This window comes from Pseudomonas izuensis (assembly GCF_009861505.1).
Lineage (GTDB): Bacteria > Pseudomonadota > Gammaproteobacteria > Pseudomonadales > Pseudomonadaceae > Aquipseudomonas > Aquipseudomonas izuensis.
Map to the genome: position 1 here is coordinate 245,229 of NZ_WTFT01000011.1, position 108,424 is coordinate 353,652.

Below are 108,424 nucleotides of genomic sequence, written 5' to 3' on the forward strand. Positions count from 1 at the left end.
GGTCAACAAAAGCCCCGACTGGTTCGGGGTTTTTTGTTGCGCGGAAGAAAGTTCCCGCAGACCTGCGAAGCCACCTCGGGTTTGTAGTCTTGGGTTGTAAGTCTTGGCTTACTCTTTCGTAAGTGTTCGTTATTTTTACAGCGTGGCAGACCACCATACTTTCACTGACGTTGATTTATCTAGTTGATTTAGATGCTTATTTTCGCAAGTTAACAGCATATGACAGGCGATTTCAGCGTTCGAGGCCGATTGCTCCCGGCTCCGAACACTCTAGTATTCGGGTTGTGTCGAGGGACAGACACGCCCTTCAAGGATGAGGGGAATGGACATCGCAGGAAGCGATTCATCAGGACGATGAAATGGAACACAGGGAATAGGGAAAAAAGTGGGCGGGTCAAACCGCCCCTTTTTTTTCGTCTGCAGAAAAGCAAAAAGGCCCTTGTGGGGCCTTTTTCGGGAACGCGGGGATAATCAGCGTTCGAGCTGTTCGATCTTGCCTGGCTTGCCATCCCACTCTGCGGAGTCGGGCAAAGGGTCTTTGCGCTCGGTGATGTTCGGCCAGACCTCGGCCAATTCCAGGTTCAATGCGATGAAGTTTTCCATGCCCGCAGGGACTTCATCTTCGGAGAAGATGGCCACGGCAGGGCATTCTGGTTCGCACAGTGCGCAGTCGATGCACTCATCCGGGTGAATCACCAGGAAGTTCGGGCCTTCGTAAAAGCAGTCCACCGGACAGACTTCTACGCAGTCGGTGTACTTGCACTTGATGCAGTTGTCGGTGACGACGAAGGTCATTTCTAATTTTCTCCTCAGGCGCGGCTTGCTGCGCCCCTTCACATAGGGGTCGCAAGGTTCGGGAGCGATAGTCTGCAGGCCAGGCTAAAAGCCAGCAGCATCCCAAACCGCGCGAGATTCTAACAGCTTGCAAGCCTATGCGTTAGATCCGTGTCTTTAGTGTATAGAGCATTTCGAGCGCACGACGTGGCGTCATATCGTCCAGGTCGAGCTTGGCCAGTTCATCCAGCACCGGATGCGGCAGGCTGGCGAACATATCGCTTTGCTGTGGCGCGGCCGGCTTGCCTTTGGCAGGCTTGGGCGCTTCATGGGGCAGGGCGGTGTCTTCCAGGCGGCTCAAATGCTCACGGGCGCGCGCGATCACTTCACTGGGCACGCCGGCCAGCTGCGCCACCGCCAGGCCGTAGCTCTGGCTGGCGGGCCCCGGCAGCACGTGGTGCAGGAACACGATACGTTCGTTGTGCTCAGTGGCGTTGAGATGCACGTTGGCCACCAGCGGTTGGGCTTCCGGCAGAACCGTCAGCTCGAAGTAGTGGGTGGCGAACAGCGTGTAGGCACGCAAGTGCGCCAGTCGCTCCGCCGCCGCCCAGGCCAGGGATAAACCGTCGAACGTACTGGTGCCGCGCCCGACTTCATCCATCAATACCAGGCTGCGCTCGGTGGCGTTGTGCAGGATGTTGGCGGTTTCGCTCATTTCGACCATGAAGGTCGAGCGCCCGCCTGCCAGGTCATCGCTGGAACCGATCCGGGTGAAAATGCGATCCACCAGCGACAATTCACAACTGGCCGCCGGTACGAAACTGCCTATATGGGCCAGCAGCACGATCAGCGCGGTCTGGCGCATGTAGGTGGATTTACCGCCCATGTTCGGACCGGTGATCACCAGCATGCGCGTATTGTCATCGAGGCTCAGGTCATTGGCCACGAACGGCGTGGTCAGCACTTGCTCGACCACCGGGTGACGACCCTGGGTGATCCGCATGCACGGTTCACTGACGAACCGCGGGCAGTTCAAGTCAAGGTTCAATGCACGCTCGGCCAGGTTGCTGAGCACGTCCAGTTCAGCCAGCGCCGAAGCGGTGTCCTGCAGCGGTGGCAATTGCGCGATCAGGTCCTCGAGCAGCGCTTCGTAAAGCATCTTCTCCCGGGCCAGGGCGCGGCTCTTGGCCGACAGCGCCTTGTCTTCGAAAGCCTTGAGTTCCGGTGTGATAAAACGCTCGGCGCCCTTGAGGGTCTGACGGCGGATGTAATCGGCGGGCGCCGACTCGGCTTGCTTGCTCGGCAATTCGATGAAGTAGCCGTGGATGCGGTTGTACCCGACCTTCAGGTGAGACAGGCCGGTGCGGGCCTTTTCCCGGGCTTCGAGATCGATCAGGAATTGTCCCGCGTTCTCGCTGAGCGATTGCAGTTCGTCGAGTTCGCTGTCGTAACCGGTCTTCAATACGCCGCCGTCGCGGATGACCGCCGGCGGGTTGTCGATGATGGCTTTTTCCAGCAGCGCGGCCAGTTCCGGGTAGGTGCTGGTAGTGGTCGCGAGCTGTTGCAGATGCGGGGCCTCAAGCTCGGTCATCGCCACTTGCAGTTCAGGCAGGGCGCCGAGGGCATCGCGCAGGCGTGCCAGATCCCGAGGGCGGGCGTTTCGCAGGCCAATTCGCGCGAGAATCCGCTCGATGTCGCCGATTTCCTTGAGTTGCGGTTGCAGCTTTTCGAAACGGTAGGCGTCGAGCAGGCAGGTGATCGACGTCTGGCGGGCCAGCAAAATCTTCAGGTCACGCAGAGGGCGGTTCAGCCAACGGGTCAGCAAGCGGCTGCCCATGGCGGTCTGGCAGCGGTCGACCACCGATTGCAGTGTGTTGTCGCGACCGCCGGCCAGGTTGGTGTCCAGTTCCAGGTTGCGACGGCTGGCGCCGTCCAGCACCACGGTATCGTCGAGGCGCTCATGACGCAGGCTGCGCAAGTGTGGCAGGGCGGTGCGCTGGGTTTCTTTCGCATAGGCCAGCAGGCAACCGGCAGCGCCGATGGCCAGGGTCAGGTTCTCGCACCCGAAACCTTTCAGGTCCTGGGTGGAAAATTGCTGGCAAAGACTTTTCAGCGCCGAGTCACGCTCGAAATCCCACGGCGCACGGCGACGAACCCCACGGCGTTTCTCCGCCGGCAGATCCTTCGGCCAGTCATCCGGGATCAGCAATTCCACCGGATTGACCCGCTCCAGTTCCGCCAGCAGGTTTTCCCAGCCCTTGATTTCCAGCACGCTGAAGTTGCCGCTGGTGATGTCCAGCACCGCCAGGCCGAACAGACGCTCATCACCCAGCACAGCCGCGATCAGGTTGTCCCGACGCTCATCCAGCAGCGCTTCGTCACTCACCGTCCCCGGCGTGATGATCCGCACCACCTGGCGCTCCACTGGCCCCTTGCTGGTGGCCGGATCGCCGACCTGCTCACAGATCACCACGGACTCGCCGAGCTTCACCAGCTTCGCCAGGTAACCTTCGGCGGCGTGGTAAGGAATCCCGCACATCGGAATTGCCTGGCCGGCCGACTGCCCGCGGGCGGTCAAGGTGATGTCGAGCAACTTGGCGGCCTTCTTCGCGTCCTCATAGAAGATCTCGTAGAAGTCGCCCATGCGGTAGAACATCAACTGGTCTGGGTGCTGATTCTTCAGGCGCCAGTACTGCTGCATCATCGGCGTGTGGGAGGACAGGTCGGAGAGGGCTTTATTCATTGGGAATCGGAAAACTCGTTCAAAGGTGTGGGGCAAAAGTGGGGCGTCGGCCCGGCTTTTCCGCAATGGGCGCAAGATTAACATGGGCGGTCTGCCGGACGCAGGCAGGAACGCCGCGTGGTCCGTTTCTGATGCGTTATGCATCGCTTATGCACTGATTATGCAATTTGGCATTTGTCTTCCGTGAAAAGAACAAGCACTATGCGCGTTATGCACAAACGCAATGTTTCTACCGTCCTGAGAGCGCTGCTCGATCAACACGGGATCTCCCCCACGGAGCTTCACCGTCGCACCGGCGTGCCTCAATCCACACTCTCGCGGATCCTCAGCGGGAAGATCGTCGATCCTTCGGATAAACACATATCGAAGATCGCCGAGTACTTCGCCGTGAGTACCGACCAGTTGCGCGGCCGTGCAGAAGTCGCGCCGGCGACCGCTGGCGGGCGCGATCAATTGCATGCTGAGCTCAAGGACATAAGTCTGTGGGACGACGATACACCCGTCGACGACGACGAAGTATCGGTCCCCTTTCTTCGCGAGGTTGAATTGGCTGCGGGATCAGGAAGATTTGTCATCGAAGAGAGCGAGCGCTCTAGCCTGCGCTTCGGTAAGCGCAGTTTGCGCCATAACGGGGTGCAGTTCGACCAGGCCAAATGCGTGACCGTGCGTGGCAACAGCATGTTGCCGGTACTGCGCGACGGTGCCACGGTCGGGGTCAATGCCGGCAAGTGCGGGATTGGCGACATTATTGATGGCGACCTTTATGCAATCAATCACAACGGCCAGTTACGGGTGAAACAGCTTTATCGTCTGCCCACCGGCATTCGGCTGCGCAGCTTCAACCGCGATGAGCACCCGGACGAGGACTATAGCTTCCAGGAAATGCAGGAAGAGCAAATCGTCATCCTTGGTCACGTCTTCTGGTGGGGCATGTACGCTCGCTAACCTCAACGCTGTCAGATAAAGCCCGCCATCAGGCGGGTTTTTTTTCGCCTGGCAAAAACCGCCAACACCTTTGTTTATAGGCGTTTCATGCGTTAGTGCATTTGCAGTGCATAAATAAATGCATTTGTGCATTGACTGTATATGCATCCATGCATATTCTTTATCTCAAGCCGCTCAACAAAGCGGTTCGCAAAGAAGCTCTTTAGTTCCACCAAAAAAGGCAGCGATGAACCGGCCTCAACGGTTCAGAGGGTTGGCAACTGACCCGGGTGTGCAGCGTAAAGCACCAGAAGCAGTTATCCGGCGGGCAGGGACCGCGGTCGGAAGAACAATTTGAATGGACCCGTACCGCGCCAGCAGCGCCGAAAGGTCAATGCGAAGGACCGCACAGAAAAGCCCGATGCAAGTCGGGCTTTTCGGAATAACTACCTCGTCCGGGGCCTATCAACCTCATCTACAGAAAGGATTCGGCAGAAGCCAGGAGGCATCGTGATGTTGAAAGATTACAGATGTGGGCAGTGCAAAAGACTTCTCGCCCGAGTGGGTGAGTACACCGAGCTCCAAGTCAAATGCTCCCGATGCGGAACATTGAATCACGTGAAGGCCGCGAGCCTTGAGCGATCGCCATTGAGCGACATGAAAGCGCAATCCCGCGCACAAAACCATTCGACTCAATAGGTGATAAACATGGCAGGACGTACACGTATTCCGTTTCAAGGCAGCGGCACTTCGATTCTCCCCGCTTATCAAACCATGACCCCGGGGCAGTTCCTTCTTTCACCAAACGGCCGATTCAAGCTACTGCTTCAGGCCGACGGCAATCTGGTGCTGCTGGACAATGGCGCGGTGGCATGGGTCGCTAATGAGGCTCAGCCCTACAGTTCAACCATTCCATTGCGTAACAATGAACCGACACAGTTCTTCATTCAGTACGGCGCATTCCTATATGACCCGGCGCGGGCGCGTACCTGGCTGTCGAACAACAGTACGTTTACCAGTGAGGATCAATGGAACCGAACCCACCTGGTTCTGCAGGACGACGGGAACATCGTACTGGTTGACTCCCAGGCGATCTGGAGCGGTACGCCGTCAATTGCGCCGATTGCCGGCTCTACCGCTTCCGTGGTTATCAGTGGCCCTGCCGAGCTTGCCATGGGCATGCCCTATTTTTCCGGTGATAGCGCCCTGATTTTCCAGGGGGACGGAAACGTTGTGGTCTACGGTCCGAACTGGAGTGTTCGTTGGGCGAGCTACACGCAGAACAAAGGGGCGGTCAAGGCTGTCATGCAGGCTGATGGCAACTTTGTTGTTTATGCCGCTAACGATGTGCCTTTGTGGAACTCCGGCACCGCAGGTCATTCAGGCGTCGTGCTGCGGCTGCAACCGAACGGCGGCTTTTCTGTCGTGAAAGAAACGCCTGTCTGGGCACGATTCGGGTACAAACCGACCTACCGTCCAATCCGGCTGATCGACGGGACTTCTTTCAAGACCTTTGATATCTGGACATGGGCAGTTTGAGCCGCATGGCTCTGCAAGTCGCTCTATCGTCCGATTAAAAGTGACTGATACATCCAGCTCTGCCGTCGGTGGGGCTGGATGCGCTTGCTGTTGGAAAATGTATCGACAACGCGTGTGCTGCGCGTTGTTTAAGGTCACTGATCAATCACCCCCACCAGGAGGCGTGACATGACAAACGAGCTACAGGCGTTGCTGGACTTGCCGATCTGGCTGGTCATCGTGCTCGCCTTGATGGGTGGGGTCTGCGGCGAAATGTGGCGCGCCGACAAGGAGGGCGCCCGCGGCTGGTCTTTGTTGCGACGCCTGGCACTGCGTTCCGGAGCCTGCATGATCTGCGGGATCTCGGCCATCATGCTGCTGTATGCCGCCGGCATGTCCATCTGGGCGGCGGGCGCGTTCGGTTGCCTCACGGCGATGGCGGGCGCTGATGTCGCCATTGGCCTTTATGAACGCTGGGCGGCCAGGCGAATTGGCGTATGCGAAGTACCGCCGCATGATTCTCGTCCGGATCAATAGTTGCCACACGGCAACTTGCCTGGGCCCGAAGACCTAACACGACGCAACAATTGAAGCGGTCACCCTCGCCGGTCGAGCCTGTAATCTTGAGTTCAACAGGATCGGCGAGCCGTTGGAGACAGTGCAGGTGTTTTTACGGAGAAGCCTGTGAAACTCACCTCTTAACCAGTGGAGCAAACGATGCTTCTGACCGAGCAGCAGTTACTGAAGATCTTCCCCAACGCCCGCTCCCAAGCGGGCGTTTTCATATCAGTCCTCGACAGCGCCATGGCTCACCGCAACATCAATACGCCCATGCGCATTGCAGCGTTCCTGGCACAAGTCGGTCACGAGTCGGGGCAGTTGCAATACGTGCGTGAATTGGGTAGCGATCAATATCTGAACAAGTACGACACCGGTGCGTTGGCTGCGCGCCTGGGCAACACCCCGGAACCCGACGGCGATGGCCAACGCTATCGCGGTCGAGGCCTTATCCAGATCACGGGTCGACACAACTATCGCGAATGCAGCCGCGGGCTGTTTGGCGACGAGCGTCTGCTTGACGTGCCTGAACTACTGGAGCAGCCCCAATGGGCAGCCGAATCCGCAGCGTGGTTCTGGGAGCAAAACGGTCTTAATGAATTGGCCGACCGCGACCAGTTCAACAGCATTACCCGTCGAATCAATGGTGGCTTGAACGGACTGCAGGATCGCTTGCAGCTCTGGGCACGGGCGAGGGCGGTGTTATGCCAGCCTTCGCCAGCCCGCTAACATTTTGATCGATGCTGTAACTTGCAAGCGCGATCTGCTCGTGTACGGTAGTCCTCATTCCGCTCGATCAGGAGATGACCGTGAAAGAAATCACCCAGTTGGCCGCTGAACTTGGCAGACGCCTGCAGGTTCTCAATGCCCACGTCACCACCGCGGAGTCTTGCACCGGTGGCGGGATCGCCGAGGCAATTACCCGTATTCCGGGAAGTTCGGCGTGGTTCGAAGCCGGTTATGTCACCTACTCCAATCGACAGAAAACGCTGCAACTGGATGTTCCTGTGGGATTGTTCACCACGGTGGGGGCGGTCAGTCGCGAAGTGGTCGAGGCGATGGCAAGGGGCGCCCAGGAAAGAAGCCGTGCGTATTTTTCGGTGGCGGTCAGTGGCGTAGCAGGACCGGACGGTGGCTCCCCGAGCAAGCCGGTAGGCACTGTCTGGCTGGCCTGGGGTGTGGGTGAGCAGGTGTTCAGCGAGGTACAGCACTTCCCCGGCAACCGCGACGAGGTCCGCCGACAAACGGTGAAGGCCGCGCTAGAGGGGCTGCTGCGGTATGCCGCGGCAGAAATCTCAAATCAGGGGTAGGCGATCCTTAAACCCTGTGGAATAATACTGGCTACTTATACAGGTGTTGGCCGTCAGGCCTTATTGATTACGTGAGGACTTTAATGGACGACAACAAGAAGAAAGCCTTGGCTGCGGCCCTGGGTCAGATCGAACGTCAATTCGGCAAGGGTGCCGTAATGCGTATGGGCGATCAGGACCGTCAGGCGATCCCGGCTATATCCACTGGCTCTCTGGGTCTGGACATCGCACTGGGCATTGGCGGTCTGCCAAAAGGCCGTATTGTTGAAATCTATGGTCCTGAATCTTCCGGTAAAACCACACTGACATTGTCCGTGATCGCCCAGGCTCAAAAAGCCGGCGCGACCTGCGCATTCGTCGATGCCGAACACGCCCTCGACCCTGAGTACGCCGGCAAGCTTGGCGTCAACGTCGACGACCTGCTGGTTTCCCAGCCGGACACCGGTGAACAGGCCCTGGAAATCACCGACATGCTGGTGCGTTCCAACGCGGTTGACGTGATCATCGTCGACTCCGTGGCGGCACTGGTACCAAAGGCTGAAATCGAAGGCGAAATGGGTGACATGCACGTGGGCCTGCAAGCCCGTCTGATGTCTCAGGCGCTGCGTAAAATTACCGGTAACATCAAGAACGCCAACTGCCTGGTGATCTTCATCAACCAGATCCGTATGAAGATCGGTGTGATGTTCGGCAGCCCGGAAACCACCACCGGTGGTAACGCGCTGAAGTTCTATGCATCGGTTCGTCTGGACATCCGCCGTACTGGCGCGGTGAAAGAGGGTGATGAAGTTGTCGGTAGCGAAACCCGCGTCAAGGTTGTGAAGAACAAGGTGGCTTCGCCGTTCCGTCAGGCCGAGTTCCAGATTCTTTACGGCAAGGGCATCTACCTCAATGGTGAGATGATCGATCTGGGTGTTCTGCACGGCTTCGTCGAAAAATCCGGTGCCTGGTATGCCTACGAAGGCACCAAGATCGGTCAGGGCAAGGCTAACTCGGCCAAGTTCCTGGCGGACAACCCGGAAGTCGCAGCAAAACTCGAGAAGCAACTGCGTGACAAATTGCTGTCTCCGGCCGTGATCGCGGACTCCAAGGCCTCAGCGGTCAAAGAGACCGAAGACGATCTGGCTGACGCTGATATCTGATTGATCCGATGATCGCCGTACTCGATACACTCGTCGCGGTGCGGCGAACCGCCATGGACCTGCTCGCGCGACGCGAGCATGGTCGAGTCGAGCTGACGCGTAAACTGCGTCAGCGCGGCGCTCTCCCCGAAATGATCGAAACAGCACTCGACCGATTGACGGAAGAGGGCTTGCTCTCCGAATCCCGTTACCTCGAAAGTTTCGTTTCCTACCGTGCCCGTTCCGGCTATGGCCCTTTGCGCATTCGTGAAGAGTTAAGCCAGCGCGGCCTGCAACGTAGCGATGTCGAACTGGCCTTGCGCGAGTGTGGTATCGATTGGCAGGTTCAACTGGAAGATACCTGGCGGCGCAAGTTCTCCGGGCACTTACCGATAGACGCCCGGGAACGTGCCAAGCAGGGCAGGTTCCTGGCCTATCGGGGATATTCCATGGAAATGATCGGCCGCTTGTTCAGTGGCCGGAGCATGGACGATTGACTGAAACGGCTCGCTATTTCGATAGCGGGCCGTTTTTTTGCCTCACGTAACCTTTGAAGATTCCCGCGCGCGCTGTTGTGCCTGTGGCTGGGGTTGTGCCCAGTTTTCCGGCAGGTTGATGTAGTCCACCAACTCTCGTAACCGGCCATGATCGCGGGCGTTGAAGGAGAAGGCCAGTCGAGCCAGATGGCTGAACTGCGCTTCATCGTGTTCTTCGCCGCTGTAGGTATGCTGGTGGAAATGATCGCTCAGGCACAGGTCAGCGAACGCTTCCTGCATGTGTTCGAGTGCTCGGTCACTGAGCTTGTGGTTCATGCGAATCACGAACTGATGCTTGAGCCAGCGGCTGGAGTGGAAGTTGCTGTAGAACTGGTTGATGTGTTCGACAGCTTCCTCGGCGCTGTAGACCAGTCTGACCAGTTTCATGTCGGTGGGCAGGATGTAGCGATTTTCCTCCAGTTGCTGGTGGATGAAGTCCAGCGCCCCTTGCCAGAATTTGCCACCCGGCGCGTCCAGCAGCACCACCGGCACCAGTGGGCTCTTGCCGGTCTGGATCAGTGTTAGCACTTCGAGCGCTTCATCCAGGGTACCGAAACCGCCAGGGCACAGCACCAGTGCATCGGCCTCCTTGACGAAGAACAGCTTGCGGGTGAAGAAAAAGTGGAAGGGCAGCAGGTTGGTTGTGCCGTTGACGGTGGGGTTGGCATGCTGTTCGAAGGGCAGGGTGATGTTGAAGCCCAGGCTGTGTGCCAGCCCGGATCCTTCGTGGGCCGCGGCCATGATGCCACCACCGGCACCGGTGATGACCATCATGTCCGAGCGTGCCAGCGCGGCACCGAGTTCCCGGGCCAGTGCGTACAACGGGTGTTCCATGGGGGTGCGGGCCGAACCGAACACCGTGACCTTGCGTCGGCCCTTGAACTGTTCAAGCACACGGAATGCGTGCTCCAGTTCGCGCAGGGCCTGCAAGGTGATCTTGGCATTCCAGCGATTGTGGTCTTCCTGGGCCATGCGCAGCACGGTCAGGATCATGTCGCGGTAGATGGGGGTGTTCGGGCTGTTGGGTGAAACAAGGTTGAGTTGTTCTTCGACCTTGCTGATGAGGTCGTGGCCGCTTTCTTCAAAATGACGGCTCAAGAGGTCATTCGGTTGGTAAGGCATTCAACTTCTCCTTCTGCACAGAACCCTCGGCCCCGACAAAACAAGTATCGACGCCACGACACTCCTGTGTCGTTGTCTGCCCAAGCCCATGCCTGGGCGATCCACTTGACCCGAATGGTCATCGGGTCATCCAAACAGGCTCTGTTTTTCCCTTGGATGAAAGAAATATTCGCATAACGCAATACGTATCGGGCGGCCCCTTTTCCTGCCCTGAACAAGTGAACGTGGATACCTTGAATCTAGACCCTTGGAGTGATTTGCGCTGCCTTGATCATTGCCCCGCAAAGTCTTTCCTGGCAACCGCTTGCTGACGATTCGCAAGGAGGTTTCGCCGCTCGTCCGAACGTGCGCCGCCTGTTCTGTACTCTGATTTACTAAGTTACAGGTATCACACGACAACTTCGCGTCAACGGCAGGACGCACGTAGCAAGAGGTTTAAGGATATATCGCTCAACAGGAGCGAAGAGCAAGGAGGCGGGAGCCAGTCATGGCCAGAGTCGTTCTGGAAATAGAGATCGATACGCAACTGTATCGATTGCTGAAGTCATCAGCCGAGACCAATCATTTGAGTCTTGAAGAGGAGTGCTGCCGACGACTGGAGGGAGCAGAGCGGCGCTCGCGTTACCTGCAGGCATTGTTGGCAGATCTGCGCGCCGAAGATGAACAGCGGCGCGCCAAATCCAGATAGTTACTTCTTCTTCGTCGGTGTGGCTTTCGGGCAATCGGATTCCTGGAAACTGGCGGAGCCAATCGCGCGATTGGTCTTCACCTCGGTGAAGTCGTAACGCATGATCGCGCCCTTCTTCATCAGCTTGCGGTAGCCGTCGTTTCTGCATACGGAGGCGCCAAGCTGGAAGTACACCGCTTTCGGGTCAGCTCGCATCTTGTCGGCGTGGCTGCTTTGCACGCTCAAATGGTTGATCAGTGTATTGCCTTCGACGGTGTAGCCCTGATCGAGAATGTCTTCGTTGATCGCCCGTGGCGTGCCGACGCTGCTTTGTTCGGCGACGTTTCGCAGCTCTCTGTTCAGATTCTGCTCACTCAGGGATGCAGCCTGAGCGTTGATGGACGACGCTAACAGAATGGCAGCGGTGGGAACGATAAGGCGCAGCATGAAACTCTCCTGGTTCAGTGACTGGTGGTTCGACCCGCCACGTGACTGTGCGTTCAATGGCGGCGAATTATAGGGGAGCCCGTCTGGACGGTACAGGCTTGTGCCGACCGCTCTGGTAAACTGCCCGTCTTTATTGCCCCGAGAGTTATTCGTGTCGAGTTCCCCAGTATGCCGGCGTTGCCCACGATGAAACATGCCCCCAACGCCGTAGCCCGCCTGCGCGATCAACGCGAAGATGAAGGCATCAAGCCGATTCAGGCCCGTGGCTGGCGCGCAACCCGTTGCCGCGCCTGCCGTGTGATCGAGAGTCATTGCCTGTGCGCCTGGCGCCCGCAGGTCGAGACCCGCTCCGGGGTGTGCCTGATCATGACCAGCAAGGAAGTGTTCAAGCCGAGCAATACCGGTTGGCTGATCGCGGATGTGGTGCGCGATAACCACGCGTTCATCTGGTCGCGAACCGAAGTCGATCAGCAATTGCTTGCGCTGTTATCCGACCCGCAATGGCAACCTTATCTGGTGTTTCCGGGCGAGTATGTCGAGCCCGAGCGTGTGACCCACAGTGTGACGGTGGATAGCGCCAGGCGACCGTTGTTCATTCTGTTGGACGCGACCTGGACCGAAGCCCGGAAGATTTTCCGCAAAAGCCCTTATTTTGATGGGTTGCCAATCCTTAGCCTGCTGCCTGAAAAACTCTCCCGCTATCAATTGCGTCGGTCTACCCGCAGCGAGCACCTGTGCACCGCGGAAGTCGCGGCGCTGTGCCTTGATCTGGCGGGTGATGTGCAGGCGGCATCAGCTCTGGACGCCTATTTCGATGTCTTCAGTCAGCATTACCTCGATGCAAAACGGCAGCTTGAGATGAATGTTGAAACACCGGCGCATGCCGAGTTGCTGCCGTTTGTGCGGAGCGACGTCTCTGTCATGGGCTGATTGTCGCCCATACTGCAAAAGACTGTACTGGCCATGTGGCTTGACCACCCTGGCTTCGCTGGGCATGCTTGGCGCCGATTGGGGCGCGGCCTGAGTTAGATACACCGTAGGCATTGGTGTTGAACGTGCCCTATTGGTACAGCTTCGTGGCTGCACCTCGAGTTGTTTGAAAAACAGGATCATTTGAAAAATGGCCACATACGAAATCCTGATTGCCGATGACCACCCGCTTTTTCGTTCTGCCTTGCATCAAGCGTTGACCCTGGGGCTTGGCCCCGATGTCCGTCTGGTGGAAGTGGCGAGCATTGCCGAACTGGAAATCCGACTGACCGAAAAGGCCGACTGGGATCTGGTGCTGCTGGATCTGAATATGCCGGGGGCGTATGGTTTTTCCGGGTTGGTGCTGTTGCGCGGCCAGTACCCTCAGATTCCCGTGGTGATGGTCTCCGCCCAGGAAGAAGCCTCGGTGATGGTCAAGTCCCGTGAATTTGGCGCCAGCGGTTTTATTCCCAAGTCCAGTGACTTGAGCGTGATCCAGAAAGCCGTGCGTGCAGTACTTGATGGCGACGTTTACTGGCCACCCCAGGCATTTGAAGCGGTCAGCGTCTCCGATGAGGCCAAAGCGGCCAGTGAGGGCCTTGCCAGCCTGACCCCACAGCAGTTCCGGGTGTTGACCATGGTCTGCGAAGGCCTGCTGAACAAGCAGATCGCATACGAGCTGGGCGTTTCCGAAGCGACTATCAAGGCCCACGTCACCGCGATTTTCCGTAAACTGAATGTGCGAACCCGAACCCAGGCGGCATTGCTCCTGCAACAACTTGAGTCAATTTCGAGCCACTAAGGGTTGGCAACTTCACGCTTTTTTGACTTTGGTTAATCTAGTTTTCCCACTCCATTTTTGGTCAGCTACCACATGTCCCCTTTTAAAGGCCAGACCGGCCTGAAACGCATCCTCAATGCTTCTGGATATTCCTTTGACGGCCTGCGCGCAGCCTTCACCGGCGAAGCGGCCTTCCGGCAGCTGGTTTTGCTCAACGTCATCCTGATCCCCTTGTCGTTCTTCTTGAACGTCAGTCGCGTTGAGCAGGCGTTGCTGATTGCGGTCTGTCTGCTGGCCTTGATTGTCGAGTTGCTCAACTCGGCAGTGGAAGCGGCCATCGACCGCATCTCCCTTGAGCGGCACCCGCTGTCGAAAAACGCCAAGGACATGGGCAGCGCCGCGCAACTGGTGGCGTTGACCATGATCGCCCTGGTGTGGGCGGTGATTCTGCTTTAAGCGATCGTCGGCAGCACGATCTCGTCGCTGCGCTGGACCCCCGCGGTGAAAGCGCGGCACAGATCGAGGAACTCGCGCATGGCCGACGTCTGGTATTTCTGCTTGTGCCAGATGAAGTAGAACTGCCGCGCCAGGTCCAGGTCCGGTGTTTCCACCGGGACCAGGCTGCCTCGGCGGAACGCATCGCGCAGTGCCAGCCGTGAAATACAGCCAATCCCCAATCCGGACTCCACCGCGCGCTTGATCGCTTCGGTATGTTCCAGTTCCAGGCGAATGTTCAGCGCGCTGTGGTGATGACGCATGGCCTGATCGAACGTCAGCCGCGTGCCGGAGCCTTGTTCGCGCAGAATCCAGGCTTCATGGCTCAATTCATCCATGGTCGCGATGCCGCGTTGCGCCAGCGGATGTTGAGGGGCGCAAAACACCACCAACTCGTCTTCGACCCAACTCTGCACTTCGATGTCCGGGTGGCTGCAGTCGCCTTCGATCAGACCCAGATCAATTTCGTAGTGGGCGACCTGTTGCACAATATTGGCGGTGTTCTGCACATGAAGCTTCACCTGGCTTTCAGGGTGGCGCTGCATGAAGCTGCCGATCAGCAGCGTGGCCAGGTAATTGCCGATGGTCAGGGTCGCGCCCACCGCCAACGAGCCAAAACCGGACTTGCCGTTGAGCAGGTCTTCGATCTCCTTGGCCTGGTCGAGCATCGCCACCGCTTGCGGCAGCAGCTGTTTGCCGAGGGCGTTGAGGCTCAGCCGTTTGCCGGCACGGTCGAACAGCTGGCAGCTGGACTGGCGCTCCAGTTCGGTGATCGAGGTGCTCGCCGCCGATTGCGATAGATTAAGCAGGCCCGCAGCACGGGACACGCTTTCCTGCTGTGCGACGGCGACAAATACTTGAAGTTGACGGAGAGTAAATCGCATATCGATATAACCGATAACCCTTATCTTAATAATCCATTTAACAGATATTGTCACTGCTATTAGAATGCGATGCAATTGCGCGCCGCTCAAAGAATGCGGAGCATGCGCCGACAATCTCCAGGAGTCCCCGTACATGAGCAACATGAACCACGAGCGTGTCCTCAGTGTTCATCACTGGAACGACACTCTGTTCAGCTTCAAGTGCACCCGTGATCCGGGCCTGCGCTTCGAGAACGGTCAGTTCGTGATGATCGGCCTGCAACAACCCAATGGCCGCCCGCTTATGCGCGCTTACTCGATTGCCAGCCCGAACTGGGAAGAGCATCTCGAGTTCTTCAGTATCAAGGTGCCTGATGGTCCGTTGACTTCCCAATTGCAGCATCTGAAGGAAGGCGACGAGATCATCATCAGCAAGAAGCCTACGGGCACGCTGGTGCTGGATGACTTGAAGCCTGGCAAGCATTTGTACCTGCTCAGCACCGGCACTGGTCTGGCGCCGTTCATGAGCGTCATCCAGGATCCGGAAACCTATGAGCGTTTCGAAAAAGTGATCCTGTGCCACGGCGTACGTTACGTCAACGAAGTCGCCTACCGCGAATTCATCACCGAGCACCTGCCGCAGAACGAATTCTTCGGTGAAGCACTGCGTGACAAGTTGATCTACTACCCGACCGTGACCCGCGAGCCGTTCGAGAACGAAGGGCGCCTGACCGACCTGATGCGCAGCGGCAAGCTGTTCAGCGACATCGGTCTGCCGCCGATCAACCCGCAGGACGACCGCGCCATGCTGTGCGGCAGCCCGAGCATGCTCGACGAGACCAGCGAAGTGCTGAATAGCTTTGGCCTGAAAGTTTCGCCGCGGATGCGCGAGCCGGGTGATTACCTGATCGAGCGTGCGTTCGTCGAGAAGTAAGAACACCGCTCAACTGCTTGCTTTACCTGTGGGAGCGAGCCTGCTCGCGAAGAGGATGTCATGGTCAACATTGATGTTGACTGATACGCCCCCTTCGCGAGCAGGCTCGCTCCCACAGTTGTTTCTGGCGTTTACACCTTTACGGGGATGACTTCGAGCACACGGATCAGCTCCGGCGTCGGGTAATGCCAACGCACATCCACATCCCAGAACTGTGCGCCATATTCCCGTTCCGGCGCGGGTGTCTGGTACGCCGGGCGCGGATCCTGCGCCAGACATTGCTCGATCAACGCCACCAAGGGCTCTGCAAGGCGCTGAGCGTGTTCGTGGGCCTGTTCCAGGGCGCTGTCTGTCCACTGCACGGGAACAAGGTGCGGCGCGGCGCTGGCGATGCTGTTGGAGGCGGTAGCGATGATATCGGCGTAGGGCACGTAAGGCTTGATGTCCAGAATTGGCGTGCCATCCAGCAGATCGATGCCGGAGATCCACAGACGATTGGCTTCGACCTTGTCCAGTTTGACCACTGACTGACCAATGCCGTTGGGGCGGTGCGTAGCACGGGTAGCGAACACGCCCATGGATTTGTTGCCACCCAGGCGAGGAGGGCGGACTTTCAGGCGTGGCTTTTCTTCGAGCGCTTGATGAAACAGGAACAGCAACCAGACATGGCTGACCTGTTCCAGGCCCTGTACTGCATCGCCCTGATCGAAGGGTGCCACCAGTTCCAAAATTCCTCGCGCAGCCGGGGCCAGTTGTGGTTGGCGCGGGATGGCGAACTTCTCCTTGAAGCAGGAGCGCACGAAGCCTATGGGGGAAACGCTGTAGGTCATGGTTTGGGGTCGAGGCGGGGAAGAGGCGGGCATGATAACCCGATCGATCTGGATTCAGTTGTGCCTGTCAGTCCGCTATCGCGAGCAGGCTCGCTCCCACAGTAGATCTCGGTCGATCACAAAATGTGTGAACACAGAAAACCCCTGTGGGAGCGAGCCTGCTCGCGATGGCCGCACAGCCGATCTCAGAGACTGAACCCACCATCCAGCGGAATGATATTCCCGGTCATGTAGGCCCCGGCGGTGCTCGCCAGGCTGATCGCCAACGCCGCCATCTCTTCCTCCCGACCCCAACGCTTCATCGGAATCAACGCCGTATCTTCCGCCAGCGCCTGTTCATCATTGCCAATGTGTTGCGTCATCTTGCTGGGAAAGCGTCCCGGTGCGATCACGTTGACATTGATGTGCTGGCTCACCAACTCCCGCGCCAGAATCCGCGACAGTTGATGCAGCGCCGCTTTGCTGGGTCCGTAGGCATAGGCCTGTTCGCCGAAGGATGAAATCCCGGCGACCGAGCCGATGTTGATGACCCGGGCGGGATTGGCCGCTGAGCCGGCCTTGCGCAGCAGCGGCAGGAATTGCTGGATACAGTTGAATACCGACGTCACATTGAGCTGCATGACCTTTTCCCAGCCCTTGATCGGGTAACTCTCCAACGGAGCGCCCCAAGTGGTGCCGGCGTTATTGACCAGGATGTCGAGGTGAGTGATCTGCTCGCCCAGGCGCGTGGCCAATTGCTGTACACCGTCTTCCGTGGCCAGGTTGGCTGCAACGCCGTGGCAGCGTCCGAATGCACCGAGTTCGTCAGCCGTTTGCCGGCAGGCTTCGGCATCGCGGGCGCAGACGTACACGGTGGCGCCGGCCTCGACATAAGCCTTGGCGATCATCTTGCCGATACCGCGGGTGCCGCCGGTCACCAGGGCGGTGCGGCCTTGCAGGGAGAAGTAGGGGTGCATGGCAAATCCTGAGGGCTGAGGGTCTTTACACCCTAGTCGTCAGCCGCCGGAAGCGGAGCCACTATTTTTGTGCGGAATGGGGAGCTATGCAGCTTTGTGGGAGCACAGCTTGCTGGCGATGGCGATTTCAAGGACGCCATCGCGAGCAAGCTGTGCTCCCACTGAACGGTGGCGATTACTGCGGACGTACGCGCAGGGTCAGACCCTTGAGGAAGTTGCGCAGCAACTGGTCGCCGCACGGGCGATAGTTGGTGTGGCCGAACTTGCGGAACAGGGCGCTCAGCTCAGGCTTGGACACCGGGAACTCGGCGGCCTTGAGGATCGCGTGCATGTCGTCTTCCTTGAGTTCGAAGGCCACGCGCAGTTTTTTCAGGATGATGTTGTTGGTCACCGGCACTTCAATCGGCATTGGCGGACGGCTTTCGTCCTTGCCGCGCTTGAAGATCACCAGGCCGTCGAGGAAGTGCGCCATGACTTCGTCCGGGCAGCGAACGAAGCCTTCCTCGTCTTCTTCTTTCTTGTCCAGGTATGTCAGAAGATCTGCCAGGCTCACGTCCATGCCGCCGAGCTTGATGATCTCGATGACTTTCTTGTCGCTGATGTCGAGCATGTAGCGCACGCTGCGCAGTACGTCGTTATGAATCATGTGTGCAGTCCTGATATTCAGCTGTGGGCGTCGCGGCCAGGCGCGACGCCGAAATGTGTGGCGACGTGAAAAGTCTTAGAACTTTTCTTTGCCGGACAGGTAGCGCCATTGCCCCAGGGGCACTTTGCCGATGGATACGCCGCCGATGCGAATGCGGCGGATGGCCACGACCTTGAGGCCGACAGCCTGGCAGAACAGGGCGATTACACCCGGTTGCGGGTTCTTCATGGCGAAGCGCAGGCGGTTTTCGTTCTGCCAGCTGGCCTTGACCGGCGGCAGTTCCTTGCCCTTCCAGGTCAGGCCGTGCTGCAGACGGTTGAGGCCATGCTCGACCATGTCGCCTTCGACCTCGACCACGTATTCCTGCTCGATCTTGCTCGCATCGGCAGTGAGTTTGCGCAGGATCTTCCAGTCCTGGGTGAACACCAGCAAACCGCTGGCATTGGCCTGCAGGTCGGTGCTGGCGGTCAGGCGCTGGAAGTGACCCTTGAGTGGGCGTTTGCCGTAGCGGTGTTCTTCGCTCAGGGTTTCGGCGCTGAGGGTCGCCATGGCGGTGTCCGCGTCCATGCCGGCGGGCACGTTGAGCAGGATAGTCACCGGCTCCGGCGCAGTGGCCTTGGCGTCCTTGTCGAGTTCGACTTTCTGGGTGCCGACCTTGAACTGCGGCTCGTCGATGACTTCGCCGTCGACAGTGACCCAGCCGCCCTCGATGAACAGCTCAGCCTCCCGGCGGGAGCAACCGACGAGTTCGATGAGGCGTTTGGAAAGTCGAATCGGGTCAGTCATGACAAGGCCGTAACAAAAAAGGGGGTAGGCATTGTACCTGCCTGGCGCCGGTTAATCCCGGAACCATTTTGCCGCAGGGGCTTTTTGTAGGCGCTGGCTTGCCAGCGAAGTGGCCCGAGAGCCTTGCGACGATCAATCGGCCGCCTTCGCTGGCAAGCCAGCTCCTACAATTGTTCCGGGGTGTGTCAGCCATTGCGCGTCAGTTGATGCGCCTGGCGAAAGCGCATGTGCAACAACGGATACGGCTGCCCCATGCCGTCGACTTCCGAGCGGCCGATCACCTCGAAGCCCTGCTTGAAATAAAACCCCAGGGCTTGCGGGTTCTGTTCGTTGACGTCCAGTTCGTCGGCGTTCAGGTGTTCCATGGCATAGCGCAACAACTGTTTGCCCAGGCCCTGGCCGCGGTGTGCGGGGTCGATGAAGAGCATTTCGATCTTGCCCGCCGCGACTCCGGCGAACCCGGTGATGCGCTGGCGCGAGTCTTTTGTGCAGATCAGCATCACCGCATCGAGGTAGCGGGTCAGTACCAGGTTCCTCAGCAGTTCGATGTAGCTGTCCGGCAGAAAATCATGAGTGGCGCGCACTGACGCTTCCCATAGCCGTGTCAGTTCTTCGTAGTCGCTCAGTTTCGGTGTATGGATGACCGAATGTTGGCGCATGGCCGGCTTCTCCCTGGTTTCAATCGCAATCGCTTTCAAGTAGGCGAGTTCCTTCTCCCACAAAACGATAGCCGTAAAAAAGCCCCGCATCTCGTCAAGAGAGCAGGGCTTTTCATATTTTTTGCGTTTAGATCTGCTCAGCCCAGAGGTCGTACTCGTCGGCGTCAGTCACTTTGCACCAGACCTTGTCGCCCGGCTTGAGGTTGCTGCCGTTGTCGATGAACACGTTACCGTCGATTTCCGGGGCATCGAAGAAGCAGCGGCCGACCGCGCCTTGCTCGTCGACTTCATCGACCAGCACTTCGATTTCACGGCCAATGCGCATTTGCAGGCGCGCCGAGCTGATGGCCTGCTGGTGCGCCATGAAACGCTCCCAGCGGTCCTGCTTGACGTCATCGGGTACAACTTCCAGATCGAGGTCGTTGGCCGGGGCGCCTTCGACAGGTGAGTACTGGAAGCAGCCGACGCGGTCGAGCTGGGCTTCGGTCAGCCAGTTCAGCAGGTATTGGAAGTCTTCTTCGGTTTCGCCGGGGAAACCGACGATGAAGGTCGAACGGATGATCAGGTCCGGGCAGATCTCGCGCCAGTTCTTGATGCGCGCCAGGGTCTTGTCTTCGAACGCCGGGCGTTTCATCGACTTCAGCACTTTCGGGCTGGCGTGCTGGAACGGGATGTCCAGGTACGGCAGGATCTTGCCGGCGGCCATCAGCGGGATCAGCTCGTCGACGTGCGGGTACGGGTAAACGTAGTGCAGGCGGACCCAGACACCGAGGGTGCTCAGGGCTTCACAGAGTTCGGTCATGCGGGTTTTCACCGGCGCGCCGTTCCAGAAGCCGGTGCGGTATTTCACGTCGACACCGTAGGCGCTGGTGTCCTGGGAGATCACCAGCAGCTCCTTGACGCCGGATTTGACCAGGCGCTGGGCCTCGTCGAGCACATCACCCACCGGGCGGCTGACCAGTTTGCCGCGCATCGAAGGGATGATGCAGAAGCTGCAGCTGTGGTTGCAGCCTTCGGAAATCTTCAGGTAGGCGTAGTGACGCGGGGTCAGCTTGATCCCTTGTGGCGGCACCAGGTCGATCAGCGGGTTGTGATCCTGACGCGGCGGCACGACTTCGTGCACGGCGTTGACCACTTGCTCGTACTGCTGCGGACCGGTAACGGCCAGCACGCTTGGGTGTACGTTGCGGATGTTGCCTTCTTCGACGCCCATACAGCCGGTCACGATTACCTTGCCGTTTTCCTTGATCGCTTCGCCGATCACTTCCAGGGATTCTGCCTTGGCCGAATCGATGAAGCCGCAGGTGTTCACCACCACGACATCGGCGTCCTGATAGGTGGACACGACGTCATAGCCTTCCATGCGCAGCTGGGTGAGGATGCGCTCGGAGTCGACCAGTGCTTTCGGGCAACCCAGGGATACGAAGCCAACCTTTGGATTGGCCGGCGCAGAAGTGGTGGACATGTCTAACCTCGGTATTTGTGACGCCTCCAGCCGCAAATGGGCAAGGCGACAATCGGGCGCTTTTTTGCGCCTCTGATCAAAAAGTGCGCAATTCTAGCGATGGCAGGCGCTCTTGACCAGCTTTATGCAGGGAAATACGACGAGTGCTGCGCTATGCTTCGCGCCGTTGGGCTTTACGAATTCCTTACAGTCAACAAAACGTCTGTATCAACAGGTAAAACAGCGCATGCTGCATCACAAAGCATAGTGCTTCGTATAAAGAAGCCGGTCTGGGAATCAGGAGTGTTGGATGGGTCAGGCAAGTAGTCACGCGGCGGGCGCCGGGCATTCGGCGGCCAAGCCGATCGGCATGCTGGTCGCGGCTGTCGGGGTGGTTTATGGCGATATCGGCACGAGCCCGTTGTACACCCTCAAAGAAGTGTTCTCGGGTGGCTATGGCGTGCCGGTCAACCATGACGGCGTGTTGGGGATTCTGGCGCTGATCTTCTGGTCGCTGATCTGGGTCGTGTCGATCAAGTACATGATGTTCGTGCTGCGCGCCGACAACCAGGGCGAGGGCGGGATCATGGCCCTGACTGCGCTGGCGCGGCGAGCGGCGGCGGGGCACGCCAAATTGCGCACGTTGCTGGTGGTCTGCGGGCTGATCGGCGCGGCGCTGTTCTATGGCGACAGCATGATCACCCCGGCGATCTCCGTGCTATCGGCCATTGAGGGCCTGGGGTTGGCATTCGAGGGCATCGACCACTGGGTGGTGCCGCTGTCCCTTGTGGTGCTGGTCGGGCTGTTTCTGATTCAAAGTCACGGCACGGCGCGCATCGGCATTTTGTTCGGTCCGATCATGGTCACCTGGTTTGTGGTGCTTGGGGCGCTGGGCGTCTACGGCATCCTGCAGCACCCCGAAGTGTTGCAAGCAGTGAATCCTGTGTGGGGTGTGCGCTTCTTTATCGTGCACCCGGGCATGGGTGTGGCGATCCTCGGCGCGGTGGTGCTGGCATTGACCGGTGCCGAAGCGCTGTACGCCGACATGGGCCACTTCGGCCGCAAGCCGATCGCCCGTGCGTGGTTCATCCTGGTGCTGCCGGCGCTGGTGCTGAACTACTTTGGCCAGGGCGCGCTGCTGCTCGGTGATCCGGAAGCTGCGCGCAACCCGTTTTACCTGCTGGCGCCAAGCTGGGCATTGATTCCGCTGGTCGGCTTGTCGACCCTTGCCACCGTGATCGCCTCCCAGGCGGTGATTTCGGGAGCCTTCTCCCTGACCCGTCAGGCGATCCAGCTCGGTTACATTCCACGCATGCACATCCGGCACACGTCCAGCGCCGAACAGGGCCAGATCTACATCGGTGCGGTGAACTGGGCGTTGATGGTCGGCGTGATCCTGTTGGTGATCGGTTTCGAATCCTCCAATGCCCTGGCTTCGGCCTACGGTGTGGCGGTAACCGGCACCATGTTGATGACCACTATTCTGGTGTCGGCAGTGATGTTGCTGTTGTGGAAGTGGCCACCGATCTTCGCGGTGCCGGTGTTGCTCGGCTTCCTGTTGGTCGATGGTCTGTACTTCGCCGCCAACGTGCCGAAAATCGTGCAGGGCGGGGCATTTCCGGTGATCGCCGGTCTCGCCTTGTTTGTGCTGATGACCACCTGGAAACGCGGCAAGCAGTTGCTGGTGGATCGTATTGACGAGGGTGGTTTGCCGCTGCCGATTTTCATCAGCAGTATCGCCGTACAGCCGCCGCATCGTGTGCAGGGCACCGCGGTGTTCCTCACCGCGCGTCCGGACGCCGTGCCTCACGCGCTACTGCATAACCTGCTGCATAATCAGGTGTTGCACGAACAGGTGGTGCTGCTGACGGTGGTGTACGAGGACATCCCGCGGGTGCCGCCGAATCGGCGCTTCGAGGTCGATTCCTACGGTGAAGGTTTCTTCCGGGTAATCCTGCATTTCGGCTTCACCGACGAACCGGACGTGCCGCAGGCATTGAAACTGTGTCATCTCGACGAACTGAATTTCAGCCCGATGCGCACCACGTACTTCCTTAGCCGCGAGACGGTCATCGCCTCCAAGCTCGAAGGCATGTCCCGCTGGCGCGAGGCGCTGTTCGCCTTCATGTTGCAGAACGCCAACGGCAATCTGCGCTTCTTCAATCTACCGCTGAACCGGGTGATTGAGTTGGGGACGCAGGTGGAGATGTAAGGCCTGCATCACCAAAAAGCCCTCGACGGCCTTGCGGCTGCGGGGGCTTTTTTGTGGCCGCTATTTATGCACCACCGCCAATCTCTTGTGGGAGCGAGCCTACTCGCGAAAGCGGACTTTCAGACAACTCAGATGCTGAATGTCAGTCCGTCTTCGCGAGCAGGCTCGCTCCCACAATGGATCTGCGGTGCCTGCAAGACAATAAAAAGCCCCCGTAACCCAAAGGTAGCGGGGGCTTTTTTGAGGGGCTCAGATCACTCCTGAGCCTGCTCCTCTTTGGCTTGGCGCTTCTCGATGATGGTCACAAGGCGCTTGGCCAGTGCCGGGTAGTTCTCGTCGAAGTGGTGGCCACCTGGCAATTTGATGGCTTCGCCCACGGCTGTCTTGTCGGTGCAGCCGCTTTCGTCGACTTCTTCTTCACCATAGATGCACACCACTTTAGCGGCCGGCAGCTTGGCCATTTCCGGTCCGGTGGCGGCTTCCTTGCCGGCGTTGCCGAGCCAGCCTTCGACTTCGATTTCGAAGCTGCCGGTGCGGGCGAAAGCCAGCAGGATGATTGCGTCGATGCGTTGCTGTTCCGACTCGGGCAGACGGTTGTAGATCGCCGGCAGGACATCGGCGCCGAACGAGTAACCGGTGAGGATGAAGCGTTTGGTGCCCCATTTCTGCCGGTAGTGCTGCATCAGTTCGGTGAGGTCCAGGGCGCTTTGCTCGGGGCTCTTGTGCTGCCAGTAGTAACGCAGGGTGTCGATGCCGACCACCGGATAGCCGATCTTGGCCATTTCGCCCGCGACATCGCGGTCCAGGTCGCGCCAGCCGCCATCGCCGGACAGGAACAGGGTCACCGTGTCCTTGGCTTGACCCGCGGGCACTTCGACCACCGGAATCTGCAGGCCGCCCGCCGCTTTGTCGCCACCGACGAGGATCTTGCGCAGTTCGTTGTTCAGCACTTGTGGCAGGTTGATGTCGTAGTCGCTGATGCTGGTTTCAGCGTTCGGTTGGTCACGCACGAAGCCGGCACTGGTGTCGTCCGGGTTGTCGTTCCACGCCACGAGCCAGCGGCCGTGGGCGGCGCTTTTCGGCAGCAGGTGTGTGCAGCCGGGTTTTTCCAGGGCCAGATCCACCGAAACGGCCTGGGACTTGTCGTCTTTCTGCTCGGACAACCAGCGCCAGGCCAGCACCGCACCTGGGCCGATGCCGCTGACCAGGGTCGCCGGGCCTTTGAGTTCTCTCAGCCCCGATTGCAGTGCACGACTTTGCAGCAGGCAGTCCTTGGGCAGGATCACCTGAACGATCTGCGCCGAGCCACTGCGGCTCAGGGTCAGCAATTGTTTGTCGCTGAGTTTCTGTTCTTCGTTGACCGCCACCAGCACTTGGGCGCGTGGTGTGTTGCCGGGGATGACGCGGGTCATCGCGGCGCCGTCGACCGGGTTCAGCTGTTCGAGGGTCGGTTCCGGAGCTGGCCGTTTGAGGTACCAGTAGCCACCACCGAGAATCAGGGCCAGCACAACCAGCGTGCCCAGTACGTAGCGCAAGGAGCGTTGAATCATCAGCGTTTCACCAATCCAGTCAAGCCACCCGCGATCAGGGCAGCAGTGTCGGCCAGGGCAACCAGCGGATCGAGTCCGGCGGGTACGGCCATATAACGGGGTTCCCAGTCAGGCTGGAATTTATCTTTGAAGCGGCGCAAGCCTTGGAAGTTGTAAAGCTGCTCACCACGGCGGAATACCATCGAGCCCAGGCGCTGGGTCAATGGCGCACCGCGACGGGGTTGCAACCCCGACAACGGCACCATGCCCAGGCTGAAGCGTGCGTATCCGTGATTCTTATAGTGTTGGATCAGTCCGACCATCATGAACTCCATGGTCAGCTTGGGGGCGTCCGGGTGCGCGCGCATCAGGTCGAGGCTGGCCAGGTCATGGCTGTAGGTCTCGAGCAGATTGGCGAACGCCACCGGGCGCCCTTCGAAACGGATCACCGCAATGCGGAAGTACTTGAGGTAGTCATCACTGAAGCGGCCGAGGGAGAAACCTTTCTCGCGCACGTTCTTGCCGGTCAGCCAGGCATCGGAAATCACCTTGAGCTCATCCATGGGCGCCTGTCCCGGCTCGAAGACCTCCAGCGACAGGCCGTCGCGGGTGCCTCGGTTCCAGGTGTAGCGCAGGTCCTTCATCTCCTTGCCCTTGGCTTCGAGATCAAAGCGCTTGAGATCGACCCGGGCTTCTTCGCCAAGCTTGATCGCGGTCAGGCCAATGTCCATGTAATACGGCAGGTTCTCCGCGCGCACCTGATAGAACACGGGCCGGGCATGGTGGATGTCGCACAGGTCGCGGAACTGCCAGATCATTTCCGCCCGCTGCTGGCCAGGGCCGATCGGGTCGTACAGCGCCACGAGGCTGCGGCCACGGCGGGCATACATCAGGTACGCTTCGTCGTTGGTGTGGAACAGCAGCGCCTTGTCGCCCGTCAGGGCCAGGCCGCCATCCGGCTGTGCTGACGCCATGAGGATTTTGCTTGCGCGCTCCAGTTCATCGGGTGTCGGCAGGTGGATAATCGGGCGCGCAGTACGCAGTAGCCAGGTCAGGGATACCACCACCAGCAGGACCGCCGCACCCAGCAGCGAACGCAGGCCGCGGGGCGCATCGGCGTCGAGGGTGAACTGCCACCAGAGCTGATGACTGTAGGGGACGTCCTGGTAGGCAAACAACAGCAGCCACATCGAGGCCCCGAGCACACACAGGCTCGCCACCAGGTACAGCGGCGAGAACGGCACTTCAGTCAAGCGGCTCGGACGATAGAACGAGCGACGGAAAACCCCCAGCAGGCTTGCGGTCAGGGTCATCAGGCAGGCTTCTTCCCAGTCGAAGCCCTTGAGCAGGGAGAGCAGGGCGCCGACGAGCAACAGAATGGTGGTCAGCATCCACGCCGCCGACAGTCGGCGACGCAGGCCCTGGGCCAGCAGCAGGCACAGCACGCCGATCAGGCTGGCACCAAAGTGCGAGGCGTCAACCAGGCGGTGCGGAATCAGGAAGCCGATGTGTTCCAGTCGGGTGTCGATCTCCGGGGTGGCTCCGGAGAACAGCAGCACCACGCCGGACAGGAACACCAGCACCGCCAGTATGGGTGCGGCCAGGCCCGATGCGGCCCGCAAGGACTGGCGTGTCTGGAACAGGCGCTGACCTTCGTTGATCAACAACAGCAGGCACGCCACCAGCAACGGCAGGACCACGTAGATCAGGCGATAGAGCAGAAGCGCAGCAGCCAGTGGCGCGGCGCCGAGGGTGTCGGAGAAGGCGGCGAGCAGTATGGCTTCGAACACGCCGACACCGCCCGGCACATGGCTGAGTACCCCGGCGGCCAATGCCAGCAGATAAACCAGGAGAAAGGCACCAAAGGGCGGCGCCTCCGGCAGCAGCAGGTAAAGCACCGTTGCCGCGGCGGCTACGTCCAGTGCGGTAATCACCAGTTGCAGAAAGGTCAGGCGGCGCCCTGGCAGACGCAAGGTGCGACGACCGACCTTTACCATCAGGTTATCGGCGTAGGGTTGTTCCGGCAGGCGGCGGCGGTAGATGCCGATAGCCAGCACGGCAAACAGCAACAGCACGGCCGCTGCGATGACACCCAGCAAGGTTTCCGAGAGCCCCAATGCCGCAGAGGCGCCAGGCAGGTTGCTCAGGGTCGCCAGCGCGGCGAGTGGCGGCAGCGCGCAGCCGAGCGACAGGCTGGCGAACAGCGTCATGTGGGCGACTTCAGTGGCCCCGAGACCGTGACGTGCATATAGACGGTAGCGAACAGAGCCGCCCGACAGCATCGAAAGACCGATGGCATTACCGATGGCGAAAGCGGTGAAGCCGCCCAGTGCCAGGGTTCGCGGGGTCAGGTGCACGCCGGCGTAGCGACTGGCCGACCATTCGTAACCGAGCAAAATGATGAAACCTGCCACGGTGGCGCCCAGCGCGCCGAGCAAGGACGGTTTGGGGACTTCGAGAATCGAGTCGTGCAGCGCGTCCAGGTCGAGTTCGCTCAACAGGTGGCGACAGGCAATCAGCGCGATGGCAAACAACAGCAAAGTGACCGCCAGACCAATGGGCTGACGGTATTTGCTGACGCGCTCAAGCAAACGCAACCGCTCGGCCTTGATCGGTTGTGTTGCTGTAACGGTGTCTTGTGAGTCAGACGAATCGGCGCGCATCAATCACCTCGTGGATTGTGCGCGACAGGATGGGGGTATCCAGCCAAGTTACCAATCCCTGTAGAAAAAAATAATCACAAATAATAACGCCTGACACTGAGTGTCGGCGATGGAGAATCATCAGTCGTAGAGCGCTCAGGTCGAAATTCAGCATAGTCTGAACTCCGTGCTTTGGTGTCGCGAATGACTTACGACAGCGTGACAGATCATTGTTGCGAAAGGACTTTTTCAACAGATACAAAAAAGGCCACTCTTTCGAGTAGCCTTTTTTGATGTTTGGTTGCGGGAGCCGGATTTGAACCGACGACCTTCGGGTTATGAGCCCGACGAGCTACCAGACTGCTCCATCCCGCGTCTGTGTGGCGGCATTCTATAGAGATACGCCAGCGTGTCAACCGTTAATCCCGATCCGGGTCAAATAAACGTAAAAGCGCGGCAAGCGGTCGCAGGACGGGCTTAAGTTTCGGAATCTGAACGAATTCTCATTCCGGCAGCGTGCCGATGAATGGTCGGATAGGTGAAAACACGCGCGCACAAAAAAGGCCACTCTTTCGAGTAGCCTTTTTTGATGTTTGGTTGCGGGAGCCGGATTTGAACCGACGACCTTCGGGTTATGAGCCCGACGAGCTACCAGACTGCTCCATCCCGCGTCTGTGTGTCGGCATTCTACAGAGGATCGACAGGCTGTCAACCGCCAATCTCGGTAAAACCTCTTCAGGTTCAATCGCTTAGCTTGCTTCTGAAGGCTTTGATCGGCCTGAGAGTCAAGCCTGGCAAGGGTTTCGGCTCTATTAGCCAGTGCTGTGCGATTGATAAAATAAATTTATAAAGTACTTTTCCTACGGTCGGCGAAGAACATTCAGACTACTGGTGCTATATACAGGTGTCGGTGAGATACTGCCTATCCGACACGGCAATCCGCCATTTCTTCACTTTGAACATCGCGTTGATATGACCCAGCGAAAAATCATCCACGTCGATTGTGACTGCTTCTACGCCGCCATCGAGATGCGTGATGACCCGCGCCTGGCAGGAAAACCGCTGGCGGTAGGTGGGGCGGCGGATCGGCGTGGAGTGATTGCTACCTGCAATTATGAGGCTCGGGCCTACGGCGTGCGTTCGGCCATGTCGTCCGGGCATGCGTTGAAGCTGTGCCCGGACCTGACCATCGTCAAGCCACGTATGGACGCCTATAGAGAAGCGTCGAAGGAAATTCATACGATCTTCCGCGACTACACCGACATCATCGAGCCGCTTTCCCTTGATGAGGCCTACCTTGATGTGTCGGACAGCGCGCATTTCGGCGGCAGTGCCACGCGTATCGCCCAGGACATCCGTCGGCGGGTGTCGAATCAGCTGCACATCACGGTCTCGGCAGGGGTGGCGCCAAACAAGTTTCTAGCCAAGATCGCCAGCGACTGGAAAAAGCCCAACGGCTTGTTCGTCATCACGCCGGATCAGGTCGAGGATTTTGTCAGCGGCTTGCCGGTGAGCAAGCTGCACGGAGTCGGCAAGGTAACCGCCGACAAGTTGGGCAAGCTTGGCATCCTCGATTGCGCGCAATTGCGCGAGTGGGACAAATTAGCGCTGGTGCGCGAATTCGGCAGCTTTGGCGAGCGCCTCTGGAGCCTGGCCCGCGGGATCGATGATCGCCAGGTGCACAACGACAGTCGCCGGCAGTCGATCAGTGTCGAAAACACCTACGACGTCGACCTGCCGGACCTGGTGAGTTGCCTGGATAAGCTACCCGAGCTGCTGGAAACCCTGGCCGGTCGCATCGCGCGTATAGACAGTAGCTACAGGCCGGGCAAGCCATTCGTCAAAGTGAAGTTCCATGATTTCACCCAGACCACGCTGGAGCAGGCCGGGGCAGGGCGGGATTTGGGCAGTTATCAGTTGTTGCTGACCCAGGCCTTCAATCGAGGCGGCAAACCGGTGCGGTTGTTGGGGGTGGGGGTGAGGCTGGAGGATTTGCGCGGCGGGTTCGAGCAGATGGAGCTGTTTGAGCGGTAGTTTTGCAGTGGATGTAATGGCCTCATTGCGGGCAAGCCTTGCTCCCACAGGTAACGAGTGAAACACAATACCTGTGGGAGCAAGGCTTGCCCGCGATGCTTTTAAGCTTTAGTTCGGCCCCGGATCCGCCACCAAGCGCCCGGCATCCTTGGTCAGGGACTTGAGGAATTCGGTCTGCAGTTCCGGATCGTTGCGGGTCAGTTCGATCAGGCTTTGTTCCAACTCGCTGGCTTCTTCTTCCAGACCCAGTTCCGACAGGCGTTTGACCCGGTGTACCCACTGGCTCACTTCGTCGTCTTCGAGGTCTTCGTAAATCAGCTCGTGGGCTTCGAGCAGTTTGCCGCGCAGGGTGCTGCTCAGCGCCAGGGACGAGTCGGTGCGCACGTCGCCCTTGGCGTCCTCGACACTGATCTGCAACTTGCCCAGATGATTCAGGTCCTGCTCGGCAAACGGGCTGTCCAGCAGGTTCAGGCGCAAGACACCGTTTTTGTCGGTGCTCAGCTCGAAGGTCTCCTTGCCGGCCCTGACTTCGACCGGACGCTCGCTCCACGGCAGGCTCGAATATTCGGTTCGCTTGTCGCGCTGGACTTCATCGATACCGGCCAGGTTCTGCTGCGCGCGACCGTGAGATTGCACGTTCATGAACGGATTGAGGCCGGCGAAACCGTAGCTGATCCAGTCTTTGGTCATGCTGTCCGGCAGGGTGCCGAAGGCGAACACGTTGACCACGTTGGCGCCGATACCGGCGACAACGGCTACCGCGCCCAGCGGGATCTCGTAGATCTCCCGCCAGGGTTGGTACGGTGTGTAGCGGTCGTAGTGGCGCGTGACTTCGAACTCGGTGACTTCGAAAGTCTTCTGCTCGTGGATTTTCACCCGGCGTTGCGGCAGCTCAAGCACCTTGGGCTCACCGACATCGATCTGCAGGCTGTGATCGAGCAGTTTGCGCTCGACACGCTCCTCGTGCTCGCTGCGTTGTGACATGTGATTGGCACAGCCGCTGACCAGCAGGGTGCCGCACAAGGCGGCACCACCGAGGCCTAAGGTGTTTCGCTTGAACATGACGTCTCTATCTGGTTTCAGCGGCGGATGCGGGCCTGAAGGAACGGCAGTACGTCAGCGACCGGCAGCGCTTGCGGCTCGGCCTCGGTACGGCTCTTGTATTCCAGGTTGCCTTCGGCGAGGCCGCGGTCACTGACCACGATCCGGTGAGGAATGCCGATCAGCTCCATGTCCGCGAACTTGATGCCCGGGCTGGTTTTCTTGTCTCGGTCGTCCAGCAGCACTTCGAAGCCGGCTGCGGTCAGTTCCGCATACAGCTTGTCGGTGGCTTCGCGCACCAGCTCGGTTTCGTAGCGCAATGGCACCAGGGCGATCTGGAATGGCGCCAGGGTGTCGCTCCAGATAATCCCTTTCTCGTCGTTGTTCTGTTCGATGGCGGCCGCGACCACGCGGGAAACGCCGATGCCGTAGCAGCCCATTTCCAGGGTGACCGGCTTGCCGTTCTCGCCCAGCACTTCGCACTTCATCGCCTTGCTGTACTTGTTGCCCAGCTGGAAGATGTGCCCGACTTCGATGCCACGCTTGATTTCCAGGGTGCCCTTGCCATCCGGGCTTGGGTCGCCACTAACCACGTTACGCAGGTCGGCAACGGTCGGAACCGGTAGATCGCGTTCCCAGTTCACGCCGAAGTAGTGCTTGTCGTCGATGTTGGCACCGATGCCGAAGTCGCTCATCAGCTCGACGGAGCGGTCGATGATGATTGGCAGTGGCAGGTTCAGCGGGCCGAGGGAGCCGGCGCCGGCGCCGATGGCGTCGCGCAGTTCGGCTTCGGAAGCCATCACCAGCGGGCTGGCAACGCCTGGCTGGTTGGCGGCCTTGATTTCGTTCAGCTCGTGATCGCCGCGGATGATCAGGGCAATCAGCTTGCCTTTCTCTTCAGCGTGCACCACCAGGGTCTTGATGGTCTTTTCGATCGGCAGATTGAATTTTTCCACCAGCGCGGCGATGGTCTTGGTCTCTGGCGTGTCGACCAGGCGCAGATCTTCAGCCGGTGCAGGGCGTGAGGTTTCGCGCGGCACGGCTTCGGCTTTCTCGATGTTCGCGGCGTAGTCGGAACCGTTGCTGAAGACGATATCGTCCTCGCCGGATTCGGCCAGTACGTGGAACTCGTGGGAGCCGGCGCCGCCGATGGAGCCGTTGTCGGCTTCAACCGGGCGGAATTTCAGGCCCAGGCGGGTGAATACGTTGCAGTACGCCTGGTGCATGCGGTCGTAGGTGACTTGCAGCGATGGCTGGTCAGCGTGGAAGGAATAGGCGTCCTTCATGATGAATTCGCGGCCGCGCATCAAACCGAAGCGTGGGCGGATTTCATCGCGGAATTTGGTCTGGATCTGGTACAGGTTGATCGGCAGCTGTTTGTAGCTGCTCAACTCATTGCGCATCAGGTCGGTGATGACTTCTTCGTGGGTCGGGCCGGCGCAGAAATCGCGACCGTGGCGATCCTTGAAGCGCAGCAATTCAGGGCCGTACTCTTCCCAGCGACCGGATTCCTGCCACAGTTCGGCCGGTTGAGTGCTCGGCATCAACACTTCGAGCGAGCCGGCGGCGTTCATTTCTTCGCGAACGACGGCTTCGACCTTGCGCATGACTCGCAAGCCCATCGGCAGCCAGGTGTACAGGCCCGAAGCGAGTTTGCGGATCATGCCGGCGCGCAGCATCAGCTGATGGCTGATCACGACCGCGTCGGAAGGCGTTTCTTTCTGTGTGGCGAGCAAAAATTGACTGGTGCGCATGGTTGGCCGTTATCGATTGCTGATGACGAGAAATGACGGAGCATTGTACGGGCGAGATCCGCTGTCGTACAGGCGTGCGGTCGGTGGTGTGGCAGCGGGGCGGCAATCTCACCGCCCTTTGCCAAGTGTCTTGCAGATATTTCCTACGATTCTTCTGCGACCTGGGTCGGTACCGGTTCCGGTGTCGGTGTCGGACCTTCGCGGCGGCTCTCCTGGAACCAGTGCAAGGCGATCAGCAGCAACGTCGGAATGCCCAGCAGGGCGGTGATCAGGAAGAACGTGTGGTAACCGAATTTCTCGACCATCACCCCGGAGTAACCGCCGATCAGGCGCGGCAACAACAGCATGATCGAGCTGAGCAGGGCGTATTGGGTGGCAGAGAACTTGAGGTTCGTCAGGCTCGACAGGTAAGCGACGAAAGCCGAGGTCGCCAGGCCTGAACTGAAATTGTCCAGGGAGATGGTGACAATCAGCATCTGCAGGTTTGGCCCCATGTCCGCCAGCATCAGGAACAGTATGTTGGTGGCTGCCGAGGCGGCGCCGCCGATAAACAGGATCGGCAAGATGCCGAAGCGCACGATCAGCAGGCCACCCATGCCGGCGCCGACCAGGGTCATGATCAGGCCGAAGATTTTGCTGACGCTGGCGATTTGGTCCTTGGTGAAGCCCTGGTCGATGTAGAACACGTTGGCCATGACGCCCATGACCGTATCGGACATCCGGTAGGTGGCGATCAGGCCGAGTAACAGCAACGCTTGCCAGCGGTAGCGCAGTATGAAGTCGTTGACCGGTGTCAGCACGGGCGCCAAACCGCGTCGGCCTATGGCTGAAAGGCACAGTGCGGTCAGGGTGGTGTAGAGGATCGCCCGCAGGAAGGCGCGGTCTTCCAGAAGCAGATCGAGCAGGCTCACGCCGTTGAACAGCACACTGGCGAAATCGGTGTTGTAGAGCTGGGTAAACATGGCCGGCACGGATACCAGCAATACGATCAACACGAACACCGAGGCCAGTTGGTGCATGAAACTGTAGCGCCCGGCCTGTAACTGCGTGCGAAGTGGGACCGGTGGTTCACGCATGAAAATGCTGGTCAACAGTGCCGGGACCATCAGGGCTCCGAACAATATGTAGGTGCCGGCCCATGCAGAATGCTTGTAGTTGAAACCGGTAGAACCAAACCCTTCGGCAAAATATAGAGCACCAGCGGTCGCCAGCAATGCGGCGACCCGATAGCCGGACATGTAACTGGCGGCCAGGGCTGCCTGACGACTGTCTTCGGCGATTTCCAGGCGGTAGGCGTCCACCGCGATATCCTGCGTCGCCGAGGCGAAAGCGACAATCACCGCGATGGCGATCAGCCAGGACAAATGTTTTTGCGGGTCGCAGAACCCCATGCCGATCAGGCCGAGGATCACCAGTGACTGGGACAACACGAGCCAGGAACGTCGTCGACCCAGCTTGCCGAGAAAAGGCAGGCGCCATTGGTCGAGCAGCGGTGACCAGACCCATTTAAAGGCGTAGGCCAGGCCTATCAGGCTTGCATAGCCGATGGTTTCGCGAGCCACACCGGCTTCGCGCAGCCAGACCGAAAGTGTCGAGAAGACCAGCATGTAGGGCAGGCCGGCGGCGAAACCCAGCAGCAACAGTACAAGCGTCGAGGGGCTGGCATAGGCAGCGAGCGCGGCGCGCCAGGTTTTACGGGGCATGGGCTGGAGTCTGCCTCAAGAAATACGGAAACAAAGCGCGCACTCTAACCGCTGTGCTCTACCGGACGCCAGCCATGGCGCCGAATATCAACACGATTGTTCAGGATACTGATGCCCTCCATACGCAATCGCGCCCGTTGCTCGTCCCCGGATGGACTGCCTGCGGGCAGGCTGATACGTCCGCCTGCACCGAGTACGCGGTGCCAGGGCAATTTACTGTCGCCGGGCAGTTGACTCAATGTCCGTCCAACCCAGCGGGCGGCGCGGCCGAGGCCGGCGAGTTCCGCTAATTGACCATAGCTCACCACTTTGCCCTCGGGCACTTGCGCGAGGGTCAGATAGAGCGCCGTGCGTCGGATTTGTGCCGCACTCTCGGATTCAGCGGTGGGTTCGTTCACGTCCCATGTTCCTGAAAAAGTTTGCCTGGAAAGTGTTCCTGAAAACTCACAGTACCGTTTGTAGAGTAAATCGTGGATCGCGTATTGAGAAATGAACTCAATAGAAATAGTCGTGTCAGTCCTTGTCAGGGCCTTATTCCCAAGGATAATGCCGACTTTTTTTCGCAATCTTGAGTCTGTGTTTGCTTATGTTGTCCAGAACACTGCTATGCCTCGCTGTTGTCAGCGTCTCCACTCCCTTGCTTGCCGATACCGTCTGGTTGAAGAACGGCGACAAGTTGAGCGGCAAAATCATCCTGTTCGATGGTGGCAAGCTGTTGGTCCAGACGGAGTACGCCGGTGCGGTTCCGATTGACTGGAAACAGGTCAAAACCCTGGAAAGCGATCAGGAGTTGCTGGTCAAACAGGATGCCTATACCGGCGAGAAGGCCAAATCCCTGCGCCCCGCAGAGGATGGCAAGGTCATCCTGGCCAATGGTGAGGCGCCCAAGACGGTTGAATTGGCGAGTGTCCAGCAGATCCTCAAGCCCAGGCCGGTGGTCGAGGACCTGGTATGGAAGGGCAATATCGACGCGGCTCTGGACTACGAACGGGCCGAGAAGGATACCGATGATTACAACATCGACTTCAAGACCACTGCACGCCATGGTCGCTGGCGGCACATCGCGGAAGGCGAATACAACCGCCAATTCCAGGATGACGTGGTCACCACGGACAATTGGCGGGCAGAGTACTCCCTTGACCGTTTCCTGACTGATAAATGGTTTTGGCAAGGTCGTCTGGTCTACAAGCGCGACAAGGTCGAGGAGCTGTCTCGTCAGCGTACCGTCGGTACGGGTCCCGGTTATCAGTTCTGGGATGACGAGTTGGGTGCTTTCTCCCTCGGATCGCTGGTTAACCGCACGGATTATGAGTTCGCCGATGGCAGCAAGGAAAACTTCTACTCGGTGGCGATGAAGTGGGATTACAACCGCTACCTGATCGGCAAGAAAGTGGAGTTCTTCACCAATGGCGAGGTGGGCAAGCCGCTGTCGGGCGTGGCCGATTATGCGCTGGATTCAGAGATGGGCTTGCGCTACAAGGTGACGGATTGGGCATCGCTCAACCTCAAGGCCGAACGCGACATCATCAGTGGCACCGACGATGCGGATCTGGACAAGACCCGGTATACCGCTGGATTTGGCGTGACCTGGTAATTCTCCGTCTTCGATACGATCGTCTTCGCGGGCAAGCCTCGCTCCTACAGGTATTTCGATATTCTGTAGGAGCGAGGCTTGCCCGCGAAGGCGTCAGCACAATCGAAAGCGATCGAACGGCAAAACCACACAGGCACAAAAAAGCCCCGCTGTTGAGGGCGGGGCTTTTTACTAAAGCAAGTACAAGTTAGATAACTTGAACTTCTTCAGCTTGCATGCCTTTCTGACCGCGGGTAGCGATGAAAGAAACCTGTTGGCCTTCTTTCAGGCTTTTGAAGCCGTCGGATTGGATAGCTTTGAAGTGAACGAACAGGTCGTCACCGGATTGTGGAGTGATGAAGCCGAAGCCTTTTTCATCGTTGAACCACTTAACGGTACCGGTTTGGCGATTAGACATGGTGTAACTCCTTGAACAAAGATAACTGCGACTCAGGAAGAACCCTGGCCGAGACTGAGTGCAAAGAGCAGGAAAAATTCTTGTAGATGGTTGGATCGAAATTCAACATATCGTGTAGAGATTCTCAGTGACACAAGCAGCACAGTGGCGCCACCTTAACCCTTTTTCCGGGACGTGCCAATGCTTCTTGCGAAGGTTTCTCGGTTTTCATGATCGACGGTGCTCCGTATTGTTTCGAAGGTCCGTCAATATCGCCGGATCGTCGAGAATTGTGCCCAGCGCTTTGAACCCGGCGGCGCGCCCCGGTAAGATGCCGGACAGTTTTTTCCACCTCGCTATTCAGGACACCGCCATGAGCATCAAATCGGACAAGTGGATTCGCCGCATGGCGCAGGAACACGGCATGATCGAGCCGTTCGTCGAGCGCCAGATGCGCGGCAGCGACGATAGCCGTGTGATCTCCTACGGCGTGTCGAGTTACGGCTACGACGTTCGTTGCACCAATCATTTCAAGGTGTTCACCAACATCAATTCGGCCATCGTCGACCCGAAAAACTTCGATGCCGGCAGCTTCGTCGATATCCACAGCGACGTCTGCATCATCCCGCCGAACTCCTTCGCCCTGGCCAGCACCGTCGAATACTTCCGTATTCCGCGCAACGTATTGACCATCTGCCTGGGCAAGAGCACCTATGCCCGCTGCGGCATCATCGTCAACGTCACCCCGCTTGAGCCGGAGTGGGAAGGCCACGTGACCCTGGAATTCTCGAACACCACCAACCTGCCGGCGAAAATCTACGCCAACGAAGGTGTGGCGCAGATGCTGTTCCTTGAATCCGACGAAGAGTGCGAAGTCTCTTACAAAGACCGTGGTGGCAAGTACCAGGGCCAGCGTGGCGTGACCCTGCCGCGGACCTGAGTCAATCCGTCTGACAAACCGTGGGAATTCCTGAGCGAGCGTACACTCTATGGAGTGTACTGCTCCGGTCCGCGCAAGGCGGACCGGGTCTTCGTTCAGGAGTGCTTTATGAAGATCGACCCGAAAATAAGTGCCGAACTGGCAAGGCTTGAGCCCAATCAGGTTGGCGTTTTGGCCTGGTCGTTGCTGGCACACCCGCCCATCAGCATGGCAGGGGGCATCCCCGGTCAGCCTGATCCCGATACCCCCAACGAACAACCCACCGAGCCAGGTGAGCCCACCTTGCCGGATGAGCCGCCTCCCGCACCCGTTGCCTGATTATTACGTGATGCCTGATCTGTAGGAGCGAGCCTGCTCGCGATGGTGGGTCAGGCAACGCTGTGTCGACTGACATACCATCGCGAGCAGGCTCGCTCCTACAGAGGGTTGGCGTTTACTTCAGGTTGCCACTGAGGAACTGCTTCAGGCGTTCGCTCTTCGGATTGCCCAGCACGTCTTCCGGCGCGCCTTCTTCTTCCACCAGGCCCTGGTGCAGAAACAACACCTGGCTCGACACTTTGCGTGCGAAGCTCATTTCGTGGGTGACCATGATCATGGTCCGGCCTTCTTCGGCCAGGCCCTGGATCACCTTGAGCACTTCGCCCACCAGCTCCGGGTCCAGCGCCGAGGTCGGTTCGTCGAACAGCATGACTTCCGGTTCCATGGCCAGGGCCCGGGCAATCGCCACGCGCTGCTGCTGACCGCCGGAGAGGAACGCCGGGTATTGGTCCGCCACACGGGAGGCCAACCCCACCTTGTCGAGGTAGCGCCGGGCGCGGTCCTCGGCTTCTTTTCGGTCGCACCCCAGCACCCGGCGCGGGGCCATGGTGATGTTTTCCAGCACGGTCATGTGGCTCCACAGGTTGAAGTGCTGGAACACCATGGCCAGACGGGTGCGGATCCGTTGCAGTTCATCGGCATCGGCGACATGCATGCCGTGACGGTCCTTGACCATGCGGATCGACTGGCCGTCGAGGCTCATGGCGCCGTCGTTGGGTTGTTCGAGGAAGTTGATGCAGCGCAGGAAGGTACTTTTGCCCGAGCCGCTGGCGCCGATCAGGCTGATGACGTCGCCAGTGTTGGCCTTGAGCGAAACGCCTTTGAGCACCTCATGATCGCCATAGCTTTTATGCAGGCCTTCAATGGTCAATTTGTACATGGAACAAGCATCCTCAAGGCGAAAGTAGGTAGCCGCTGCGATAGGCTTCGGCGCCCGCGACGTGGGCGATCACCATGCCCGCGGTGGCCATGCGGCGCAGCGAGCGGGCGTACATCAACCCGGCGGCGGTGCAATGGACCGGGGTCACGCGGTCAGAAATGGGGTCGATGATTTCGGCGATCAGTTGTCCGGCTTCCAGGTATTCCCCTGGCAGCGCGCAGAACACCAGCAGCCCGCCGACCGGCGTGGCGACAGGTTCCACCCCGGCAAGCGGTGTAGCCGGGTAGGGCAGGTCGGGCAGCGGTGCCGGTTCGCCGGCAATCGCACCGAAGTGAATCAGATAGTCGATCAATGCCTGGCAGTCGAGGCTGGCCAGCGGGTGATTGACGTCGCCCTGGCCACGCAGTTCGACGGTGACGGAAAAACTCCCTGGTGGAATATCGAAGTGCTCGCCGAAGCGCTCCTTCAACTGCCACCAGAGCAGGGTGAAGCATTCATCGAACGACTGACCGCCGGAGTCGGTGGCCAGCAGGCTGGCTTCGGAGCCGATGTAACGGGCCAGCGGCTCGACCTGCGGCCAGGCCTCGGGCGTGGTGTACAGGTGCGCGACGGCTTCGAAATCGCAATGCAGGTCCAGCACCATGTCGGCGTCACAGGCCAGCCGTTGCAGGGTCAGGCGCTGGGATTGCAACTGGGTGCTGGCGGTCTGCCGCGCCAGCGCATTGCGCAGGCTGTTGCGAATCAGTTGCAGGTTACGTTGCGGGTCGTCGCCGAGTTGGCCTTCGATGTCGTTGCCGACCTCTTCGCTCAAATCGACGAACCAGCGATTGAAGTTTTGCCCGCTCTCCAGCTCATAGCGGCCCAGCGGCACATCCATCAGCACTTGTTCCAGGCCGACCGGGTTGGCGACCGGGACCAGGACGATTTCGCTGCGCAGGCGGCCGGCGGCCTCCAGTTCGGCCAGGCGTTGTTTGAGGTGCCAGGCCACCAGCATGCCGGGCATTTCATCGGCATGCAGGGACGACTGGATGTAGATCTTGCCTCGGGCGCTTGTAACGGCAGGCGCCGAGGTCGGACCGAAGTGGAAGCTGTGGATCTGGCGTGCGGTCCCCGGCAGCGGGGCCAGCAGGTCATGTATCTGGTGGCGCATCTCTTGTTCCCTGAAGCAGGATAAGTCCTAGTGGGTCGGCCCGAGGAAGGCCAGCCATCGGCGTTCGGCGAGACGGAACAGGCCGACCAGTGCAAAGGTAACAGTCAGGTAGATCAGCGCAGCGATGCCGAACGACTGGAAGGTCAGGAAGGTCGCCGAGTTGGCGTCCCGCGCGACTTTCAGGATGTCCGGGATGGTCGCGGTGAACGCCACGGTGGTCGAGTGCAGCATCAGAATCACTTCGTTGCTGTAATACGGCAACGAGCGACGCAAGGCCGAAGGCATGATCACGTAGGCATACAGCTTCCAGCCTGTCAGGCCGTAGGCCTTGGCCGCTTCGACTTCACCGTGGGCCATGCTGCGAATCGCCCCCGCGAAAATCTCTGTAGTGTAGGCGCAGGTGTTCAGGGCGAACGCCAGGATGGTGCAGTTCATCGCATCGCGAAAGAAACTGTCGAGCAGCGGTTGCGCACGTACGGCGGCCAGGCTGTAGATCCCGGTGTAGCAAATCAGCAGCTGGATATACAGCGGTGTGCCACGGAACAGGTAGGTGTAGAACTGCACCGGCCAGCGAATGTAGAAGTGCGGCGAGACCCGGGCGATGGACAGCGGAATCGATACGAGGAAGCCGAAGAAAATCGAAGCGCTGAGCAGCCACATGGTCATGGCCAGGCCGGTGATGTTCTGACCGTCGGTGTAAAGGAAGGCTTTCCAGTATTCCTGCAGGAGTTCAATCATCGTACGGCCTCCCGTGTGCCGGCGGCGTAGCGGCGTTCAAGCCAGCGCAGAATGAAGTTGGAGGCACTGGTGATCATCAGGTAGATCAAGGCGGCGACTACCAGGAAGTAAAACAATTGATAACTGCTTTTGCCGGCATCCTGGGCAGCCTTGACCAGGTCGGCGAGGCCGATGATCGACACCAGCGCGGTCGCCTTGAGCATCACCATCCAGTTATTACCAATACCCGGCAGGGCAAAACGCATCATCTGCGGGAACACCACGATCCGGAACCGCTGTCCGCGTTTGAGACCGTAGGCGGTGGCCGCTTCAACCTGGCCGCGAGGCACGGCGAGGATGGCGCCGCGGAAGGTTTCAGTGAAGTACGCGCCGTAAATGAAGCCCAGGGTAATGACGCCGGCGCTGAACGGGTTAATCTCGATGTATTCCCATTCCATGTAGTCGGTGAGCGACGTCAGCCAGGTTTGCAGGCTGTAGAAAATCAGCAGCATCAGCACCAGGTCCGGCACCCCGCGAATCAGCGTGGTGTAGCACTGGGCTGGCAGGCGCAGCAATTTGAGTTTTGACAGTTTGGCACTGGCGCCGAGCAAGCCGAGCAACACGGCCACCAGCAGCGACATCGCCGACAATTTGATGGTCATCCAGGTGCCTTCCATCAGCAAAGGACCGAAGCCCTTGAGGCTGAAGGCTGAGAGCCCCAGATTTTGTAAGAGGTTTTCGAACATAAATCAGCAACCTGATCGGAAGAAAAAAGCGCCCATCGCGAGATGGGCGCCGGGCATTATTTGCCGCTGTACAGGTTCAGGTCGCCAAAGTGTTTCTTCTGAATGGTGGCGTAGGTGCCATCATCGTGTAACGCTTTGATACCTTTATCCAAAAGGGCTTTCAGCTCGGTGTTACCTTTCTTAATGCCGACTGCGGTTTTGGCTGGCAACAGAGGGTCATCAACCGGCTTGCTGACTTCGAAATCGGCACCCTGTGGCGACTTCAGGAAACCCAGTTCGGCTTGCAGCATGTCCTGGATGCCCGCGTCGAGACGACCGGAAGTCAGGTCGGCGTAAACCTGGTCCTGGTTGGCGTAGGCCTGGGTTTTCACGCCGGCCTTGTCCAGGATGGCCTTGGCGTAGGCTTCCTGAATGGTGCCTTGCTCGTAACCGACGGTCTTGCCTTTGAGGGAAGCGGGGTCGGTCGTGATGCCGGAGCCTTTCTTGTACACCAGAGCGGTCGGGCCGGAGAACAGTTCGCTGGAGAAGTCGATGACCTTCTGGCGAGCTTCGGTGACGGTCATCGAAGAGATCACACCGTCGAATTTATTGGCCTTCAGGCCAGGAATCATGCCGTCGAAATCGCTTTCGACCCATTTGCACTTGACCTTCAGCTCGGCGCAAATCGCGTTGCCCAGATCGATGTCGAAGCCCACCAGGCTGCCGTCGGCCGCTTTCGACTCGAACGGTGCGTAGGAAGGGTCAACGCCGAAACGCAATTCCTTGTATTCCTTTGCCAGCGCAGAGCCAGCAGCTACGCACAATGCCAGTGCAGACAGGGTCAGCAATGCTTTTTTCATTATTCAATCCCTAAGAACCAATATGAGCGCTTGTGGCGCAGAATTATTGTTACTGGTAAGCGTAAGACCTAATGAAAGTAGCAATTTCCGAACCAGAGTGCCGAACAAGCGTTTAAAAGGTGTTCGGGAAATTGCCGGATGGGATTAGTGCACGAAAATGGGCGCCGTGGAAAGCCTGCACTGTTTTGGGTGGTGATGCTGGAAGGCAAGAGGGGGTTGCCCCTGACCTGTAGGAGCCGGCTTGCTGGCGAAAGCGGTGTGTCAGACGTCATCAATGTTGATTGATGCGCCGCCTTCGCCAGCAAGCCGGCTCCTACCTGTTGGCCGGCGTTATTTGCCCGGTGTCAGGGTCAACCGCTTGGTGCCGTACACCTTGTCAAAGTTCTGCGTCTGCATCGGCAAGCTCATGTATTGCCCCTTGAGCCATGGGTCGATGCTGTTCAGGTAGTTCGGGCTGGCCGGGTTGCCGGACTGGCCGGTGGCGAGCTGCGCCATCAGCGGTTCGGCCTGGCCGAAGTCGACGATAAAGCGCATGGCCGGCACCAGCGTCGTGTTGAAATCCTGCCCCCAGGCGAACGCCGCCGTGTTGAGCGTGGTGTGATCGCCGCCGGCCGGCAGCGGACCGCGCACGGTCTGGCCGCTGCTGTTCTTCCATTCATAGCGGTGCAATTTGCCCCACTGCCACGCTTTGTGATCGCCGCCCAACTGGCTGTCGCCGGCGCTGATCGCGGCGGCCAGGCTGCGGGCGAGGATCGCCGGTTTGTCTTCTTTCTGCGCGGTACGCACGTCATCCCAGAACGGACTGTCTTCGCGGCCTAGCAGGTGATCGGCCTGCGCGGCGTAGGACAACTGGCCGTTGGCGATAAAGGCTTTCCATGCCGGGCTGCTTTCCGGCCCCAGTTCGTCGAGGAAGATCTGTTTGGTGCTCTCTTGCAGGAACAGTTCGTAGATCGCGGCGTCGGCAGAGGTCGGGCTGAGTTTGCCGTCGAATGCGATCAAGCGTGCGAGCGCCTCGCGTGCCTTGCCGCGTTCGGCAATCGGCAGCGCCTCAATAGCCTGCTTGAGCGGTTGTGCCATGCCCGGTGCTTCAAACATTTTCTTCAATTTGGCGGCGAAGGTGGTCGTCTGGTCGTACTGCATGGCGATCAGGCTGCGGGTGTCATGTTTTCCCGCCCCGGCCAGTTCGGCCAGGCGCTCGCCGCGCTCCGGCGCCGCCCAGGAGTTGGACAGTTGCATGCCATAGCCATGGGGAATGACCCGCTGGTTGGCGGTGCCGAGCCAGCCCTGTGCCGGGTCCTGATCGTAGGGGTGCAGCATTGGGTCGGCGTATCCGTCCCAATCGTAGCGACCTTCCCAACCGGGCGACGGCAGCAGCCCTTCGCCTTCGCGGCGGTTCGGGTAGCGGCCGGTGACCTGCCAGCCGATGTTGCTGGCATCGGCAAACACCAGGTTCAAGGCGATGGCGCGGATCTCGCGGCTGGCGTCCGAGGCCCTCTCGACGTTCTGCGCACGGGACAGGTCGAAAAACGCATCCAGGGTTTTGTCATCGGTGAAGTTCGGTGTCTGCAAGGCCAGGCCGAAACCGCTGCCTTGGGCCAGGCTTTGGGCGCTGTTGAGCAATGGGCCATGGCGGGTTTCATACACCGCTTCGCGAATCGGCCGTTGGCCTTTGACGAAATAGGTTTCGTTGCGCACGATCGCCGGCGTCCATTTGCCGTTGGATTCGTAGGTCAGGCCATTGCCCTGGCGTTTGATTTTTTCCAGGAACAGGTCCTGGTTGTCACCCATGACCGTGGTTGTGCTCCAGGCCACTTTGCCGTTGAAACCGCCCAAGACCATCGGCAGACCGGCGATGGTCACGCCGGACGCCTGATATTTCGTCGTGCGAATTTGTACGTAGCTGAACAGCGACGGCACGCCCATTGGTCCATGGCTGTCGCTGGCCAGCAGGCTTTTGCCGCTGCGGCTGCGTTGCGGGGCGATGGCCCAGTTGTTCGACGACGTAGCGCCCAGCAGATTCAGGTCAGACAGCTGCGCCGTGGCTTTACTGATCTCCGCCAGCCCCGGCACTTGCCCGTTGAGCTTGATGCCTTGCAGCTTTTCACTTTCGGCCAACGGTAGTTTTTCGTCAGGGGCGGAAGGGGTCAGCCACGGGAGTTTGTCGGTGGTGACCGTTTGGGCCAGCACCAGCGAGGAAATTTCTTCGGGCAGGTTGGCCGATTGGCTGAAGTTCAACAGGCAGAAAATCAGCGCCGAATCTTCCGGTTGCCAGTATTCAGGCTTGTAACCGCTGGCAGCGAGGTCCGCCGGCAGTTTGTCGCGGTAGCGGAACAGGTAGGCATTGACCCCGCGGGCATAGACTTCGAAAAAGCGCTTGAGGCGGGGCGAAGACGCCTTGTACAGCTCGCCGGCGCTTTTCTTCAGGTTTACTGCGCGCATGTACCGGTCGGCATCCAACAGGTCCGAACCGTGCATCTCGGCCAGACGCCCCTGGGCCAGCAAACGCAGGGTAACCATTTGCGTTATACGGTCGCTGGCGTGTACGTAGCCGAGGGTGAACAGCGCGTCGTGAAAAGTGCTGCTTTCGATCAACGGCATGCCCATGGCATTGCGGCGCACCGAAACGTTCTGAGCCAGCCCCTTGAGCGGCTGTACGCCGGAGGTGGGAGGCAGGGTGTCCTGGGCATTGAAGCTCTGACAACCGGTCAGGCTCAAAACCCCCGCCACTGCTGCGGCAACGCCGAACCGGGGTAGAAAATGTGTAAGGGCTGGCGAGGCCATGGCAAAGCTCCTGCGGGGGTAAGGGTGCAAATAAAGGCGCTACGTTAGTGAGCAGCAGGGGGGCGCGCAAGCGGGGGGCAAAGTTATTTCAGGATTTGTCCGATAAACCAAAAAGATCGCAGCCTTCGGCAGCCCTGCATTGATTGGCGGACATCTTGTAGGCGCTGTCGAAGGCTGCGATCTTTTCAGCTTTCAAACAAGGTGACGGAGAAACGCTGGCATGGAGCTCAAGACAAACGCAGCACTGATCATCATCGATCAACAGAAAGGCATCCTGCATCCCAGGCTCGGTCGCAGGAATAATCCTCAGGCCGAGGAGCGCATGCTGGAACTGCTGGGTCATTGGCGCCGCAGCGGGCGGCCGATCGTTCACGTACAGCACTTGTCCCGCTCGGAAGACTCGGTGTTCTGGCCACAGCAATCGGGGGTGGAGTTTCAGGAGCGGTTTCAACCATTGCCTGGCGAGCAACTGATTCAGAAGCAAGTGCCGGATGCGTTTTGCTCGACAGCGTTGGAGACACGTTTGCGCGAGGCGGAAATCGAGCAGTTGATCATCGTCGGCGTGGCGACCCACAACTCGGTGGAGTCCACCGCACGAACGGCGGGCAATCTGGGGTTCGATACGTGGGTGGTGGAGGATGCATGCTTTACCTTCGACAAGGCTGATTTCTTTGGAAATGCCCGTTCAGCCGAGGAGGTGCATGGGATGTCGTTGGGGAATCTGCATGGGGAGTATGCGACGGTGGTCAGCACTGCGCAGATTCTGAATTGATAGTGACTGTAAGGGCCTCTTCGCGAGCAGGCTCGCTCCCACATTGGTTTTGTGTACGACACAAGGTCAAATGTGGGAGCGAGCCTGCTCGCGAAGGCGATTCAACAGGCGAAGCAGATCTTCACCCGAAGCATCAAGCGCCGTGGCACTTCTTGAATTTCTTGCCGTTGCCGCATGGGCAAGGGTCGTTGCGGCCGACGTCTTTCAAGGCGTTGCGCACCGGTTCCTGGTGGGCGTGGCCGCAGTTCGGGCCGTGGACATGGCCATGGTCGTGATCATGGTGGTCATGATCGTGGTTGCAGTCTGGGCCATGGACATGGGGTTGCTGGGTCATCGGGGTTACTCCGGAATTAGATCGGCGGGGATTATTACGCCATTACGCGCCAGGTGCACGTAGTGGGCGATGAATAAACCGGTTTCCATCTCGCCTTCCAGTCGATAAGGAATGGACTGCCCAGGGTTTTTCAGTTGTTTGACCAGGTCTTTGACCTTTGGCCACAGGTTGGTGCGGATCGGCACCTTATAGAAACGGCTGGTCTTGGGGCCGACGGTGATCCAGTGTTCATGCTCGCCTTCGGCCAGCAGGACATTGCCCAGGTGAATGCGGTATTCCAGGCCGCGCACGGTCAGATCGCTTTCCCTACGGTTGTCGATGCGAAAGTGCAGCATGAACCGCTGTTCCATCAGCTTGGCACGCACCACTTCCACCCTGACCAGATGCACCTCGGGGTCCGGTTCATCTGTGTCGAACCAGGACGCGCAGCCGCCAAGCGCCAGAAACAGGAGTGGAGTGAGCAGGTAAAGTACGAATCGCTGGGTGATCATCGTCGTGGTTCTCCCTTGAACCCCAGTCTAGCCGTTAAAAGATCGCAGCCTTCGGCAGCGCCTACGGGTGTGCGTCGAGCCCATGTAGGCGCTGCCGAAGGCTGCGATCCTTTGACCCTGCTTCAACCGCCGAAATACCCGGAACAGCACTTCTTGAACTTCTGCCCGCTGGCGCAAGGGCAGGCGTCGTTGCGCCCGATATCGAGTGGCACGGTGGGGTCGATGAAGAACCAGCGGCCGGCGTTCTGCACAAACGACGAGCGTTCACGGTGACTGTGCTCACCACTGCCGTCGTGCCAGCGTGCGGTGAAGGTGACAAAGGCGTGCTCCGGCTGGCCGCCGAGCACCTCGGAGCTTTCCACCTCAAGGCCCAGCCAGGTGCTTTGAGCGCTCCAGTCACTGATCGACTGCCGATCGAGCCCGGCCTGCTGGGCGGGCAGGGTAGTGGCCACCAGGTAATCGATCAGGCCCAGCACGTAGGCGCTGTAGCGCGAACGCATCAGGGCTTCGGCGCAAGGGGCCGGGTGGCCGGCATGGTAATGACCGCAGCAGGCGTCCAGCAGGGTGCCGCTGCCGCAAGGGCAAATGGATGTACTCATTGCGTTACCACCAGTATTTCCCGAAGTTTTCCGGATTGGCCCAGAACCGCGAGTTGAGCCAGTCGGGCACCTGTTTGTAGTCAAGCAGATCATAGGTGAACAGGGTCAGTACCTGATCGTCGCGCTGGAAGCGTTCACTGGCTTGCAGGGCCAGGGAGAAAAAATCCGTCTCCTGCCAGCCGCTGGCCGGCAAGTCGGCCAGTACCGCGATACGGCTGGCGTTGAGATTGCGGATGCCACCCAGCAAATTCAGGCCATCGCGCTTGGGCAGGTGTTCGAGACAATCGACCACCAGCGCCAGGTCAAACCGGCGCGCCGCCAATTCGGTAGGCAACGCGCCGGGGGCCGCATGCGCCACGTCGCTGTCCGGGTGCGCGAGCTTGAACGCTTCAAGCGCGGGGAATTCGCTGGCGCCAATCAGCAACAGGCGCGAAGGGGCGTAACGATCCAGCAAAGCGGCCAGCGCCTGTTGCGGCGTACGCGAAGAAATACCTGCAATCATTGAAGATCCTCACTCAGATCTGCCAAGACTAGCCTGCCCGCAAGTTCGAGCCTAGAGCGGGTTTGCCGTAAAAGTGACGATCTCCCGTGAACACGGGATAAAACAGCAATGGCCTATTGCTGGCGGAGATTAAAACTCGGGTCTTTACTCCCTGAATCGGTTCTAAGCCGATCCTTCAGGAGATAACTAGATGAGCATAGTTCGGACAGCATTACCCCTGGTACTGCTAACCAGTGTGTTGACTGGTTGCGCAGGCTTGCAGAAAACCGACTGGCCGACCTGTGCGGCGGTCGGTGGTGTCGTAGGTGCGGGTCTCGGTGCAACCGAGAGTTCGTCATGGGCAGGGTATGGTGCGCTACTGGTTGGCGGTACCGCGGCGGCCTATTGCTGGGTTCACGGTGATGGCGACGAAGACGGCGATGGCGTTCCGGATAGCCGCGACAAGTGCCCTGGCACGCCTAGAGGCGTGAGGGTCGATGCCGACGGTTGCCCACCACCGGCACCTGCTCCAGTGGTTGAAGAAGCCGTGGTGGTCAAGGAAGAAACCATCGTCATCCGCGATGTTCACTTCCAGTTCGACAAGGCGACACTCACGGCGTCTGACAAACAGGTACTCGATAAGATCGCCACGCGTTTGAAAGCGGAAGCCCCTACTGCCCGGTTGAGCGTTACCGGTCATACCGACAGCGTGGGCAGCGATACCTACAACCAGAAACTGTCGGATAAACGCGCTCACTCGGTGGTTGAATATCTCATTCAACAGGGCGTCCCACGCAGCAGCTTCGTTTCGGTCGTCGGCGCGGGTGAAAGCCAGCCGGTTGCCGATAACAAAACCGCTGACGGCCGCGCGATGAACCGTCGCACGGAAATCAAAATCAACCGTTAGATCCCTCGCATCCGCGGCTTGTGCAGTCGTGGATGCGGGTCTTTACTCCTGTGTAACCGGCATTGGCCGGTGACACAGGAGCTTTCAAAATGAGCAATCTCACACGGACCGTCTTGCCGGTTCTGCTGCTTGGCAGCCTGTTGACCGGTTGCGCTACTCACAGTGATGGCACTGCCCCCCTCAATCAACGTACCTGGCCGATCTGCAGCGTCATTGGCGGACTGGTCGGCGGAGGCCTGGGCGCTATCGAAAGTGGTGGCTGGGCGGCCGGTGGAGCGGCGCTTGGTATCTTGACCGGTGGTTTGATCTGTTACGCCCAGGACGGTGACGAAGACGGCGATGGCGTTTTCGACCGTCGCGATCGTTGCCCCGACACCCCGGCCAATACCCCTGTGGAACATCACGGTTGCCCGCTGCCGCAATACCCGGCCAGCGAGAAACCTGCGGAGCCCGCACAGCCTGAAGTCATCACGTTGAGCAATGACGTGTTTTTTGGCTTCAATCAATCCGACCTGACCCCGGCCGCGCAGAGTCAGCTCGATTCCATCATGGGCAAACTGCTGGATGCCAGCGTGGTGAGCATCAAGGTGGTCGGACATACCGACAGCGTCGGGGCGGATGCCTACAATCAGGCGCTGTCCGAGCGACGGGCCAGCAGCGTTGCGCAGTACCTGTTGAGCCAAGGCGTAGCACCCGGCAAGCTCACCAGCGAAGGTAGAGGTGAAAGTCAGCCGGTAGCCGATAACGAAACAGAAGAAGGTCGTGCGAAAAACCGTCGCGTGGAGCTGCACATCAATCGCTGAGCCGCGAAATAGAGCCGTCGGGTGAAAAAACGTAGCACTGCGACGGCCGTTCGGCGGCCTTCATGAAGAATTTTCGTTTGCCCTCTGGCTTATCCCGCGTGGAAGCCGTTACTGTGCGCGCAAACAATAATTCTCATCGGGGGGCGTATGAAGGTGCTATGGGGGCTGGGCAAGCTGTTGACCCTGCTGTTCTGGTCGGTGGTGTTGGTCAATCTGCTCACGCCGTTCGTCTATCCGCTGTATCTGCTGGTCAACCTGGCCGGCGGCCTGTTGGTGGTTCTCCATCTTCTTGAAGCGCTGCTGAGTTTTCGCACCCTCCGGGGTCGCGCCCACCCTTGGCTCGATCGCCTGAAGATCGTGATTTTCGGCGTTTTCCACCTGCAAACCATTCCGGCTCCCACCGCACCGAAGGCTTCCCATGCGTAAACTCTGTCTGCTCGCCGCACTCATCAGCCCATTGGCCTTCGCTCAAGTGGTGAGTGTTGAAACCAACTCGCTGATGCGTCTGCCAAACACTGCCAGCACATTGCAGCTGGACCGCCTGGAAGTGGCTGATTACGGCACATTGCTGATTCCCTCGAACGTGACCGAAGTCACCGTCGCCGAACTGCGCCTGGGACGTGATGCGCGGATCGCGATCGTACCCGGTGAACAGGCGCTGGAGCTGAAAATCAGCCGTGCCCAGTTGTCCGAGGGCAGCCAGATTACCGCTCGCGGTGCACCGGGCACTTATCAGAAGGCCGCCCGCTCCGGGCGCAATCTGAATCTTCAGATCAAGGCCCTGAACGCACCGCAATTGCTGGTGGACGCTCGCGGCGGTGCGGGGGCGCCGGGTTTTGTCGGCCTCGATGGGGCCAACGGCCAGGCACCGGGTTGCACCTGGGGTCAGGCGGGGCACGGTGCCGATGGCAGCGATGGCAGTGACGGCCAGCCAGGGGCACCGGGGGCCTTGGTCAAAGTGGCAGTGCCGCGCGACTACCCGGCAGAACAGATCAAGGTCCAGGTGGCCGGCGGTGCCGGTGGCCTGGCCGGGCCTGGCGGCAAGCCGGGGGCGGGCGGTAAGGCCAAGGGCTGCATCATCTATAAGGCCGATGGCGGCAAGAGCGGTAAACCTGGCGCCGATGGGCAACCGGGGCCTGCTGGGGCGGCGGGTTCGGTGACGGTGCAGCGGTTGTAAGCATTATCTGAATTGTGGGGCGCCTGATCGAATGTCTTCGCGGGCAAGCCACGCTCCCACAGGTATTGTGTGGTTCGCAAATGCCGTGAACGACACAAAACCTGTGGGAGCGTGGCTTGCCCGCGAAGCTTTTAAAGCATCGGCCGCGCCGAGGCGATTGCGACCACAACCAATCCCACAATCAGATTAATCCCCACCACCCTGCGAATCCTCCCCAGCACCGCCGCTCCCACCGGCCAATCCTGCGCCTCCACGGCTGTGCGCAATTCCGGCAGCATCAATGCTTGAATCCGGATGAACAGCGCCGTCATCACCACATACAACCCCATCATCACTTCCACATAACGCGGCGCGTTCTCAAAGCCGGTGAAGTGCAGATTCAGCATGCCCACACCGCTGACGGGCAACAGCACCACCGCCACCCACACCCAGCGGAAAAAACCTTGAAACACTTCCAGCCACAGCTTCAATCGTGCGGGGCCCTCCAGTGCCTTCAAGGCCGCGGGGCGCAAGACCATCCAGGCGAAAAACATGCCGCCCACCCATACGAGCGCGGCGAGGACATGCAGGCTATAAACAAGACTGAAAGCGGTCATTGAGGTACTCCGTTCTGCGCGGGATTCATTAGCGGGGTATGATAGCGACCCATCCGAACTACTGAAAATTTATCCAGCGTTTTTTGCGCCCGACAATCCATGATCAGCACTGAACTCAAAACCACGATCCAGGGCGCCTACTCGCGTTTTCTCGAAGCCAAGAGCCTCAAGCCGCGCTACGGCCAACGCCTGATGATCGCCGAAGTCGCCAAGGTCCTCGGTGATATCGATACCGACGATGAAGGCCGGCGCAGTGGCGAGCCCGCGATTGTTGCGGTAGAGGCGGGCACCGGTACCGGCAAGACCGTGGCCTATAGCCTGGCGGCCATCCCCACCGCCAAGGCCGCCGGCAAACGCCTGGTGATCGCCACGGCCACCGTCGCCCTGCAAGAGCAGATCGTCTACAAGGATCTGCCCGACCTGATGCGCAACAGCGGGCTGAATTTCAGTTTTGCCCTGGCCAAGGGACGTGGGCGCTACATGTGCCTGTCCAAGCTCGACATGCTGCTTCAGGAAGGCCACGCACAAACCGCCACGGCGCAGCTGTTCGAAGAAGAAGGCTTCAAGATCGAGGTCGATGAGGCCAGCCAGAAGCTGTTTACCAGCATGATCGAGAAACTCGCCGGCAATAAATGGGACGGCGACCGCGACAGTTGGTCAACCGCCCTGGAAGACGCCGACTGGGCGCGCCTGACCACCGACCACAGCCAGTGCACCAACCGCCATTGCCCGAACTTCGGTCAGTGCGCCTTCTACAAGGCCCGCGAGGGCATGGGCAAGGTCGACGTGATTGTCACCAACCATGACATGGTCCTGGCCGACCTGGCCCTGGGCGGCGGTGCGGTGCTGCCGGACCCGCGTGACACCATCTACGTGTTCGACGAAGGCCATCACCTGCCGGACAAGGCCATCGGCCACTTCGCCCATTACACGCGCCTGCGCTCCACCGCCGACTGGCTGGAAACCACCGCCAAGAACCTCACCAAGCTGCTGGCCCAGCACCCGCTGCCAGGGGACCTGGGCAAGCTGATCGAACAGGTGCCGGAACTGGCGCGGGAGATCAAGACCCAGCAGCAGTTCATGTTCACCGCGTGCGAGCAGATCGCCGATTTCAAGCCCGGCGAAGACGTCGAGGGACGGGAACGCCCGCGTCATCGTTTCGTCGGCGGTGTGATCCCCGAACACATGCGCGAAATGGGCATCGAACTGAAGAAAGGCTTTGCCCGCCTGACCGACCTGTTCACCCGGCTCACCGATCTGCTCAAGGAAGGCATGGACGGCGAGGTCAACATCGGCATCGCCAGCAACCAGGCCGAAGAGTGGTATCCGTTGTTCGGCAGCCTGTTGTCCCGCTCTTCGGGCAACTGGGAGTTGTGGACCGCCTTCACCGTCGAAGACCCGGAAGACAACCCGCCCATGGCGCGCTGGCTGACCCTGGCCGAAAGCGGTTCGCTGTTCGACATCGAGGTCAATGCCAGCCCGATCCTCGCGGCGGAAATGCTGCGACGCAACCTGTGGAATGTCGCGTATGGCTGCCTGGTGACTTCGGCGACCTTGACCGCCCTCGGCACCTTCGACCGCTTCCGCATGCGTGCCGGCCTGCCGAAAAAAGCCGTGACCGCCGTGGTGCCCAGCCCCTTCCATCACGCCGACGCCGGTGTGTTGCGGGTGCCGAACCTTAACGCCGATCCCCGGGATGCGGCAGCGCACACGGCGGCGATCATCCGCGATCTGCCGGAACTGGTCGAAGGCTCGCGGGGCACGCTGGTGCTGTTCTCTTCGCGCAAACAAATGCAGGACGTGTTCGACGGCCTCGACCGCGACTGGCGCAAGCAGGTGTTCATTCAAGGCAACCTGTCGAAACAGGAAACCCTGAACAAGCACAAGGCGCGGGTCGATGGCGGCGATTCGAGCGTGTTGTTCGGCCTGGCGAGTTTTGCCGAAGGTGTCGACTTGCCTGGTGCGTATTGCGAGCACGTGGTGATCGCCAAGATTCCGTTCTCGGTGCCCGATGATCCGGTCGAAGCGGCGCTGGCCGAGTGGATCGAGGCTCGCGGCGGCAATCCGTTCATGGAAATCTCCGTGCCGGACGCCTCGCTGAAGCTGGTCCAGGCTTGTGGTCGCTTGCTGCGTACCGAAGAGGACCGCGGCACCATCACCTTGCTCGACCGACGCCTGGTGACCCAGCGCTATGGCAAGGCGATCCTCAATGCGTTGCCTCCCTTCCGCCGAGAAATTTCCTGATACACCGGTGGGCAAATCTGCCCACCGCGTTGTCTATCTCTCTGCCATCGCTTTTCCACTGGCCCATTGAGGTCGTTAGGGAGAATTTCGTTCTCATGATTCGCCGTTCGCTGCGCCGTTCGTTACCTGCCGTTTTTGCCCTGTTGTCCGCAACGCCCTTGCTGGCTGCCCCTGTAGCCCAGCAGACGCTGTTCAACTTTGTGCGCCCCGCCGATGTGGTCCAGGTGGCGACACAAGATGCCAGCCTGCCGCAATCCAATGCCGAGCAAACCGCGGAAGGCGAAGTGCTGCGTCGGGTGACGTTCAACCCGGTCGCCCGGCCGACGCTGCGCCTGAGCCCGCAGGCCGGGGTCTGGGACTGGTCGCAATCGGGTGTCATGAGCCTGCGGATCCAGAGTGCAATGAACTGGGCCGTGACCTTGTACGTGACCCTCCAGAGTAACGATGGCAAGACACTGGTCAGTCGTGTCGACCTGCCCGCCGGCCCCGCGCAAACCCTGCTGGTGCCATTGCAGCCGACCTCGCCGCTGAGCCAGGGGATGAAGGCCGGGCCACCGATGCCGATGACGGTCGATGGCCAGCGCATCCTGCTGGCCAGCAGCGCCGGTGAGCTGGACCGCAGCCAGGTGGTGTCGGTCAGCGTATGGATGGATCAGCCGAAAGCCGCCCAGAGCATTCTGCTGGAGCGATTCGGCGTGCAGGACGGCGAGGCCATGACCCACACCGTTTACGGCGGCCTGGTGGATGCGTACGGGCAATCGGCCCGGGCCAAATGGCCGGAAAAAATCAGCAGTGATGAACAACTGAAAGGCGCGGCCGCCAAGGAGCAACAACAGCTCAAAGCCTGGCTGGCCGAGCGCGAGAAGTCGTCGCTGGACAAGTTCGGTGGCTGGACGCAAGGCCCGGCGTTCAAGGCCAGTGGTTTTTTCCGTACAGAAAAGCGCGATGGCCGTTGGTATCTGGTCACGCCGCAAGGGCACCCGTTCTATTCGCTGGGGATCAACACTGTCGCTGCGGACGTCAATCAGACCTATACCGCCGGACGCGAATGGATGTTCGAATCCCTGCCTAAGGCCGACGAGCCGCTGGCCAATCACTTCGGTGAAGGGGATAACCGGGGCGGCAACGGCGTCGATCAGGGACGGGGCTTCAATTTCGGTCGTTGGTACGACTTCTATGGCGCTAACCTGCAGCGTCTGTACGGTGACCCTTGTGCGCTGGGCAGCAATACAAAGGCCGGTGTTGCCGAGGCGGCCAAGGCTGACGCGGTACAGGCAACGGCAGAGAAAGCCGCCGAGCAACCGATTGTGCCTTCGACTGCTGAATCCGGCGTCGCCGAAGCGGCGAAGACCGGCGCCGTCGACGCGACGGTGGCGAAAGCGGCTGAGCAAACGCCGGCAGTACCCTGCAAGGCAACCTTCGATGAGCAACGCTGGGCCAGCCACACCCTCGACCGCCTTCAAGCCTGGGGTTTCAACACGGTCGGTAACTGGAGCGCCCCGGCACTGGGCGACGCCGAGCGCGTGCCGTACACCTTGCCGCTGTCGATCGTTGGCGATTACGCCAGCATCAGTACCGGCAACGACTGGTGGGGCGCCATGCCCGATCCGTTCGACCCGCGTTTCGCCATGGCCACCGAACGCGCCGTGGCCATCGCCGCCCGCGACCATCGCGACGATCCCTGGCTGATCGGTTATTTCGCCGACAACGAGCTGGCCTGGGCCGGCCCTGGCGACGATCCGAAAGCCCGCTACGCCCTGGCCTACGGCACGTTGAAAATGACCACCGACGTACCGGCCAAACGCGCGTTCCTCAAGCAGTTGCGTGACAAATACCGTAACCAGGCAGGCCTTTCCAAAGCCTGGGGTATTGATCTGCCGGCCTGGGAATTGATGGAAGACCCCGGTTTCGTGCCGCCGCTGCCAAGCGCCGAACACCCGGAAATCGAAGCCGACTTCAAATACTTCCAGAAGGTCTTCGCCGACACCTACTTCAAAACCATTTCCGATTCGCTCAAGTGGCACGCGCCGAACCAGTTGTTGCTCGGTGGCCGCTTTGCCGTCAGCACCCCGGAAGCTGTTGAATCCTGCGCCCAGTATTGCGATGTGTTGAGCTTCAACATGTACACCTTGCAACCACAGGACGGTTATGACTTCGCCCAATTGCGCAGCCTCGACAAACCGGTGCTGATCACCGAGTTCAATTTCGGCTCGACCGATCGCGGTCCGTTCTGGGGTGGCGTGACGCAACTGCCGAAGGAAGAAGACCGTGGCCCGGCCTATGGGAACTTCCTCAAACAGGCGCTGAGCGAACCGTCGATCGTCGGCGTGCACTGGTTCCAATACCTCGATCAACCGGTGACCGGACGTCTGCAGGATGGCGAAAACGGCCACTTCGGTCTGGTGGGCATAACCGATCTGCCATTCCAGGGCTTTGTCGACAGCGTGCGCAAGAGCAACCTGGCAGCCGTCGATCAGTTGAGCAAAGAAGCGCAGAAGGCGGGCGCTGAAACCAGTCACAACACCGAGGGCGGTCGCAAGGCCGAGGCCGGCAAAGGACCGGGGAAGGGCACCGGGAATGCGGGTGGGCATTCGGGTAAAGGCCACTAAGACCTGACACCGCGTCATCGTTCATCGCGAGCAGGCTCGCTCCCACAGGCTTTACGCCGAACCATTGTGGGAGCGAGCCCGCTCGCGAAGGCGTCGGTACAGACACCCAAAAAAACTGATCATTTCCGAGAGCGATTTACCGCCCGGCCCGCCCCTGTTCCCAAAACCCTCAAGGGCTGGAACAATGCGGGCCACTTTGTCGAGCGTTTATCCGGGGAGTTACGGGTGCAGATTCAGGGTCATTACGAGCTTAGATTCGAGGCTGTGCGTGAGGCGTTTGCCGCGCTGTTCGACGATCCTCAGGAGCGTGGTGCGGCGTTGTGCATCCGCATCGGCGGCGAAACCGTACTCGACCTGTGGTCCGGCACCGCCGACAAGGACGGCGCCGAGGCCTGGCACAGCGACACCATCGCGAACCTGTTCTCCTGCACCAAAACCTTCACCGCCGTCACCGCCCTGCAACTGGTGGCCGAAGGCAAGCTGCAACTGGATGCCCCGGTTGCCCGCTACTGGCCAGAGTTCGCCGCGGCCGGTAAAGAATCCGTAACCCTGCGCCAACTGCTCTGCCATCAGGCCGGTCTGCCGGCGTTGCGCGAATTGCTGGCTCCCGAGGCGCTATACAACTGGCAAACCATGGTCGATGCCCTGGCGGCCGAAGCCCCCTGGTGGACGCCGGGTGAAGGCCACGGCTATGCGGCGATTACTTATGGCTGGCTGATCGGCGAGTTGCTGCGGCGTGCCGACGGTCGCGGGCCGGGTGAATCCATCGTGGCCCGGGTGGCCAAGCCTTTGGGGCTGGATTTCCACGTCGGCCTGGCCGATGAAGAATTTTATCGTGTGGCGCACATCGCCCGCGGCAAGGGCAACGTCGGCGATGCCGCGGCTCAACGCTTGCTGCAAGTGACAATGCGCGAGCCGACCGCCATGACCACCCGCGCCTTCACCAACCCCCCATCGGTGCTGACCAGCACCAACAAACCGGAATGGCGGCGCATGCAGCAACCGGCGGCCAATGGCCACGGCAATGCCCGCAGCCTGGCCGGGTTTTACGCCGGTCTGCTCGATGGCAGCCTGCTGGAAGGGGAAATGCTCGACGAGTTGACCCGCGAGCACAGCCTGGGCGAGGACAAGACCTTGCTGACCCGGACCCGATTCGGCCTGGGCTGCATGCTCGATCAGCCGGATGTACCCAATGCTACTTTCGGTCTTGGCCCGCGCGCATTCGGTCATCCGGGCGCAGGTGGCTCTATCGGTTTTGCTGACCCTGAGCACGATGTGGCTTTCGGTTTTGTGACAAATACACTGGGGCCGTACGTCTTGATGGATCCGCGCGCACAAAAGCTTGTGCGGGTACTGGCCACTTGTCTGTAAATCCCGCTCAAAGGTCCCAGGTCCGGAACCCGAAAGCCTTTTCAGTTTCAAATCATCTGTTTATGCAGGCCTGACCGGCCTGTTTATTTTTTGACTTCATTTTTGTGGATATCCCATGTCAACCAAACCAACCCTCGCCTTGGCACTGTGCTTCGCTATCACCGGTTGCGCGCAGAATCCGAAAAGTGATGCGGACGGCGGCAGCTGGTGGCCGTTCAGTTCCTCTGACAAAGTCGCGACCAAGGAGCCCGCTCCGGCACCTTTGAAGCCAGTAGCGACCGCTCCGGTGGCCAAGGCTGACGCCGAGAGCGGCGGCAAGTGGTGGTGGCCGTTCGGCGGCAAAGATCAACCCGCTGCCAAAGCTGTACCGATGCCGGACCCGAAAGTGACCCAGGCTTGGCTCGATGACTACGAACCACGTCTGCGCACGGCGATCAAGGACAGCAACCTGCAACTGGAACGCCGTGAAAACGTGCTGGTGGTGACGGCGCCCGTCGAAGGTTCGTTCAACCCGGACCGCCCGGCCATGCTGCTGCCGGTCACGCTCGGCCCGTTCACCCGCGTGGCGAAAATCCTTGAAGCCGACCCTAAAACGGCGGTGTTGGTGCTCGGCCATAGCGATACCTCGGGTTCCGCACCGGCCAACGTGAAGCTGAGCCAGGAGCGTGCACAAGCCGTGGCCGCGATCTTCCGTCTTAGCGGTCTGCAGCGTGATCGCCTGATGCTGCGCGGTATGGGCGGTGAAGCCCCGCGTGCCGCCAATGACAGCGTTGAAGGACGCGCCTTGAACCGTCGCGTGGAACTGCTGGTGACCCCGCAAAACACCATGGTCGCATTGCTGAGCAAGTACAACATGCCGGCCCCGGCGCCTGTGCACATGGTCGCAGCCCAGGATGCCAAGCCGGTTGCCAAGCCTGTGACCCCGGCTCCGGCCGATGCGAAGAAAGCGGCAGCTCCGGTGGCGAAAAAAGCGCCGGCCAAGAAAGCGGCCAAGGCTCCAGCCAAGAAAACGCCGGCTAAAACCGCGACACCAGCGAAAAAGACTGCACCGGCCAAAGCCGCTGTCGACACCAAAAAAGTCACCGCCGATACTACAAAGCAGTGATTCGTTAACCAAAAGGAATGCGTCATGACCAAGGCACTGGCCGATATGCGCCGCGATTACACCCGTGACGGCCTGACCGAGGCGCAAGCCCCGGCCGAACCGTTCGCGCTGTTCCACCAATGGTTCGCCGACGCGGTGAAAACCGAGCAGGCACCGGTGGAAGCCAACGCCATGACCTTGGCCACTGTCGATCAGGACGGTCGACCGCATTGCCGCATCCTGCTGCTCAAGGGCCTGGATGCCCAGGGCTTTACCTTCTTCACCAACTACGACAGCGCCAAGGGGCAGCAACTGGCCGCGAATCCCTTCGCGGCCATGACCTTTTTCTGGCCGTCCCTGGAACGCCAGGTGCGCATCGAAGGGCGGGTGGTGAAGGTAACGCCTGAAGAGTCTGACGCTTACTATCAGGTTCGTCCGTTGGGCAGTCGAATCGGTGCATGGGCCTCACCGCAGAGCCGGGTGATTGCCGATCGCGCCGAGCTGGAAGGGCTGCTCAAGGATACCGAGCAACGTTTCAGCGACTCCCAGCCTCACTGCCCCGAACACTGGGGTGGTTATCGCCTGTTGCCGGAGCGCATCGAGTTCTGGCAAGGCCGTCCGAGCCGCCTGCATGATCGCCTCAACTATCGTTTGCAGGGCGCCGACTGGATCCTTGAGCGTCTGGCACCCTGAAACAGCCTACCGGTCGGGATAACCTGCCGCAGCGGCTTCCAGCCATTGCGGCAAGTCTCGACGCTTGATCTTTTGCGCTCGAGCGTTCGCCAGTTGCTGGAGCATGAACGCTTTTTTGCACTCATCGCCCCCGGCCAGCGCCAACGCCAAATCTCGATCCATCCAGCGTCTGATCCTCACGTACAGCCACCCGTGGAAATACAGGCCGGCAACAGTCGTGACGACAATGATAAAGTAATCCATGAAATTCCTGTGCCAACGGCGCAAATTGCATGATTTGCCGCTACCGTGTGATGAATTCGTGAAGGTACCTGTACCCTGTACATGTCCTGAATCAAAGCAATTTTATCCGGGCGATGCCGTGACAGGCATCAAGCTGCGGAGTTTAATGATTACTTGTCCTTTGGAGTTGATGCTATGCGTAAGTCTGTTCTGCTGGTTGCTTCCTTTTCCACGATGGCGATGTTGCTCTCCGGCTGCCAATCGAGCCTGACCGGTGACTCCTACTCCCGTGACGAAGCGCGTCGCGTGCAGACCGTTCGCATGGGCACCATCGAAGCATTGCGCCCAGTGAAAATCGAAGGCACCAAAACCCCAATCGGCGGCGCCGCGGGTGCTGTCGTCGGCGGTGTCGGCGGTAGCGCCATCGGTGGCGGTAAAGGCAGCATCGTCGCCGCGGTCATCGGCGCAGTCGCCGGCGGCCTGGTGGGCTCAGCGGCCGAAGAAGGCCTGACCCGTACCCAAGGTGTAGAAATTACCGTACGCGAAGACGACGGCAGCATGCGTGCCTACGTGCAACAAGTGCAGCCAAACGAAGTGTTCCGTGTGGGTGAGCGTGTGCGGATCTCCTCTGTTGACGGGACCAGCCGCGTTTCGCACTAAGCGCGAATACGGGTAAAAGAAAACCCCGATCAGGTGACTGGTCGGGGTTTTTTCTTCTGAACCCTAATTGTTTGAAGTCAAATACAAATCAAGATTTTTGGGCAGATCCAAAGAGCACGCTTTTTCAATGTCGAGGATCTGGTGCTCGGTAAGTCTGTAATCATGCAGGATTTCTTCCTCTTCGATCCAACCCATAATCACTTTCAGTTCTGCTGTCGCGATAGGTATCTGCTTTTCATACAAAGGAAAGTCTTCTCCACTCTTAACTCCCATAATTCGATGTCTCATGGTTCTACCTTTCGGGTCGGATCTGCGGGCTTGGTCTGAACGCCTGTTTCGTAATTGAACTCGCCAAGGTGTTTTCCTCGTTTGGTGTATTTTTCAACAGCACCGTGTCGAAAGTCCCATTCGTAAATTATGCCGTTTCTGTCCTTCCAACGAGGTCGTAGTCCACCACCTCCTTTTATTGGCGTTTTGGGAGCAGCCCATCGAGCGTCGGGAAAACCAGAGAGAAAGTCAGGTTTTTGGTGGTAGTTACGATGAGGCACACTTACCACAACATAAACCGGCCGCACCCCCGACCCCACCGGAAACACAAGAATGAAATCCCTGTACTCAGGCGGATAAATCGGATTCACGATGATGGCGTCAGCTTGCTTAGTCGGCGGAAAAACCCAGATATGCGGCGCTTGCGGGGCGGCTTCCGGTTTGGGGATGCCGAGGATGTCGGCGCCGTCGACGGCCGGGGTCCAGATCAGTTCGATGCCTTCACCGAGGTCGGCAACGTACTGGCTGCCGCGCATCGCGATCTGCACGACATCGACCATTTCCCAATCGCGGTTGTTGCCGGTGTAGAAGCCGTAGCCCTTCAGACTGCCATCCGCCTGTTGTTCGATTTGCAGGCGCACGCGGGTGCGGGCCTGTTTGAGGGCGCGCAGTTGGTCTTCGGAGTAGAGGGCGCTGTCGCCCAGGCTGGGTGTCCAGAACACGGCGACCAGGCCGGCCAAGGCAGCGCTTGCCGCAGCGCCGATGGCTGGCATGACCTGCATGGCTGGAGAGCGCAGTGCCAGTCGGCCGACACCCAGCGAAAGAGTCGAACCGCTGATCGTTTGCAGATTCAGCAGTCCGCCATCGTCCACCTCGCGAGCACCGAGCCAGGCGATTTCACCGTAGTCCTCGAGGCTGTCGGTGGGCACCATGCCCGAGGGGTTCGAATAGTTGATGACCGCGTCTGGCAGCTTGCAGGACTTGGCGAAGACGCATCCCGCTTGAACCGTTTTTTGTTCGACCTCGCCAAGCTGGCGCTTGCGCATGTATGCGTCTTGCCTGGCGAGCATGGCCTCGTGTTCTTTTTGCCGGGCTTCGCGCTCGGCCAGTTCGCGGGCCGTTATAGGGCGGTAGGTGACGTGATGCCCATCACCGGAGGGTGGGTTTCTAACCTGGGGAATGTGCTTGTTGCGAGCCACTGTCAGTCCTTGTGTGTTCGTCCATCGGCAGCCCCGGATAGGGGCTGCGCGACGTTAACGAACGGGACACTTTGTGGCTGTAGGACGGGTCGATAATGACCTTGGGAATTGTCTCTGATGCTCAGGATGGTAGGGCCGTGTTTTTGCGACTCGCCGCCGCCGTCACCGCATAACCGATCAACGCTGCCAGTATCGAACCGGTCAGAATCCCCATCCGGTCCATTCCGGCGTATTCGCTGGCGCCCGGGACGAAGGCCAGGGAACCGACGAACAGGCTCATGGTGAAACCGATACCGCAGAGGATCGCCACGCCCAGTACCTGACCCCAGTTGGCGCCTTGGGGCAGGGCGGCGATGCCGGTTTTTACCGCCAGCCAGGTCAGGCCGAACACGCCGAGGGTCTTGCCTAGCAGGAGGCCCACCGCAATGCCCATCGGCACGTGATGGGTGAAGCTCTCGACGGTTACACCGCTCAGGGACAGGCCGGCGTTGGCGAAGGCAAACAGCGGCAGAATGCCGTAGGCCACCCATGGATGGAGGGCGTGCTCCAGGGTTAGCAAGGGCGACGATTCGGCGTTTTTCGTGCGCAGGGGAATGCAGAAAGCCAGGGTCACGCCCGCCAGCGTGGCGTGCACACCACTCTTGAGTACGCAGACCCAGAGGATCAGGCCAATGATCATGTACGGCCCGAGCTTGACCACGCCGATTCGGTTCATGCCGATCAGCGCCGCGATGCAGGCCGCGGCCAGCGCCAGGGAAAGGGTCGACAGCGCACCGGAATAGAAGATCGCGATGATGATGATCGCGCCGAGGTCGTCGATGATCGCCAGGGTCATCAGGAACAGTTTCAGCGACACGGGAACCCGTTTACCCAGCAGTGCCAGCACACCGAGCGCGAAGGCGATGTCGGTGGCGGTCGGGATCGCCCAGCCGCCAAGCGCCGGCGGGTTGTCACGGTTGAGGAACCAGTAGATCAGTGCCGGTACCACCATGCCACCAATGGCGGCCGCGCCGGGCAGGACGATTTGCGAAGGCTTGGACAGCTGTCCGTCGAGGACTTCGCGCTTCACTTCCAGGCCGATCAACAGAAAGAACAGGGCCATCAGGCCGTCGTTGATCCACAGCAGCAGCGGCTTGGCGATCTTCAATGCGCCGACCTGGGCCACCACGGGCGTGTCCAGCAGGCCGTTGTACAGCCACGACAGCGAGGAATTATTGATGATCAAAGCCAGAATGGCTGCGGCGATCAATAACAGACCGCTGGCAGCTTCCAACTGAAAGAAACGCGTGAAAGTGCTACGCAGAGGCAAAGTCGCTCTCCATCGATGAGTTCAAAAAGGTGGGACACCCTAACCCGTACCCTTAGAAGTTAAAACAAAAGTTATATTCTTTTTTGTTATATGTCGTTACAAGCCGCTTTCCACGAACGGACCTGAGCCTAGCAGTTGCCGGGCGTATTGGACCGCAGCTGTACCTGTGCGCGATGTAGGATTTTTCCTAAGCTTGTTGATTGAGCCAGACTCCTGCCCGATTCAACGAGATCATCAACTATGAGCGACAACCGCCAGTGGGCCCGCGAAGCCATCCGGATCATCGAAGCCGACTTCCAGCGCAGCGCCGACACCCACCTGATCCCCTTGCCGCTGCCGGGTTTCCCGGGCATCGAGTTGTACTTCAAGGATGAATCCAGCCATCCCACCGGCAGCCTCAAGCATCGTTTGGCCCGTTCGTTGTTCCTGTATGCGTTGTGTAACGGCTGGCTCAAACCCGGTGCGCCGGTGATCGAAGCCTCCAGCGGTTCGACGGCGATTTCCGAAGCGTATTTCGCCCGGTTGCTGGGCGTCCCGTTCATTGCGGTGGTGCCGGCCAGCACGTCCAAGGAAAAAATCGCACAGATTGCGTTCTACGGTGGCCAGACCCATCTGGTCGATGATCCGACGCAGATTTACGCCGAGTCCGAACGACTGGCGCGAGAACATGATGGGCATTACATCGACCAGTTCACCTACGCCGAACGTGCCACCGACTGGCGGGCGAACAACAACATTGCCGAATCGATTTTCCAGCAGATGCGTTTCGAAAAGTATCCGGAACCAAGCTGGCTGATCTCCAGCCCGGGCACCGGCGGCACCACGGCCACCCTGGGGCGTTACGTGCGCTACCGCCAACATTGCACCCGCGTACTGTGTGCCGATGCCGAGCGTTCGGTGTTCTTCGATTACTACCAGACCGGCAATGCCAGCCTGCGCCTGGATCATGGTTCGCGAATCGAAGGCATTGGCCGGCCACGGGTGGAGGCGTCGTTCCTGCCCAAGGTGATCGACGCGATGGTCAAGGTGCCGGACGCGTTGTCACTGGCGGCCATGCACTACCTGGCCGAGCGATTGGGACGACATGTTGGCGGTTCGAGCGGAACCAACCTGATTGGCGCACTGATGGCGGCGCAGCAAATGGCGGCGGCGGGGGAGACGGGATCAATCGTGGCGATCCTGTGCGACAGCGGCGAGCGCTATGCCACGACGTATTACGATCAGAAATGGCTCAAGGCCGAGGGGTATGAGTTGAGCGGGTTGATGGCGGTGGTGGCTGCAAGTGTCGAACAGGGCGTGGCGCTGCCGGCCAGCGTGTTGCGCGCCAATATCTAACGCCGAACAAGGAATCTGTAGGAGCTGGCTTGCCAGCGAAGGGGCCCTCGCCAATACGACTTTCTCCAGGCCGTCTTCGCCGGCAAGCCAGCTCCTACAGGGGGTTGGGTTAAGCCTCCAGGCCGAGGATGTCCCGGGCCACCGCTTCCGCAATCCGAATCCCGTCGACACCCGCCGACAAGATCCCCCCGGCGTAACCCGCGCCTTCACCCGCTGGGAACAAGCCCTTTACGTTCAGGCTCTGCAGCGATTCGTTGCGGGTGATCCGCAGTGGCGAAGAGGTGCGGGTCTCGATCCCGGTCAACACCGCATCGTGCAGCGAGTAACCGCGAATCTGCTTCTCGAACGCCGGCAAGGCTTCGCGAATGGCTTCGATGGCAAAGGCCGGCAAAGCCAGCGCCAGGTCGCCCAGGGCAACGCCCGGCTTGTAGGACGGTTCAACGCTGCCCAGTTCGGTGGACGGCTTGCCGGCGATAAAGTCGCCGACCAGTTGCGCCGGTGCTTCGTAGTTGCTGCCGCCCAAGACGTAGGCGTGGGACTCCAGGCGTTCCTGCAACTCGATACCCGCCAGCGGACCGCCCGGATAGTCAACCTCCGGGGTAATGCCGACCACGATGCCGGAGTTGGCATTGCGTTCGTTACGCGAGTACTGGCTCATGCCGTTGGTGACTACGCGGTTCGGCTCGGACGTCGCCGCCACCACGGTGCCGCCCGGGCACATGCAGAAGCTGTAGACCGAGCGACCGTTCTTGGCGTGGTGCACCAGTTTGTAATCGGCGGCACCCAGTTTCGGGTGGCCGGCGTACTTGCCCAGGCGCGCGCGGTCGATCAGCGACTGCGGGTGCTCGATACGGAAACCCACCGAGAACGGTTTGGCCTCCATGTACACGCCCCGGCCGTGGAGCATACGGAAAGTGTCCCGGGCACTGTGGCCGAGGGCCAGGATCACGTGTTTCGAATGGATCTGCTCGCCGCCGTGGAGTTCGACGCCGACCAGTTGCCCGTCTTCGATCAGCACGTCGGTGACCCGCTGCTGGAAGCGCACTTCACCGCCGAGGGCGCGGATTTCTTCACGCATGTTTTCCACGACACCGGTCAAGCGGAACGTACCGATGTGCGGTTTGCTGACGTAGAGGATTTCTTCCGGCGCGCCGGCCTTGACGAACTCGTGCAGGACTTTGCGGCCCAGGAATTTCGGGTCCTTGATCTGGCTGTAGAGCTTGCCGTCGGAGAATGTCCCCGCGCCGCCTTCGCCGAATTGCACGTTCGACTCGGGGTTGAGCACGCTTTTACGCCATAGACCCCAGGTGTCCTTGGTGCGCTGACGCACATCCGGGCCGCGCTCGAGGATGATCGGCTTGAAGCCCATTTGCGCCAGCAGCAGGCCGGCGAAAATGCCGCAGGGTCCGAAGCCGACGACGACCGGGCGCGAGCCTAGGTCGGCCGGCGCCTGGCCGACCATTTTGTAGCTGACATCCGGCGCCACGTTGACGTTACGGTCATCGGCGAACTTGTGCAGCACCGAGGCCTCGTCGCGAACGTTGAGGTCGATGGTGTAGATGAAGCACAGCTCGGAAGATTTTTTACGCGCATCGTAGCTGCGCTTGAACAAGGTGAAGTCGAGCAAGTCATCGCTGGCGATGCCCAGGCGCTGCACGATGGCAGGACGCAGGTCTTCATCGGGATGATCGATCGGCAACTTGAGTTCGGTGATTCGTAACATGGCGGGATCCGGTTCGCGGGGCGCATAACTGCGCCAGGGCGTTTGAAGCCGGCGATTATAAGCCGCAATGAACCGGTCCCGTGAGGCCTAAACGATCAGTCGTCGCGCGATCCGCCGAAATACCCGCAACCGCGTTGTACCTGGCCGTCGATTCGCAGTTCGGCACTCATGTGCTGGATGCTGCCGGTGCCGCTGTCGACGCAACGTTGCGGTGCGACCCACAGTTCGATGTGCTGATTATTGGCTTCGGTGCTGAGATTGAAGCGGCCATCGCCCAGTTGCTCTTCGACGTAGGGCACCGCCAATGGCGGCTGGCCGGCGCGGTCGATGACCATGCCTTTACCGCTGACTCTCACGCTCCACTCGGGAGCATGGCCGGCAGCGCGCAGAATCAGCAGTTTGAAGTTGGGATCGTCACAGGCGTTGCCCGAGCGCTCGACGCGGTACAGCTGTTCGAGGTCGAGTTGCCCGTCACCGGAGCCGGAAACGATCCGGCCGCGCACATCGGCAAACAGTTTGCCCTGGGCATCGGCAAGGCTTGCGGCTTGTTGCAGGATGCTTGTGCCGCCCGTGTCATTGACTGCATAACGACGTTGCTCGCCGCACGGCTGGAACAACAGCTTGCCGTCGGCGGCGCTCAACTGGCCTTGCATGCGGGTCTGGCCGACATGGGAAGCGCTTTCACGCGCGCCGTCGAACAACTGGCATGCGGCAAATAACGGAAGCAGGGCAACAAGGACTAAGGAACGGGCAGCGCGCATCTTGGGGTCTCCTGACAAGTGCCGCCACGTTACTCAGACTGACCGTTCATCACAACCCTGCCGACGGGTGTCAATCCCACTGTAGGAGCGAGCTGGCTCGCGAAAAACCTGAAGGCGCCGCGTTCTTCAGATTGCCCTCGCCATCGTTAACGGCCATCGCGAGCGAGCTCGCTCCTACAGGAGGCGTGGTTTGTCAGATGTGAAAGGTCTGACCGGTCTGCAAGCCTTCGACACTCTTGGCGTAGGCCAATGCCACATCGGCTGCCGGAACCGGTTTGAAACCACGGAAGTAGGGTGCGTATTTGCCCATGGCTTCGACCAGTACGTTCGGGCTGATCGAGTTCACCCGCAATCCACGTGGCAATTCGATGGCTGCTGCACGAACGAAGCTGTCCAGCGCACCGTTGACCAGTGCTGCCGAGGCGCCGCTGAGGATAGGGTCGTGGCTGAGTACGCCAGTGGTGAAGGTGAACGACGCGCCGTCATTGGCGAATTCGCGGCCAATCAGCAGCAGGTTGACCTGGCCCATCAGCTTGTCTTTCAGGCCCAGGGCAAAACTCTCTTCGGTCATTTCAGCCAGTGGGGCGAAGGTCACGTTGCCGGCGGCGCAGATCAGTGCATCGAACTTGCCGGTCTGCTCGAACAGTTTGCGAATCGAGGCGCTGTCGCTGATGTCCACCTGGAAATCACCGCTGTTGCGGCCGATGCGGACGATTTCGTGGCGTTGGGACAGTTCCTTGTCGATTGCCGAACCGATGGTGCCGCCTGCGCCGATCAAAAGAATCTTCATGTTGCCGTTCCTCCACGGGATTGAATGTGGCTTCAGTTTAGTGTGGTTTTTTCCACTGATAAGCGCGCTAATAGGCAACCTTTGGTTTTCAAATGGAAACAATCCATGAGTGAAATGGATGATCTCGCGGCGTTCGCTGTGCTAGTCGAAGCGGGCAGTTTTACCTTGGCTGCGCAGCAACTCGGGTGCAGCAAGGGACAACTGTCCAAACGCATCAGCCAACTGGAAACGCAGTTTTCGGTGGTGTTGCTGCAACGCACCACGCGCCGCTTGAGCCTGACGGCGGCTGGCGCGGCGTTGTTGCCGCAGGCGCAAGCACTCGTAGTGCAAGTGGAGAGAGCACGTCAGGCGTTGGCGCGGCTGAAGGACGATATGGCGGGCCCGGTGCGTATGACGGTTCCGGTATCACTGGGGGAAACCTTCTTCGATGGCTTGCTGTTGGAATTCTCGGCCAAATACCCCGAAGTGCAGATCGAGCTGGAGCTCAATAACAGTTACCGAGAACTGTCCCGCGACGGTTTCGATCTGGCGATCCGCTCCGACGTAGCCAATGACCAGAGACTGGTGGCGCGCCCGCTGTTGGCGTGGCACGAAATGACCTGCGCCAGCCCGGCCTATCTGGAGCAGTTCGGTGAACCGCAGACACCCCAGGCGTTGATCGAGCACCGATGCCTGCTCAACAGCCATTACAGCGGTCGCGAAGAATGGCTCTATCACCAGCAACACGAATTGTTGCGAGTACGGGTGTCCGGACCGTTTGCCAGCAACCATTACAGCTTGCTGAAGAAGGCTGCACTGGCCGGCGCCGGCATTGCCCGTTTGCCGTCCTACCTGTTGCCGATGGAATTGGCTGACGGGCGTTTGCGTTGGCTCCTGCGTGATTATCAGACCCGGAGCATGCCCATGTACCTGGTGCATCCGTATCAGGGCGGGTTGCCGAAACGCACGCAGGTGCTGGCGGATTACTTGATGGGGTGGTTCAAGCGCAGTGGGGAGGCGCTGGATCGGCTGTAGGAGCGAGCTTGCTCGCGATGGACGTAAACGATAACGAGGACTGTCTGGATCAACGTGGCGTTCTTACGTTTTTCGCGAGCAAGCTCGCTCCTACAGGGGGCTTTGACGAGGCATAAAAAAACGGCCCGAAGGCCGTTTTTTTGTTTACCGCAAAGGCTTAGCCACCGAGGTACGCGTCACGCACTTTCGGATCGGTCAGCAGCGCTTCACCGGTGCCTGTCATCACGACGCGGCCGTTCTCCAGAACATAGGCTCGGTCAGCGATTTTCAGCGCCTGGTTGGCGTTCTGCTCGACCAGGAACACCGTTACACCGTCCTTGCGCAGTTGTTCGATGATGTCGAAGATCTGCTGGATGATGATCGGTGCCAGGCCCAGCGACGGTTCGTCGAGCAGCAGCAGCTTGGGCTTGCTCATCAGTGCACGGCCGATGGCGAGCATTTGCTGTTCGCCGCCGGACATGGTGCCGCCGCGCTGATTGAAACGTTCTTTCAGGCGTGGGAAAAGTCCGAGGACCTTGTCCATCTGTTCCTGATAGTCGCCTTTCGCGGTGAAGAAACCGCCCATGGAGAGGTTTTCTTCCACGGTCAGGCGGGCAAACACCCGACGTCCTTCGGGAACCACGGCGATGCTCTTGCGCATGATCTGCGAGGAGTCCTGGCCAACCAGTTCCTCACCCATGTAGCGGATGCTGCCGCTGTGGGCCCGTGGCGAACCGCACAGGGTCATCAACAGCGTGGACTTGCCGGCACCGTTGGCGCCGATCAGGGTCACGATTTCGCCCTGGCGGACTTCGACGTTGACGCTGTGAAGCGCCTGGATCTTGCCGTAGAAGGTGGAAACGTTTTCGAACTGCAGCATTTACGCTTCCCCCAGGTAGGCTTTGATCACTTCAGGATTATCGCGGATCTGTTCCGGCGTACCGTCGGCCAGCGGCGTGCCCTGGTTGATCACGACGATGTGGTCGGAAATGCTCATGACCAGTTTCATGTCGTGTTCGATCAACAGCACAGTGACATTGTGCTCTTCACGCAACACGCTGATCAGCGCCTTCAGGTCTTCGGTTTCCTTCGGGTTCAGGCCGGCGGCCGGTTCGTCGAGCATGAGGATCCGCGGGCGGGTCATCATGCAGCGGGCGATTTCCAGGCGTCGTTGCTGACCGTAGGCCAGGGTGCCGGCCGGGCGGTTGGCGAACTCCTTGAGGTGAACCTTTTCCAGCCAGTACTCGGCGTACTCCATGGCCTCGCGTTCGCTTCTGCGGAACGACGGGGTCTTGAACAGACCGGACAGGAAGTTGGTGTTCAGGTGACGATGCTGGGCGATCAAGAGGTTCTCGACCGCGGTCATGTCCTTGAACAGCCGCACGTTCTGGAAGGTGCGTACCACGCCTTTGAGGGCGATCTTGTGGCCCGGCAGGCCTTCGATCGGCTCGCCGTCCAGCAGGATGCTGCCGCCGCTCGGCTTGTAGAAGCCGGTCAGGCAGTTGAACACGGTGGTCTTGCCGGCGCCGTTGGGGCCGATCAAGGCAACCACCTGTTTCTCTTTCACGCTCAAGGCAACGCCGTTGACCGCCAGCAAGCCGCCGAAGCGCATGCTCAGGTTTTCTACTTTAAGGATCTCGCGGCTCATTTGCGCAGCTCCATGTGAGGACGTTGCATGGGCAGCAGACCCTGAGGGCGCCAGATCATCATCAGTACCATCAAGGCACCGAACATCAACATGCGGTACTCACTGAACTCACGCATCATTTCCGGCAGCAGGATCATCACCACGGCCGCGAGCACCACGCCCAGTTGCGAGCCCATGCCGCCCAGGACAACGATGGCCAGAATGGTCGCCGACTCGATGAAGGTGAAGGATTCCGGTGTCACCAGACCCTGACGCGCGGCGAAGAAGCTGCCGGCGAAACCGGCGAAGCACGCACCCAGGGTGAAGGCCGAAAGCTTGATGATCGTCGGGTTCAGACCCAGCGCACGGCAGGCGATTTCATCTTCACGCAGCGCTTCCCAGGCACGACCCAGGGGCATGCGCAGCAAACGGTTGATGACAAACAGCGCGAACAGGGCCAGGAACAAGGCCACCAGGTAAAGGAAAATCACCTTGTTGATCGAGTTGTATTCCAGGCCGAAGTACTCGTGGAACGTCTGCAAGCCTTCAGCGGCTTTACGTTCGAAAGTCAGGCCGAAGAACGTCGGTTTCTCGATGTTGCTGATGCCGTTCGGACCCCCCGTGAGGCCGGTCAGGTTACGCAGGAACAGACGGATGATTTCACCGAAGCCCAGGGTCACGATCGCCAGGTAGTCGCCACGCAGGCGCAGGACCGGGAAGCCGAGCAGGAAGCCGAAAGTGGCCGCCATCAGGCCGGCGATCGGCAGGCAGATCCAGAAGCTCAGGCCGTAGTAATGCGACAGCAGTGCATAACTGTAGGCGCCGACGGCATAGAAGCCGACATAACCGAGGTCGAGCAGGCCGGCCAGACCGACCACGATGTTCAGGCCCAGGCCGAGCATCACGTAGATCAGTACCAGCGTGGCGATATCCACCGCACCACGGGAGCCGAAGAACGGCCAGACCAAAGCACCGATGATCAACGCAATGATGATCCAGCGCTGGGTGGTTGGCAGGGTCAGGAAGTTACTGGCCTTGGCCGGCATGACCGGCAGGTTGGGCGAGGATTTCCAGGCCGCGCTGATCTGCTGGTCGAACAGTACCCGCAGGAACATCAGCACCGAGCACACGGCGATGGTGATCAACGTGGCGTCGCTGGTGCCATGGACTTCGAGGTTGATGCCGACGATGGTCAGCTTCAGACCCAATACCGGGTAGGCCACGGCCCACACCAGCAAGGCGCTGAACAACGCCTGTTTAAGATTCCTAGTCATACTTTCTCAACCTCCGGACGGCCCAGCAGGCCGGTTGGCCGGAACAACAACACCAGAACCAGCAGGCCGAACGCCACGACGTCCTTGTACTGGTCGCCGAAGATATCGGCACCGAAGGCTTCCGCCACCCCAAGCACGATCCCGCCGAGCATGGCCCCCGGAATACTGCCGATACCGCCCAGTACCGCTGCGGTGAAGGCCTTGAGGCCGACCAGGAAACCGGCGTTCGGGTTGATCACGCCGTATTGCATGCTCAGCAGCACGGCCGCGATGGCCGCCAGGGCGGCACCGATGACGAAGGTCAGGGCGATGATGTTGTTGGTGTTGATACCCAGCAGGTTGGCCATCTTGATGTCTTCGGCACAGGCGCGGCAGGCGCGACCCAGGCGAGAGCGGGAGATGAACAGCGTCAGGCCGAGCATGGCGACCAGGGTCACCACGAACACCACGATTTGCATGTAGGAAATCAGCACTTCATGTGCGCCACCTGGCCCGATGGCAAAGTTGCCCGGGATCAGGTTGGGAATGGATTTGTCCTTGGAGTCTTGCGCCAACAGAACCGTGTTCTGCAGGAAGATCGACATGCCGATGGCGGAAATCAGCGGAATCAGACGGTTGCTGCCGCGCAAGGGGCGGTAGGCAATCCGTTCGATGCTGTAGCCGTAGGCACTGGTGACGACGATAGTCGCCAGGAAAGCGGCGGTCATCAACAGCGGAACACTGTCGAGTCCCAGCATGGCCAGCCCGGCGATGGCGATGAACGCCACGTAGGAGCCGATCATGTACACCTCGCCGTGGGCGAAGTTGATCATTCCAATGATGCCGTAAACCATCGTATAGCCGATGGCGATCAGGGCATACGTGCTGCCAATGGTCAGACCATTAACCAGCTGTTGGAAGAAGTGATAGATGTCAGGCATTACAGCGCTCCTAAAAACCTGATACGCATTTCACTGGTGGAGTCATTTTCCCGCCCGAGCCCCGTGGATCTGCATCCACTTCGAATTCGGGGTTTGCCAGCGAACCGCTGATGACGGTTTTGAGATTTTCAGGTGGGGAGACTAGCGGATCACGCCAGCGCGGCCCAATACGTTCGTAAAACAAAGCCCACGGCACGCCGTGGGCTTTATTGGCAGTCAGTCAGGCAGCGCCTTACTGAGGCGAAGCTTCAGTTTTTGGTTTGCCGAAGTGCCACTCGTAAACCACGAATTTGAAGTCTTTCAAGTCGCCTTTTTCGTCGAAGCTCAGGTCGCCGGTCGGGGTCTTGAAGGTGCCTTTGTGGATGGCTTCAGCCACTTTGGCGGAGTCTTCCGACTTGGCAGCCTTGATGCCTTCGGCGATCACTTCCACAGCCGAGTAGGCCGGGAACACGAACGGACCGCTCGGGTCTTCTTTCTTGGCTTTGAAGTCTTCAGCCAGCTTCTGGTTGGCCGGATCCTGGTCGAAGGATTTCGGCAGGGTCACCAGCAGGCCTTCGGAAGCGTCCTTGGCGATCTGCGAAATGGAGTCGTTACCCACGCCTTCCGGACCCATGAACTTGGCTTTCAGGCCTTTTTCCTGGGATTGACGCAGGATCAGGCCCAGCTCCGGGTGGTAGCCGCCGTAGTAGACGAAGTCGACGTTGGCTTGTTTGAGCTTGGAGATCATGGAAGAGAAGTCTTTGTCGCCGGCGTTGATGCCTTCGAACACGGCAACCTTGACGCCTTTGCCTTCCAGGGTTTTCTTCACGGCGGTGGCGATGCCTTCACCGTATTGCTGTTTGTCGTGCAGGACAGCAACGATTTTCGGTTTTACGTGATCGGCAATGTAGTTACCGGCGGCAGGGCCTTGGGCGCTGTCCAGGCCGATGGTGCGGAACACCATTTTGTAACCACGATTGGTGATGTCCGGGCTGGTGGCAGCCGGGGTGATCATCACGACGCCTTCGTCTTCGTAGATGTCCGAAGCCGGTTGGGTGGAGCTGGAGCACAGGTGACCGACCACGAATTTCACGCCGTCGTTGACGACTTTGTTCGCGACCGCTACCGCTTGCTTAGGATCACAGGCGTCATCGTATTCAACGGCTTCGAGTTTCTTGCCGTCTACGCCGCCTTTGGCGTTGATCTGTTCGATGGCCATTTTGGCGCCACTGAACTGCATGTCGCCGTATTGGGCTACAGGGCCGGTTTTAGGGCCGGCGATGCCGATCTTGATGGTGTCAGCTGCGAACGAATGGCTGGCAACCCCGGCCAGAACCATAGCGGCAAACAGTTTGGAAATCTGCTTAGTAGCCTTAGTCATAGTGCTCCACTCTTACTGTTGTAGTTTTTATAGTCCTGGCGCCGTCGGCAGCAGAACCGGGTCAGTATCTACGACATTCCCCGGAAAAGCCCCTCGGCAACTGTACCGGTACAGTGTAGAGCGCCGATTGTCAGCCTGGGAAGCTGGCGCCGGGGGACAAAACTTGGGCGTGTCGCTTTTTTGAAAGAAAAAGACAGAATTGCGGCGGGGTTTTGACGGGCTTATAGCCAGTTTCCGTGCATTCCTTGGCTTTCCTGCTCTTTTCATTCAGTGACTCAAATTGCATCTGGGTTTTTCTGCCGGACCACCGACGTTATGATTGCGTCGATTTCTTTTCCGGACCGCACCCATGATTGAAGAACCTAGCACCCTCTATGCCAAGCTGCTTGGTGAAACCGCATCTATTACCTGGAAAGAATTGGAACCGTTCTTTGCCAAGGGTGCCCTATTGTGGGTCGACCCTGGTCTGGATTTGATCGCCGCAGCCGAGGCAATGGCCACGGACGATGGCGAGAAAGTGGCTGCCTGGTTGGCCGCCGACAAGGTCGCCAAGCTGTCTGAAACGAGGGCGCTGGATCTTTTCGAGCGTGATCCGGAGTTGTGGGCGGTGGTGGTTTCGCCGTGGATCATGATCCAGGAAAGAGCAAAGCCTTGAATGCGTGCACCTGTCTGGTGCGCGTCGCTACCGAGCAAAAGTGTGTAGCCGAGTAGCGTGATGGCAGGTTGCCGTAGAGAAAGGCCACAGCTTCACGGTGACGTAAACGTAACGGGAACAGTTGAGTGAGCGGCCTGAGGGCTGCTCAATTGTTTCTCGATGTGGATTTTGTTGAGTCGAAGGCCGCCATCGCTGGCAAGCCAGCTCCCACAGTGATCGGTATCGAACACACATTCTGTGAGCGTCACCGGAACCTGTGGGAGCTGGCTTGCCAGCGATTTTGGGGCGGCTCGGTCTTGAGTCAGGCCGAATAGGTCTTGCCCGTATGGTTATTCAGCGAAATAACCTTGGTCTTGCCAATGCGATGACGGTAGATCTCGCGCAGGTACTTGATCGCTTTCTTCACACAATCCCGAGACAGGCGAATGTCGTTGATCGAGACGAACTTGTCCTTGTCGTTGATCAGCTCGCGATATTTCTTCTCGTACATCGGTTTGATCGCATACCAGTTGGTATCGAGGATCTTCGCCGGGTTTTCGAACTCGTTGAGCAAGTCGTCGATGCGCTCTTCGTCGAAATCTTCATTGATGATGAAGTCCAGCATCGAGTTGTCCAGGGTTTCGTCGAAGCGGTACGGGCTGCGGGCGAAGCAACGCTTGATGAAGGCCACGATCAGCGTCAGGAAGTCGTCCGACAGGCACGGGCTCTTGGCGATCAGGGTGGTCAGCGACAGGTTGGCCGAGGCGCCGATCACCAGCGCATAACGCTTAAGCGTGGTGTTGGGGAACAGGTTGTTGAGGTGGGTCTTCAACCGGTTCAGGTCCATGTAGGACAGCTTGTAGTCCTTCGGCAGGGAAACGATCGACACCACCGACGAACAGTTCTTGAAGAAGTGCAGGTCGTGCAGGGCTGCGGCGTCGTAGCCGGAGTTCTTGTACTGCTCCAGCGACGCGCGATAGCGCTTGGACTCGATCGGCAGCAGGCTGATGCCTTCGATGGCCTGTGTGACCTTGTTGAAATGCGGCAGGTCGATGGAGCGGAAGAACAGATCGTCGATGTTCAGGCGCTGCGGCTCTTTCTCGAACACCTTGAACTTGTCGTTGGTCGGCGCCGGGCTTTCCGGGACCACGGACTCGGCGTAGGCGATCGCCACAGGGCCGGCCAGGCTCATGAACAGGTCGTTGGCATCAAGGCGAATGGTTTCGCCGATGTCGATGCCGGCGCGCCGGAAATAGTTCTGGTCGTAGTCGGTCGTGACCGCTTGCGCTGTCAGAATGTTGAAAATCTGCTGCGAGATGTATTGGTTGGCGTGCTTTTCCATGGCATTGACATCAATGTTCTGGATGTTGCCATCGTCGCTTTCTTCGGCGTAACGCATGATGTCGTTGGAGATCAGCATCATCGCGTTCCAGGGGCGGATACGGCCCATGACGCTGGCTTCGCTGCTGTCTTCGTTGGCGAAGTTGTAGGAGAAGTCCCACTCTTCCGACAGGTATTTGCACAGCAGGCGACCGGCGTTGATATGCAACGCTTCGGACATTTCACTGCGGTGATCGGAAATGTTCGGCAGGACGCAGATACCGCTGGTGAAAATCGGCTCGAAAACGAAGGAGTGACCGCTCTTGCCGTCGTGCTCGTCCATCGGCTTGGTGTCGAACGTCTTGTTCATATACGAGTGCTGCTGGGCCAGGCCGAACTCCGAGGCCATGCCCGAGCCGGTACCGCCGCCGGCGCTGAAGATCGAGAAGTACAGGCGTGATTGATTGGCCTTGATGCCGCAGCTGTCGATCAGGTACGAGTGAATCATCTTCCAGTCAGGGCTGGAAAAACGCTGGGTGTCCTTGTTCAGGATAATCTTGGCCAGGTATTGGCCAAGGATCGGCGCGTTACCGGCGCCACCGGCGTGGACTTCCGACAAGTCCATGATTTTCATTTTGCTGTAGTCGCGCAGGAACCCGCTTTTTTCACCCTTGCGCGAGAAGCGGATTCGACCGGCAATGTCTTTGTCCAGGTCGCCGAGCATCACCAGCGGTTCGACCAGGAACACCGGTTTGGTGGCCTTGTTCGGCATCAGGCGCAAATTGTTGCGAATCCACTGTGCCGGGCTGTAGCCTTTTTCGGCATAGCGTTTATCCGGCGAGAGGCGGTCTTCGCTGTTGAATTCGTTGAGGTAGAACTTGCGGGCGTTGTACACCAGTTCCGCAACATCCAGCGCGATGTTCGAACCGCAGCGGCCCAGGCCGATCAGGCAGACCGACGGGAATTCCTGATCGCTATGCTGCTCGTTGTCGCCTTCCAGGTGCGGTGGGCGCGGGAACACCATGTCGCGCAGGCCGTCGAGATTGTCGAGGATGCGGTCGGTGTTGGTTTCGGTGTAGTACAGGTATTGCTGGGTCGCCAGCGGGCGTGACGGGAGTAATGGCTTCGACGCTATAGGGGCAGGGCTGTTCGCCGCTGGGCTCAAGGTCAGGTCGGATACCGCGGTGGCCGGATTATTTTTGGAAGTCATTATTCGCCATCTACCTGGGCTTGTTAGTCGGGCGACACGCTGTCGTCGAACCGTCACGGAATGAGAACTCGCGTCTTTTATCAGCGCGTATTTGTCCCAAGCGTCAGAGCCATGGCCTGAGCATCGCTCGGGGGAATCCTTTCCTGAGTCATGATGAATCGGCCAATATTCAGCGATCTTTAATCAAGAAGAGGCAAAATGATGTCAGCGCTACCTTCACTGGGGTTTGCCGGAATCGGTCTGATGGGGTTGCCGATGTGTCGGCGCCTGCTGGCGGCGGGTTATCCGCTGACGGTGTGGAACCGTAATCCGGACAAATGCACACCATTGGTCGAGGCCGGTGCCCGCCAGGTCGCTACGCCGGCAGAGTTGTGCCAGCACGCCGACGTCGTGATGTTGTGCCTGGCGGATACCTGGGTGGTGCGTGAAGTGGTGTTTGGCCCTGCCGGGGTGGTCGAAGGCGCGAAAAATGGCCAGCTGCTGGTGGATTTCTCCAGCCTGGAACCTACCGCAACCCGGGAAATGGCGGCGGAACTCGTCAGTAAAACCGGCATGGCCTGGCTCGACGCCCCGGTATCCGGTGGTGTGGTCGGCGCCGAGGCCGGCAGCCTGGCGATCATGGTCGGTGGCGACGCGGAAAATCTCGAACGCATCAGGCCTGTGTTGTTGAGCCTGGGGCAGCGGGTGACGCACATGGGGGCTGTCGGAGCGGGGCAGGTGACTAAGGCCTGCAATCAGATGATCGTGGCCTGCAACGCCTTGGTAATTGCCGAAGTGGTGGCGCTGGCGGAGCGTTCCGGCGTCGATGCGAGCCTGATTGCCGAGGCGCTGGCCGGAGGCTTTGCCGATTCGAAACCCTTGCAGATTCTTGCCCCGCAAATGGCCGAAAGCCGTTTTGAACCGGTGAAATGGCACGTGCGAACCTTGCTCAAGGATCTGGACACGGCGGTGAAGTTTTCCCGCGAGCAGGGTTCGGCGACACCCATTAGTGGCCTGGCGGCACAGCTGATGCGGTTGCATGGCGGGCAGGGGTTCCTGGAAAAAGATCCCTCTACATTAGTGCAGATGTACCGTGAACCAGACTCAAGGACGTAAGCGTATAGGTGTGTTTGCGCTGGTTGATTTCATTCAGCACCGGAAGTAATTCAACCAGCGGCACCGGGCGGCTGAGCAGATAACCCTGAACGAAGTCGCAACCATGGCATTCGAGAAACTGGTATTGCTCGAAGGTTTCGACGCCTTCGGTAACCACCTCCAGATGCAGGGTATGGGCCATGGCGATAATTGCCTGGACGATCTCCATGTCCTGGGTCGACTTGGGGATGTCCTGTATGAATGAACGGTCGATTTTCAGCGTATTGAGCGGCAAGCGCTTGAGGTAGGCCAGGGACGAATAACCGGTGCCGAAATCATCGATCGACAGCGAAACGCCCAAGGCGCGAATCTGTCGCAGCTGTACCAGGGTGTCGGCAATATTGCCCATCAACGCATTCTCGGTCACCTCCAGCTCCAGCCGTTGCGGTGCGACCCCGGTGCTGCGCAATGCCTGTTCGATTTGACCGGCCAGCTCTTCGCGCGCCAGGCTCAGGGGCGAGCAGTTCACGGCAATCTTCAGGGCTTCGCATCCCTGGTACGACAACTCGGCGAGGTCTACACAGGCCTTGCGCAGCACCCAGTTGTCCAGTTCGGTGATCAGGCCGTTGGCCTCGGCAATGGGGATGAAGCGGTCCGGTGCGAGGAATCCGTGGACCGGGTGTTGCCAGCGAATCAACGCTTCAAGCTTGCTGACCTCGCCGGTTTTCAGGTCGTAGATCGGCTGGTAATAGAGCATCAGGCCGGTGTCTTCGCGCAGGGCGTTGCGCAATTCTTCCTCCAGTTGCAGTTCCAGCGTGGCGCGGGCCTTGAGGTTGGCGCTGAAGAAGTTCAGGCCGTTGCGGCCGCTACCCTTGGATTGGTACAGCGCCAGGTCGGCGTTTTTCAGCAGCTCATCGCAGGTCTTGCCGTCATCGGGAAACAGGCTGATGCCGATACTGGTGGTCATGACCATGCGCCGCCCGGCCAGCTCGATGGGCTCCTTCATTTTTTGCATGATGCGCTGAGCCATGTGCCGCGCTTCTTCGCGATCATTGAGGTTGATGAGCATGCAGAATTCGTCGCCACCGAAGCGTGCCACCACATCTTCGTGACTGCGCACCGAGCCTTTGATATGGCTGGCCAGCACCTTGAGCAATTCGTCGCCCGCGTCATGGCCGAGGCTGTCGTTGATGCGCTTGAAATGATCGATGTCGAGAAACAGCACGGCGAGCATGCCGCCTGCATGGGTTTTCTCGCTGAGTTTCTCGGCGAAGAGCTGATTGAAGCCGCGGCGGTTGGTCAGGTTGGTCAGGGGGTCAAAGTGCGCCACCTGTTGCAGCGACATGCGCGCCTGATCCAGCTGGCTGAGCAGTGAATTGACCCGTTGCAGGTCATGCTCCTTATGTTGCAGCTTCTTGTCTGCCAACGCCGCACTGATGCAGCTGCCAATGATCAGCAGGGTCATCACCGCGACCGTCAGGCCCAGTTGCAGGTGATTGTTTTCCCCGGGCTGGGTCAGGAGACTACCGCTTGGCAACACCAGATTGAACGCGGCCATGCCGGTGAAATGCATGCTGATGATGCCTGTCCCGAGTACCAGGCTGGCGCCGTACTTGAGCAGTTGATGGAACATGCCGACACCGTTGCGCAAGTAGCTCGCCAGCAGCAACGCCGCCAGGCTGGCGGCAATCGCCACCAGGATAGAGAGGGCGAACATGGTCGGTTGGTAGTAGACCATCGCCTGTGAGCGCAGGGCGGACATGCCCACGTAATGCATCGTGGCGATGCCCAGGCCGATCCAGACTGAAGCCTTGAGGCATTGCCAGAAGTTCAAGGCAGGACGACTGAGTGTATGCATCGCCAACCATGACGTGAGCAGGGCGATCAGGAGGGAGACAAGGGTGATGGGCAACAGGTAATGCACGTTGACTGGCGCCTGGAACGCCAGCATGCCGATGAAGTGCATGGCCCAGATCCCGCCGGCCAGGCACCCGGCACCGACCCAGCGCCAGAGTCGCCGGGAAGCGGCATTTTCCGCATGCGCGACCCGTTCGGCCATGTCCAGCGTGGCGAAACTGCCGGCACAGGCGACCAGATAAGCCAGTAGCACCAGAAAAGGGTCATGTATGCAATTGAGTATGACCTGCCCGCTCTCTGGCAGCTCGGTAATGAAATGCAGACCAAGCCACTCCATAGCATGCCCCATGTTGTATTCCTGGCCGACGCAAGCAGCGCCGACGAATGTCCTGAAGTATAGAGGGCATGCAGGGAGCGCAAGACGTAGTGGCACATTGGTGCCAATGATTTCGGCATTACGCTAATAGCGATTAGTGCTAAGTATCAGGCGATCTGCTTCTCAGGCATCTGGAATGCGGGCTCCAGCGCCGCCAGGCCGAACGCCGCCCGGGCTGCGTCGCAATCGGGGTTGGGCTGGCCATCGGTCCAGGACGCTTCGAATTCCCGGCAAGTGCTCGAGCGTTTTTCGTAGATCGAGCATTGCACCGTACTGCCTACGTCCCCTGTCAGACTGACGCAGCGCACGGGTTTGCACTCGGTGCCCAGCATGGCGACCCGGCTGGGGCTTATTTGTGCGACAAGCTCATCGGGCACTGTCCCTCCGGACGAAGCGCATTCACCCCAAAAAAATGACACGCGAAAATGAGAACAGCAGGCACCGCAATTCAGGCACGGACTGGCATCGGACATGGGTATTTATCTTAGGAGGGGTGGGGGGCGCTGAGGGCAGACAAGGCCGCTATTCTAGGCTTCGCCAGCGGCTTGGAAAGGGGGGGCGAAAAGTATTTTTCAAGGGATGGCAGTGCGGTGAAAACATTCCCCTCGGGCCAATGAACATTGAGCCTCGCCGGTGGGCGGGGGCGGCGATTGTGCGTTGTTTTGCCATGGGCTGGTATCAGCCTTGCGAATAATGACAGACAGCTGTGGCGGGCCTGTCTAGATTGCTGTTACCGGGGACAGTGACGCCCCAATAACAATAAAAGAGACGGACCCATGCAGAACTCGACCCAAGCGGCGAATGCCTGGCGCATTCTGTTCCTGTTGTTCCTGGCCAACCTGTTCAACTTTTTCGACCGCACCATCCCGGCCATCATCATTGAACCGATCCGGATGGAATGGCATCTCAGCGATTTCCAGCTGGGCATCATCGGCACTGCATTCACTATTGTCTACGCGATCGCCGGCCTGCCCCTGGGGCGAATGGCCGACACCGGTTCGCGCAGCAAACTGATGGGCTGGGGCCTGGCGGTGTGGAGCGGGCTGACCGCGGTCAATGGCATGGTCGGCAGTTTCTGGAGCTTTCTGCTCGTGCGCATGGGCATCGGCATCGGTGAAGCCAGTTATGCACCGGCCGCCAACTCGCTGATCGGCGATTTGTTTCCGGCGCATCGCCGGGCGCGGGCCATGGGGATTTTCATGCTCGGGCTGCCGCTGGGGCTGTTGCTGGCGTTCTTCACCATCGGTGCGATGGTCAAGGCGTTCGACAGCTGGCGCGCGCCGTTCTTTATCGCCGCGGTGCCGGGGTTGATCCTGGCGATCTTCATGTTCTACATCAAGGAGCCCAAACGCGGTGCCGCAGAAAGCGTGCAGGTGTCGCAGGAGAAGGTTGACCGTCCGATCCGCCGTGTCCTCGCGGTGCCGACTTTCCTGTGGCTCGTGCTGGCCGGGCTGTGCTTCAACTTCGCCACTTATGCCTGCAACTCGTTTCTGGTGCCGATGCTGCAACGCTATTTCCTGATGCCATTGCAGGAAGCAGCGGTGGCGACCGGGGTCATCGTCGGTGTAACCGGCCTGGTAGGACTGACCCTGGGTGGCTGGATCGCAGACAAAATCCACCAACGCGTTGCCAATGGTCGTCTGTTGTTCGCCGCGTTCAGTCTGATCATTTCCACCCTGTGCACGGCATGGGCGCTGCATTCGGGGCGGATCGAAATCGGTGTGTTCGTGGCGGTGTTCAGTGTGGGCTGGCTGTTTGCCTATAACTTCTACACCTGCGTTTACACGGCAATCCAGGACGTGGTCGAGCCGCGCCTGCGGGCGACAGCCATGGCACTGTTCTTCGCCGGGTTGTATCTGCTGGGCGGTGGGCTGGGGCCGGTGGTGGTCGGTGCCTTGTCCGATCATTTTGCGCATACGGCCATGCTTTCGGCTGGAGCCGAACAGATGACCGAGGCATTCAAGGCGGTCGGCCTGCATGATGCGATGTATCTGATCCCGGTGGCGTTGTTTTTCACCATGGTGTTTCTGGTGTTGGCATCGCGGTGTTTTGTGCGCGATGCCAAGCGGATGAAGGATGGGTTGGTGGCTGTGGTTGAGCCAGAGGGTGCTGCGGCGACTGCGTAATCGCCATCGCGAGCAGGCTCACTCCCACATTTGGAATGTATTCCCCTGCAGGAGCGAGCCTGCTCGCGAAGAGGCCATCAACAGCAACCACAAAACTCAAGCAAACAAAAAGGCCCGCATCGCTGCGGGCCTTTTTGTTTATCGGTGGAGCTGGGGGGCTTAACCCGCCACCAACACCCGGATCGCTTCCAGCCGCAGCGCAGCCTTGTCGAGCATGGCCAGGCCTTGTTCACGCTGCTTACGCAGGGCAACCAGTTCGCTGTCGCGTACGGTCGGGTTGACCGCTTGCAACGCGGTCAGGCGCGCCAGTTCTTCATCGGTATCGGCTGCCAGGCGACGTTGCGCCTCGGCCACGCGCTCGGCATGGCGCGGATAGATTTTGTCTTCGCCGGCGTTGATCCGTGGCGTCAACTGATCGCGCTGGGCCTGGATAAACTTGTTGGCGCTGGCGCGGGGAACGCTTTCCAGTTGATCGTTCAGGGTTTCGAACGACACGCGGGCCGACAGGTCATTGCCATTGGCATCGAGCAGGCAGCGCAGGGCGGCCGGCGGCAGGTAACGCCCCAATTGCAGCGAGCGTGGCGCGACCACTTCGCTGACGTAGAGCAGTTCCAGCAACACGGTGCCGGGTTTCAGCGCCTTGTTCTTGATCAACGCCACCGCGGTGTTGCCCATGGAACCGGACAACACCAGGTCCATGCCGCCCTGCACCATCGGGTGTTCCCAGGTGATGAACTGCATGTCTTCGCGCGACAGCGCCTGGTTGCGGTCGTAGGTGATGGTCACGCCTTCGTCATCGCCCAGCGGGAAGCTGGCATCGAGCATTTTTTCGCTCGGCTTGAGGATCAGGGCGTTTTCCGAATGGTCCTCGCTGTCGATGCCGAAAGCGTCGAACAGGGTTTCCATGTAGATCGGCAGGGCGAACTGGTCGTCCTGCTCGAGAATCGCTTCAACCAGTGCTTCGCCTTCGCCAGCGCCGCCGGAATTGAGCTCCAGCAAGCGGTCGCGACCGGTGTGCAGTTCAGCTTCCAGACGCTCGCGCTCGGTACGCGCTTCGTCGATCAGCGTTTGCCATTCTGCATCGTCGGCCTCTTCCAGCAGCGGTAGCAGGCGCGGGCCGAACTGATGCTGCAAGGCGTTGCCGGTCGGGCAGGTGTTGAGGAACGCATTGAGCGCCTCGTGGTACCACTGGAACAGGCGCTCTTGCGGGCTGGTTTCCAGATACGGGACGTGCAGTTCGATGATGTGTTTCTGGCCGATCCGGTCCAGACGACCAATACGCTGTTCCAGCAGGTCCGGGTGGGACGGCAGGTCGAACAGTACCAGGTGATGGGAGAACTGGAAGTTGCGGCCTTCACTGCCGATTTCCGAGCAGATCAGCACTTGCGCGCCAAACTCTTCGTCGGCGAAGTAGGCGGCGGCACGGTCGCGTTCGAGGATGTTCATGCCCTCGTGGAACACCGTGGCCGGGATGCCGGAACGCACACGCAGGGCGTCTTCCAGGTCCATGGCGGTTTCTGCGTGGGCGCAGATCACCAGCACTTTGGTGCGCTTGAGCATTTTCAGCTGGTCGATCAGCCATTCGACACGCGGGTCGAATTTCCACCAGCGCTCTTCTTCGCTGGCGTCCGGCTGGGCCTGGAAGCTGACTTCCGGGTACAGCTCGGCGTGATCGCCCAACGGCAATTCGAGGTATTCGTCCGGGCACGGCAACGGGTAGGGGTGCAGTTTGCGTTCCGGGAAACCCTGCACAGCGGCACGGGTATTACGGAACAGCACGCGGCCGGTGCCGTGGCGGTCGAGCAGTTCGCGCACCAGGCGGGCGCTGGCTTCGGTGTCGCCATCGTTGACCGCTTCCAGCAAGGCTTCGCCTTCGTTGCCGAGGAAACCGTGGATGGTCTTGTGGGCTTGCGGCGACAAACGTCCCTGGTCCAGCAGCTCCTGAACGGCTTCGGCCACCGGGCGATAGTTTTCGCTCTCGGCGCGGAATGCATGCAGGTCATGGAAACGGTTCGGGTCGAGCAGGCGCAGACGGGCGAAGTGACTGTCCTGGCCCAGTTGTTCCGGGGTCGCGGTCAACAGCAGCACGCCGGGAATGGTTTCGGCGAGTTGTTCGACCAGCGAGTATTCAGGGCTGACCTGATCTTCATGCCACACCAGGTGGTGCGCTTCGTCGACCACCAGCAAGTCCCAACCAGCGGCGAACAGCGCATCCTGGGCCTTCTCGTCGTCCACCAGCCATTCCAGTGCAACCAGCGCGAGCTGGGTGTCTTCGAACGGGTTGGAGGCATCGCTTTCGATGAAGCGTTCTTCGTCGAACAGCGCGACCTGCAAATTAAAGCGGCGGCGCATCTCCACCAGCCACTGGTGCTGAAGGTTTTCCGGCACCAGGATCAGCACGCGATTGGCGCGACCCGAGAGCAGTTGGCGATGGATCACCAGGCCGGCTTCGATGGTTTTACCCAGGCCCACTTCGTCCGCCAGCAGAACCCGTGGCGCGATACGGTCGGCGACTTCGCGAGCGATGTGCAACTGGTGCGCGATCGGTTGCGCACGCACGCCACCCAGGCCCCACAGCGAGGACTGCAACTGGCGGCTGGTGTGTTCGAGGGTGTGGTAACGCAGGGAGAACCAGGCCAGCGGGTCGATCTGCCCGGCGAACAGGCGGTCGCTGGCCAGGCGGAACTGGATAAAGTTCGACAGTTGGGTTTCCGGCAGTGTGACCACTTCGTTCTGGGCGTTGAGGCCGTGGTAAACCAGCAGGCCATCCATGTCGTCGACTTCGCGGACGGTCAGTTTCCAGCCTTCGAAGTGAGTGATGGTGTCACCCGGCGAAAAGCGCACGCGAGTGAGGGGCGCATTTCGCAGCGCGTACTGGCGGGTGTCGCCAGTGGCCGGGTAGAGCACGGTCAACAAGCGGCCGTCCTGTGCCAGAACGGTGCCTAAACCCAGCTCGGCTTCGCTGTCACTGATCCAGCGTTGCCCCGGTTGATACTGCTGCGCCATGCTGCCTGACTCCCACCTTGAAAAAGCGGGCTATCTTAACGGAATGAGGGCTTCAGGGCCAAAGGACTCTCAGAAAAACTCTCGGGGTTACGTTAGCCCACTTACGCACGCTGTGTGGGCTACGGCACCACCGAGTGCCAATCGGGTCACAGTTTGCGACCGATGGCTCAAGTCGCCATCCCGGCGGCCGACAGCCTGCTCACAGGAGACCCATAAATATGCTGCCACCGATGCTTCCCTTGAGCGCCGTGCCAATCACTTCCCAGCACGACCCGGTCCGCCCGCGCCCGGACATCGCGCCTGTGGTGCCCATGCAGGAAAGCTCAAGCGACAGTACCATCGACCTGAAGCACCGCAACTCCGAAGAAGCCGCCTTGCTGTTGCGCGAGGAGCAGCGTCGGCAGCAGGAGCGCGAGCGTCGCCGCCGTGAAGCCGACGATGATCCCGAAGCGTATCTGGCAATTCCCGGTGATGACCTCAATGCCGACAACACCGTGCCGGTGGCACCGTTGATGGAAGATCAGCCGCGCCAGGGGTTGTGGGTCGATATCGAGATTTGAGGTCGCGACTGGTCAGCGCCGTCGCCAGACCGCATTATTGGTGCAATCCCTGCCGAATGATGCGGCAGATGAACAACATTCCAAGCGATGCACTGAACGCCATGAGCCAAGACGACAAGCTGATCGACCTCAACGCCGAACGCGCCAAGCGCGTCCATGACCTCAACGACAAGCGCCTGAATGAAATGCGCCAGGCGTTCGAACAGGCCATGCCTCTGGGTAAAGCGAAGAAAAACCCGAAAGCCAAATCGAAGAACAAGCCGAAAAAACGTTGACCCCCCCCCGCATCGGTTGATGCGGATCAGTTTTTCCCCTCCTTTATATGCCCGGTCCCGGGCAACATTGATCCCGGTCAATATTCTCTCCTGCCCGATTGGTTACCTTAACTCCATCGCAGCAAGGCAACTGCAGGAGAGGCGTCATGTTTTTCGACAACGTGGTGATCGCCGGAGTGCTGACCGTCAGCCTCATGTTGGTGTTTTTTGCAGGGTTCGGATTTTTTATCTGGAAGGATTCGCACAAGCGGAGAAAACCGTAGGTCTTTCTGGATGCAATGAGCACGCAAGGCATTTTGGGCAACTTAGGTTGCCCTTTTTTTTGTCTGCGATTTCTATCAAGTACGCAAAACACCTGTGGGAGCTGAGCTTGCTCGCGATAGCGGTTTAACATTCAACGAAGATGCTGAATGTTACGGCCTCATCGCGAGCAAGCTCAGCTCCCACAGGTTTCTGATTGATTGTAGTTCTGCGGACATGAAAAAGGCGCGGTCCTCACGGAGCGCGCCTTTTTCATTCAGCAGCGTATCAGCTACCCAGTGCCTTCGAAGCCAGCCAGAACAGGCCCGCCGACAGGGCGACCGTGGCTGGCAGGGTCAGCACCCAGGCCAGCAGGATGGTTTTGACGGTGCCGCCTTGCAGGCCGCTTTTGTTGGCGACCATGGTCCCGGCCACGCCCGAGGACAGTACATGGGTGGTGGAAACCGGCAGGCTGAAGATGTTGGCCAGGCCGATCAGGCTGGCGGTGGTGATCTGCGCCGACATACCCTGGGAGTAGGTCATGCCTTGCTTGCCGATCTTCTCGCCGATGGTCAGTACCACGCGTTTCCAACCCACCATGGTGCCCAGGCCCAGCGCCAGTGCAACCGCCAGAATCACCCAGAAAGGCGCGTATTCGGTGGTGGTGGTCAGATCCTTGCGCAGCTTGTCCAGGTCAGCCTTTTCGCGGGCGGCCAGGAATGGCAATTTGCTGACCTTCTTCGCGGTATCGTCCAGGCACAGCAGGTAGCGGCGCACTTCGATGCGGCTTTCCGACGACAGCGAGTGGTAATCCGCAACGCCTTTCAGGGTACCGAGCAAGGCATCGATGGTCGGTTCGGTCTGCTGTGGGTTGCAGCGGAATTTCTCCGGCAGATCGCCTTCCACGCTTTTACCCAGGGCCAGGAACTCGCCCAGGGAATCGGCATTGCGCTTGTAGAACTGGCTCAAGTGCAAGGTGGCGTCGCGGGTACGCTCGATCTGGTAGGTGGTGCTGCTCAGGTCGAGCACGAACTGTGCAGGCACGATACCGATCAGCACCAGCATGATCAGGCCGATACCTTTCTGACCGTCGTTGGAACCGTGCACGAAGCTGACGGCCATGGCCGAAATCACCAGTACCAGGCGGTTCCAGAACGGAGGGTGCTTCTTGTCGTCGATCTTGCGACGCTGTTCCGGCGTCTTGTGCATCTTTGACAGCGGACGCCACCATTTGAGGCCGATCAGTATCAGCGCGGCGATCAGGAAACCTGCCATCGGCGAGAACACCAGCGAAGCACCGATATCGATCGCCTTCTGCCAGTTCACGCCGTCAGCCAACGGAATCTCGTTGATCAGGGCGTTGGCCAGGCCTACGCCGAGGATCGAACCGATCAGCGTGTGGGAGCTGGAGGCGGGGATACCGAAGTACCAGGTGCCCAGGTTCCAGGTGATGGCTGCGGCGAGCAACGAGAACACCATCGCCAGGCCATGGCCGGTATTCACGTTGATCAGCAGTTCTACCGGCAGCAGGTGGACAATGGCATACGCCACGCCAACGCCGCCCAGCAAGACACCGAGGAAATTGAACACACCGGAAAAAAACACGGCCAGATGAGGCGGCATTGCTTTGGTGTAGATAACAGTGGCTACCGCGTTAGCGGTGTCATGAAATCCATTGATGAACTCGAAGGCGAGGACAAAAGCCAGGGCGAGCAAGAGGCTCACAAGCACCCAAGCATCCAGTCCGCTGAATAAATCGATCATGAAGGTTTTCTGACCCGGTCATAAGGGGGCGCGATTATGCCAGAAAAGACTATAAATCGATGCACTAGCTGCTCATCGGTAACATTCTTCAATGAAATATTTTGCAGCCACGCCCGCAGCCCCGGCGATTTTTCGGGGTTTGCAAGTCATTGAATTTCTTTGGAAACGCAGTCGCCACAAGGGTTTCACTCACCTGGGGGAGCGATTGGACCGCTTGTGTGAAATTTCTGAAAGGGAGGTCAGATGTGAGGCTTTTACCCTGTCAGATGGACAAAGTAGCCGCTGCCCGCTCGTAGCGGGCGCAGAAGACTACATCAATACACCCCGCTTTTAACGGGTGTAAGTGCAGACCCCGAAAGGTTTCAAGCCGAGGTGCTCATGGCTCTTCGGCTTTGAGTTCCTTTTCCATTTTTTCCAGTTCCTGCTTGAAAACCTGATCCTGAACGGTGGCGCGTTTACGCCAGGGTTTGCGTTCCGGTTCGGGCTGGGCGGCGTAGGTGGTGACTTCCCCGCCGTAAACTTCCTTGTAGCGTTGTTCCTGGCGCTCAAGTTCCGCGCGCAGTTCGTCTTTCGTCACAGTGCTACCTGATTGAGTTGAGATGAATTCTGGTGAAACGCGCTGCGTTCAATGTATTGATCACGCTCGTCGGAAGGACAAGGCCCAGGCGGGCATTGTTTTTACGGCAGGGGCAATCAGTACATCCATGTTGCAGGCGGCCACGGCACCAGAGATAAATAGCTGACGTAGCATCAGATTCCTGTTTCGGCGAGCGCGTTGGCGATGCAGATGCAGTCAGCGTCGGACGCTTGCCGGGGACGGTGGCGATGGAACATCACAGCACCGGGTAGCGGGATCGGCGAACAACAAATCGCCTGGCTACTGAATTGCATTATAGCGAGCGATTCACAGAACACTATCGCCAAAGAGTTAAAAGTGGATCTTGGTGTGTGATTGTTTTGTTGCCCGCAACTTCAATGGCAACTAGCGCGCTGGCGGATGTCACCGTGCAACGATGCCTTTCTGGCGCCATTAAGTCGGAACAACTTGGGAGGCAACTACATCCACCTTTAACACCGCATTCCAGTCTGCTCGAAAGTATATAAGGAAGGTTGCGTATTTCGGCCGATGGGCAGGCGGGAGGTGGAGGAGGTCGATTGCGATTATCGGTCGATGGTTCGATAATCGCCCGATCTTGGTTGGCCGGGGTTGTTTGCCGGGCCCATGCCGCTTGTAATAGTCGCTGATCCGTTTGGGAAAGGACCATATATGAACGATCAACTGCGCAATTCCTTCGCTTCAGTGGCACCGCCGATCGTCGCTTCACCAGCCAAGCGGATTCAGGCCCTGACCGGTGACCCGGACTTCATGACCTCGCTGGCCCGTGGGCTGGCTGTGGTGCAAGCGTTTCAGGAGCGCAAGCGACACCTCACCATCGCCCAGATCAGTCACCGCACGGAAATTCCCCGCGCCGCTGTCAGACGTTGCCTGCATACCCTGATCAAACTCGGCTACGCCACCACCGACGGTCGTACCTATTCATTGCTGCCCAAGGTGCTGACCCTCGGCCATGCCTATGTCTCCTCGACGCCGCTGGCCGTTTCTGCCCAGCCGTACCTGGACCGCATGAGCGAGCAACTGCATGAGGCCTGCAACATGGCCACCCTGGAAGGCGATGACATTCTCTATATCGCCCGCTCGGCGACGACCCAGCGTCTGATTTCGGTGGACCTCTCCGTAGGCGGGCGCTTGCCAGCCTATTGCACGTCGATGGGCAGGATTTTGCTGGCCGCCCTGGATGACACATCGCTGGGTGAATACCTCGATCATGCCGACCTGCAAGCCAAGACCAGTCGCACTATCCATACCCCTGAAGCGTTGCTCGAGTGCCTGCAGGAAGTGCGCAAACAAGGTTGGTGCATCGTCGATCAGGAACTCGAACAGGGTCTGCGTTCGATTGCCGTACCGGTGTACGACGCTTCCGGTCAGGTGGTCGCGGCACTCAACGTCAGTACCCATGCGGGGCGAGTCAGCCGTAACGAACTGGAACAGCGTTTCCTCCCTGGTTTGTTGAGTGCCAGCCGCGACCTCAGCGCGCAGTTGTTTGCCTAAGCTGTTCGATAATCGCACGGAGTCGCGTTGGGTGAATTGACGCTGTTTGCTGCGGATTATTACTGTCGCGGCTGCGTCAGCATTGGCTGGCTCCTGTACGACTGCGTACTTCGCATGGAATAAAAATAATGAACCAGCCTCAGTCTGCTGTAGGAAACTGCCTCGACGTGCAGTCCTTCATCAATGCCCAACCGATCTCGCGCTACCAATGGCGCGTAGTGATCCTCTGTTTCCTGATTGTCTTCCTCGATGGCCTCGACACCGCCGCCATGGGCTTCATTGCCCCCGCCCTGTCTCAGGATTGGGGCATCGACCGCGCCAGCCTGGGCCCGGTGATGAGTGCGGCATTGATCGGCATGGTTTTCGGCGCACTGGGCTCCGGCCCATTGGCTGACCGCTTCGGGCGAAAAATCGTACTGGTGAGCGCCGTGTTGTTGTTCGGCGCGTTCAGTCTGGCCTCGGCCTACAGCACCAATGTCGATCAGTTGCTGGTACTGCGCTTCCTCACTGGCCTGGGCCTGGGGGCCGGGATGCCGAACGCCACCACGCTACTGTCGGAGTACACGCCGGAGCGCAAGAAGTCCCTGCTGGTGACCAGCATGTTCTGCGGTTTCAATTTGGGCATGGCCGGTGGCGGGTTCATTTCGGCCAAACTGATTCCGGCCTTCGGCTGGCACAGCCTGTTGCTGATCGGCGGGATCTTGCCGTTGATCCTTGCTGTCGTCTTGCTGCTCTGGCTGCCGGAATCGGCGCGCTACCTCGTCGTCCGCAATCGCGGTACCGACAAAGTGCGCAAGGCGCTGGCGCCCATCGACCCGGTAGTAGTCGCCCAGGCCGCAAGCTTCAGCGTGCCGGAACAGAAAACCGTGAAAGCGCGCAATGTCTTTGCAGTGATCTTCTCCGGTACCTATAGCGTCGGCACCTTGTTGCTGTGGCTGACCTACTTCATGGGCCTGGTGATTGTTTACCTGTTGACCAGTTGGCTGCCGACCCTGATGCGCGACAGTGGCGCGAGCATGGAGCAGGCCGCGTTCATCGGTGCGCTGTTCCAGTTCGGCGGTGTGTTGAGCGCCGTGGGCGTGGGTTGGGCGATGGATCGGTTCAATCCGCACAAGGTCATCGGCACTTTCTACCTGTTGGCCGGGGTGTTTGCCTACGCGGTGGGGCAGAGCCTGGGCAACATCGCAGTACTGGCGACCCTGGTGCTGGTGGCCGGGATGTGTGTCAACGGTGCGCAATCGGCGATGCCGTCACTGGCCGCGCGGTTTTATCCGACCCAAGGGCGAGCCACCGGTGTGTCGTGGATGCTGGGTATCGGCCGCTTCGGCGCGATCCTTGGCGCCTGGATGGGCGCAACGCTGCTGGGCCTGGGCTGGAATTTCGAGCAGGTGCTGACGGCGTTGGTGATCCCGGCGGCGCTGGCGACCACGGCGGTGGTGATCAAGGGCATGGTCAGTCATGCGGATGCGACCTGACAGGTTGATCCGCAATCTTCAGTGATGCTGATGGCCTCATCGCGGGCAAGCCTTGCTCCCACAGGATCACACTTAACCCTGTGGGAGCAAGGCTTGCCCGCGATGCTTTTGGGATCGGTAGGCACGCAACAATGTGTTCGATAATCGAACGCTCAGTCGATTATCGGATTGTTTGGCGTTTTTCACAGGCTTAATCTTCAGTCATTCCGGCGCTGCGCATCGGCGCCTTTTTCGACCACTGTTGGTTAATGACAAATGGGAGCCTGCCCCAATGGCTGAAATTCTTTCGCTGCATGACGCGGTGAAGCAGTTCGTGAACGACGGCGATACCGTTGCGCTCGAAGGCTTTACCCACCTGATCCCGACGGCGGCGGGTCACGAAATCATCCGCCAGGGCAAGAAAGACCTGACCCTGGTGCGCATGACCCCTGACCTCATCTACGACCAGTTGATCGGTGCCGGTTGTGCCCGCAAGCTGATTTTCTCCTGGGGTGGTAACCCGGGTGTCGGTTCGCTGCACCGTCTGCGCGATGCAGTCGAGAAGCAGTGGCCACACGCGCTGGAAATCGAAGAACACAGCCACGCCGACCTGGCCAATGCCTACGTCGCAGGGGCCTCCGGCCTGCCGTTTGCGGTGCTGCGTGCCTACGCCGGTTCCGACTTGCCAAAGGTCAACCCGCTGATCAAGTCCGTGACCTGCCCGTTCACCGGTGAAGTGCTGGCGGCGGTGCCTTCGGTGCGCCCGGACATCACCGTGATTCACGCGCAGAAAGCCGACCGCAAGGGCAACGTGCTGCTGTGGGGCATTCTCGGCGTGCAGAAAGAAGCCGCGCTGGCTGCCAAGCGCTGCATCGTCACCGTCGAAGAGATCGTCGACGACTTGAATGCACCGATGAACTCCTGCGTGTTGCCGACTTGGGCCTTGAGCGCCGTCTGCCATGTGCCGGGTGGCGCGCATCCGTCCTACGCCCACGGCTACAACGAACGCGACAACCGCTTCTACCAGGCCTGGGACCCGATTGCCCGCGACCGTGAAACCTTCACCGCGTGGATCAACGAGTACATCCACGGCAGCGCTGACTTCAGCGAGTTCCAGGCCAAACTGGCCGCCGCTTCGGAGGCGAAGTAATGACTTACACCACCAATGAAATGATGACCGTCGCCGCTGCCCGTCGCCTGAAGAACGGTTCGGTGTGCTTCGTGGGCATCGGCCTGCCATCGAAAGCGGCCAACCTGGCGCGCCTGACGTCCTCGCCGGATGTCGTGCTGATTTACGAATCGGGTCCGATCGGCGCCAAGCCGAGCGTGCTGCCGCTGTCGATCGGCGACGGTGAACTGGCGGAAACCGCCGACACCGTGGTCCCGACCGGCGAGATTTTCCGCTACTGGCTGCAGGGCGGTCGCATTGACGTCGGTTTCCTCGGCGCGGCCCAGGTCGACCGTTTCGGCAACATCAACACCACAGTGGTGGGCGACTATCACGCACCGAAAGTCCGCCTGCCGGGCGCCGGTGGTGCACCGGAGATCGCCGGTTCCGCCAAGAGCGTGCTGATCATCCTCAAGCAATCGGCGCGTTCGTTCGTCGACAAGCTCGACTTCATTACCTCGGTCGGCCATGGCGAGGGCGGCGATTCGCGCAAGCGTCTGGGTCTGCCGGGTGCCGGTCCGGTCGGCATCATCACCGACCTGTGCATCATGGAACCGGAAGCGGGCACCCATGAATTCGTGGTTACTGCACTGCACCCGGGCGTGACCCGCGAGCAAGTGGTCGCCGCCACCGGTTGGCCGATTCGCTTTGCCGCCAGCGTCGACACCACTGCCGAGCCAACCGAAATCGAATTGACCGCCCTGCGCGATCTGGAAGCCCGTACCGCAGCGGCCCACGGCCAAGCCCCTGGAGAAGCGTGATGCGTGACGTTTATATTTGCGACGCGATTCGTACCCCCATCGGCCGTTTCGGCGGTGGCCTGTCGGCAGTTCGTGCCGACGATCTGGCCGCCGTGCCGATCAAGGCACTGATGGAGCGCAACCCGACCGTGGACTGGACGGCGGTGGACGAAGTGTTCCTCGGCTGCGCCAACCAGGCCGGTGAAGACAACCGTAACGTGGCGCGCATGGCGCTGCTGCTGGCCGGCCTGCCGGAAACCATTCCCGGGGTCACCCTCAATCGCCTCTGTGCGTCGGGCATGGATGCCATCGGCACCGCGTTCCGCGCCATCGCCAGTGGCGAAATGGAGCTGGCGATTGCCGGCGGCGTCGAGTCGATGTCCCGCGCACCGTTCGTGATGGGCAAGGCCGATGCGGCGTTTTCGCGCAACATGAAACTCGAAGACACCACCATCGGCTGGCGCTTCATCAACCCCTTGATGAAAGCCCAGTATGGCGTGGACGCGATGCCGCAGACCGGCGACAACGTCGCGCAGGACTACGAAGTGTCCCGCGAAGACCAGGACGCGTTCGCCCTGCGCAGCCAGCAACGCACGGCCGCCGCGCAAGCCGTCGGGTTCTTCGCCGAAGAAATCGTCGAAGTGCGGATTGCCCACAAGAAGGGTGAAACCGTGGTCAGCCAGGATGAGCATCCTCGCGCCGACACCTCCCTGGAAGTCCTGGCCAAGTTGAAGCCAGTGAACGGCCCGGACAAAACTGTCACGGCGGGCAACTCCTCAGGCGTCAATGACGGTGCCGCCGCGTTGATCCTGGCCAGCGCCGAAGCGGTGAAAAAACACGGCCTGACCGCTCGCGCCAAAGTGTTGGGCATGTCCAGTGCCGGTGTTGCGCCACGGGTGATGGGCATCGGCCCGGTGCCGGCGGTACGCAAACTGACCGAGCGCCTGGGTGTAGCGGTCAGCGATTTCGATGTGATCGAACTCAACGAAGCCTTCGCCAGCCAGGGCCTGGCGGTGCTGCGTGAACTGGGCCTGGCGGACGATGCACCTCAGGTCAACCCGAACGGCGGCGCGATTGCCTTGGGTCACCCATTGGGCATGACGGGCGCGCGACTGGTGCTGACCGCGTTGCGTCAGTTGGAAAAAACTGGTGGCAAGAAAGGTCTGGCGACCATGTGCGTCGGCGTCGGCCAGGGTCTGGCCCTGGCGATCGAACGCGTCTGACACGCCCCGTCGGCTAACAAGAACTGAGGAAAGTGTAATGACTGATAAACCTGGTTACCGTCGCCCGCAGGCGGGCACTCAGCCGGACTATCTGCACCCGACCTACCAATCCACCAACCTGCGCTCGCCGTCCAAGCCGTTGGTGTTCCTGCCGCATTCGTTGTCGGAAATCACCGGGCCGACCATCGGCGCCGAGCGTGTCAGCGAGAACGACAACGACCTGACCGCCCAGCACAAGGGCGAGCCACTGGGTGAGCGCATCGTCATTCACGGCCGCGTGCTGGATGAAAACGGCTTGCCGGTGCCAGGAATTCTGGTGGAGATCTGGCAGGCCAACGCCGCCGGTCGCTACAACCATGCCCGCGACCTGCACGACGCGCCGCTGGACCCGAACTTCACCGGCACCGGTCGCACCGTGACCGACGCCGATGGCTGGTACCAGTTCCAGACCATCAAGCCCGGCGCCTATCCGTGGGGTAACCACCACAACGCCTGGCGCCCAGCGCACATCCACTTCTCGCTGTTCGGGCCGAGCATCCTGACGCGCCTGGTCACCCAGATGTATTTCCCGGGCGACCCGTTGCTGGCGTACGACCCGATCTACAACTGCGTGCCCGACACCAGCGCCAAAGAGCGCCTGATCGCCAGTTTCGACCTGGAAAAAACCATCCCTTCCTATGCCCTCGGTTATCGCTGGGACATCGTCTTGCGCGGCCGCGATGCCACGCCGATGGAGAAATAAGATGACGCTGACTGCGACCACGTCCCACACCGTCGGGCCGTACTACCACATCGGCCTGACCTGGCTGAACCGCGAAAACCTGACCGTCGAACAAACCCTGGGCGAGCGCGTGGCGATCACCGGGCAAGTGGTCGATGGCAACGGCGAAGTCGTCAACGACGCGATGCTGGAAGTCTGGCAGGCCAACGCCGCCGGCAAGTACGACCACCCCGAAGACGATCAGGACAAGCCTCTGGATCCGCATTTCGAAGGGTTCGGCCGGGTGCCGGTGGATGCCGAAGGGCGTTTCCGTTTCACTACGATCAAACCGGGCACGGTTGAAGGCCTCAAGGGCACGACCCAGGCGCCGCATCTGGTGGTGCTGGTGTTTGCCCGTGGCCTGGTCAAGCACCTGCTGACACGGATTTACTTCGAGGGTGACGCGGCGAATGTGAACGATCCTCTGCTGGAATGCGTGCCGGCCGAGCGTCGTGGCACTTTGATCGCGAAGCAGGATGCATCCGGTGTTTACCAGTGGAACGTGATCCTGCAGGGCACGGAGGCGGAGACGGTGTTCTTCGATTATTGAAAACACCGTAAACCCCTGTAGGAGCGAGCCTGCTCGCGAAAGCGGCGTGTCAGTACCATCAATGCTCAATGACACACCGCATTCGCGAGCAGGCTCGCTCCCACAGGGGGAATAATGATGTGGCAGATGTATCTGTGGAACGGGACTGTTGCAAAGTATGTCTAGACTCTCACTGTCCCCATTGAGTGAAAAACAATGACAACACCAACCGCTTCACCCGCGCTCTATACCGGCGAAGAGCGCAGAAAACGGATCTTTGCCATTGTCGGCGCCTCGTCCGGCAACCTGGTCGAATGGTTCGACTTCTATGTCTACGCCTTCAGTGCGCTCTATTTCGCGCCGGCCTTTTTCCCCTCCGACAACCCCACGGTACAGTTGGTCAATACCGCGGGCGTGTTTGCCGCCGGGTTCCTGATGCGACCGATCGGCGGCTGGATTTTCGGTCGGTTGGCAGACAAGCACGGGCGCAAGAATTCGATGGTGATCTCGATTCTGATGATGTGCTTCGGCTCGTTGCTGATCGCTTGCCTGCCGACCTACAGCAGCATCGGGATCTGGGCGCCGATTCTGTTGCTGTTTGCGCGTTTGCTCCAGGGCCTGTCGGTCGGTGGCGAGTACGGCACCACCGCCACCTACATGAGTGAAGTCGCCCTCAAGGGGCAGCGCGGTTTCTTTGCTTCGTTCCAGTACGTGACGCTGATTGGCGGGCAACTGCTGGCGGTGTTGGTCGTCGTGATTCTGCAACAGTTCCTCAACGAAGACGAGTTGCGTGCCTACGGTTGGCGGATCCCGTTCGTGGTAGGAGCCATGGCGGCGCTGGTTTCGCTTTATCTGCGCCGTTCGCTGAAAGAAACCTCCAGCAAGGAAATGCGCGAAAACAAGGATGCCGGCAGCATCGGTGCACTGTTCCGCGACCATAAAGCCGCGTTCATTACCGTGCTCGGTTACACCGCCGGTGGCTCGCTGATTTTCTATACGTTCACCACTTACATGCAGAAGTACCTGGTGAACACCGCCGGCATGCCGGCCAAGACCGCCAGCTACATCATGACCGGCGCGCTGTTCCTCTATATGTGCATGCAACCGGTGTTCGGCATGCTCGCCGACAAGATCGGCCGGCGTAACTCGATGCTCTGGTTCGGCGCCCTCGGTACGCTGTGCACCGTACCGATTCTGCTGAGTTTGAAAACGGTCGGCAGCCCGTTCCTGGCCTTTGTGTTGATTACCCTGGCCTTGGCGATCGTCAGTTTCTACACCTCCATCAGTGGCCTGGTAAAAGCGGAAATGTTTCCGCCCGAGGTGCGTGCACTGGGTGTCGGCCTGGCGTATGCGGTAGCGAATGCGATCTTCGGCGGTTCGGCGGAATATGTGGCCTTGAGTCTCAAGGCCGTCGGCATGGAAAACGCCTTCTACTGGTACGTGACGGTGATGATGGCGGTGGCGTTCCTGTTCAGTCTGCGCTTGCCGAAACAGGCCGCGTATCTGCACCACGACCTTTGATCTTTGCGCGGGCCTGACCGGCCCGCGCCTCCAGGGATTGTTTATGACTCAGCGACCGGGCAATCAATTGTTCGATGCCTATTTCACTGCCCGCGATATGCGCGACGTGTTCTGCGATCAGGGCCGGGTCCAGGCCATGCTCGATTTCGAAGCGGCGCTGGCCCGGGCCGAAGCGCGGGTCGGCTTGATTCCGCCGTCTGCCGTGGCGCCTATCGAAGCGGCGTGTCAGGCCGGGCTTTTCGACTTTGTCGCCCTCGGTGAAGCGATTGCCACCGCCGGCAACTCCGCCATTCCGCTGGTCAAGGCGTTGGGCAAGCAGATTGCAACGAAGGATGTCGAAGCCGAACGCTATGTGCATTTGGGTGCGACCAGCCAGGACGTGATGGACAGCGGCCTGGTGCTGCAATTGCGCCGGGCGCTGGAGCTGATCGACGGCGATCTGGCGCAGCTGGGGCAAACCCTCGCCAGCCAGGCCCAGCGTTATGTGGCTACGCCGCTGGCCGGGCGCACCTGGCTGCAGCATGCGACACCGGTCACCCTCGGCATGAAAATCGCCGGATGGCTGGGGGCGGTGACCCGCAGCCGCCAGCGCCTGCAAGAACTCAAGCCGCGCCTGCTGGTGCTGCAATTCGGCGGCGCGTCCGGCACCCTCGCAGCGCTGGGCGAACAGGCGATGCCGATTGCCCGGGCGCTGGCCGAGGAGTTGCAACTGAACCTGCCTGATCAACCCTGGCACACCCAGCGGGATCGCCTGGTGGAGTTCGGTTCGGTGCTTGGGTTGATCGCCGGCAGCCTTGGCAAACTCGGACGCGACATCAGCCTGTTGATGCAGACTGAAGCGGGCGAAGTGTTCGAGCCGTCGGCGCCCGGCAAGGGCGGTTCTTCGACCATGCCGCACAAACGCAACCCGGTGGGTGCGGCGGTGCTGATCGGCGCGGCCACCCGCGTACCCGGTTTGCTCTCGACCCTGTTCAGCGCCATGCCGCAGGAACACGAGCGCAGCCTCGGCCTGTGGCATGCCGAGTGGGAAACCCTGCCGGAGATTTGCTGCCTGGTGTCCGGTAGCCTGAAGCAAGCGCTGTTGGTGACCCAGGGGCTGGAAGTGGACGCCGGGCGCATGGCCCGCAACCTCGATTTGACCCAGGGCCTGGTGCTCGCCGAAGCGGTGAGCATCGTCCTCGCCCAACGGGTCGGGCGCGACACCGCGCATCACCTGCTGGAGCAATGCTGCAAACGCGCCGTGGCCGAACAGCGTCATCTGCGCGCGGTGCTCGGCGACGAACCGCAAGTGACCGCCGAACTGTCGGCTGAAGAACTTGATCATCTGCTGGACCCCGCCCATTACCTCGGTCAGGCCCGTACCTGGGTCGAGCGGGCGGTGGCTGAACATTCTGCATTGACTGCCTGAAGGAGATTGCTGTGGCTTTCGTACAACTCGCCGAGGGCGAACTGCATTACAAACTCGATGGACCGGTGGATGCGCCGGTGCTGGTGCTGTCCAATTCCCTGGGCACCGACCTGCACATGTGGGACGCGCAAATTCCAGCGTTCAGCGAGCATTTCCGGGTGCTGCGTTTCGACACCCGTGGTCACGGCAAATCGCTGGTGACACCGGGGCCTTACAGCATCGAGCAACTGGGTCATGACGTCCTGGCGCTGCTGGATGCACTGCACATCGAACGGGCGCACTTCTGCGGACTGTCCATGGGCGGGCTGATCGGCCAGTGGCTGGGGATCCACGCCGGCGAGCGCTTGAACAATCTGATCGTGTGCAACACCGCAGCGAAAATCGGCGATCCATCGATCTGGAACCCGCGTATCGAAATGGTGCTGCGTGATGGCCAGGCGGCCATGGTTGCCCTGCGCGATGCGTCGATTGCCCGCTGGTTCACCCCGGACTTCTCCGAAGCCAACCCGGCGGCGGCCAAGCAGATCACCGACATGCTGGCGGCCACGTCGCCTGAAGGTTATGCGGCCAATTGCGCGGCGGTACGCGATGCCGATTTCCGCGATCAATTGTCCTCGATCAAGGCGCCGCTGCTGGTGATCGCCGGTACTGAGGATGCGGTCACGCCGCCGTCCGGCGGGCATTTCATCCAGGAGCACGTACCGGGTGCCGAGTACGCCGAGTTCTATGCCGCGCACTTGTCCAACGTTCAGGCCGGCGCAGACTTCAGCGAGCGCGTGCTGGCATTTCTGCAGGCTTGAGGGGAAATTCCGTGGACGAGAAACAACGTTACGATGAGGGCATGAAGGTCCGTCGCGCCGTACTGGGCGATGCTCACGTCGACCGCAGCCTGACCACCCTGACCGAGTTCAACTCGGAGTTCCAGGAAATGATCACCCGCCATGCCTGGGGCGACATCTGGACCCGCCCGGGCCTGCCGCGCCACACCCGCAGCCTGATCACCATCGCCATGCTGATCGGCATGAACCGCGAGGGTGAACTCAAACTGCACCTGCGCGCCGCCGCCAACAATGGCGTCAGCCGTGGCGAGATCAAGGAAGTGATCATGCAGAGCGCGATCTACTGCGGGATCCCGGCAGCGAATGCCACGTTCCACCTGGCGGAGTCGGTGTGGGATGAGTTGGGGGTTGAGTCGCGGGAGTGATCCCGGCGATTTGTGCTGCCTGATCTGACGCCTTCGCGAGCAGGCTCGCTCCCACAGGAGGGCGGCGATGTTTACAGCAGGCTGATCGGGTAACTGATGATCACGCGGTTTTCGTCGAACTCGTTGTTGCTGTAGTCACGGCGCATGGTCGAGTTGCGCCATTTGACGTTCAGGTCTTTCAGCGCACCGCTCTGCACGGTGTAGCCCAGTTCCGACTCACGTCCCCATTCTTTGCCATCGGTGATGCTGCCGGTGTGCACGTTATCGCCACTGATATAACGGTTCATCAGGGTCAGGCCCGGCACGCCGAGGGCGACGAAGTTGTAGTCGTGACGCACTTGCCAGGATTTCTCCCCGGCGTTGTCGTAGCTGGAGTTGTAGCTGTCGTTGGCCAGGGTGCCGCCGCTGGTGCCGTTGACCCGCATCCACGGGCTGTCCCCGGTGAGTTTTTGCAGGCCGACGTAGAAGGTGCTGCCGCCATACTTGGCCGAGAACAGGCCATACATCGTCTTGTTCTCCAGCTCGCCGGCGCGGGCGCTGCCGTCATCCTTGCCGTAGAAGAAACCCAGGTTGGCACCCAGGGTCCAGTCGCCGATGGGCTGGCTGTGGATCACGTTGATGAATTGCTGGCTGTAGATGTCCTTGAGTTCGGCGTTCCACAGGCCGATCTGGGTGCGCTTTTCGTTGAACAGGTATTCGCCGCCCTGAAAGTTGAAGCGGTCCGAGGTGAACGCGGCTTTGCCGGTCATCGACATGTCACCCATGCTGCTGTCGTCCCGCGGGCTGTTCTGGCGGAACTGGCCGCCGTAGAGCGTCAGGCCATTGATTTCCTTCGAGGTGATCTGGCCGCCGCGGAAGGTTTGCGGCAGCGAGCGGCCGTCGTCGGAACGCAAGATCGGCAACACGGGCATCCATTCGCCGACCTTCACTTCGGTCTGCGAAAGCTTCGCCTTGAATGCCACGTTGGCACGGCCGAAGTTGTCCGCCGGGCGGCCGTCGTGGTCCAGCGGCAGCAATTGCGTACCGCCGGTGCCATTGCCGCCGTCGAGCTTCACCGAATACAAACCGAGCACATCCATACCAAACCCGACGGTGCCCTGGGTGAACCCGGACTTGGCGTCGAGAATGAAACTCTGTGTCCATTCCTCAGCCTTGCCCTGCGCCTTGGTCGGGTTGGTGAAGTTGCGGTTGATGTAGAAGTTGCGCAGGTTCAGGTTGACCTTGGCGCCTTCGACAAAGCCTGATTCCTCGGCCTGGGCAGGCAGGGCCGCACCGGCCAGGGCCAAGGCAATCAAGCTGGGAACGAAATACTGTGCGGTGGAAGGCGTCATGGGTTCGGGCTCTCTAATTCTTGGGGATGAAACGGGGTGGTGCCGCAGCCGGGGAGGGTGCAGACATGAAGTCGACATCGCTGGGTAAAGCCTGGGGATCAGCCGGACAAGGCAGGGCGCGGGGGCATGGTGTCGAACCTGTTGTTATTGGTTTTGTAGGCCGATGGTGCTGTGAATGTACTAGGTGGTTCAATCTGTAAAAATAGTTTTTGGGCGATTATCGAACATAAGATTGGCTGTGGTTCTGATGTTGTGCTTGCGGGCCTCATCGCTGGCAAGCCAGCTCCCACAGGTTCAAAGTGGTCCACAAAGTTTGTGTACGACACGGACACTGTGGGAGCTGGCTTGCCAGCGATGAGGCCAGGACAGTCAGCACACCTTTTCCCGCAGCCAACAAAAAGCCCACCAAAAGGTGGGCTTCGTGTTTTCACTGCGCTATCAGAACAACCGCATCTTCGGCGCTTCTTCTTTCAACGGCTCGTTCTGCGCCGTTTGTTCGTTCCAGCCACCGCCCAGGGCCTTGTACAGGTTGACCGCGCTGACCAGCTGCGCCAGACGGTCAGTGATCAGCGCCTGTTGGGCACTGAACAGTTGGCGTTGGGCATCGAGGAAGGTCAGGTTGCTGTCGACACCGATGCGGTAACGACGCTCGGCCAGACGGTAGTAGTCCTGGTTGGCACGGACGAAGTCGGTTTGTGCTTCCAGCTGCTGGACATAGGTCTGGCGCGCGGCCAGGCCGTCGGCGACTTCCTGGAAGGCCGTTTGAATGGATTTCTCGTAGTTCGCCACACCGATGTCTTTCTGGATTTTCGAGTAATCCAGGCTGGCGCGCAGGCTGCCGGCGTTGAAGATCGGCAGGTTGATCTGCGGCTGGAACAGCCAGGTGCCCGAACCACCCTTGAACAGACCGGACAGGTCCGGGCTCAGGGTCCCGGCGTTGGCCGTCAGGCTGATGCTCGGGAAGAACGCAGCCCGCGCCGCGCCGATGTTGGCGTTGGCGGCCTTGAGGTTGTACTCGGCTTGCAGGATGTCCGGACGACGATGCAGCAAGTCCGACGGCAGGCCGGGCGGAACGTCGCTCAGCAAGTCGTCGTTAAGCGGTTTGGCCGCTTGCAGGTTAGCCGGGATACCGGTGCCGAGCAGCAGCACCAGGCTGTTTTCATCCTGTGCGACCTGACGGGTGTACTTGGCCAGTTGTGCACGGGCGTTTTCCACCGAAGTGCGCGACTGCGCCAGGTCCAGCGCCGAGGCAACCCCTACTTCGTTACTGCGAGCGGTGAGCTTGTAGCTCTCCTCGAACGCGGCGAGGGTGTCCTGGGTCAGCTTGTACAGTTCCTTGTCGGCCTGCCAGGTCAGGTAGGCATTGGCCACGCTGGCCACCAGGCTGATCTGGGTACTGCGGCGGCCTTCTTCGGTCGCGAAGTACTTCTGCAGCGCTTCTTCGCTCAGGCTGCGAACCCGACCGAACAGGTCGAGTTCATAGGCGCTGATACCCACGGTGGCCGAGTAGGAGCTGACGATGCCCGACCGACCGGTTTGCGAGGAGTTTTCCGGAATCTTCTGGCGGCTGCCGCTGCCATTGGCCGAAACCGCCGGGTACAGATCGGCGCGCTGAATGCGGTATTGAGCCGCGAAGGCGTCGATGTTCAGGGCCGCGACACGCAGGTCACGGTTGTTTTCCAGGGCCACCTGGATCAGCTGCTGCAATGCCGGGTCATGGAAGAACTGCTTCCAGCCTTGCTCTGCAGCCGCTTGTGCAGGCGCCTGGGCCGGCGAATACGCCGGGCCTTGCGGGTATTGTTCTGCCACCGGAGCGTCCGGCCGCTGATAATCAGGTATCAGCGAGCAGCCACCGAGCACAAAGGCGGCGACTGCCAGGGAGAGTAGCGACTTGCTCATTAGCCAGCCTCTTTAGAAGGTTCAAAGGCAGCGTCCTGGTCGGCGACTTTGCGCTGGCCCATGGACGATACAGTGACGAAGAACAGTGGGACCCAGAAGATCGCCAGCACGGTGGCGGTGATCATACCGCCAATCACACCGGTACCGATCGCATGCTGGCTACCCGAACCTGCACCCGTGGATATAGCCAGTGGTACCACACCGAGAACGAATGCAAGCGAGGTCATGATGATCGGTCGCAGACGCATGCGGCAGGCTTCGATGGCCGCATCGCGCAGGCTGCGCCCTTGTTCGTGCAGCTCCTTGGCGAATTCGACGATCAGAATGGCGTTTTTCGCCGCCAGGCCGATAGTCGTCAACAGGCCCACCTGGAAGTACACGTCGTTGGACAGACCGCGCAGGCTGGTGGCCATCAGTGCACCGATGATCCCCAGCGGTACCACCAACATCACCGCGATCGGGATCGACCAGCTTTCATACAACGCCGCCAGACACAGGAACACCATCAACAGCGACAGGGCGTACAGCGCAGGCGCCTGGGAGCCGGACAGACGTTCTTCGTACGACAGGCCGGTCCAGGAAATACCGACACCCGCCGGCAGTTTCTGGGCAATGGCTTCGACCTCGGCCATGGCTTCACCGGTGGAATAACCCGGCGCCGGGGCACCGAGGATTTCCATCGCTTCCACGCCGTTGTAACGGGCCAGCTTCGGCGAGCCGTAGATCCATTCACCCTTGGCGAACGCCGTGAACGGCACCATGGTCCCTTCGCGGTTGCGCACGTACCACTTCTGCAGGTCTTCAGGGCTCATGCGTGCGCCGGGGCGGCCTTGCACGTACACCTTCTTCACCCGACCGCGGTCGATGAAGTCATTGACGTAGCTACTGCCCAGGGCAATCGACAGGGTGTTGTTGATGTCGGCGATGGTAATCCCTAAGGCACTGGCCTTCTCGTCATCGATTTCCAACTGGTATTGCGGTTCGTCGTTCAGGCCGTTCGGACGCACCTGCGTCAGCACTTTGCTTTGCGCGGCCATGCCGAGGAACTGGTTACGGGCTTCCATGAGCTTGTTGTGGCCAATACCGGCGCGGTCTTGCAGGAACACGTCGAAACCGGTGGCGTTACCCAGCTCCAGTACCGCCGGTGGCGCGAATGCGAACACCATGGCGTCACGGAAGGTGAAGAAGTGCTGCTGGGCACGGGCTGCCACCTTGAACACGTTGTTGTCGGCGTTACGCTCGTGCCACGGCCTGAGCATGATGAACGCCATGCCTGAACTCTGGCCACGGCCGGCGAAGTTGAAGCCGGTCACGGTAAACACCGAGTTCACCGCATCGCCCTCACCGCCATCCTTGCCTGGACGCAGCAGGAACTCACGCATCTCGTCCACGACCACCTGGGTACGCTGGGCGGTCGAACCGGCCGGGGTCTGCACCTGGGCAAACAGTACACCCTGGTCTTCTTCCGGCAGGAACGCCGTCGGAATGCGGGTGAACAGCCAGATCATGCCCACCACGATGATGATGTAGGCCAGCAGGTACGGTGCCTTGCGCGCCAGCATGTTGCCCACGCCGCGCTCATAGCTTCTGACGCCACGGTCGAAGTTGCGGTTGAACCAGCCGAAGAACCCGCGTTTCGGTGTGCCATGCTCGCCTTTCGGAATCGCCTTGAGCATGGTGGCGCACAGCGCCGGGGTGAAGATCAGTGCAACCAGTACCGACAGGGCCATGGCCGAGACGATGGTGATCGAGAACTGCTTGTAGATCACACCGGTGGAACCGCTGAAGAACGCCATCGGCAGCAGTACTGCCGACAACACCAGGGCGATACCGACCAGGGCGCCCTGGATCTGCCCCATGGATTTCTTGGTGGCTTCCTTGGGTGACAGGCCTTCTTCGCTCATTACCCGTTCGACGTTTTCCACCACGACGATGGCGTCGTCCACCAGCAAGCCGATGGCCAGCACCATACCGAACATGGTCAGGGTGTTGATGCTGAAACCAGCCGCGGCGAGGATGCCGAACGTACCGAGCAATACCACCGGCACGGTCATCGTGGTGATCACGGTGGCGCGGAAGTTTTGCAGGAACAGGAACATCACCAGGAACACCAGCACGATCGCTTCGACCAGGGTTTCAACCACACCCTTGATCGACTCGGTCACCACCGGCGTGGTGTCGTACGGGAACACCACTTCCATCCCTTGCGGGAAGAATGGCTTGAGGTTGTCGATGGTCTTGCGCAGGGCTTTTGCCGTGTCGAGGGCGTTGGCACCGTTGGCCAGTTTCACCGCCAGACCGGAAGCCGGGGCGCCGTTGAATTGGGCGTTGATGCTGTAGTTTTCGCCACCCAGGCCAACGTCGGCGACATCCTTGAGGCGAACCTGGGAACCGTCTTTGTTGACCTTGAGCAGGATCTTGTTGAATTGCTCAGCGGTCTGCAGGCGGGTCTTGCCGATGATCGTCGCGTTCAGCTGCGTGCCGGGCATGGCAGGCAGGCCACCGAGCTGGCCGGAGGAAATCTGCACGTTTTGTGCGGCGATCGCGGTTTTGACGTCGATCGGGGTCAGGTTGTAGTTGTTCAACCTGGCCGGGTCGAGCCAGATACGCATGGCGTACTGGGAGCCGAACACCTGGAAGTCACCGACACCGGCGGTCCGCGAGATCGGGTCCTGCATGTTCGACACGATGTAGTTGGACAGGTCGTCCTTGGTCATGCTGCCGTCACGCGATACAACGCCGATCACCAGCAGGAAGTTCTTCACGGCCTTGGTGACGCGGATACCTTGCTGTTGCACTTCTTGCGGCAGCAGCGGGGTGGCCAGGTTCAGCTTGTTCTGCACCTGAACCTGCGCGGTATCGGAGTTGGTGCCTTGCTCGAAGGTCGCGGTGATGGTCATGGTGCCGTCGGAGTTACTTTCCGACGAGACATAACGCAGGTTGTCGATACCGTTGAGCTGTTGCTCGATCACCTGCACCACGGTGTCCTGCACGGTCTGCGCGGAAGCGCCCGGGTAGGTCACGGAGATGGCGATCGCCGGTGGCGCGATGCTCGGGTATTGGTTGATCGGCAGTTTGAGGATCGATAGTGCCCCGACCAGCATGATCACCAGGGCAATTACCCAGGCGAAAATCGGGCGGTCGATAAAAAATTTCGACATGATTTACTCCCCTTTGCCGGCGGAAGCCTGTTCAGCTGCTTTCACGGGGGCCGGGTTTGTTGCGCCAACGTTGGTCGCCTCACTGGCCTTGACTTCGACGCCAGGTTTGACGAATTGCAGTCCTTCGGTGATCAGGCGATCGCCAGCGTTCAGGCCGTCTTCGATCAGCCATTGGTTGCCGACGGTGCGGCTGGCCTTGAGCTGACGCAGTTCGACCTTGTTGTCGGGGCCGACGACCAGCGCGGTCGGGGAGCCTTTGAGGTCGCGGGTCACGCCTTGCTGCGGGGCCAGAATCGCCGCGCTGTTCACACCGGCCTGCAACTGGGCGTGTACGAACATGCCGGGCAGGAGGGTGTGATCAGGGTTCGGGAACACGGCACGCAGGGTCACCGAGCCGGTGGTCTGGTCAACCGAGACTTCGGAGAATTCCAGCTTGCCTTCCTGCTTGTACTGGCTACCGTCCTCAAGGGTCAGCTTGACCGCCGCAGTGTTGTCGCCGGCCTTTTGCAGACGGCCGCTTTCCAGCTCGCGGCGCAGTTGCAGCAGCTCGACCGAGGACTGGGTGACGTCGACATAGATCGGGTCAAGTTGCTGAATGACCGCCATCGCTTCGGTCTGGCCGTTGCTGACCAATGCGCCTTCGGTCACCGAAGAGCGACCGATACGGCCGGTCAATGGCGCGTAGACCTTGGTGTAGCGCACGTTGATCTGCGCCGTTTGCAGCGCGGCTTCCGATTGCAGGCGGTTGGACACGGCGGTGTCGTATTCCTGACGGCTCACCGCTTGCTCGTTGACCAGTTGCTGGTAGCGGTCGGAGATTGATTTGGTCGAGCGCAGGTTGGCTTCGGCGCTTTTCAGGGTCGCTTCATAGACCGCCGGATCGATCTGGTACAGCTGCTGGCCGGCTTTGACCTCGCCGCCTTCCTTGAACAGACGCTTGAGAATGATGCCGTTGACCTGCGGGCGCACTTCGGCGATGCGGAACGCGCTGGTGCGGCCCGGCAGTTCGGAGGTCAACGTAAACGTTTGCGGCTGCAGGGTGACGACGCCGACCTGAGGCGGTGGAGCGGCCGGTGCCGCTTCTTCCTTTTTGCATCCACTGAGCAGTGCAGCAAGGGCGACGGCGGCGACCAGAGCGGTAACAGCTGGCTTGAATTGCATGAAAATCCTCGGGTCAGGCGCGAAACAAACGCACAAGAAAAGATGGAAGGTTTAAAAAATGGGTGCCGGGTGGATAAGTAGCTTGCTAAGGAATATACTTACATTCACGGTTGTTTGTAAATACCTTGGCTGTGTATCCTCGCCGTTACAGAGGCCGTCGCAAGGTTGGAATTGTAAGCCCGGGGACGATACCCAAGAGCGTTCGCCCCGCATTTATTCAGCTGATATTCAGACATCGCTGAAGCATCCTGATTGAGGTTGTACTGCCATGGTTCGTCGCACCAAAGAGGAAGCTCAAGAAACCCGCAGCCAGATACTCGAAGCGGCCGAAAAAGCCTTTTTCGAGCGGGGCGTGGCTCGTACGACGCTGGCGGACATCGCGACCCTGGCCGGTGTTACCCGTGGCGCCATCTACTGGCATTTCAGCAACAAGGCCGATCTGGTGCAGGCCATGCTCGATACCTTGCAGGAGCCCCTTGATGAACTGGCCAAGGCCGCCGAGAGCGAAGACGAACTCGACCCCCTGGGTTGCATGCGCAGGCTGCTGATTCATTTGTTTCATGAAGTTGCGCTGGATCCCAAGACCCGGCGTATCAACGAGATTCTGTTTCATAAGTGCGAATTCACCGATGAAATGTGCGACCTGCGCCAGCAGCGGCGCGCGGCCAGCCTTGAATGCAACTCGCGGATCGGCCTGACCCTGCGTAATGCCGTGAACCGTGGTCAGTTGCCTGAAGATCTCGACACCGCCCGCGCCGCCATCAGCATCCATGCCTATATAGACGGCCTTCTGTACCAATGGTTGCTCGCGCCCGACAGCTACGAACTGCACACCGAGGCCGAACGATGGGTCGATACCGGGCTGGACATGCTGCGTTTCAGCCCCAGCCTGCGTAAATGAAACAACATGCGTACTCGGCTTCGCGTGTGTCAACCGCTCAAGGCCTGGATGAACAGTTCTTCATGGGGCTCCGGGGCGGTGGGGTGCTTTTATATACTTACGTTTGGCGCGTTGACAGGTAGCAAGCTCAGTATTTTGTAGGGATTTTGTGTCGGCCTTGTGAGAAAGCGTAAGTACCAGGCATTGAATCCTGACACGGCCCTTGTGGGAGCAAGGCTTGCCCGCGATGGCGGCCTTACAGCCGACCTGACTCTCGCGGATGTACCCCGATCAACTGTAGGAGCTGGCTTGCCAGCGATTACGGCCTTACATCCGACCTGTTTTTCGCGGATGTACCCAATCCCTTGTGGGAGCGAGCCTGCTCGCGAAGGCTGCCTGCCAGCCGACCTGTCTCTTGCTGACCGAGTACATATCCATTGCTGCGGTAACGGCCACCTATGGTTTCGCCCTGACGGCGAGTCACTTGGAAAAG

General features: G+C 59.8%; 99 protein-coding genes, 2 tRNA genes and 1 pseudogene. 49 read left to right on the forward strand and 53 right to left on the reverse strand.

Annotation, left to right across the window (positions count from 1 at the left end; translation table 11 throughout):
• Positions 1-471: 471 nt before the first annotated feature.
• Both fdxA and mutS read right to left on the reverse strand, forming a co-directional pair.
• A complete protein-coding gene (gene fdxA / locus GPL81_RS11545) occupies positions 472-795 on the reverse strand; it encodes a ferredoxin FdxA (protein WP_160106816.1) in 324 nt (107 codons plus the stop codon).
• Positions 796-937: 142 nt separating this feature from the next.
• Positions 938-3,517: a DNA mismatch repair protein MutS gene (gene mutS, locus GPL81_RS11550; protein WP_160106817.1), complete on the reverse strand. Its 2,580-nt coding sequence runs from the start codon at positions 3,515-3,517 to the stop codon at positions 938-940.
• A gap of 201 nt (positions 3,518-3,718) precedes the next feature.
• Here mutS and GPL81_RS11555 point away from each other — a divergent pair, with 201 nt between their 5' ends.
• The 8 genes from GPL81_RS11555 to recX all read left to right on the forward strand — a co-directional run bounded on the left by GPL81_RS11555 (position 3,719) and on the right by recX (position 9,445).
• Positions 3,719-4,462 (forward strand): LexA family transcriptional regulator, encoded by a 744-nt coding sequence (locus GPL81_RS11555; protein ID WP_160106818.1) that lies wholly within the window; start codon positions 3,719-3,721, stop codon positions 4,460-4,462.
• Positions 4,463-4,954: 492 nt separating this feature from the next.
• Positions 4,955-5,140, forward strand: coding sequence for a Com family DNA-binding transcriptional regulator (locus tag GPL81_RS11560; protein WP_096513142.1), 186 nt, complete (start codon positions 4,955-4,957; stop codon positions 5,138-5,140).
• Between the two features lie 9 nt (positions 5,141-5,149).
• Positions 5,150-5,980, forward strand: a complete 831-nt coding sequence (locus GPL81_RS11565; protein WP_160106819.1) for a putidacin L1 family lectin-like bacteriocin — start codon at positions 5,150-5,152, stop codon at positions 5,978-5,980.
• 168 nt (positions 5,981-6,148) lie between these two features.
• Entirely contained in the window at positions 6,149-6,496 is a 348-nt protein-coding gene (locus GPL81_RS11570) for a phage holin family protein (RefSeq protein WP_160106820.1), read from the forward strand.
• Positions 6,497-6,676: 180 nt separating this feature from the next.
• Positions 6,677-7,246 carry a glycoside hydrolase family 19 protein gene (locus GPL81_RS11575; RefSeq protein ID WP_160106821.1) on the forward strand — a complete coding sequence of 190 codons (570 nt, stop codon included), beginning with the start codon at positions 6,677-6,679 and terminating at the stop codon, positions 7,244-7,246.
• Between the two features lie 80 nt (positions 7,247-7,326).
• Complete coding sequence (locus GPL81_RS11580; RefSeq protein WP_160106822.1) at positions 7,327-7,827, forward strand: CinA family protein; 501 nt, start codon at positions 7,327-7,329, stop codon at positions 7,825-7,827.
• A gap of 83 nt (positions 7,828-7,910) precedes the next feature.
• Positions 7,911-8,969, forward strand: a complete 1,059-nt coding sequence (gene recA, locus GPL81_RS11585; RefSeq protein ID WP_003222269.1) for a recombinase RecA — start codon at positions 7,911-7,913, stop codon at positions 8,967-8,969.
• A gap of 8 nt (positions 8,970-8,977) precedes the next feature.
• On the forward strand, positions 8,978-9,445 hold the full coding sequence (gene recX, locus GPL81_RS11590; protein ID WP_160106823.1) for a recombination regulator RecX: 468 nt from the start codon (positions 8,978-8,980) through the stop codon (positions 9,443-9,445).
• 42 nt (positions 9,446-9,487) lie between these two features.
• Here recX and GPL81_RS11595 read toward each other — a convergent pair whose 3' ends face one another.
• Entirely contained in the window at positions 9,488-10,606 is a 1,119-nt protein-coding gene (locus GPL81_RS11595) for an LOG family protein (RefSeq protein WP_160106824.1), read from the reverse strand.
• Between the two features lie 487 nt (positions 10,607-11,093).
• On the opposite strand from GPL81_RS11595, the gene GPL81_RS11600 reads away from it, so the two are divergent.
• Positions 11,094-11,294, forward strand: coding sequence for a hypothetical protein (locus tag GPL81_RS11600; RefSeq protein ID WP_096513135.1), 201 nt, complete (start codon positions 11,094-11,096; stop codon positions 11,292-11,294).
• On the opposite strand, the gene GPL81_RS11605 is transcribed toward GPL81_RS11600, so the two are convergent.
• Entirely contained in the window at positions 11,295-11,720 is a 426-nt protein-coding gene (locus GPL81_RS11605) for a PA3611 family quorum-sensing-regulated virulence factor (RefSeq protein WP_096513134.1), read from the reverse strand.
• A 186-nt stretch (positions 11,721-11,906) separates the two neighbouring features.
• Here GPL81_RS11605 and GPL81_RS11610 point away from each other — a divergent pair, with 186 nt between their 5' ends.
• The 3 genes from GPL81_RS11610 to GPL81_RS11620 all read left to right on the forward strand — a co-directional run bounded on the left by GPL81_RS11610 (position 11,907) and on the right by GPL81_RS11620 (position 13,926).
• Positions 11,907-12,650, forward strand: a complete 744-nt coding sequence (locus tag GPL81_RS11610; RefSeq protein ID WP_160106825.1) for a tRNA-uridine aminocarboxypropyltransferase — start codon at positions 11,907-11,909, stop codon at positions 12,648-12,650.
• 190 nt (positions 12,651-12,840) lie between these two features.
• Complete coding sequence (gene erdR, locus GPL81_RS11615) at positions 12,841-13,491, forward strand: response regulator transcription factor ErdR (protein ID WP_096513133.1); 651 nt, start codon at positions 12,841-12,843, stop codon at positions 13,489-13,491.
• A 72-nt stretch (positions 13,492-13,563) separates the two neighbouring features.
• Positions 13,564-13,926, forward strand: a complete 363-nt coding sequence (locus GPL81_RS11620) for a diacylglycerol kinase (protein WP_095197038.1) — start codon at positions 13,564-13,566, stop codon at positions 13,924-13,926.
• Here GPL81_RS11620 and GPL81_RS11625 read toward each other — a convergent pair.
• On the reverse strand, positions 13,923-14,849 hold the full coding sequence (locus GPL81_RS11625) for a LysR family transcriptional regulator (RefSeq protein ID WP_160106826.1): 927 nt from the start codon (positions 14,847-14,849) through the stop codon (positions 13,923-13,925). The two genes, GPL81_RS11620 and GPL81_RS11625, sit on opposite strands and share 4 nt — an antisense overlap.
• A gap of 133 nt (positions 14,850-14,982) precedes the next feature.
• On the opposite strand from GPL81_RS11625, the gene fpr reads away from it, so the two are divergent.
• Positions 14,983-15,762, forward strand: a complete 780-nt coding sequence (fpr, locus tag GPL81_RS11630) for a ferredoxin-NADP reductase (RefSeq protein WP_003443014.1) — start codon at positions 14,983-14,985, stop codon at positions 15,760-15,762.
• A 131-nt stretch (positions 15,763-15,893) separates the two neighbouring features.
• On the opposite strand, the gene tsaA is transcribed toward fpr, so the two are convergent.
• The 6 genes from tsaA to rimO form a co-directional block, all read right to left on the reverse strand.
• Positions 15,894-16,592 carry a tRNA (N6-threonylcarbamoyladenosine(37)-N6)-methyltransferase TrmO gene (gene tsaA / locus GPL81_RS11635; protein ID WP_160106827.1) on the reverse strand — a complete coding sequence of 233 codons (699 nt, stop codon included), beginning with the start codon at positions 16,590-16,592 and terminating at the stop codon, positions 15,894-15,896.
• 185 nt (positions 16,593-16,777) lie between these two features.
• The gene (locus GPL81_RS11640) at positions 16,778-17,548 is read right to left on the reverse strand and encodes an SDR family oxidoreductase (protein WP_160106828.1); all 771 of its coding nucleotides are present in this window, start codon (positions 17,546-17,548) and stop codon (positions 16,778-16,780) included.
• Between the two features lie 175 nt (positions 17,549-17,723).
• The gene (locus GPL81_RS11645; RefSeq protein ID WP_096513129.1) at positions 17,724-18,194 is read right to left on the reverse strand and encodes a YehS family protein; all 471 of its coding nucleotides are present in this window, start codon (positions 18,192-18,194) and stop codon (positions 17,724-17,726) included.
• Positions 18,195-18,269: 75 nt separating this feature from the next.
• Positions 18,270-18,980: an rRNA pseudouridine synthase gene (locus GPL81_RS11650; RefSeq protein ID WP_121103615.1), complete on the reverse strand. Its 711-nt coding sequence runs from the start codon at positions 18,978-18,980 to the stop codon at positions 18,270-18,272.
• 185 nt (positions 18,981-19,165) lie between these two features.
• Positions 19,166-19,639 (reverse strand): GNAT family N-acetyltransferase, encoded by a 474-nt coding sequence (locus tag GPL81_RS11655; protein WP_096515541.1) that lies wholly within the window; start codon positions 19,637-19,639, stop codon positions 19,166-19,168.
• Positions 19,640-19,766: 127 nt separating this feature from the next.
• On the reverse strand, positions 19,767-21,104 hold the full coding sequence (rimO, locus tag GPL81_RS11660; RefSeq protein WP_096513127.1) for a 30S ribosomal protein S12 methylthiotransferase RimO: 1,338 nt from the start codon (positions 21,102-21,104) through the stop codon (positions 19,767-19,769).
• A 289-nt stretch (positions 21,105-21,393) separates the two neighbouring features.
• Between rimO and GPL81_RS11665 the strand changes: the two genes are divergently transcribed.
• Positions 21,394-23,295 (forward strand): potassium transporter Kup, encoded by a 1,902-nt coding sequence (locus GPL81_RS11665; RefSeq protein ID WP_160106829.1) that lies wholly within the window; start codon positions 21,394-21,396, stop codon positions 23,293-23,295.
• 254 nt (positions 23,296-23,549) lie between these two features.
• On the opposite strand, the gene GPL81_RS11670 is transcribed toward GPL81_RS11665, so the two are convergent.
• The 4 genes from GPL81_RS11670 to GPL81_RS11685 all read right to left on the reverse strand — a co-directional run bounded on the left by GPL81_RS11670 (position 23,550) and on the right by GPL81_RS11685 (position 28,137).
• Positions 23,550-24,845: a virulence factor family protein gene (locus GPL81_RS11670; protein ID WP_160106830.1), complete on the reverse strand. Its 1,296-nt coding sequence runs from the start codon at positions 24,843-24,845 to the stop codon at positions 23,550-23,552.
• Entirely contained in the window at positions 24,845-27,487 is a 2,643-nt protein-coding gene (gene mprF, locus GPL81_RS11675; RefSeq protein WP_160106831.1) for a bifunctional lysylphosphatidylglycerol flippase/synthetase MprF, read from the reverse strand. Before mprF ends, GPL81_RS11670 begins: the two co-directional genes overlap by 1 nt.
• A gap of 277 nt (positions 27,488-27,764) precedes the next feature.
• Positions 27,765-27,841: transfer RNA gene (locus tag GPL81_RS11680), tRNA-Met, on the reverse strand.
• 219 nt (positions 27,842-28,060) lie between these two features.
• Positions 28,061-28,137 (reverse strand) — tRNA-Met (locus GPL81_RS11685).
• Between the two features lie 301 nt (positions 28,138-28,438).
• On the opposite strand from GPL81_RS11685, the gene dinB reads away from it, so the two are divergent.
• Positions 28,439-29,500: a DNA polymerase IV gene (dinB, locus tag GPL81_RS11690; RefSeq protein ID WP_160106832.1), complete on the forward strand. Its 1,062-nt coding sequence runs from the start codon at positions 28,439-28,441 to the stop codon at positions 29,498-29,500.
• 108 nt (positions 29,501-29,608) lie between these two features.
• On the opposite strand, the gene GPL81_RS11695 is transcribed toward dinB, so the two are convergent.
• The 4 genes from GPL81_RS11695 to GPL81_RS11710 form a co-directional block, all read right to left on the reverse strand.
• Positions 29,609-30,562 (reverse strand): hypothetical protein, encoded by a 954-nt coding sequence (locus tag GPL81_RS11695; protein WP_160106833.1) that lies wholly within the window; start codon positions 30,560-30,562, stop codon positions 29,609-29,611.
• 17 nt (positions 30,563-30,579) lie between these two features.
• Complete coding sequence (locus GPL81_RS11700; RefSeq protein ID WP_096513120.1) at positions 30,580-32,295, reverse strand: proline--tRNA ligase; 1,716 nt, start codon at positions 32,293-32,295, stop codon at positions 30,580-30,582.
• A 143-nt stretch (positions 32,296-32,438) separates the two neighbouring features.
• On the reverse strand, positions 32,439-33,998 hold the full coding sequence (locus GPL81_RS11705; RefSeq protein WP_160106834.1) for an AmpG family muropeptide MFS transporter: 1,560 nt from the start codon (positions 33,996-33,998) through the stop codon (positions 32,439-32,441).
• A 44-nt stretch (positions 33,999-34,042) separates the two neighbouring features.
• Entirely contained in the window at positions 34,043-34,396 is a 354-nt protein-coding gene (locus GPL81_RS11710) for an MGMT family protein (protein WP_160106835.1), read from the reverse strand.
• A gap of 188 nt (positions 34,397-34,584) precedes the next feature.
• On the opposite strand from GPL81_RS11710, the gene GPL81_RS11715 reads away from it, so the two are divergent.
• The gene (locus GPL81_RS11715) at positions 34,585-35,592 is read left to right on the forward strand and encodes a DUF481 domain-containing protein (protein ID WP_160106836.1); all 1,008 of its coding nucleotides are present in this window, start codon (positions 34,585-34,587) and stop codon (positions 35,590-35,592) included.
• Positions 35,593-35,779: 187 nt separating this feature from the next.
• On the opposite strand, the gene GPL81_RS11720 is transcribed toward GPL81_RS11715, so the two are convergent.
• Complete coding sequence (locus GPL81_RS11720) at positions 35,780-35,989, reverse strand: cold-shock protein (RefSeq protein WP_002554837.1); 210 nt, start codon at positions 35,987-35,989, stop codon at positions 35,780-35,782.
• 352 nt (positions 35,990-36,341) lie between these two features.
• Here GPL81_RS11720 and dcd point away from each other — a divergent pair, with 352 nt between their 5' ends.
• Positions 36,342-36,908, forward strand: coding sequence for a dCTP deaminase (gene dcd / locus GPL81_RS11725; protein WP_007940589.1), 567 nt, complete (start codon positions 36,342-36,344; stop codon positions 36,906-36,908).
• A gap of 108 nt (positions 36,909-37,016) precedes the next feature.
• Positions 37,017-37,226, forward strand: a complete 210-nt coding sequence (locus GPL81_RS11730) for a hypothetical protein (RefSeq protein WP_095197445.1) — start codon at positions 37,017-37,019, stop codon at positions 37,224-37,226.
• 115 nt (positions 37,227-37,341) lie between these two features.
• Here GPL81_RS11730 and GPL81_RS11735 read toward each other — a convergent pair whose 3' ends face one another.
• The 6 genes from GPL81_RS11735 to GPL81_RS11760 form a co-directional block, all read right to left on the reverse strand.
• On the reverse strand, positions 37,342-38,106 hold the full coding sequence (locus tag GPL81_RS11735; RefSeq protein WP_096513116.1) for an ABC transporter ATP-binding protein: 765 nt from the start codon (positions 38,104-38,106) through the stop codon (positions 37,342-37,344).
• 13 nt (positions 38,107-38,119) lie between these two features.
• Positions 38,120-39,256 (reverse strand): succinylglutamate desuccinylase/aspartoacylase family protein, encoded by a 1,137-nt coding sequence (locus tag GPL81_RS11740; protein ID WP_160106837.1) that lies wholly within the window; start codon positions 39,254-39,256, stop codon positions 38,120-38,122.
• 27 nt (positions 39,257-39,283) lie between these two features.
• Positions 39,284-39,994 carry an ABC transporter permease gene (locus tag GPL81_RS11745; protein WP_096513114.1) on the reverse strand — a complete coding sequence of 237 codons (711 nt, stop codon included), beginning with the start codon at positions 39,992-39,994 and terminating at the stop codon, positions 39,284-39,286.
• Positions 39,991-40,719, reverse strand: coding sequence for an ABC transporter permease (locus GPL81_RS11750; RefSeq protein WP_096513113.1), 729 nt, complete (start codon positions 40,717-40,719; stop codon positions 39,991-39,993). Before GPL81_RS11750 ends, GPL81_RS11745 begins: the two co-directional genes overlap by 4 nt.
• A gap of 56 nt (positions 40,720-40,775) precedes the next feature.
• Positions 40,776-41,558, reverse strand: a complete 783-nt coding sequence (locus GPL81_RS11755) for a transporter substrate-binding domain-containing protein (protein WP_096513112.1) — start codon at positions 41,556-41,558, stop codon at positions 40,776-40,778.
• 330 nt (positions 41,559-41,888) lie between these two features.
• Positions 41,889-44,339, reverse strand: a complete 2,451-nt coding sequence (locus GPL81_RS11760) for a penicillin acylase family protein (protein ID WP_160106838.1) — start codon at positions 44,337-44,339, stop codon at positions 41,889-41,891.
• Positions 44,340-44,559: 220 nt separating this feature from the next.
• Between GPL81_RS11760 and GPL81_RS11765 the strand changes: the two genes are divergently transcribed.
• Positions 44,560-45,111 carry a cysteine hydrolase family protein gene (locus tag GPL81_RS11765; protein ID WP_160106839.1) on the forward strand — a complete coding sequence of 184 codons (552 nt, stop codon included), beginning with the start codon at positions 44,560-44,562 and terminating at the stop codon, positions 45,109-45,111.
• 133 nt (positions 45,112-45,244) lie between these two features.
• Here the strand turns inward: GPL81_RS11765 and GPL81_RS11770 are convergent, their stop codons facing one another.
• The 4 genes from GPL81_RS11770 to GPL81_RS11785 all read right to left on the reverse strand — a co-directional run bounded on the left by GPL81_RS11770 (position 45,245) and on the right by GPL81_RS11785 (position 47,037).
• Positions 45,245-45,445 (reverse strand): SEC-C metal-binding domain-containing protein, encoded by a 201-nt coding sequence (locus GPL81_RS11770; RefSeq protein ID WP_034146774.1) that lies wholly within the window; start codon positions 45,443-45,445, stop codon positions 45,245-45,247.
• Between the two features lie 5 nt (positions 45,446-45,450).
• On the reverse strand, positions 45,451-45,936 hold the full coding sequence (locus tag GPL81_RS11775) for an LEA/WHy family protein (RefSeq protein WP_160106840.1): 486 nt from the start codon (positions 45,934-45,936) through the stop codon (positions 45,451-45,453).
• A gap of 122 nt (positions 45,937-46,058) precedes the next feature.
• Positions 46,059-46,535 (reverse strand): YchJ family protein, encoded by a 477-nt coding sequence (locus GPL81_RS11780; RefSeq protein ID WP_160106841.1) that lies wholly within the window; start codon positions 46,533-46,535, stop codon positions 46,059-46,061.
• A 4-nt stretch (positions 46,536-46,539) separates the two neighbouring features.
• A complete protein-coding gene (locus tag GPL81_RS11785) occupies positions 46,540-47,037 on the reverse strand; it encodes a DUF6231 family protein (RefSeq protein ID WP_160106842.1) in 498 nt (165 codons plus the stop codon).
• A gap of 190 nt (positions 47,038-47,227) precedes the next feature.
• Between GPL81_RS11785 and GPL81_RS11790 the strand changes: the two genes are divergently transcribed.
• The 4 genes from GPL81_RS11790 (at position 47,228) to GPL81_RS11805 (ending at position 49,903) form a co-directional block, all read left to right on the forward strand.
• Entirely contained in the window at positions 47,228-47,923 is a 696-nt protein-coding gene (locus GPL81_RS11790) for a PA1041 family peptidoglycan-binding anchor lipoprotein (protein WP_096513106.1), read from the forward strand.
• Positions 47,924-48,012: 89 nt separating this feature from the next.
• On the forward strand, positions 48,013-48,726 hold the full coding sequence (locus tag GPL81_RS11795) for a PA1041 family peptidoglycan-binding anchor lipoprotein (RefSeq protein WP_096513105.1): 714 nt from the start codon (positions 48,013-48,015) through the stop codon (positions 48,724-48,726).
• A gap of 147 nt (positions 48,727-48,873) precedes the next feature.
• Positions 48,874-49,152, forward strand: a complete 279-nt coding sequence (locus GPL81_RS11800; RefSeq protein WP_096513104.1) for a DUF1145 domain-containing protein — start codon at positions 48,874-48,876, stop codon at positions 49,150-49,152.
• Positions 49,145-49,903: a collagen-like protein gene (locus GPL81_RS11805; protein WP_160106843.1), complete on the forward strand. Its 759-nt coding sequence runs from the start codon at positions 49,145-49,147 to the stop codon at positions 49,901-49,903. The genes GPL81_RS11800 and GPL81_RS11805 overlap by 8 nt, the downstream gene beginning before the upstream one ends.
• Before the next feature lie 131 nt (positions 49,904-50,034).
• Here GPL81_RS11805 and GPL81_RS11810 read toward each other — a convergent pair whose 3' ends face one another.
• Positions 50,035-50,499 carry a CopD family protein gene (locus GPL81_RS11810; protein ID WP_160106844.1) on the reverse strand — a complete coding sequence of 155 codons (465 nt, stop codon included), beginning with the start codon at positions 50,497-50,499 and terminating at the stop codon, positions 50,035-50,037.
• A gap of 99 nt (positions 50,500-50,598) precedes the next feature.
• Here GPL81_RS11810 and dinG point away from each other — a divergent pair, with 99 nt between their 5' ends.
• The 5 genes from dinG to pdxH all read left to right on the forward strand — a co-directional run bounded on the left by dinG (position 50,599) and on the right by pdxH (position 58,500).
• Complete coding sequence (dinG, locus tag GPL81_RS11815; protein WP_096513101.1) at positions 50,599-52,743, forward strand: ATP-dependent DNA helicase DinG; 2,145 nt, start codon at positions 50,599-50,601, stop codon at positions 52,741-52,743.
• 95 nt (positions 52,744-52,838) lie between these two features.
• The gene (locus GPL81_RS11820; protein ID WP_160106845.1) at positions 52,839-55,352 is read left to right on the forward strand and encodes a beta-galactosidase; all 2,514 of its coding nucleotides are present in this window, start codon (positions 52,839-52,841) and stop codon (positions 55,350-55,352) included.
• A 225-nt stretch (positions 55,353-55,577) separates the two neighbouring features.
• Complete coding sequence (locus tag GPL81_RS11825; RefSeq protein ID WP_160106846.1) at positions 55,578-56,723, forward strand: serine hydrolase domain-containing protein; 1,146 nt, start codon at positions 55,578-55,580, stop codon at positions 56,721-56,723.
• A 115-nt stretch (positions 56,724-56,838) separates the two neighbouring features.
• Positions 56,839-57,828 (forward strand): OmpA family protein, encoded by a 990-nt coding sequence (locus GPL81_RS11830; RefSeq protein WP_160106847.1) that lies wholly within the window; start codon positions 56,839-56,841, stop codon positions 57,826-57,828.
• Positions 57,829-57,852: 24 nt separating this feature from the next.
• Positions 57,853-58,500 carry a pyridoxamine 5'-phosphate oxidase gene (gene pdxH / locus GPL81_RS11835; RefSeq protein ID WP_160106848.1) on the forward strand — a complete coding sequence of 216 codons (648 nt, stop codon included), beginning with the start codon at positions 57,853-57,855 and terminating at the stop codon, positions 58,498-58,500.
• A gap of 6 nt (positions 58,501-58,506) precedes the next feature.
• Here pdxH and GPL81_RS11840 read toward each other — a convergent pair whose 3' ends face one another.
• The gene (locus GPL81_RS11840; protein WP_121103623.1) at positions 58,507-58,743 is read right to left on the reverse strand and encodes a hypothetical protein; all 237 of its coding nucleotides are present in this window, start codon (positions 58,741-58,743) and stop codon (positions 58,507-58,509) included.
• Positions 58,744-58,917: 174 nt separating this feature from the next.
• Between GPL81_RS11840 and GPL81_RS11845 the strand changes: the two genes are divergently transcribed.
• On the forward strand, positions 58,918-59,382 hold the full coding sequence (locus GPL81_RS11845) for an outer membrane lipoprotein (protein WP_160106849.1): 465 nt from the start codon (positions 58,918-58,920) through the stop codon (positions 59,380-59,382).
• A 63-nt stretch (positions 59,383-59,445) separates the two neighbouring features.
• Here GPL81_RS11845 and GPL81_RS11850 read toward each other — a convergent pair whose 3' ends face one another.
• The 3 genes from GPL81_RS11850 to nhaA all read right to left on the reverse strand — a co-directional run bounded on the left by GPL81_RS11850 (position 59,446) and on the right by nhaA (position 62,157).
• Positions 59,446-59,670: a hypothetical protein gene (locus GPL81_RS11850; protein ID WP_160106850.1), complete on the reverse strand. Its 225-nt coding sequence runs from the start codon at positions 59,668-59,670 to the stop codon at positions 59,446-59,448.
• The gene (locus tag GPL81_RS11855) at positions 59,667-60,848 is read right to left on the reverse strand and encodes a colicin E3/pyocin S6 family cytotoxin (RefSeq protein WP_160106851.1); all 1,182 of its coding nucleotides are present in this window, start codon (positions 60,846-60,848) and stop codon (positions 59,667-59,669) included. Before GPL81_RS11855 ends, GPL81_RS11850 begins: the two co-directional genes overlap by 4 nt.
• A 121-nt stretch (positions 60,849-60,969) precedes the next feature.
• On the reverse strand, positions 60,970-62,157 hold the full coding sequence (gene nhaA, locus GPL81_RS11860) for a Na+/H+ antiporter NhaA (RefSeq protein ID WP_160106852.1): 1,188 nt from the start codon (positions 62,155-62,157) through the stop codon (positions 60,970-60,972).
• Positions 62,158-62,397: 240 nt separating this feature from the next.
• On the opposite strand from nhaA, the gene GPL81_RS11865 reads away from it, so the two are divergent.
• Complete coding sequence (locus GPL81_RS11865; RefSeq protein WP_096513093.1) at positions 62,398-63,492, forward strand: PLP-dependent cysteine synthase family protein; 1,095 nt, start codon at positions 62,398-62,400, stop codon at positions 63,490-63,492.
• A gap of 109 nt (positions 63,493-63,601) precedes the next feature.
• On the opposite strand, the gene GPL81_RS11870 is transcribed toward GPL81_RS11865, so the two are convergent.
• The 3 genes from GPL81_RS11870 to GPL81_RS11880 form a co-directional block, all read right to left on the reverse strand.
• Complete coding sequence (locus GPL81_RS11870) at positions 63,602-65,215, reverse strand: NAD(P)/FAD-dependent oxidoreductase (RefSeq protein ID WP_160106853.1); 1,614 nt, start codon at positions 65,213-65,215, stop codon at positions 63,602-63,604.
• A gap of 95 nt (positions 65,216-65,310) precedes the next feature.
• Positions 65,311-65,976: a COG3650 family protein gene (locus GPL81_RS11875; protein ID WP_160106854.1), complete on the reverse strand. Its 666-nt coding sequence runs from the start codon at positions 65,974-65,976 to the stop codon at positions 65,311-65,313.
• A 193-nt stretch (positions 65,977-66,169) separates the two neighbouring features.
• On the reverse strand, positions 66,170-66,766 hold the full coding sequence (locus GPL81_RS11880; protein WP_160106855.1) for a short chain dehydrogenase: 597 nt from the start codon (positions 66,764-66,766) through the stop codon (positions 66,170-66,172).
• A gap of 105 nt (positions 66,767-66,871) precedes the next feature.
• Here GPL81_RS11880 and GPL81_RS11885 point away from each other — a divergent pair, with 105 nt between their 5' ends.
• Positions 66,872-67,780 carry a LysR family transcriptional regulator gene (locus tag GPL81_RS11885; protein ID WP_160106856.1) on the forward strand — a complete coding sequence of 303 codons (909 nt, stop codon included), beginning with the start codon at positions 66,872-66,874 and terminating at the stop codon, positions 67,778-67,780.
• Between the two features lie 157 nt (positions 67,781-67,937).
• Here GPL81_RS11885 and GPL81_RS11890 read toward each other — a convergent pair whose 3' ends face one another.
• The 5 genes from GPL81_RS11890 to GPL81_RS11910 form a co-directional block, all read right to left on the reverse strand.
• Complete coding sequence (locus GPL81_RS11890) at positions 67,938-68,639, reverse strand: ABC transporter ATP-binding protein (RefSeq protein ID WP_096513087.1); 702 nt, start codon at positions 68,637-68,639, stop codon at positions 67,938-67,940.
• On the reverse strand, positions 68,640-69,407 hold the full coding sequence (gene livG, locus GPL81_RS11895; protein ID WP_096513086.1) for a high-affinity branched-chain amino acid ABC transporter ATP-binding protein LivG: 768 nt from the start codon (positions 69,405-69,407) through the stop codon (positions 68,640-68,642).
• Positions 69,404-70,660, reverse strand: a complete 1,257-nt coding sequence (locus GPL81_RS11900; protein ID WP_096513085.1) for a high-affinity branched-chain amino acid ABC transporter permease LivM — start codon at positions 70,658-70,660, stop codon at positions 69,404-69,406. The genes livG and GPL81_RS11900 overlap by 4 nt, the downstream gene beginning before the upstream one ends.
• Positions 70,657-71,580, reverse strand: coding sequence for a high-affinity branched-chain amino acid ABC transporter permease LivH (livH, locus tag GPL81_RS11905; RefSeq protein ID WP_084321765.1), 924 nt, complete (start codon positions 71,578-71,580; stop codon positions 70,657-70,659). The genes GPL81_RS11900 and livH overlap by 4 nt, the downstream gene beginning before the upstream one ends.
• A 232-nt stretch (positions 71,581-71,812) precedes the next feature.
• The gene (locus tag GPL81_RS11910; RefSeq protein ID WP_160106857.1) at positions 71,813-72,940 is read right to left on the reverse strand and encodes a branched-chain amino acid ABC transporter substrate-binding protein; all 1,128 of its coding nucleotides are present in this window, start codon (positions 72,938-72,940) and stop codon (positions 71,813-71,815) included.
• Between the two features lie 349 nt (positions 72,941-73,289).
• On the opposite strand from GPL81_RS11910, the gene GPL81_RS11915 reads away from it, so the two are divergent.
• The gene (locus tag GPL81_RS11915) at positions 73,290-73,595 is read left to right on the forward strand and encodes a DUF2288 domain-containing protein (RefSeq protein ID WP_160106858.1); all 306 of its coding nucleotides are present in this window, start codon (positions 73,290-73,292) and stop codon (positions 73,593-73,595) included.
• A gap of 301 nt (positions 73,596-73,896) precedes the next feature.
• On the opposite strand, the gene GPL81_RS11920 is transcribed toward GPL81_RS11915, so the two are convergent.
• Complete coding sequence (locus GPL81_RS11920) at positions 73,897-76,104, reverse strand: hypothetical protein (RefSeq protein ID WP_160106859.1); 2,208 nt, start codon at positions 76,102-76,104, stop codon at positions 73,897-73,899.
• A gap of 198 nt (positions 76,105-76,302) precedes the next feature.
• On the opposite strand from GPL81_RS11920, the gene GPL81_RS11925 reads away from it, so the two are divergent.
• Entirely contained in the window at positions 76,303-77,199 is an 897-nt protein-coding gene (locus tag GPL81_RS11925) for an NAD(P)-dependent oxidoreductase (protein ID WP_160106860.1), read from the forward strand.
• Here GPL81_RS11925 and GPL81_RS11930 read toward each other — a convergent pair.
• Positions 77,159-79,372: pseudogene (locus tag GPL81_RS11930) on the reverse strand (putative bifunctional diguanylate cyclase/phosphodiesterase); the annotation flags it as partial. The gene GPL81_RS11925 and the pseudogene GPL81_RS11930 sit on opposite strands and share 41 nt — an antisense overlap.
• A gap of 146 nt (positions 79,373-79,518) precedes the next feature.
• Entirely contained in the window at positions 79,519-79,884 is a 366-nt protein-coding gene (locus tag GPL81_RS11935) for a YkgJ family cysteine cluster protein (protein ID WP_160106862.1), read from the reverse strand.
• A 303-nt stretch (positions 79,885-80,187) separates the two neighbouring features.
• Here GPL81_RS11935 and GPL81_RS11940 point away from each other — a divergent pair, with 303 nt between their 5' ends.
• Positions 80,188-81,537 (forward strand): spinster family MFS transporter, encoded by a 1,350-nt coding sequence (locus tag GPL81_RS11940; protein ID WP_160106863.1) that lies wholly within the window; start codon positions 80,188-80,190, stop codon positions 81,535-81,537.
• Between the two features lie 159 nt (positions 81,538-81,696).
• Here the strand turns inward: GPL81_RS11940 and rapA are convergent, their stop codons facing one another.
• Complete coding sequence (gene rapA / locus GPL81_RS11945; protein ID WP_096513077.1) at positions 81,697-84,543, reverse strand: RNA polymerase-associated protein RapA; 2,847 nt, start codon at positions 84,541-84,543, stop codon at positions 81,697-81,699.
• Positions 84,544-84,761: 218 nt separating this feature from the next.
• Here rapA and GPL81_RS11950 point away from each other — a divergent pair, with 218 nt between their 5' ends.
• From GPL81_RS11950 to ccoM, 3 genes are all read left to right on the forward strand, one after another.
• Positions 84,762-85,103: an aspartate-semialdehyde dehydrogenase gene (locus GPL81_RS11950; protein WP_160106864.1), complete on the forward strand. Its 342-nt coding sequence runs from the start codon at positions 84,762-84,764 to the stop codon at positions 85,101-85,103.
• A gap of 68 nt (positions 85,104-85,171) precedes the next feature.
• A complete protein-coding gene (locus tag GPL81_RS11955; RefSeq protein WP_157755743.1) occupies positions 85,172-85,378 on the forward strand; it encodes a hypothetical protein in 207 nt (68 codons plus the stop codon).
• Between the two features lie 146 nt (positions 85,379-85,524).
• Positions 85,525-85,641 (forward strand): cytochrome c oxidase subunit CcoM, encoded by a 117-nt coding sequence (ccoM, locus tag GPL81_RS31715; RefSeq protein ID WP_281355032.1) that lies wholly within the window; start codon positions 85,525-85,527, stop codon positions 85,639-85,641.
• Positions 85,642-85,906: 265 nt separating this feature from the next.
• Here the strand turns inward: ccoM and GPL81_RS11960 are convergent, their stop codons facing one another.
• Together GPL81_RS11960 and GPL81_RS11965 are read right to left on the reverse strand one after the other, a co-directional pair.
• Positions 85,907-87,382, reverse strand: coding sequence for an inorganic phosphate transporter (locus GPL81_RS11960; RefSeq protein WP_160106865.1), 1,476 nt, complete (start codon positions 87,380-87,382; stop codon positions 85,907-85,909).
• 376 nt (positions 87,383-87,758) lie between these two features.
• Positions 87,759-87,959: a hypothetical protein gene (locus tag GPL81_RS11965; RefSeq protein ID WP_008056863.1), complete on the reverse strand. Its 201-nt coding sequence runs from the start codon at positions 87,957-87,959 to the stop codon at positions 87,759-87,761.
• Positions 87,960-88,649: 690 nt separating this feature from the next.
• Here GPL81_RS11965 and pcaR point away from each other — a divergent pair.
• From pcaR to pcaC, 11 genes are all read left to right on the forward strand, one after another.
• Positions 88,650-89,492 (forward strand): pca regulon transcriptional regulator PcaR, encoded by an 843-nt coding sequence (gene pcaR, locus GPL81_RS11970; protein WP_096513074.1) that lies wholly within the window; start codon positions 88,650-88,652, stop codon positions 89,490-89,492.
• Positions 89,493-89,620: 128 nt separating this feature from the next.
• Entirely contained in the window at positions 89,621-90,967 is a 1,347-nt protein-coding gene (gene pcaK, locus GPL81_RS11975) for a 4-hydroxybenzoate transporter PcaK (RefSeq protein ID WP_160106866.1), read from the forward strand.
• Positions 90,968-91,238: 271 nt separating this feature from the next.
• Entirely contained in the window at positions 91,239-92,096 is an 858-nt protein-coding gene (locus GPL81_RS11980) for a CoA transferase subunit A (RefSeq protein ID WP_008054173.1), read from the forward strand.
• Positions 92,096-92,875 (forward strand): CoA-transferase subunit beta, encoded by a 780-nt coding sequence (locus GPL81_RS11985; RefSeq protein WP_160106867.1) that lies wholly within the window; start codon positions 92,096-92,098, stop codon positions 92,873-92,875. Before GPL81_RS11980 ends, GPL81_RS11985 begins: the two co-directional genes overlap by 1 nt.
• Positions 92,872-94,077, forward strand: coding sequence for a 3-oxoadipyl-CoA thiolase (gene pcaF / locus GPL81_RS11990; RefSeq protein ID WP_178122584.1), 1,206 nt, complete (start codon positions 92,872-92,874; stop codon positions 94,075-94,077). The genes GPL81_RS11985 and pcaF overlap by 4 nt, the downstream gene beginning before the upstream one ends.
• A 37-nt stretch (positions 94,078-94,114) precedes the next feature.
• Positions 94,115-94,819: a protocatechuate 3,4-dioxygenase subunit beta gene (pcaH, locus tag GPL81_RS11995; protein ID WP_160106869.1), complete on the forward strand. Its 705-nt coding sequence runs from the start codon at positions 94,115-94,117 to the stop codon at positions 94,817-94,819.
• A 1-nt stretch (position 94,820) separates the two neighbouring features.
• Entirely contained in the window at positions 94,821-95,387 is a 567-nt protein-coding gene (gene pcaG / locus GPL81_RS12000; protein WP_160106870.1) for a protocatechuate 3,4-dioxygenase subunit alpha, read from the forward strand.
• Positions 95,388-95,582: 195 nt separating this feature from the next.
• On the forward strand, positions 95,583-96,887 hold the full coding sequence (locus GPL81_RS12005; protein WP_160106871.1) for an MFS family transporter: 1,305 nt from the start codon (positions 95,583-95,585) through the stop codon (positions 96,885-96,887).
• Positions 96,888-96,930: 43 nt separating this feature from the next.
• Positions 96,931-98,295, forward strand: coding sequence for a 3-carboxy-cis,cis-muconate cycloisomerase (locus GPL81_RS12010; protein ID WP_160106872.1), 1,365 nt, complete (start codon positions 96,931-96,933; stop codon positions 98,293-98,295).
• Between the two features lie 11 nt (positions 98,296-98,306).
• Positions 98,307-99,095 (forward strand): 3-oxoadipate enol-lactonase, encoded by a 789-nt coding sequence (gene pcaD / locus GPL81_RS12015; RefSeq protein ID WP_160106873.1) that lies wholly within the window; start codon positions 98,307-98,309, stop codon positions 99,093-99,095.
• Positions 99,096-99,106: 11 nt separating this feature from the next.
• Positions 99,107-99,499: a 4-carboxymuconolactone decarboxylase gene (pcaC, locus tag GPL81_RS12020; protein ID WP_007976697.1), complete on the forward strand. Its 393-nt coding sequence runs from the start codon at positions 99,107-99,109 to the stop codon at positions 99,497-99,499.
• 71 nt (positions 99,500-99,570) lie between these two features.
• Here the strand turns inward: pcaC and GPL81_RS12025 are convergent, their stop codons facing one another.
• The 4 genes from GPL81_RS12025 to GPL81_RS12040 form a co-directional block, all read right to left on the reverse strand.
• A complete protein-coding gene (locus GPL81_RS12025) occupies positions 99,571-100,830 on the reverse strand; it encodes an OprD family porin (protein WP_160106874.1) in 1,260 nt (419 codons plus the stop codon).
• Positions 100,831-101,268: 438 nt separating this feature from the next.
• Positions 101,269-102,729 carry an efflux RND transporter outer membrane subunit EmhC gene (emhC, locus tag GPL81_RS12030; protein ID WP_160106875.1) on the reverse strand — a complete coding sequence of 487 codons (1,461 nt, stop codon included), beginning with the start codon at positions 102,727-102,729 and terminating at the stop codon, positions 101,269-101,271.
• Positions 102,729-105,890, reverse strand: a complete 3,162-nt coding sequence (gene emhB / locus GPL81_RS12035; protein ID WP_096513063.1) for an efflux RND transporter permease subunit EmhB — start codon at positions 105,888-105,890, stop codon at positions 102,729-102,731. Before emhB ends, emhC begins: the two co-directional genes overlap by 1 nt.
• Before the next feature lie 3 nt (positions 105,891-105,893).
• Entirely contained in the window at positions 105,894-107,051 is a 1,158-nt protein-coding gene (locus GPL81_RS12040; RefSeq protein WP_160106876.1) for an efflux RND transporter periplasmic adaptor subunit, read from the reverse strand.
• 268 nt (positions 107,052-107,319) lie between these two features.
• Here GPL81_RS12040 and emhR point away from each other — a divergent pair, with 268 nt between their 5' ends.
• Complete coding sequence (gene emhR / locus GPL81_RS12045; RefSeq protein ID WP_160106877.1) at positions 107,320-107,952, forward strand: efflux system transcriptional repressor EmhR; 633 nt, start codon at positions 107,320-107,322, stop codon at positions 107,950-107,952.
• Positions 107,953-108,424: the final 472 nt, after the last annotated feature.

Coding starts and splice junctions, on each gene's coding strand:
- GPL81_RS11600 (WP_096513135.1), top strand. CDS start 11,094: ATGGCCAGAGTCGTTCTGGAAATAGAGATCGATACGCAACTGTATCGA.
- GPL81_RS11950 (WP_160106864.1), top strand. CDS start 84,762: ATGCTGCCACCGATGCTTCCCTTGAGCGCCGTGCCAATCACTTCCCAG.
- GPL81_RS11650 (WP_121103615.1), bottom strand. CDS start 18,980: ATGACTGACCCGATTCGACTTTCCAAACGCCTCATCGAACTCGTCGGT.
- dinG (WP_096513101.1), top strand. CDS start 50,599: ATGATCAGCACTGAACTCAAAACCACGATCCAGGGCGCCTACTCGCGT.
- GPL81_RS11645 (WP_096513129.1), bottom strand. CDS start 18,194: ATGATTCATAACGACGTACTGCGCAGCGTGCGCTACATGCTCGACATC.
- pcaR (WP_096513074.1), top strand. CDS start 88,650: ATGAACGATCAACTGCGCAATTCCTTCGCTTCAGTGGCACCGCCGATC.
- GPL81_RS11670 (WP_160106830.1), bottom strand. CDS start 24,845: ATGATTCAACGCTCCTTGCGCTACGTACTGGGCACGCTGGTTGTGCTG.
- emhC (WP_160106875.1), bottom strand. CDS start 102,729: ATGAGCAAGTCGCTACTCTCCCTGGCAGTCGCCGCCTTTGTGCTCGGT.
- GPL81_RS11885 (WP_160106856.1), top strand. CDS start 66,872: ATGAGTGAAATGGATGATCTCGCGGCGTTCGCTGTGCTAGTCGAAGCG.
- GPL81_RS11800 (WP_096513104.1), top strand. CDS start 48,874: ATGAAGGTGCTATGGGGGCTGGGCAAGCTGTTGACCCTGCTGTTCTGG.
- dcd (WP_007940589.1), top strand. CDS start 36,342: ATGAGCATCAAATCGGACAAGTGGATTCGCCGCATGGCGCAGGAACAC.
- fpr (WP_003443014.1), top strand. CDS start 14,983: ATGAGCAACATGAACCACGAGCGTGTCCTCAGTGTTCATCACTGGAAC.
- GPL81_RS11560 (WP_096513142.1), top strand. CDS start 4,955: ATGTTGAAAGATTACAGATGTGGGCAGTGCAAAAGACTTCTCGCCCGA.
- GPL81_RS11565 (WP_160106819.1), top strand. CDS start 5,150: ATGGCAGGACGTACACGTATTCCGTTTCAAGGCAGCGGCACTTCGATT.
- GPL81_RS11985 (WP_160106867.1), top strand. CDS start 92,096: ATGACTTACACCACCAATGAAATGATGACCGTCGCCGCTGCCCGTCGC.
- GPL81_RS11850 (WP_160106850.1), bottom strand. CDS start 59,670: ATGAGACATCGAATTATGGGAGTTAAGAGTGGAGAAGACTTTCCTTTG.
- GPL81_RS11620 (WP_095197038.1), top strand. CDS start 13,564: ATGTCCCCTTTTAAAGGCCAGACCGGCCTGAAACGCATCCTCAATGCT.
- GPL81_RS11605 (WP_096513134.1), bottom strand. CDS start 11,720: ATGCTGCGCCTTATCGTTCCCACCGCTGCCATTCTGTTAGCGTCGTCC.
- GPL81_RS11920 (WP_160106859.1), bottom strand. CDS start 76,104: ATGACTTCCAAAAATAATCCGGCCACCGCGGTATCCGACCTGACCTTG.
- GPL81_RS11980 (WP_008054173.1), top strand. CDS start 91,239: ATGGCTGAAATTCTTTCGCTGCATGACGCGGTGAAGCAGTTCGTGAAC.
- GPL81_RS11755 (WP_096513112.1), bottom strand. CDS start 41,558: ATGAAAAAAGCATTGCTGACCCTGTCTGCACTGGCATTGTGCGTAGCT.
- GPL81_RS11570 (WP_160106820.1), top strand. CDS start 6,149: ATGACAAACGAGCTACAGGCGTTGCTGGACTTGCCGATCTGGCTGGTC.
- mutS (WP_160106817.1), bottom strand. CDS start 3,517: ATGAATAAAGCCCTCTCCGACCTGTCCTCCCACACGCCGATGATGCAG.
- GPL81_RS12010 (WP_160106872.1), top strand. CDS start 96,931: ATGACTCAGCGACCGGGCAATCAATTGTTCGATGCCTATTTCACTGCC.
- GPL81_RS11820 (WP_160106845.1), top strand. CDS start 52,839: ATGATTCGCCGTTCGCTGCGCCGTTCGTTACCTGCCGTTTTTGCCCTG.
- emhB (WP_096513063.1), bottom strand. CDS start 105,890: ATGTCGAAATTTTTTATCGACCGCCCGATTTTCGCCTGGGTAATTGCC.
- GPL81_RS11745 (WP_096513114.1), bottom strand. CDS start 39,994: ATGATTGAACTCCTGCAGGAATACTGGAAAGCCTTCCTTTACACCGAC.
- recA (WP_003222269.1), top strand. CDS start 7,911: ATGGACGACAACAAGAAGAAAGCCTTGGCTGCGGCCCTGGGTCAGATC.
- GPL81_RS11785 (WP_160106842.1), bottom strand. CDS start 47,037: ATGATTGCAGGTATTTCTTCGCGTACGCCGCAACAGGCGCTGGCCGCT.
- GPL81_RS11575 (WP_160106821.1), top strand. CDS start 6,677: ATGCTTCTGACCGAGCAGCAGTTACTGAAGATCTTCCCCAACGCCCGC.
- GPL81_RS11830 (WP_160106847.1), top strand. CDS start 56,839: ATGTCAACCAAACCAACCCTCGCCTTGGCACTGTGCTTCGCTATCACC.
- GPL81_RS11760 (WP_160106838.1), bottom strand. CDS start 44,339: ATGGCCTCGCCAGCCCTTACACATTTTCTACCCCGGTTCGGCGTTGCC.
- GPL81_RS11555 (WP_160106818.1), top strand. CDS start 3,719: ATGCGCGTTATGCACAAACGCAATGTTTCTACCGTCCTGAGAGCGCTG.
- tsaA (WP_160106827.1), bottom strand. CDS start 16,592: ATGACCTACAGCGTTTCCCCCATAGGCTTCGTGCGCTCCTGCTTCAAG.
- GPL81_RS11750 (WP_096513113.1), bottom strand. CDS start 40,719: ATGTTCGAAAACCTCTTACAAAATCTGGGGCTCTCAGCCTTCAGCCTC.
- GPL81_RS11715 (WP_160106836.1), top strand. CDS start 34,585: ATGTTGTCCAGAACACTGCTATGCCTCGCTGTTGTCAGCGTCTCCACT.
- GPL81_RS12040 (WP_160106876.1), bottom strand. CDS start 107,051: ATGCAATTCAAGCCAGCTGTTACCGCTCTGGTCGCCGCCGTCGCCCTT.
- GPL81_RS11765 (WP_160106839.1), top strand. CDS start 44,560: ATGGAGCTCAAGACAAACGCAGCACTGATCATCATCGATCAACAGAAA.
- GPL81_RS11940 (WP_160106863.1), top strand. CDS start 80,188: ATGCAGAACTCGACCCAAGCGGCGAATGCCTGGCGCATTCTGTTCCTG.
- GPL81_RS11665 (WP_160106829.1), top strand. CDS start 21,394: ATGGGTCAGGCAAGTAGTCACGCGGCGGGCGCCGGGCATTCGGCGGCC.
- mprF (WP_160106831.1), bottom strand. CDS start 27,487: ATGCGCGCCGATTCGTCTGACTCACAAGACACCGTTACAGCAACACAA.
- GPL81_RS11625 (WP_160106826.1), bottom strand. CDS start 14,849: ATGCGATTTACTCTCCGTCAACTTCAAGTATTTGTCGCCGTCGCACAG.
- GPL81_RS11695 (WP_160106833.1), bottom strand. CDS start 30,562: ATGTTCAAGCGAAACACCTTAGGCCTCGGTGGTGCCGCCTTGTGCGGC.
- GPL81_RS11735 (WP_096513116.1), bottom strand. CDS start 38,106: ATGTACAAATTGACCATTGAAGGCCTGCATAAAAGCTATGGCGATCAT.
- GPL81_RS11900 (WP_096513085.1), bottom strand. CDS start 70,660: ATGACTAGGAATCTTAAACAGGCGTTGTTCAGCGCCTTGCTGGTGTGG.
- GPL81_RS11730 (WP_095197445.1), top strand. CDS start 37,017: ATGAAGATCGACCCGAAAATAAGTGCCGAACTGGCAAGGCTTGAGCCC.
- GPL81_RS11595 (WP_160106824.1), bottom strand. CDS start 10,606: ATGCCTTACCAACCGAATGACCTCTTGAGCCGTCATTTTGAAGAAAGC.
- rimO (WP_096513127.1), bottom strand. CDS start 21,104: ATGTCCACCACTTCTGCGCCGGCCAATCCAAAGGTTGGCTTCGTATCC.
- GPL81_RS11700 (WP_096513120.1), bottom strand. CDS start 32,295: ATGCGCACCAGTCAATTTTTGCTCGCCACACAGAAAGAAACGCCTTCC.
- recX (WP_160106823.1), top strand. CDS start 8,978: ATGATCGCCGTACTCGATACACTCGTCGCGGTGCGGCGAACCGCCATG.
- pdxH (WP_160106848.1), top strand. CDS start 57,853: ATGACCAAGGCACTGGCCGATATGCGCCGCGATTACACCCGTGACGGC.
- GPL81_RS11915 (WP_160106858.1), top strand. CDS start 73,290: ATGATTGAAGAACCTAGCACCCTCTATGCCAAGCTGCTTGGTGAAACC.
- GPL81_RS11805 (WP_160106843.1), top strand. CDS start 49,145: ATGCGTAAACTCTGTCTGCTCGCCGCACTCATCAGCCCATTGGCCTTC.
- GPL81_RS12005 (WP_160106871.1), top strand. CDS start 95,583: ATGACAACACCAACCGCTTCACCCGCGCTCTATACCGGCGAAGAGCGC.
- GPL81_RS11720 (WP_002554837.1), bottom strand. CDS start 35,989: ATGTCTAATCGCCAAACCGGTACCGTTAAGTGGTTCAACGATGAAAAA.
- GPL81_RS11870 (WP_160106853.1), bottom strand. CDS start 65,215: ATGTTACGAATCACCGAACTCAAGTTGCCGATCGATCATCCCGATGAA.
- pcaH (WP_160106869.1), top strand. CDS start 94,115: ATGACTGATAAACCTGGTTACCGTCGCCCGCAGGCGGGCACTCAGCCG.
- GPL81_RS11875 (WP_160106854.1), bottom strand. CDS start 65,976: ATGCGCGCTGCCCGTTCCTTAGTCCTTGTTGCCCTGCTTCCGTTATTT.
- GPL81_RS11810 (WP_160106844.1), bottom strand. CDS start 50,499: ATGACCGCTTTCAGTCTTGTTTATAGCCTGCATGTCCTCGCCGCGCTC.
- GPL81_RS11780 (WP_160106841.1), bottom strand. CDS start 46,535: ATGAGTACATCCATTTGCCCTTGCGGCAGCGGCACCCTGCTGGACGCC.
- GPL81_RS11790 (WP_096513106.1), top strand. CDS start 47,228: ATGAGCATAGTTCGGACAGCATTACCCCTGGTACTGCTAACCAGTGTG.
- pcaG (WP_160106870.1), top strand. CDS start 94,821: ATGACGCTGACTGCGACCACGTCCCACACCGTCGGGCCGTACTACCAC.
- GPL81_RS11770 (WP_034146774.1), bottom strand. CDS start 45,445: ATGACCCAGCAACCCCATGTCCATGGCCCAGACTGCAACCACGATCAT.
- GPL81_RS11890 (WP_096513087.1), bottom strand. CDS start 68,639: ATGCTGCAGTTCGAAAACGTTTCCACCTTCTACGGCAAGATCCAGGCG.
- GPL81_RS11910 (WP_160106857.1), bottom strand. CDS start 72,940: ATGACTAAGGCTACTAAGCAGATTTCCAAACTGTTTGCCGCTATGGTT.
- erdR (WP_096513133.1), top strand. CDS start 12,841: ATGGCCACATACGAAATCCTGATTGCCGATGACCACCCGCTTTTTCGT.
- GPL81_RS11640 (WP_160106828.1), bottom strand. CDS start 17,548: ATGCACCCCTACTTCTCCCTGCAAGGCCGCACCGCCCTGGTGACCGGC.
- GPL81_RS11960 (WP_160106865.1), bottom strand. CDS start 87,382: ATGATCGATTTATTCAGCGGACTGGATGCTTGGGTGCTTGTGAGCCTC.
- dinB (WP_160106832.1), top strand. CDS start 28,439: ATGACCCAGCGAAAAATCATCCACGTCGATTGTGACTGCTTCTACGCC.
- GPL81_RS11845 (WP_160106849.1), top strand. CDS start 58,918: ATGCGTAAGTCTGTTCTGCTGGTTGCTTCCTTTTCCACGATGGCGATG.
- GPL81_RS11840 (WP_121103623.1), bottom strand. CDS start 58,743: ATGGATTACTTTATCATTGTCGTCACGACTGTTGCCGGCCTGTATTTC.
- GPL81_RS11610 (WP_160106825.1), top strand. CDS start 11,907: ATGAAACATGCCCCCAACGCCGTAGCCCGCCTGCGCGATCAACGCGAA.
- GPL81_RS11935 (WP_160106862.1), bottom strand. CDS start 79,884: ATGTCCGATGCCAGTCCGTGCCTGAATTGCGGTGCCTGCTGTTCTCAT.
- emhR (WP_160106877.1), top strand. CDS start 107,320: ATGGTTCGTCGCACCAAAGAGGAAGCTCAAGAAACCCGCAGCCAGATA.
- fdxA (WP_160106816.1), bottom strand. CDS start 795: ATGACCTTCGTCGTCACCGACAACTGCATCAAGTGCAAGTACACCGAC.
- ccoM (WP_281355032.1), top strand. CDS start 85,525: ATGTTTTTCGACAACGTGGTGATCGCCGGAGTGCTGACCGTCAGCCTC.
- livH (WP_084321765.1), bottom strand. CDS start 71,580: ATGCCTGACATCTATCACTTCTTCCAACAGCTGGTTAATGGTCTGACC.
- GPL81_RS11865 (WP_096513093.1), top strand. CDS start 62,398: ATGAGCGACAACCGCCAGTGGGCCCGCGAAGCCATCCGGATCATCGAA.
- GPL81_RS11925 (WP_160106860.1), top strand. CDS start 76,303: ATGATGTCAGCGCTACCTTCACTGGGGTTTGCCGGAATCGGTCTGATG.
- GPL81_RS11740 (WP_160106837.1), bottom strand. CDS start 39,256: ATGCGCCACCAGATACATGACCTGCTGGCCCCGCTGCCGGGGACCGCA.
- pcaK (WP_160106866.1), top strand. CDS start 89,621: ATGAACCAGCCTCAGTCTGCTGTAGGAAACTGCCTCGACGTGCAGTCC.
- livG (WP_096513086.1), bottom strand. CDS start 69,407: ATGAGCCGCGAGATCCTTAAAGTAGAAAACCTGAGCATGCGCTTCGGC.
- GPL81_RS11955 (WP_157755743.1), top strand. CDS start 85,172: ATGAACAACATTCCAAGCGATGCACTGAACGCCATGAGCCAAGACGAC.
- GPL81_RS11795 (WP_096513105.1), top strand. CDS start 48,013: ATGAGCAATCTCACACGGACCGTCTTGCCGGTTCTGCTGCTTGGCAGC.
- GPL81_RS11775 (WP_160106840.1), bottom strand. CDS start 45,936: ATGATCACCCAGCGATTCGTACTTTACCTGCTCACTCCACTCCTGTTT.
- GPL81_RS11705 (WP_160106834.1), bottom strand. CDS start 33,998: ATGCCCCGTAAAACCTGGCGCGCCGCGCTCGCTGCCTATGCCAGCCCC.
- GPL81_RS12025 (WP_160106874.1), bottom strand. CDS start 100,830: ATGACGCCTTCCACCGCACAGTATTTCGTTCCCAGCTTGATTGCCTTG.
- GPL81_RS11655 (WP_096515541.1), bottom strand. CDS start 19,639: ATGCGCCAACATTCGGTCATCCATACACCGAAACTGAGCGACTACGAA.
- rapA (WP_096513077.1), bottom strand. CDS start 84,543: ATGGCGCAGCAGTATCAACCGGGGCAACGCTGGATCAGTGACAGCGAA.
- GPL81_RS11880 (WP_160106855.1), bottom strand. CDS start 66,766: ATGAAGATTCTTTTGATCGGCGCAGGCGGCACCATCGGTTCGGCAATC.